This window comes from Streptococcus mitis (assembly GCF_009496285.1).
GTDB lineage: Bacteria > Bacillota > Bacilli > Lactobacillales > Streptococcaceae > Streptococcus > Streptococcus mitis_BP.
In genome coordinates, this window is record NZ_WIJK01000001.1 from 57672 (window position 1) to 151097 (window position 93426).

General features: G+C 40.2%; 89 protein-coding genes, 1 pseudogene and 1 riboswitch (1 of these 91 cut by a window edge). Of the genes and pseudogenes, 19 read left to right on the top strand and 71 right to left on the bottom strand.

The window, feature by feature from the left end; translation table 11 throughout:
- Positions 1-183: the 5' portion of an ABC transporter ATP-binding protein gene (locus GEZ89_RS00265; protein ID WP_153224550.1), read on the bottom strand. Its footprint begins 1587 nt before the window's first position; only the first 183 of its 1770 coding nucleotides appear in the window; its start codon is at positions 181-183; its stop codon lies off the left edge, out of view.
- Positions 167-628: a MarR family winged helix-turn-helix transcriptional regulator gene (locus GEZ89_RS00270; protein WP_153224551.1), complete on the bottom strand. Its 462-nt coding sequence runs from the start codon at positions 626-628 to the stop codon at positions 167-169. Before GEZ89_RS00270 ends, GEZ89_RS00265 begins: the two co-directional genes overlap by 17 nt.
- A gap of 198 nt (positions 629-826) precedes the next feature.
- Here GEZ89_RS00270 and GEZ89_RS00275 point away from each other — a divergent pair, with 198 nt between their 5' ends.
- Entirely contained in the window at positions 827-1486 is a 660-nt protein-coding gene (locus GEZ89_RS00275) for a hypothetical protein (protein WP_153224552.1), read from the top strand.
- 221 nt (positions 1487-1707) lie between these two features.
- Here GEZ89_RS00275 and GEZ89_RS00280 read toward each other — a convergent pair whose 3' ends face one another.
- Together GEZ89_RS00280 and GEZ89_RS00285 are read right to left on the bottom strand one after the other, a co-directional pair.
- Entirely contained in the window at positions 1708-2424 is a 717-nt protein-coding gene (locus GEZ89_RS00280; RefSeq protein WP_045762594.1) for a YebC/PmpR family DNA-binding transcriptional regulator, read from the bottom strand.
- 96 nt (positions 2425-2520) lie between these two features.
- Positions 2521-3891 (bottom strand): MATE family efflux transporter, encoded by a 1371-nt coding sequence (locus GEZ89_RS00285; RefSeq protein ID WP_153224553.1) that lies wholly within the window; start codon positions 3889-3891, stop codon positions 2521-2523.
- A 108-nt stretch (positions 3892-3999) separates the two neighbouring features.
- Between GEZ89_RS00285 and GEZ89_RS00290 the strand changes: the two genes are divergently transcribed.
- Positions 4000-4554 carry a GNAT family N-acetyltransferase gene (locus GEZ89_RS00290; protein ID WP_153224554.1) on the top strand — a complete coding sequence of 185 codons (555 nt, stop codon included), beginning with the start codon at positions 4000-4002 and terminating at the stop codon, positions 4552-4554.
- Positions 4555-5143: 589 nt separating this feature from the next.
- Here the strand turns inward: GEZ89_RS00290 and GEZ89_RS00295 are convergent.
- From GEZ89_RS00295 to GEZ89_RS00325, 7 genes are all read right to left on the bottom strand, one after another.
- Positions 5144-5338, bottom strand: coding sequence for a PspC domain-containing protein (locus GEZ89_RS00295; RefSeq protein WP_153224555.1), 195 nt, complete (start codon positions 5336-5338; stop codon positions 5144-5146).
- Positions 5339-5514: 176 nt separating this feature from the next.
- The gene (gene recA, locus GEZ89_RS00300; RefSeq protein WP_153224556.1) at positions 5515-6669 is read right to left on the bottom strand and encodes a recombinase RecA; all 1155 of its coding nucleotides are present in this window, start codon (positions 6667-6669) and stop codon (positions 5515-5517) included.
- A gap of 41 nt (positions 6670-6710) precedes the next feature.
- Positions 6711-7979 (bottom strand): competence/damage-inducible protein A, encoded by a 1269-nt coding sequence (locus GEZ89_RS00305; protein ID WP_153224557.1) that lies wholly within the window; start codon positions 7977-7979, stop codon positions 6711-6713.
- A 79-nt stretch (positions 7980-8058) separates the two neighbouring features.
- Positions 8059-9078, bottom strand: coding sequence for a biofilm formation/cell division transcriptional regulator BrpA (gene brpA / locus GEZ89_RS00310; protein WP_153224558.1), 1020 nt, complete (start codon positions 9076-9078; stop codon positions 8059-8061).
- 4 nt (positions 9079-9082) lie between these two features.
- Complete coding sequence (locus GEZ89_RS00315) at positions 9083-9604, bottom strand: GNAT family N-acetyltransferase (RefSeq protein WP_153224559.1); 522 nt, start codon at positions 9602-9604, stop codon at positions 9083-9085.
- Positions 9594-10037, bottom strand: coding sequence for a tRNA (adenosine(37)-N6)-threonylcarbamoyltransferase complex ATPase subunit type 1 TsaE (tsaE, locus tag GEZ89_RS00320; RefSeq protein ID WP_153224560.1), 444 nt, complete (start codon positions 10035-10037; stop codon positions 9594-9596). The genes GEZ89_RS00315 and tsaE overlap by 11 nt, the downstream gene beginning before the upstream one ends.
- An 85-nt stretch (positions 10038-10122) precedes the next feature.
- Positions 10123-11544, bottom strand: coding sequence for an NCS2 family permease (locus GEZ89_RS00325; protein WP_153224561.1), 1422 nt, complete (start codon positions 11542-11544; stop codon positions 10123-10125).
- 197 nt (positions 11545-11741) lie between these two features.
- Here GEZ89_RS00325 and GEZ89_RS00330 point away from each other — a divergent pair, with 197 nt between their 5' ends.
- Positions 11742-12554: a Cof-type HAD-IIB family hydrolase gene (locus GEZ89_RS00330; RefSeq protein WP_153224562.1), complete on the top strand. Its 813-nt coding sequence runs from the start codon at positions 11742-11744 to the stop codon at positions 12552-12554.
- 133 nt (positions 12555-12687) lie between these two features.
- Here GEZ89_RS00330 and GEZ89_RS00335 read toward each other — a convergent pair whose 3' ends face one another.
- The 10 genes from GEZ89_RS00335 to uvrA form a co-directional block, all read right to left on the bottom strand.
- Entirely contained in the window at positions 12688-13113 is a 426-nt protein-coding gene (locus GEZ89_RS00335; RefSeq protein WP_153224563.1) for an SP_0198 family lipoprotein, read from the bottom strand.
- 89 nt (positions 13114-13202) lie between these two features.
- Positions 13203-14441, bottom strand: a complete 1239-nt coding sequence (locus GEZ89_RS00340) for a bifunctional folylpolyglutamate synthase/dihydrofolate synthase (protein WP_153224564.1) — start codon at positions 14439-14441, stop codon at positions 13203-13205.
- 511 nt (positions 14442-14952) lie between these two features.
- Complete coding sequence (locus GEZ89_RS00345; protein WP_153224565.1) at positions 14953-15264, bottom strand: DUF1292 domain-containing protein; 312 nt, start codon at positions 15262-15264, stop codon at positions 14953-14955.
- A 15-nt stretch (positions 15265-15279) separates the two neighbouring features.
- Positions 15280-15699, bottom strand: coding sequence for a Holliday junction resolvase RuvX (ruvX, locus tag GEZ89_RS00350; protein WP_153224566.1), 420 nt, complete (start codon positions 15697-15699; stop codon positions 15280-15282).
- A 3-nt stretch (positions 15700-15702) separates the two neighbouring features.
- Positions 15703-15969, bottom strand: coding sequence for an IreB family regulatory phosphoprotein (locus GEZ89_RS00355; RefSeq protein ID WP_000507060.1), 267 nt, complete (start codon positions 15967-15969; stop codon positions 15703-15705).
- Between the two features lie 96 nt (positions 15970-16065).
- Complete coding sequence (locus GEZ89_RS00360) at positions 16066-16638, bottom strand: SP0191 family lipoprotein (RefSeq protein WP_153224567.1); 573 nt, start codon at positions 16636-16638, stop codon at positions 16066-16068.
- Positions 16639-16704: 66 nt separating this feature from the next.
- Positions 16705-17103 (bottom strand): transcriptional regulator Spx, encoded by a 399-nt coding sequence (spx, locus tag GEZ89_RS00365; RefSeq protein ID WP_153224568.1) that lies wholly within the window; start codon positions 17101-17103, stop codon positions 16705-16707.
- A gap of 135 nt (positions 17104-17238) precedes the next feature.
- Positions 17239-19899 carry a magnesium-translocating P-type ATPase gene (gene mgtA, locus GEZ89_RS00370; RefSeq protein ID WP_153224569.1) on the bottom strand — a complete coding sequence of 887 codons (2661 nt, stop codon included), beginning with the start codon at positions 19897-19899 and terminating at the stop codon, positions 17239-17241.
- Between the two features lie 298 nt (positions 19900-20197).
- Positions 20198-20351, bottom strand: a riboswitch (M-box (ykoK) riboswitch).
- A gap of 53 nt (positions 20352-20404) precedes the next feature.
- Positions 20405-21466 carry a M24 family metallopeptidase gene (locus GEZ89_RS00375; protein ID WP_153224570.1) on the bottom strand — a complete coding sequence of 354 codons (1062 nt, stop codon included), beginning with the start codon at positions 21464-21466 and terminating at the stop codon, positions 20405-20407.
- Positions 21459-24290: an excinuclease ABC subunit UvrA gene (gene uvrA, locus GEZ89_RS00380; protein WP_153224571.1), complete on the bottom strand. Its 2832-nt coding sequence runs from the start codon at positions 24288-24290 to the stop codon at positions 21459-21461. The genes GEZ89_RS00375 and uvrA overlap by 8 nt, the downstream gene beginning before the upstream one ends.
- 142 nt (positions 24291-24432) lie before the next feature.
- On the opposite strand from uvrA, the gene GEZ89_RS00385 reads away from it, so the two are divergent.
- The 4 genes from GEZ89_RS00385 (at position 24433) to GEZ89_RS00400 (ending at position 27715) form a co-directional block, all read left to right on the top strand.
- Positions 24433-25377 (top strand): magnesium transporter CorA family protein, encoded by a 945-nt coding sequence (locus tag GEZ89_RS00385; protein ID WP_000815631.1) that lies wholly within the window; start codon positions 24433-24435, stop codon positions 25375-25377.
- Positions 25378-25389: 12 nt separating this feature from the next.
- Positions 25390-26064 (top strand): DUF1129 domain-containing protein, encoded by a 675-nt coding sequence (locus GEZ89_RS00390; protein ID WP_006146142.1) that lies wholly within the window; start codon positions 25390-25392, stop codon positions 26062-26064.
- 200 nt (positions 26065-26264) lie between these two features.
- Positions 26265-26528: a SemiSWEET family transporter gene (locus tag GEZ89_RS00395; protein ID WP_004250486.1), complete on the top strand. Its 264-nt coding sequence runs from the start codon at positions 26265-26267 to the stop codon at positions 26526-26528.
- A gap of 149 nt (positions 26529-26677) precedes the next feature.
- Positions 26678-27715 carry a S66 family peptidase gene (locus tag GEZ89_RS00400; RefSeq protein WP_153224572.1) on the top strand — a complete coding sequence of 346 codons (1038 nt, stop codon included), beginning with the start codon at positions 26678-26680 and terminating at the stop codon, positions 27713-27715.
- Between the two features lie 50 nt (positions 27716-27765).
- Here the strand turns inward: GEZ89_RS00400 and GEZ89_RS00405 are convergent, their stop codons facing one another.
- The 3 genes from GEZ89_RS00405 to mutL all read right to left on the bottom strand — a co-directional run bounded on the left by GEZ89_RS00405 (position 27766) and on the right by mutL (position 31004).
- Positions 27766-28332: a DNA-3-methyladenine glycosylase I gene (locus GEZ89_RS00405; RefSeq protein WP_153224573.1), complete on the bottom strand. Its 567-nt coding sequence runs from the start codon at positions 28330-28332 to the stop codon at positions 27766-27768.
- Between the two features lie 9 nt (positions 28333-28341).
- Positions 28342-28935, bottom strand: a complete 594-nt coding sequence (ruvA, locus tag GEZ89_RS00410; protein WP_153224574.1) for a Holliday junction branch migration protein RuvA — start codon at positions 28933-28935, stop codon at positions 28342-28344.
- Positions 28936-29054: 119 nt separating this feature from the next.
- Entirely contained in the window at positions 29055-31004 is a 1950-nt protein-coding gene (mutL, locus tag GEZ89_RS00415) for a DNA mismatch repair endonuclease MutL (RefSeq protein WP_153224575.1), read from the bottom strand.
- A gap of 334 nt (positions 31005-31338) precedes the next feature.
- Here mutL and tyrS point away from each other — a divergent pair, with 334 nt between their 5' ends.
- The gene (tyrS, locus tag GEZ89_RS00420; RefSeq protein ID WP_153224576.1) at positions 31339-32595 is read left to right on the top strand and encodes a tyrosine--tRNA ligase; all 1257 of its coding nucleotides are present in this window, start codon (positions 31339-31341) and stop codon (positions 32593-32595) included.
- 76 nt (positions 32596-32671) lie between these two features.
- Here tyrS and GEZ89_RS00425 read toward each other — a convergent pair whose 3' ends face one another.
- Positions 32672-34735, bottom strand: a complete 2064-nt coding sequence (locus tag GEZ89_RS00425) for a heavy metal translocating P-type ATPase (protein ID WP_153224577.1) — start codon at positions 34733-34735, stop codon at positions 32672-32674.
- A gap of 1 nt (position 34736) precedes the next feature.
- On the bottom strand, positions 34737-35015 hold the full coding sequence (locus GEZ89_RS00430; RefSeq protein WP_000910904.1) for a DUF6110 family protein: 279 nt from the start codon (positions 35013-35015) through the stop codon (positions 34737-34739).
- A 257-nt stretch (positions 35016-35272) separates the two neighbouring features.
- Here GEZ89_RS00430 and GEZ89_RS00435 point away from each other — a divergent pair, with 257 nt between their 5' ends.
- On the top strand, positions 35273-36121 hold the full coding sequence (locus tag GEZ89_RS00435; protein WP_153224578.1) for a putative RNA methyltransferase: 849 nt from the start codon (positions 35273-35275) through the stop codon (positions 36119-36121).
- Positions 36122-36582: 461 nt separating this feature from the next.
- Here the strand turns inward: GEZ89_RS00435 and GEZ89_RS09655 are convergent, their stop codons facing one another.
- From GEZ89_RS09655 to malQ, 3 genes are all read right to left on the bottom strand, one after another.
- Positions 36583-36789, bottom strand: a complete 207-nt coding sequence (locus GEZ89_RS09655; protein ID WP_153224579.1) for a hypothetical protein — start codon at positions 36787-36789, stop codon at positions 36583-36585.
- 345 nt (positions 36790-37134) lie between these two features.
- Positions 37135-39393 carry a glycogen/starch/alpha-glucan family phosphorylase gene (gene glgP, locus GEZ89_RS00445; RefSeq protein WP_153224580.1) on the bottom strand — a complete coding sequence of 753 codons (2259 nt, stop codon included), beginning with the start codon at positions 39391-39393 and terminating at the stop codon, positions 37135-37137.
- Between the two features lie 23 nt (positions 39394-39416).
- Positions 39417-40934: a 4-alpha-glucanotransferase gene (malQ, locus tag GEZ89_RS00450; protein ID WP_153224581.1), complete on the bottom strand. Its 1518-nt coding sequence runs from the start codon at positions 40932-40934 to the stop codon at positions 39417-39419.
- 417 nt (positions 40935-41351) lie between these two features.
- Between malQ and GEZ89_RS00455 the strand changes: the two genes are divergently transcribed.
- The 5 genes from GEZ89_RS00455 to GEZ89_RS00475 all read left to right on the top strand — a co-directional run bounded on the left by GEZ89_RS00455 (position 41352) and on the right by GEZ89_RS00475 (position 46957).
- Positions 41352-42620 carry an extracellular solute-binding protein gene (locus GEZ89_RS00455; RefSeq protein WP_153224582.1) on the top strand — a complete coding sequence of 423 codons (1269 nt, stop codon included), beginning with the start codon at positions 41352-41354 and terminating at the stop codon, positions 42618-42620.
- Positions 42621-42716: 96 nt separating this feature from the next.
- The gene (locus tag GEZ89_RS00460; RefSeq protein ID WP_322741460.1) at positions 42717-44006 is read left to right on the top strand and encodes a carbohydrate ABC transporter permease; all 1290 of its coding nucleotides are present in this window, start codon (positions 42717-42719) and stop codon (positions 44004-44006) included.
- Position 44007: 1 nt separating this feature from the next.
- The gene (locus GEZ89_RS00465) at positions 44008-44850 is read left to right on the top strand and encodes a sugar ABC transporter permease (RefSeq protein WP_006149616.1); all 843 of its coding nucleotides are present in this window, start codon (positions 44008-44010) and stop codon (positions 44848-44850) included.
- A 310-nt stretch (positions 44851-45160) separates the two neighbouring features.
- The gene (locus GEZ89_RS00470) at positions 45161-45961 is read left to right on the top strand and encodes a DUF1189 domain-containing protein (protein ID WP_075232325.1); all 801 of its coding nucleotides are present in this window, start codon (positions 45161-45163) and stop codon (positions 45959-45961) included.
- Between the two features lie 9 nt (positions 45962-45970).
- Positions 45971-46957 (top strand): LacI family DNA-binding transcriptional regulator, encoded by a 987-nt coding sequence (locus GEZ89_RS00475; RefSeq protein ID WP_075232324.1) that lies wholly within the window; start codon positions 45971-45973, stop codon positions 46955-46957.
- A gap of 122 nt (positions 46958-47079) precedes the next feature.
- On the opposite strand, the gene GEZ89_RS00480 is transcribed toward GEZ89_RS00475, so the two are convergent.
- The 13 genes from GEZ89_RS00480 to GEZ89_RS00540 all read right to left on the bottom strand — a co-directional run bounded on the left by GEZ89_RS00480 (position 47080) and on the right by GEZ89_RS00540 (position 57182).
- Positions 47080-48021, bottom strand: a complete 942-nt coding sequence (locus GEZ89_RS00480) for a YitT family protein (RefSeq protein ID WP_075232323.1) — start codon at positions 48019-48021, stop codon at positions 47080-47082.
- Positions 47999-49762 (bottom strand): aspartate--tRNA ligase, encoded by a 1764-nt coding sequence (gene aspS, locus GEZ89_RS00485; RefSeq protein WP_153224584.1) that lies wholly within the window; start codon positions 49760-49762, stop codon positions 47999-48001. The genes GEZ89_RS00480 and aspS overlap by 23 nt, the downstream gene beginning before the upstream one ends.
- 148 nt (positions 49763-49910) lie before the next feature.
- Entirely contained in the window at positions 49911-50126 is a 216-nt protein-coding gene (locus tag GEZ89_RS00490) for a hypothetical protein (RefSeq protein WP_060955102.1), read from the bottom strand.
- Between the two features lie 18 nt (positions 50127-50144).
- Entirely contained in the window at positions 50145-50786 is a 642-nt protein-coding gene (locus GEZ89_RS00495) for a CPBP family intramembrane glutamic endopeptidase (protein WP_153224585.1), read from the bottom strand.
- Positions 50787-50795: 9 nt separating this feature from the next.
- Positions 50796-51509 (bottom strand): DUF3169 family protein, encoded by a 714-nt coding sequence (locus tag GEZ89_RS00500; protein ID WP_228113849.1) that lies wholly within the window; start codon positions 51507-51509, stop codon positions 50796-50798.
- 55 nt (positions 51510-51564) lie between these two features.
- Positions 51565-52287, bottom strand: a complete 723-nt coding sequence (locus GEZ89_RS00505) for a DUF3169 family protein (RefSeq protein ID WP_153224586.1) — start codon at positions 52285-52287, stop codon at positions 51565-51567.
- Positions 52288-52300: 13 nt separating this feature from the next.
- Complete coding sequence (locus tag GEZ89_RS00510) at positions 52301-52651, bottom strand: PspC domain-containing protein (protein ID WP_153224587.1); 351 nt, start codon at positions 52649-52651, stop codon at positions 52301-52303.
- Positions 52648-52851 (bottom strand): hypothetical protein, encoded by a 204-nt coding sequence (locus GEZ89_RS00515; protein ID WP_153224588.1) that lies wholly within the window; start codon positions 52849-52851, stop codon positions 52648-52650. The genes GEZ89_RS00510 and GEZ89_RS00515 overlap by 4 nt, the downstream gene beginning before the upstream one ends.
- Positions 52851-53057, bottom strand: coding sequence for a helix-turn-helix transcriptional regulator (locus GEZ89_RS00520; RefSeq protein WP_001176235.1), 207 nt, complete (start codon positions 53055-53057; stop codon positions 52851-52853). Before GEZ89_RS00520 ends, GEZ89_RS00515 begins: the two co-directional genes overlap by 1 nt.
- Positions 53058-53066: 9 nt before the next feature.
- On the bottom strand, positions 53067-53534 hold the full coding sequence (locus GEZ89_RS00525; RefSeq protein ID WP_194251809.1) for a hypothetical protein: 468 nt from the start codon (positions 53532-53534) through the stop codon (positions 53067-53069).
- The gene (gene hisS / locus GEZ89_RS00530; RefSeq protein WP_153224590.1) at positions 53534-54814 is read right to left on the bottom strand and encodes a histidine--tRNA ligase; all 1281 of its coding nucleotides are present in this window, start codon (positions 54812-54814) and stop codon (positions 53534-53536) included. The genes GEZ89_RS00525 and hisS overlap by 1 nt, the downstream gene beginning before the upstream one ends.
- Positions 54815-54894: 80 nt before the next feature.
- Positions 54895-56142: a transporter gene (locus tag GEZ89_RS00535; RefSeq protein ID WP_153224591.1), complete on the bottom strand. Its 1248-nt coding sequence runs from the start codon at positions 56140-56142 to the stop codon at positions 54895-54897.
- A 188-nt stretch (positions 56143-56330) separates the two neighbouring features.
- Positions 56331-57182 carry an Rgg/GadR/MutR family transcriptional regulator gene (locus GEZ89_RS00540; RefSeq protein ID WP_075232313.1) on the bottom strand — a complete coding sequence of 284 codons (852 nt, stop codon included), beginning with the start codon at positions 57180-57182 and terminating at the stop codon, positions 56331-56333.
- 131 nt (positions 57183-57313) lie between these two features.
- Here GEZ89_RS00540 and GEZ89_RS00545 point away from each other — a divergent pair, with 131 nt between their 5' ends.
- Positions 57314-57883 (top strand): MptD family putative ECF transporter S component, encoded by a 570-nt coding sequence (locus GEZ89_RS00545; protein WP_075232312.1) that lies wholly within the window; start codon positions 57314-57316, stop codon positions 57881-57883.
- A gap of 195 nt (positions 57884-58078) precedes the next feature.
- Here the strand turns inward: GEZ89_RS00545 and GEZ89_RS00550 are convergent, their stop codons facing one another.
- The 16 genes and pseudogenes from GEZ89_RS00550 to GEZ89_RS00625 form a co-directional block, all read right to left on the bottom strand.
- Positions 58079-58771 carry a methionine ABC transporter permease gene (locus tag GEZ89_RS00550; RefSeq protein ID WP_004250431.1) on the bottom strand — a complete coding sequence of 231 codons (693 nt, stop codon included), beginning with the start codon at positions 58769-58771 and terminating at the stop codon, positions 58079-58081.
- Between the two features lies 1 nt (position 58772).
- Positions 58773-59834, bottom strand: a complete 1062-nt coding sequence (locus GEZ89_RS00555) for a methionine ABC transporter ATP-binding protein (protein WP_153224592.1) — start codon at positions 59832-59834, stop codon at positions 58773-58775.
- Positions 59827-61200, bottom strand: coding sequence for a M20 family metallopeptidase (locus GEZ89_RS00560; protein WP_153224593.1), 1374 nt, complete (start codon positions 61198-61200; stop codon positions 59827-59829). The genes GEZ89_RS00555 and GEZ89_RS00560 overlap by 8 nt, the downstream gene beginning before the upstream one ends.
- 122 nt (positions 61201-61322) lie before the next feature.
- Positions 61323-62177, bottom strand: coding sequence for a MetQ/NlpA family ABC transporter substrate-binding protein (locus tag GEZ89_RS00565; protein WP_000694516.1), 855 nt, complete (start codon positions 62175-62177; stop codon positions 61323-61325).
- Positions 62178-62330: 153 nt separating this feature from the next.
- On the bottom strand, positions 62331-63173 hold the full coding sequence (locus GEZ89_RS00570) for an amino acid ABC transporter substrate-binding protein (RefSeq protein ID WP_153224594.1): 843 nt from the start codon (positions 63171-63173) through the stop codon (positions 62331-62333).
- Between the two features lie 102 nt (positions 63174-63275).
- Positions 63276-63599 (bottom strand): AzlD domain-containing protein, encoded by a 324-nt coding sequence (locus GEZ89_RS00575; protein ID WP_153224595.1) that lies wholly within the window; start codon positions 63597-63599, stop codon positions 63276-63278.
- Complete coding sequence (locus tag GEZ89_RS00580; RefSeq protein WP_153224596.1) at positions 63589-64284, bottom strand: AzlC family ABC transporter permease; 696 nt, start codon at positions 64282-64284, stop codon at positions 63589-63591. The genes GEZ89_RS00575 and GEZ89_RS00580 overlap by 11 nt, the downstream gene beginning before the upstream one ends.
- Before the next feature lie 161 nt (positions 64285-64445).
- Positions 64446-65120, bottom strand: a complete 675-nt coding sequence (locus tag GEZ89_RS00585) for a CPBP family intramembrane glutamic endopeptidase (protein WP_153224597.1) — start codon at positions 65118-65120, stop codon at positions 64446-64448.
- Positions 65121-65240: 120 nt separating this feature from the next.
- The gene (locus GEZ89_RS00590; RefSeq protein WP_153224598.1) at positions 65241-65909 is read right to left on the bottom strand and encodes a CPBP family intramembrane glutamic endopeptidase; all 669 of its coding nucleotides are present in this window, start codon (positions 65907-65909) and stop codon (positions 65241-65243) included.
- 11 nt (positions 65910-65920) lie between these two features.
- On the bottom strand, positions 65921-66598 hold the full coding sequence (locus tag GEZ89_RS00595) for a CPBP family intramembrane glutamic endopeptidase (protein ID WP_153224599.1): 678 nt from the start codon (positions 66596-66598) through the stop codon (positions 65921-65923).
- Positions 66599-66721: 123 nt separating this feature from the next.
- Positions 66722-67390, bottom strand: a complete 669-nt coding sequence (locus tag GEZ89_RS00600; RefSeq protein WP_153224600.1) for a CPBP family intramembrane glutamic endopeptidase — start codon at positions 67388-67390, stop codon at positions 66722-66724.
- Positions 67391-67505: 115 nt separating this feature from the next.
- A pseudogene (locus tag GEZ89_RS00605) lies at positions 67506-68368 on the bottom strand (XRE/MutR family transcriptional regulator).
- Positions 68369-68478: 110 nt separating this feature from the next.
- The gene (gene tsaD / locus GEZ89_RS00610; RefSeq protein ID WP_153224601.1) at positions 68479-69489 is read right to left on the bottom strand and encodes a tRNA (adenosine(37)-N6)-threonylcarbamoyltransferase complex transferase subunit TsaD; all 1011 of its coding nucleotides are present in this window, start codon (positions 69487-69489) and stop codon (positions 68479-68481) included.
- The gene (rimI, locus tag GEZ89_RS00615; protein ID WP_153224602.1) at positions 69479-69916 is read right to left on the bottom strand and encodes a ribosomal protein S18-alanine N-acetyltransferase; all 438 of its coding nucleotides are present in this window, start codon (positions 69914-69916) and stop codon (positions 69479-69481) included. The genes tsaD and rimI overlap by 11 nt, the downstream gene beginning before the upstream one ends.
- A complete protein-coding gene (tsaB, locus tag GEZ89_RS00620) occupies positions 69913-70596 on the bottom strand; it encodes a tRNA (adenosine(37)-N6)-threonylcarbamoyltransferase complex dimerization subunit type 1 TsaB (protein WP_153224603.1) in 684 nt (227 codons plus the stop codon). Before tsaB ends, rimI begins: the two co-directional genes overlap by 4 nt.
- A 110-nt stretch (positions 70597-70706) precedes the next feature.
- Positions 70707-70913 carry a hypothetical protein gene (locus GEZ89_RS00625; protein WP_153224604.1) on the bottom strand — a complete coding sequence of 69 codons (207 nt, stop codon included), beginning with the start codon at positions 70911-70913 and terminating at the stop codon, positions 70707-70709.
- A 399-nt stretch (positions 70914-71312) separates the two neighbouring features.
- Between GEZ89_RS00625 and GEZ89_RS00630 the strand changes: the two genes are divergently transcribed.
- Positions 71313-71546 (top strand): DNA-dependent RNA polymerase subunit epsilon, encoded by a 234-nt coding sequence (locus GEZ89_RS00630; RefSeq protein WP_000639568.1) that lies wholly within the window; start codon positions 71313-71315, stop codon positions 71544-71546.
- Position 71547: 1 nt separating this feature from the next.
- A complete protein-coding gene (gene rnjA, locus GEZ89_RS00635) occupies positions 71548-73227 on the top strand; it encodes a ribonuclease J1 (RefSeq protein ID WP_153224605.1) in 1680 nt (559 codons plus the stop codon).
- A gap of 106 nt (positions 73228-73333) precedes the next feature.
- On the opposite strand, the gene GEZ89_RS00640 is transcribed toward rnjA, so the two are convergent.
- The 13 genes from GEZ89_RS00640 to GEZ89_RS00700 all read right to left on the bottom strand — a co-directional run bounded on the left by GEZ89_RS00640 (position 73334) and on the right by GEZ89_RS00700 (position 87248).
- Entirely contained in the window at positions 73334-74212 is an 879-nt protein-coding gene (locus GEZ89_RS00640; protein WP_322741461.1) for a glycosyltransferase family 2 protein, read from the bottom strand.
- Positions 74213-74449: 237 nt separating this feature from the next.
- A complete protein-coding gene (locus GEZ89_RS00645; protein WP_153224607.1) occupies positions 74450-75670 on the bottom strand; it encodes a hypothetical protein in 1221 nt (406 codons plus the stop codon).
- 7 nt (positions 75671-75677) lie between these two features.
- Positions 75678-77165, bottom strand: coding sequence for a glycosyltransferase (locus GEZ89_RS00650; RefSeq protein ID WP_153224608.1), 1488 nt, complete (start codon positions 77163-77165; stop codon positions 75678-75680).
- A 98-nt stretch (positions 77166-77263) separates the two neighbouring features.
- Positions 77264-78472 (bottom strand): glycosyltransferase family 8 protein, encoded by a 1209-nt coding sequence (locus GEZ89_RS00655; protein WP_153224609.1) that lies wholly within the window; start codon positions 78470-78472, stop codon positions 77264-77266.
- 105 nt (positions 78473-78577) lie between these two features.
- Positions 78578-78757 carry a glycosyltransferase gene (locus tag GEZ89_RS09815; protein WP_371607937.1) on the bottom strand — a complete coding sequence of 60 codons (180 nt, stop codon included), beginning with the start codon at positions 78755-78757 and terminating at the stop codon, positions 78578-78580.
- A 604-nt stretch (positions 78758-79361) separates the two neighbouring features.
- Positions 79362-80399, bottom strand: a complete 1038-nt coding sequence (locus GEZ89_RS00665; RefSeq protein ID WP_153224610.1) for an aldose epimerase family protein — start codon at positions 80397-80399, stop codon at positions 79362-79364.
- 146 nt (positions 80400-80545) lie between these two features.
- Entirely contained in the window at positions 80546-81541 is a 996-nt protein-coding gene (lacD, locus tag GEZ89_RS00670) for a tagatose-bisphosphate aldolase (RefSeq protein WP_153224611.1), read from the bottom strand.
- 10 nt (positions 81542-81551) lie between these two features.
- A complete protein-coding gene (locus GEZ89_RS00675) occupies positions 81552-82718 on the bottom strand; it encodes an SIS domain-containing protein (RefSeq protein ID WP_153224612.1) in 1167 nt (388 codons plus the stop codon).
- Positions 82719-82836: 118 nt separating this feature from the next.
- Positions 82837-83244 (bottom strand): PTS sugar transporter subunit IIA, encoded by a 408-nt coding sequence (locus GEZ89_RS00680; RefSeq protein WP_153224613.1) that lies wholly within the window; start codon positions 83242-83244, stop codon positions 82837-82839.
- A gap of 3 nt (positions 83245-83247) precedes the next feature.
- Complete coding sequence (locus GEZ89_RS00685) at positions 83248-84069, bottom strand: PTS system mannose/fructose/sorbose family transporter subunit IID (protein ID WP_000185293.1); 822 nt, start codon at positions 84067-84069, stop codon at positions 83248-83250.
- The gene (locus tag GEZ89_RS00690; RefSeq protein ID WP_153224614.1) at positions 84056-84961 is read right to left on the bottom strand and encodes a PTS mannose/fructose/sorbose/N-acetylgalactosamine transporter subunit IIC; all 906 of its coding nucleotides are present in this window, start codon (positions 84959-84961) and stop codon (positions 84056-84058) included. The genes GEZ89_RS00685 and GEZ89_RS00690 overlap by 14 nt, the downstream gene beginning before the upstream one ends.
- A 26-nt stretch (positions 84962-84987) precedes the next feature.
- Complete coding sequence (locus GEZ89_RS00695; RefSeq protein ID WP_153224615.1) at positions 84988-85464, bottom strand: PTS system mannose/fructose/N-acetylgalactosamine-transporter subunit IIB; 477 nt, start codon at positions 85462-85464, stop codon at positions 84988-84990.
- A complete protein-coding gene (locus GEZ89_RS00700) occupies positions 85461-87248 on the bottom strand; it encodes a glycoside hydrolase family 35 protein (RefSeq protein ID WP_153224616.1) in 1788 nt (595 codons plus the stop codon). Before GEZ89_RS00700 ends, GEZ89_RS00695 begins: the two co-directional genes overlap by 4 nt.
- Positions 87249-87574: 326 nt before the next feature.
- Here GEZ89_RS00700 and GEZ89_RS00705 point away from each other — a divergent pair, with 326 nt between their 5' ends.
- A complete protein-coding gene (locus GEZ89_RS00705) occupies positions 87575-88291 on the top strand; it encodes a GntR family transcriptional regulator (RefSeq protein WP_049526826.1) in 717 nt (238 codons plus the stop codon).
- A gap of 270 nt (positions 88292-88561) precedes the next feature.
- Positions 88562-93426: G5 domain-containing protein (locus GEZ89_RS00710; protein ID WP_153224617.1), on the top strand; the 4865-nt coding region annotated here is incomplete at its 3' end.

Consider the following 93426-nt stretch of genomic DNA (forward strand, 5'->3'; position numbering starts at 1 on the left):
CATGTTCATAGCTGGTGACCAAAGTGCATCCAACTGCGTCCCTGGTGTCCCAAGTAATGCTGTAATTTCTGAAATGTAAGTCGGTACTTCTAACTCTAGATAGACCGAGAAACAGGTAAAGAGTACAGTCAAGAGAATCATTCCCCACTCTTTTCCTGTGATACGCTTAGCGAGTTTCTTCATCTTCCCCTCCTATTTTTTCTACATTGGCTTGTAGTCGTTCCAGAACTTCTTCAAAAATAGCGAGTTTTTCTTCGGAAACACCTTCAAGTAAACTGCGGTCAATTCGATCAAAGAAAGACTTGACCTGCTTCATTTGAGAGCGAGATTTTTCAGTCAAATGAACAAATTTTGCTCGTTTATCACTTGGGCTTGCCTCCAACTCTACCAAACCATTTTGCACCATGCGCTTAACCAAGTTACTCGCAACTGACTTGGTGATATTGAGTTCTTGTTCAATATCCTTAATAAGAGTTAATTCTTGATCCTGCTCACGACGATCTAAAAAACGGAGGACCTGTCCTTGCGGTCCACCCATAAATTCAATACCACAACGCTTGGCTTCCTTTTGCACCATGAGGTGAACCTGATGCCCAAAACGTTTAAAGACCAACATCGGTTTATCCATGCTTTCTCCCTTCTAATTAAAAATAGTTCTCTAGAGAACAATTAAGTTTTCATGAGAACTATTTTATCATTTTCAGAAAAGATGTCAAGAAAAAAAGTTTCTATGAGAACTATTTCGATATAAATTGACAATAGTTGATAATTTATCTATAATAGGCACTAACTTGTCTTATTACACTAGAAATGGGAGAACTTTCAAATGAAACAAGAAGAGTATAAAACCTTAGGAACCCTTGCTGTCATTTTTGGAGCTGGCGCTCTTTTATGTTCTCGGATACCAATTATCCATAGTCTATCCTTTCTCTTTGGATTTGTTGCCTTGATCTTAGGAGTCATCGGTATTGGTCTCAATCTCCAAAATCAAAAAACATTAGCTATGATTGGTTCAAGCTTTGGCCTCATTTCCATTATCATTGTACTGATAAGCCAACTGCTGTTCACTCCTATCTTCGCTGATTTTATAAGAGGCTATCGTAGCTCTTCTAATTATCTCATGGAAGAACCAACCAATGAAGATTGGCCAAATAGTACCATTGATGAATATGAAGAGGAAGAAGAGATCTTTACCTGGACTCAAGAACAGTTTGATGCCTTAATAGAGGGCGACCCTTCCAACCAAGGGCAAGGGGGTACCAACTACAATGACATTATCAGGGAACATGGGATTCCAGATTCTGAAGTAGATTCAAGTGACAGTGATTATGAAACCAAAAGAATCACCTATCTCTCCCTAGGTTCACCTAGTAAGGCAGTTGTTTTAAACTTTGTAAAGCAGAAAAATGGTCAGTTTCTTCTGATTCATAAATTTGCTGTCGGACTGGACCGAAAAGAACAAACTGATTCTGGAGTGAAAGTTTAACATAACTAAAAAGGTACTGGGAATAGCAATCGGTAGGCCAAGCCTCCATTTCTAAATCCCAACACCAGGATATTTCCACAATCCATTGGATTATGGACAATTATAGATTACTAATAACGTTTTGAGCAAAAGAAATCTTTGTCTCTTTCCTGCCCTTTTGTTATCACAAGATAAACAAACCCCTTGAAAACACTGAATTTTCAAAGGGGTTATTTTTATTCTTAGAATCCGTCTACGTTTGTGTAGATTTTTTGTACGTCTTCGTCGTCTTCAAGGACTCCGTAGAGTTTTTCAAATGTTTCCAAATCTTCACCTGACAACTCAACTTCTGATTGAGGAATCATTTCCAATTCAGTTACTTGGAATTCTTCGATACCAGATTCACGCAAAGCCACAATAGCCTTGTGAAGGTCAGTTGGAGCTGTGTAAACAGTGATTGTTCCTTCTTCTGCTTCTACATCGTCTACATCAACATCTGCTTCAAGCAAAAGCTCAAAGATAGCGTCAGCATCTTCACCTGCAAAGACGATAACACCCTTGTTGTCAAAGAGGTAAGATACAGAACCTGAAGCTCCCATGTTTCCACCGTTTTTACCAAAAGCAGCACGAACATTCGCAGCTGTACGGTTGACGTTTGAAGTCAAAGTATCAACGATCAACATAGAACCATTTGGTCCGAATCCTTCGTAACGTCCTTCTGTAAAGGTTTCGTCTGTGTTTCCTTTTGCTTTATCGATTGCTTTATCAATAACGTGTTTTGGTACTTGCGCTTGTTTGGCACGATCGATAACGAATTTCAAAGCAGTGTTTAGTTCTGGATCTGGCTCACCTTTTTTAGCTGCTACATAGATTTCTACACCAAATTTTGCATATACTTTAGAGTTAGCTCCATCTTTAGCCGTTTTCTTAGCTACGATATTGGCCCATTTACGTCCCATTAGGAATCTCCTTTATTCACATTTTAATCTTTCTTATTATAACACAAGTCTATCCGATTTTCACTAGAGGAAACGGATTTTCTTTTGTAAATCAAGCTAGGATTTCCCGCCAGTAGCCAAGAGTTTTTTGCCTTCTTTGATCCATGGATGTTTGGAAAGCGAGAAGTAAAGTTGGGCAGTCATAACTAGCCAGAGAAGAGGCTCACATAGAATCACACCTGTATAACCTGTCCAAGGAATAATCCAAGCCACAAAAATAATTTTCCCAAACAACTCGATAAAGCTTGATACGAGAGGTAGGAACTTTTGACCTAGCCCTTGTAAGCTATTTCTATAGATCAATAAAAGACTCAAAAATGGATAGAATACAGAACTGATGCGTAAGTACAAAGTCCCGTTTTCAATCAGATAACCATCTGTCGAACTTGCTAGGAAAGAAACTAGGCTAGGACTTGCAAAAAATAGAAATACACATGCAAAGCTTGCCCAAGCCATACTGATATAACTCCCTAGTCGAAGACCGTGGACAATGCGATCTGGACGTTTTGCACCAAAGTTTTGAGAGATAAAAGTCGTCATCGATGCTGAGATAGCCGTCATTGGCAATAAGGCAAAGGCCATGATTCGGCGTGCTGCTGTCTGAGCACTGATTATGACTGCTCCAAAACTATTGACAGAGGATTGCAAAATAACACTTCCGACAGAGACGATTGAACCCATCAAGCCCATGGCTAGCCCCTGTTCCAAAAGATCGACATAGAGGGCCTTATTCCATTTAAAATCCTTCAACCTAGGAAGGAGCTCTGGAACACTCTTTCGGATATAGAGATAACAAAGGATAGCTGACAAACCTTGCGAGATAATAGTTGCAAGACCAGCAGATTGAACACCTAACTGCAATTGTGTAATAAAATACAAATCCAGAATCACATTAACGATGGCTGAGAAAATAAGAAAACCAAGCGCAGCAAGACTATCGCCAACAGAGCGTAGCAAACCTGCAAAAAGATTATAAGCAAAGCTCACTCCCACACAGCTAACAATCATGGAGATATATTCATAGGACTGAGGGAGAATTTCTGCAGGTGTTTCTAGGTACTGTAAGAGTGGATAAAGACCAAAAAAGCCCATCAACATGACAAGCACACTCAAGATAATCCCTAAAATCCAAGTTGCTGCGACAGCTTCCTTAATCTTTTCAAAATTACGAGCGCCGTAGAGACGTGCAATAACAACACCCATCCCATTTCCAACACCGAGGGCAAAGCCGATAATCAAATCAAAAATGGCTGTCGTTGCTCCGACTGCCGCCAAGGAATCTTGCCCTAAAAAACGCCCAACAATCAAGATATCAGCCGTATTGTAAAGTTGCTGAAAGATATTGGACAGTAGAATCGGTAATGCAAAACTAATTAGCGCGGGAAGGATGGGACCATGAATCAGGTCCACCGTTGATTTTTTATTCATAAGGCTATTATATCAGCTTTCCAGTAGGGGAACAAGGGAGTTTGGATAAGAAAGCGTTGCCTAGATACAAACAATCTGGTATAATCGTGACAGAAAAGGAGGCCATGTATGAGCTTAACCAGCCAGTTAATTACAGATGTATTCCCAGACCTTAAGAAAGTTGACCAATTAAACAAGGAAGCCTTTCCTGAAGAAGAACGGGTCCCTTTGGAAGAATTTTTAAGTTACCAGGATAGAGATGATGCTCACTTTTTCGCTTTCTATAACGAGGAAGAATTTGTCGGCTTCGCTTTTGCCATTTCCAACCAAAAAGCTTTCTACATTAGCTTTTTTGCCATTATGCCCCATCTCCGTAGTCATGGATACGGGAGAGAAATCATTGAAAAACTCATTGATTTTTACCAACGTACCATGATTCTTGAAGTGGAGCGGTTGGACGAAGATTGTGATAACCTCGAACAACGAAAAGCCCGCATGGACTTCTACCTACAAAACGGCTTCAAAACAGCCAATGCTTTTTTGGAGTACGAAGGTCTTAGTTTTGAGATTCTATATCGTGGCGACCACTTTGATGAAGAAGCCTATCGGAATATCTTCCAAAAATTACAAGAAGAAAATTATTTTGACTTCCACATCGAGTACCGTCGCTTTAGTGAACACTAATCTATACTGCAGTCTTTAACTTCCCAGTAAGAAACTGCAAACTTCTCGACAATGAAAACTCAATCACCTGTGCTACAGGTGATTTTTTTGTGATTCCGAAATCAAATAGCAGAAAGTTTTGCTAAATCCATCAAAATATAGTAGATTGAATCTAGAATAGTGCATTACGACTGCTAAAAATATTTCTAGAAATAAGTTTGACTTTCCTAATCGAATTGTTCATCCCTTATTTCAATCTACTATAGTATTTTCTATTCAATCTGCTACACAACAAAATTATAGTAGATTGAATCTATAATAGTACATCACGACTGCTAAAAATATTTCTAGAAATAAGTTTGATTTTTCTAATCGAATTGTTCATCCCTTATTTGAATCTACTATAGTGTTTTCTATTCAATCTGCTACACAACAAAATTATAGTAGATTGAATCTAGAATAGTACGCTACGAATTCTAAAATATTTCTAGAAATAAGTTTGACTTTCCTAATCGAATTGTTCATCCCTTATTTCAATCCACTATAAATAAGGCTGAAACAATTTTGTTTCAGCCTTATCTTGATTTCTCTTATAAAAATGTCACTAAGTTTACGCTTTTGTTCCAGCTTCTGGCATGATGAGCCAGAGAATGAGATAGGCAAGAATTCCTGATCCACCTAGTAGAGTGAAGAGGACCCAAAGTCCACGAACAAGTGTTGCATCAATATCTAAATAGTCAGCAAGGCCTGCACAAACACCTGCAATTTTTTTATCTTGAACATTGCGAACTAAACGCTTTTCCATACCAACAGTCTCCTTAGCATTACTTTTATTCTCAATTTATTTTTTCATCAAAGTAACCTTTTGGCAAGAGTCTTCCTCATTTATATTGAGAAAACCTATCAATCCTGCTCTCATAACCTTGTTTCTTTATTCTCATATAGCAGAAAAAGTGGGGATTCCTCCGCCACTTTTACTTTTTAATCTTCAATTTCGATTTCAAGATCATCGCCAAGGTCAAGAGTCACTTCTTGATTAGCTACTTCTACTTCGGGAGCCTTTACTTTTTCATCGGCTACTGCATCGTCTTCAATCAAGCCAAACTTGACACGAACTTGGTGGTCAATCTCATCAAAGACTTCTGGATGATCTGCCAAGTATTTCTTTGCATTTTCAGAACCTTGACCAATCTTTTCGTCTTTATAAGAGTACCATGCTCCTGCCTTCTTGATGATGTCAAGATCACTTGCAATCTTCAAAAGCTCACCAGTTCTTGAAATTCCTTCTCCATACATGATTTCAACAAAGGCTTCTTTGAATGGTGGAGCTACCTTGTTTTTAACAACCTTAATCTTGGTTTCCTTACCTACGCTCGTATCTTTTTGATCACCAGTTCCCTTGATTTGTGTGCTTCCACGAACATCCAAACGGACAGAAGCGTAGAATTTAAGGGCACGTCCACCAGGAGTTGTCTCTGGATTACCAAACATAACTCCTACTTTTTCACGCAATTGGTTAATGAAGATAGCAATTGTCTTAGTCTTATTAATAGAAGCTCCAAGTTTACGCATAGCCTGGCTCATCATACGAGCTTGAAGACCAACGTGGCTATCTCCGATATCTCCATCGATTTCCGCACGAGGTACAAGAGCAGCAACTGAGTCGATAACAACAAGGTCAACTGCACCTGAATCAATCAATTTCCCAGCAATTTCAAGACCTTGCTCCCCTGAGTCTGGTTGTGACAAGAGCAATTCGTCAATGTTAACCCCAAGAGCTGCTGCATAGGCTGGGTCAAGCGCGTGCTCCGCATCGATAAAGGCAGCAATTCCGCCTTCTTTTTGGGCTTGCGCTACCGCATGAAGGGCAACCGTTGTCTTACCAGATGATTCTGGACCGTAGATTTCGATGATACGTCCCTTTGGATAACCACCTGATCCGAGTGCAATATCAAGAGCCAAAGAACCTGAGCTCATCACTTGGACCTTTTGCTCTGCACGTTCACCCAAGCGCATGATTGATCCCTTACCGAAATCTTTTTCAATCAATTTAAGGGCATCGTTTAGGGCTTTTTCACGATCAGCACCAAATTTTTTGCCAATTTCGTCTAATTTTTTTGTTGGTTTTTTCGCCATTTTATTCTCCTGTATTCTAATAGTCCTTAGACCTTCTTCTATTATAACAAATCTCCATCACTTAATAAAGCTTTGCGAACTAGGTTAAAGGCATGTAATACTGCAATTTCTCGCACATCTGCACGACTTCTACCTGCGATATTGGCCTGGATAACTTCTGCCCCCGAAGCTTGCGCCAAAGCAATAAAAACTGTACCTGCTGGATGTCCTTCTAGGCTATCTGGTCCAGCCACTCCTGTCAAACTAATGCCAAAATCTGACTGGGTCTTGATTCGCGCCTGTTCAGCCATTTTTTCAGCAGTAAAGGCTGAGACGACTCCGTGTTTTTCCAATTCAGCCTGTGGAATATCAAGCATCTTAGCTTTTTCTTCAAGGCTATAAGTCACAAAACCACCTTTAAAGATAGCAGACACACCTGAGAAATCAGCCAAAGTAGCTTGAAAAAGACCTGCAGTCAAGCTTTCTGCTGCAGTGATAGTTTTCTTTTGCTTTTTCAACTCTTCTACTACCAGACTAGCCAAGCTGGTTTCTTCCCCATAGCCATAGCAAATTTCTCGAAGTGAAACGCCCTCAAAAGTTTCTCTTTCAAGGATTTTTTGTTCTAAAGTATCTAGAACACGATCTGCTTCTTCTTGACTCTTAGCCTTGGTCGATAAGCGAAGGGTCACTTCCCCAGTTTTAGCATAAGGTGCCAAGGTTGGATCCGTCTGCTGGTCAATCAAATCTGATAGAATGGTCACTAGCTGGCTCTCACCAATCCCAAAAAAACGTAGCACACGTGAATAGAGCTTAGATCCCGTTGTCAATCTTGGAAGCAACTCATTTAAGACCATAGGTTTCAATTCACTTGGAGGTCCTGGTAGAACAACGTAGGTTACCCCAGCCACCTCGATCATACCACCGACTGCCAGTCCTGTTTCGTTTGGTAATGGAGTTGAACCTTGAACGATTTGAGCCTGGCGTTCATTATTTGGAGTTCTAGCATAGTCTGGTCGATGAGCAAAAAAGTCATCTAGCTTAGCCTGAGCCTGAGGATCAAAAGTCAAGTCGCGTCCCAAAAATTGGGCCAAAGTTTGCTTGGTCAAATCATCTTCCGTCGGTCCCAAGCCACCTGTTAAAATGACTAGACTACTGCGATTCTGAGCAATTTCTAACAAGGATAAGAGACGAGCCTCGTTATCTCCTACAGCTGTCTGAAAATAGACATCTACACCGATTTCAGCCAATTTTTCAGACAAGAATTGCGCATTGGTATTGACAATCTGACCTGTCAAAATCTCTGTTCCAACAGCTATAATTTCTGCTTTCATTTTTTCCTCCTACTTACCTATTCGGATTTCTTTGAAAAAATCGCAGGATAATTCCTACGATTTGATGGATAGTTTCTTGTTATTCTGACTCCTCAGAAGATGGTGGCAAGTGGCCAAAAAGATTCTCGTACAAGACTATATTGGTCTCCAAATTCGTAACCTCTGGTTGTCCGAGCGAACGGCGTAAAAGATTTTGCATCTCTAGTATATGCTCACCAGAAACGATTTGGTAAGAAATCCCGTCAATCATTTCACCTTCACCACGTAATTGTTGGGTTTCGATATTTTTAAAGGAATCTTGATAACCCATCAACTGAGGAATGGTTGTCGTTGTAATCTCGATATTTGTCTGCATGTTGTCACTAAGAGCCTTCAGAATCTCTTGGTAGTGACTCACACTGTTCAAACTAAGAATTTTCTCGACAACCTTTTGAATCACTTCACGCTGGCGTTTTTGACGACCATAGTCCCCTTCAGGATCCTGATAACGCATGCGTGAATAAACAAGGGCTTCTTCACCATTGAGGGTTTGCTCACCGACTCCAATCGAAATCGTATTAAAAGGTTCCTGATCTTGAATAGAAATTGGGAAGCCGAGAGTGTTGTTGACTGTAATACCACCTACAGCATCAACCATTCTTTGAAGGCCATGCATATTGACCATCACATAACGGTCGATATGAATGTTCATCATCTTTTGAATCGTTGAAATAGACAACTCTGCTCCGCCATCAGCATAGGCAGCATTGAGTTTCGCTTCTCTAACACTACCATCTGGTTGCTGGATTTGTGTGAGAATATCACGCTCCAAACTCATCATGACCGTCTTCTTAGTTTTAGGATTCACTGTCACTAAGATCATTGAATCACTATTCCCAGCCCATGGGTCTGTACGTTCAACATTTCCTGTATCCACGCCCATAAGCAAAATCGTCAGAGGTTCGGTCGCTTCAATTACCTTGGTTTCTTCACCGATTTTTTTATAGGTTTTAGCTAAAGTTTGCGTACTTTGCTGATAAATTGTATAGGCATAGGCACCTACACCTAGCACAGTCACAAGGACCAAACCCAAAAACATTCCAATTATTTTTTTTACCATACTCTTATTCGTCTATCAGTTGACCCATTAGGTAAACATCTAGAAACTCTCCTCCTTCTATACAAGCACCACGTTCCTGTAATCCTTCTATGATAAAGCCCATTTTTTCATACAGATGCACCGCGGCAAGATTTCTTTTTTGAACTGTCAATTGTAACCGTCGAATACTACCACTTGATTTGGCCCATTCAATAGTTTCTTCCATCAAGATACTACCGAGACCATTTCCCCAGTAAGCTTTTTTTATTCCTAAAAAAACATCTCCAATATGACTGACTCGCGGACGTTGATCAGCTGTTGTATTGATGATTCCTACTAACTCATCATTCAAAAAAGCGAGTAGGGTAATTTGATTATCCGACTGGGCCTGCTTATCCAAAAAATGTTGCATCTCAGACTCACTCATTGCAATCCCATTTTCATCCAGACTGGTAAAATTAGACTCTTGACCAATTTGATCTAAGAGAGCAATGACCGCTGAAGCATCCTGGATTTCCGCTTCACGGATTAAAAGATCATACTCCATCCGTCAATCCTTTCAAAAGTTCTGTCGCTCTTTGGCCATGAGCATGAAAGACGATTTCTCGGCCCTCATCTTTTTTAAGGATTTCTAACTCCAGATAATCTGATGGAAGATTTTCCCCCAATAGATGTCCCCACTCAATAACCGTTACACCTGAACCAAAAAGAAATTCATCCAAGTCGATAGAATCTGCATCCCCTTCGATGCGATAAACATCTAAGTGATATAAGGGTAGACGTCCCTCATATTCTCGAACAATGGTATAAGTAGGACTTTTAATCATTTGATGAATGTCTAATCCCTTAGCCAGACCCTTTGTTAGCGTTGTTTTCCCAGCACCTAATTCACCAGTCAAAATCAACACATCATTTCTTTCTAACAAATGCCCTAGGTCTTCCCCAAGTGCAATCAACTCATCTTCATTTTTTGTGTACATGTACTTATTATACCAAAAAGTTTTATTTTGTGATATTTCCATCAACAAAAAAAGAGGAGACTCCCCTCTTTTTTTGTTTTTGTCATTAGTTAAGAGCCATACTGATGTAATTCAAGATAAACAAGGCATCCAAAATCCAAATCATGACATGCACATCTTTCACTTGACCTTTGACAACCTTCGTCAAAGTATAAGTTAAGAAACCAACGGCAATCCCTTGTGTGATTGAGTAACTGAATCCCATAAAGATAGATGTGAAGAAAGCTGGAACAGCTTCAGCCATATCATCCCAAGGAATATTTTTCAAGTTAGAGAGCATCATAATTCCGACAATAATCAAAATTGGTGCAGTTGCAGCTGTTGGAACGATTGCTAGAAGTGGGCTAAAGAAGCTTGATAGGGCAAAACAGATGGCAACAACCAAAGCTGTCAAACCAGTACGTCCACCAGCACCGATACCAGCTGCAGACTCAACATAAGTTGTAACGTTTGAAGTACCTGCAATAGCACCTACTGAAGTTGCCACCAAGTCAGAGTAAAGAGCCTTATCCAATTTAGCTGACTCATGGTTTTCACCACTTGTTGCAATGATACCAACTTTTTCACCAGTACCGATAAGAGTACCGATAGTATCAAAAATATCTGTCAATGAGAAGGCAAGAATGGCCATCAAGGTTTCTGGCAAACGAGAGGTGTTTGAAATCAGAGATCCCAATCCTTCTGAACCAAGAGCAGCACCAAACAAGGTTCCTAGATCGTTAACTGCTGATGAAAGATTATTGCTTGCAAAGTCAATGCTAGACAAATCAACAAGACCAACAGCAATCGCAAGAACTGTCGTTGTCAAAATAGAAAGGATGATACCACCTTTGATCCCCTTAACAACGAAGAAGATAGTAATGGCAATACCTGCAAGAGCTACCAAGACAGCTGGCGTGTTGAAGTCTACCAATCCTGGAACAGCTGCTGAGTTTGCAGTAAGTGCTGCTTGAGCCTTATCTGCTCCTTCACCTGCTACTGTATAAGTACCTGGGTCAATCGAGAATTTCAAGAGACCAGCATTCTTAATCCCAACATAAGCAAGGAAAACCCCAATACCTGCTGAAATCGCTGAACGAAGTGTTGTAGGAATAGACTCAATGATCATTTTACGAACATTGGTCAATGTAATAATCAGTGAAATAACTCCACAGATGAAGACCATCCCAAGAGCTTCTTTCCAAGTGTAGCCCATCCCAAATACAACTGTAAATGTAAAGAAGGCGTTAAGTCCCATACCTGGAGCTTGTGCATATGGCAAGTTAGCATAGAAGGCCATCATCAAAGTTCCCACAACAGAACCGATGATTGTTGCCAAGAATACACCCTGAACAGGCATTCCTGTTTGTGAAAGCATTTGAGGGTTTACAAAGAGAATATAACTCATTGCAAAGAAAGTTGTTAAACCAGCAAGAACCTCTGTACGGACGTCTGTCCCGTGCTCTTTTAGTTTAAATAGTTTGTCCATTTTTAATCTCCTTTGTCATTTTACGAACAATAGAACCATTATATCATCAATCATTCACCTTTTCAAGGTGTTTTTTTAAAAAATTAAAAAACACTAATAGATATTGTTCTCCCGCATTTCACTTAGAGTCAGCTTTTCTCTCCGCTTTTTGATATAATAGAAAACATCTTATCTGAAACTAGATTCGGGAGGATCTTATGACCCAAAAAATGATTGCCGTCGACTTGGACGGAACCTTACTTAATGGCGAAAGCAAATTATCGGATTTTACCAAGGATACTATCAAACAAATATCTAAAAAGGGCCACCATGTCGTGATTGCAACAGGTCGCCCTTATCGTATGGCTAAAGATTTTTATGACCAGCTTGAACTTGAAACGCCTATGATCAATTTCAATGGTTCACTCACTCACTTGCCTGGTAAGGTTTGGGAGCATGAAAAATGCCTGACTGTTGATAAAAAGTATCTCTTAGATATGGTTCAACGAAAAGAGGAAATCGAGGCCGACTTTATCGCAGGTGAATACCGTAAAAAGTTTTACATTACAGCTCCAGACAAGGACATTGCCGACCCTAGGCTATTTGGTGTTGAAAACTTCAGACCTGAAAATCAGTTTAATTCTGAACTTGTCACCAAGGATCCTAACTGCATTTTATTGCAGACTCGCGCAAGTGACAAATATGCCCTAGCAGAAGAGATGAATCAGTTTTACAAGCACCAACTCAATATTAACACTTGGGGTGGTCCTTTAAACATCCTCGAATGTACACCCAAAGGAGTTCACAAGGCCTTTGCCCTTGAATATCTTCTCAATGTCATGAATATAGACAAACAGAATTTAATTGCCTTTGGCGACGAACACAATGACCAAGAAATGCTTTCCTTTGCAGGCAAAGGATATGCTATGAAAAATGCTAATCCTGCTCTACTTCCTTTCGCTGACCAACAGTTGCCACTAACCAACGAGGAAGATGGAGTCGCTCACTTTTTACAGGAACACTTCCTTTAACACCATCCGTTCTGTACTTTTTGGGTAGAACTTAACTACCTTAAAAGTATGGAATTTTTTAATCACCAGAAATTGATGGAAGAAAAAGGACTTGAATCTGGTTAATTTAGATTCAAATCCCTACAAATAATGTTTATTTCTTTAACACGATACGGTCTGAAATCTCACGATCCATATCATCAATGATAATCTGGTTTTCTTCTGCTACATAAACCTTGATATCGTCTCCAACAAAGACTCTCTGGTTTTCTGGTTCGAAGGTTACCTTTTTAATTTCCTGATCACTATCAGGCTCTACTTCCGTCCATGTTCCAGTATTTCCAGTAACGACCAAGATAACGGTGTCCCCATCATCTTGTCCCGTATAGGTTCCATCAATATTAGTTACTGAACTAGCTGTTGAACTAGAAGCTGACGTTTCCGATTTCTGACTAGTGCTCGCTTCTGCACTAGTGCTTACTTGAGAGGAAGGAGTTGACTGCGCTTTTGGGGAGCAAGCAGCTAAGAGACTAAGACTTGCCAAAGCAGCAAGAGAAAGTGTGAATTTTTTTAGTGACATAGGATCTCCTTTCTTTTAACAACTATGAAGCAGCATAATACTGCTGAGCCATTTCACCTCTACTATATTAAATAAAGAGAGGGGCGAGGTCAAACATTCACAAGATAGGCACGAACCTCTGATATAAAATAGAGAGAACCCGTCACAAACAGTAAATCTTTCTCCCCTGCAGAAGCTTCAAAGCCATCTATAAAATCTCGATATGAGGAAACTCTATGATAGTCACTCAAGTCTTGGTCCTCCAAGGAACCCTGATAGTCAAAGCTCGTCACATAGAGAGCTGTATCAGGTAAATGTTCTGTCAAATAAGTAAGCATTCCACTATAATTTTTTCTCTTCAAAGCACCAAAAAGGATTTGTGGATGATAGCCTTGCTGGATTTTCTCCTGAATAAATTCAACCAATCGTTCTAAAGCCGGTAGATTATGGGCACCATCTAGATAAATGTGCTCTGTAACAGCTTCTAAACGCCCCGCCCATCTGGTAGTTTTCAAAGCAGCTTGGATGGACTCTTCATTGACCTTTTCACTTCTTTGCGTCATAAACAATAGAAAAGTTTGCAAGGCCAGAGCTGCATTTTCCTCTTGATAGGCTCCTTCCAAACCTAGTTTTAATTGGCTCAAGTCCACTAGAGAAGAAGAAAAATGTCCTTCTTTGAAAGAAAAATCTTTGTCAGCTTGATAGAGAGTCACACCCAAATCTTCTGCAACCTTTTGACAAACAATCTGTGCTTCCGGTGCTAGGTTGGCAATAACGGCTGACTTGCCTGACTTAAAAATCCCTGCCTTCTGTTCAGCAATTTCTGCTAAACTATTACCTAAAGTCTCTTGGTGATCGAGGCCGATCGATGTAATAACTGAAATTTCTCCAGTTACCACATTAGTCGTGTCCAGTAAACCTCCAATACCAACTTCCAGCAAGACCAGATCCACCTTTTGTTCTTTAAAATAAAGCAAAGCAATCAAGGTCAGCAACTCAAAAAAAGATAGCTGATCGTGAGTTTCTAGAAGCCTTTGCTCCATTGCTTTGACTTGATCTGCTAAACGAATAAAATCTACGTCCAATATGGGGTCACCATTAATACAGATGCGATCATGGATGCTAACAATGTGGGGCGAAGTAAAGGTTCCAACCTTTTTGCCATGAGAAACAAAGAGTTCCCTCATAAAAGCAATAGTAGACCCCTTGCCATTAGTTCCTGTCACATGGATAATAGGATAAGTTTTCTCAGTATTCCCCAACAAATCCACCGCTTGTTGCATCCGCCCCAAACCCGATCGGAAATTCAAGCCAATCCGACTATGAAGCCATTCTTCAACTTCAAACATATGTATCTCCTTAATAAAAAAGACGGTGGGACAGAAATCGATTGACGAAGTCTCGATTTCGTAGTCCCAGCCCCGCGAGGCTTCAACAATTCATTTGATTGTTGAAGGTTGCGGATAGAAAAATGAAATTTTTCACCAAAAAAGCTTTTGGGAGTCTAAAAGACGAACAAAAAGTCCAATCAGCTACCGCGTCAAAATTTGGTGGCTAATAAAAAGCGAGGCCGGGATTTTTATCCCAACCTCTTACCTAATTTGCTAGTTCCTAGCTAAATTTTATTTTTAGTGGGGACTAAAAACACCCACCGGACTTACTTGCAGTCTTCATTTTTATCACAAGGGTAAAAATGTTCCTCGGACGTTCCTGCTTTTTCTTATTTCTAGAAGCAGGGCTGATACAGTCTACCAGACTTACTTACGGTCTTTATTTTTAGCGTAAGGCTAAAAACGTCTACTGGACGTTCCAACTCTTCCACTTTCTAGGAGTTGGGGTAAAAATATTCACTGAACATTTTTACTCCTCCATAAAGCTGTTGAAGACTTCTTCAATCATGTTCCATTCATCTTCTGAATCTTCAGGGATTGGTTGCAATTCGCCTTCTGTTCCATCTTCATTTTCGATGAATGAGTAAGCTTGGATTTCAACTTGTCCATCTTCGTCTTCTTCTGCGTTAACTGGTACAAGAAGAACATAGTTTTTACCAAATTCTTCTTTTCCGTCAATGGTCAAAAGGATTTCAAACAAGGTTTCGTTTCCTTGCTCATCTACAAGTGTAATAAGTTCACGTTCTTCGTGATCGTGGTTGTGATTGTGATCGTGTGACATAGTTTCTCCTCTGTCTTAAAATTTTCTATCTAAATAATTTTGCAAAATCAATTGAGCGGCTAATTTATCAATAACTTTTTTACGCTTATTGCGACTAATATCCGCTTGCTCAATCAACATACGCTCTGCAGCGACCGTAGTTAGGCGTTCATCTTGATAATCTACCGGTAAGCCAAAGAGCTCTACCAACTTCTCGCCATATGCCTGGCTAGCTTCCACCCGTGGGCCACTTGTATTGTTCATGTTTTTAGGCAAACCAACAACAAACTGCTCCACTTTATAGGCTTCAACCAATTCTTTGAGACGTTCAAAACCAAACCGACCTTGCTCTTCATTGATTTGGATGATTTCAAGCCCTTGAGCCGTAAACCCAAGTGGATCACTAATCGCTACCCCTACCGTTTTTGAACCAACGTCCAATCCCATAATTCTCATAGATTATAGATCGACTCCTTGTCCTTTAAGGTAGTAGCGAACCAGTTCTTCAACGATTTCATCTCGCTCATACTTACGGATTTGATTTCGTGCATTGTTATAACGAGGAACGTAAGCTGGGTCTCCACTGAGAACATAGCCCACGATCTGGTTAATAGGGTTATAGCCCTTTTCATTCAAAGAAGCATAGACATCTGTCAATGTTTCACTGATTTCTTTTTTATTGGAATCGTCCAATTTAAAACGTACGGTTTCTTCAGTAAATCCCATTCTAACACCCTCTTTCCTTAGAATAGTACTATTATAGCACATTCGCGGTCGTTCTACAAATCACACAGTCTGATTCTGCTGATTTTCTGTGACTTTTTACTGGACTGTTGCCCCATTTGCAACACGATTAGCAATATAGTCCTCTGGTTCGTTTTTCAATAGGTTTTCCAGTCCAACATTCTTCAAGTATTCGTTTTCACTGGCTTTTTTAATATCCATCGTTTGGAAATCATAGCTAGTTTTGGTTTCCATTTCTTTCTCATTTAAAAGAGTCGTTTCAATGGTAAAGCCTGAAATTTTTCGAGCTGCTTGCACAGACTCATCCTTGTCCTCAGCTTCTTTAAGAGCTTTTTTAGCTTCGTCTAATCCACGTTCAGAAATATAATTTTTTAAATCTTCTGATACAGGACGTTTCTGCTGAATGGTCAAGCTTAAAAATTGATTGCCTTTATAAGTAATGATTTGAGTTTGCTGTGCTCCACTCTCATCAGCTGGCAAAACCAAGGTCTTGGTAACAACTGTATTCTTGGTTGCATTTTCTAATACGGGCAAGGTAGACTGTAGAGCTTCCTGAGAACTCTCAGTAGTTGAAGCGGCTGTTTCTTTTTTCTGACCACATCCAACGAGCAAAAATAGTGCTGCGAATGTTCCAATGACTAACTTTTTCATAAATCCTCACATGTTATCAAATTTAAATATTAGAGAAGGCTAGGAGTCACTCCCAGCCTTGATGTTTTATAGAGCCGCACGTAAACGCGCTTCTGCATTTTCCACATTACGGACAGAGCGTGGCAAGAAGGCACGGATATCGTCTTCTTTATAACCGACTTGTAGGCGTTTTTCATCTACAAGAATCGGACTTTTCAAGATGCGAGGTGTTTCCATTATTAACTTGAGCACTTCATTGACACTCAAGTCTTCAATATCAACACCAAGAGCTTTTGCATAACGATTCTTCGATGATACGATACTTGCAATTCCATTATCTGTTTTTGTCAAAATATCAAGTAATTCTTCTCTCGTGATTCCTTCCTTACCGAGGTTTTGTTCTTTATAACTTAACTGGTGGGCATTGAGCCAGGTCTTAGCTTTTTTACAGCTAGTACAACTTGAGACTGTATAAATTTTGATCATGTACCTACCCCTTTCGCTACATGTTACTATCAGTTTAGACTATTATACCATAAAAAACATCGGACTTGCGACCTATTTTTAAAAAATTTTAACTTTTTTGGCAATTTTTGAACTTTTTTCTTGACAAAACACGAACTATAACCATTCTTTATATTTCTTAATGTAAAATTTCTTAATAACTGTGACGCTAAACATATACAAGAAAATAATACAGATTAAGAATAAGAAGTAAGGAAGTCCTAAGGGTGCTAGACGAAGGATATTTACTAGTGGTCCATAAGGTAGGCTGGTTACGAAAAAGGCTGCAACCAGAGTCATCAAAATCACAAGCCAAGCTGGTCTGCTTTGTAGAAAAGGAACTTTTGCTGTACGAAGCATATGGATAACCATGGTTTGAGACCACATAGATTCGATGAACCATCCTGTTTGGAACAAGATAATAAACTGAAGGGCAGATTCAGATCCATGAACATAGTGATGGCCTGTCACCAAAGGAACAATGATAAAGTAGAGGAAGATAAAGGTCAAAATATCAAAGACAGATGAGATCGGTCCCATCCAAACCATAAATCGCGTAATGGATTTTGCTTCCCATGTATGGGGTTGTTTAAGGAAGTCTTGATCCACATTATCAAACGGCAATGCCACACAAGACAAATCATAGACTAGGTTTAGGACAATGAGATGAACAGGAGCCATTGGTAGAAATGGCAAGAAAATACTCGCAACAAGGAGTGAGAAGATATTCCCAAAGTTTGAACTGACGGTCATCTTGATGTACTTGGTCATATTGGCGTAGACCTTACGGCCCTCAACGATACCAGTTTCAAGAACCATGAGATCCTTGTCTAGCAAAATAACATCCGCTGTTTCTTTGGCGATGTCTACTGCTGTATCTACAGAAATACCGACATCTGCCACCTTCATGGATGGAGCGTCATTAATACCGTCACCCATATAACCAACACCGTGACCATTTTTCTTTAACTGTAGAATGATACGGGCTTTTTGATCAGGAGACAATTTAGCAAATACTGTTACACTTTCAACCGCTTCTGCCAATTCTTGGTCAGTCATTTTATCGATATCAGCTCCCAAAAGGATGTGTTCAACATCCAATCCAACCTTTTCACAAATGGCTTGGGTTACTTTTTCGTTATCCCCAGTTAAAATTTTTGTTCTGACACCATGCTCAAGCAGAGCTTGAATAGCTGGTGCTGCAGATGGTTTTGGTGGATCCAAGAAGGCAAGGTAACCCGTAAGGATCATGTCACTTTCATCAGTCACAGCATAAGCATAATCTTCACGTAGACCTGACTTGTAACCAACACCTAAGACACGCAAACCTTGACGGTTTAATTGACCAACTTCTGCTAATACTTCTTGGCGAATGTCTTCGGTTAGGGGAATGATTTCTCCGCGATATTCCACATGAGTCGAAATGGTCAACATTTCTTCTAAAGCGCCTTTGGTAACCATACTAACGACATTGCTGTCGTCTTTGACGATGACACTCATGCGTCTGCGTTCAAAGTCAAAAGGCAGTTCATCAATCTTTTGGAAGATTTTATCCAAATCTTGTAGAATAACGTGTTCTTTAGCTTCTTTTTCAGTTCTACTGATAATGGCACGGTCCATTAAGTTTTTCAAACCGGTTTGGAAATGTGAATTTAGATAAGCTCTTCTTAAGACAGCCATATCCAAATCGCCATGGATATCCAAAGGGTATTCTAAGACAATCTCATCTTGCGTTAGAGTTCCAGTTTTATCTGTACATAGGATATCAATTGCTCCTAAGTCCTGAATGGCATTGAGTTTTTTAATCACGACTTTTTCTTTGGCCATGATGATAGAACCCTTTGCCAAACTAGCTGTAATGATCATCGGTAACATTTCAGGTGTAAGACCTACACCAACACTAAGGGCAAAGACCCCTGCTTCCAGCCAGTCCCCATCTGTCAAACCATTAGCAAAGAATACAATAGGAACCATGACAAGCATCAAACGGATCAAGAGCCAAGAAATGCTGTTCATTTCACGTTCAAAAGAAGTTGGTTCATCGTAGGTGTTGAGAGTCTGTTCAATAGCTCCCATCATGGTATCATCACCAACAGCTAGAACCATAGCTGTAGCACTTCCTGAGATAACGTTTGTCCCCATGAATGCCAAAGATTCTGCTTCTAAAAGACTCTCTACATTTTGATTAGTAGCTTTATTTAAGGCAAGTTTTTCAACTGCATCACTTTCTCCAGTCAAGCCTGACTGTTGAACGAAAAAGTCACGTGATTCAAATAAGATAACATCTGCTGGAATCATGTCTCCCGCACTCAATTTCACGAGATCTCCCACAACCAACTCATCGATTGGTAACTCTTGTTCAAGACCATCACGAATAACAGTTGCAGTGTTGACAATCATTTTTGAAAGATTGGTTGTCGCCTTGTCGCTCCTCAACTCTTGGACAAAACGGATGCCTCCTGAAATCAAAACCAAGACAACGATAATAATAGAGGTCGTAGGGTCCTCTTGGCCAGGTTTTGCAAGCCAGACGTTTGTAACGAGAGAAATAAAGGCAATCACAAGCAAAATGATTGTGAAAGGATTGATAATGGATTCATAAATCTTTTTAAAGATAGAATCCTCTTGGCCCTTGGTGATGGTGTTTTCACCATATAGGTCACGGTTTTCTTCGACTTGTTCTTGGTCTAAGCCTTTTAGACTTGTATGGTAAAAAGCTAGACTATCTTTTAATGGAGTTTGAATAGCTGCTGCTAGTCTTTCTTTTGTAGTTTTCATTGGTTTCTCCTATCTGTATGAATGGTGATTTCATACTCAATGAAAATCAAAGAGCAAACTAGGAAACTAGCCACAGGCTGTACTTGAGTACGGCAAGGCGACGTTGACGTGGTTTGAATTTGATTTTCGAAGAGTATCATACACAGAGACCAATCACTTTATAGGGACAGAACGACACAAATCAGCGATTGGCTGTGTATGTGCGGTTCTGGATGATCGTCAATTTGCATCGTTTGTCTCCCTTCTTTGTTCTAAAACAGCAGAAAGTCCTGCCATAAAATGGCAGGACTAAAAAACTTATTATCCGTTTTCGTTCAAGCTTTAACTCCATAGGGCGATGTAATGAGCTTAGTCTTGACCTTCGCGACCAGGACTGTTGACCAACGAGTAGTGTCTCCACTGCTTTGCGGTAGTCATCCGTATCCCTATGGTAGCCTCACCTACCGTTTTCGCCTTTCAGTATAAACCTTTAACTAGTAAAAGTCAACGATTTATCTCATTTTTCTTAGATTACGATTAATTCTTTTGGAGCAAGGGTTAATAACTCACAACCTGTATCTGTAATCAAGATATCATCTTCGATACGAACCCCGTATTTACCTTCAATATAAATACCAGGTTCATCAGTCAAGACCATACCAGTTTTGATAACTTCTTTGGAAGTTTGGCTAAAGTAAGGTTCTTCGTGGATATCAAGTCCAATACCGTGCCCGATACCGTGAGTAAAGTATTCTCCATAGCCTGCTTCCACAATGATATCACGAGGGATTTTATCAAAGTCACGGAAACCTAAGCCATTCTTAGCTTGGTCTATCAGAGCTTGATTGGCCTTCAAAACGGTGTTGTAGATTTCTGCTTGTTCGTCGCTCACATGACCTAGGTAGATGGTACGTGTCATATCACTGACATAGTGGTCATAAAGACAACCGAAGTCCATAGTGATAGCTTCGCCTAGTTCTACTGGCTTGTGCATTGGATGGGCATGGGGTTTAGAAGAGTTGATCCCGCTAGCTAGAATCGTGTCAAAAGACAAACCAGCAGCGCCTAATTCACGCATACGGAAGTCCAGGAAGTTGGCAATTTCAATTTCTGTCTTCCCTGGCTTGATAAAGTCAAGAGCATCGTGGAAAGCTTGGTCAGAGATAGAGCATGCCTTGCGAATGGTCGCAATCTCTGTCTCGTCCTTAATCATACGAAGGGCTTCAACAAACTGAGTCTGTGGAAGTAATTCCATCCCTTCAAAAGCAGTTTGCATGCGATGGTAATAAGAAACTGAAATTTCATCTTCAAAACCGATGCGAGAAAGACCCATGTCTTTAGCAATTTTTGCGATAGTAGCCAACTCGTCACGTTCTGCAAAAATCTCAAAACCAGTAACTTCCTGCTTAGCAGCGATGATATAGCGGGCATCCGTCACCAAAATTTGACGGTCACGACTGATAAAGACCGTACCATTTGAACCCCAAAATCCTGTCAAATAGTAGACATTTTTAAGGTTATTGATAATGATTCCATCTAGTTCTTTTTCTTGCATTTTATCTAAAAATGCTTGCACACGTTTATTCATGATGTAACTTTCCTTTCAAATACTGTCCTGTATAGCTTGCTTGGTTAGCAGCTACTTCTTCTGGAGTTCCTGTTGCGATAATAGTTCCGCCACCGACACCACCTTCTGGTCCTAAGTCGATAATATGGTCTGCTGTTTTGATAACATCCAGATTGTGCTCAATGACGAGAACTGTATTGCCATCATCAACAAAGCGAGACAAAACGGTGAGTAGTCGAGCGATGTCCTCAGTATGCAAACCAGTTGTCGGTTCATCTAGAATGTAGAAGGATTTACCGGTCGAGCGCTTATGGAGTTCGCTAGCCAGCTTCATACGTTGAGCTTCTCCACCAGAAAGAGTTGTGGCTGGTTGTCCTAAGGTCACATAACCTAGACCAACATCCTTAATCGTCTGAAGTTTGCGCTGAATTTTCGGAATGTGTTGGAAGAACTCCACCGCATCGTTAACGGTCATGTCCAAGACCTGCGAGATATTCTTTTCCTTATAGTGAACTTCTAGAGTTTCACTGTTGTAACGAGTCCCGTGGCAAACTTCACAAGCCACGTAAACATCTGGCAAGAAATGCATCTCAATCTTGATAATCCCATCACCCGAGCAAGCTTCACAGCGACCGCCCTTGACGTTGAAACTGAAACGCCCCTTCTTATAGCCACGAATCTTGGCTTCATTTGTCTGAGCAAAGAGGTCCCGAATGTCATCAAAGACACCTGTATAGGTAGCAGGGTTGGACCTCGGTGTTCGTCCGATTGGACTTTGGTCAATATCTATCAGACGGTCGATATGTTCAATCCCTGTAATGGTTTTAAACTTACCAGGCTTGTCTGAATTGCGGTTGAGCTTCTGGGCAATAGCTTTTTTGAGAATGCTATTGATTAGGGTCGATTTCCCTGAACCTGATACCCCTGTCACTGCGATGAATTTTCCTAGTGGAAAGCGAGCTGTGACATTTTGCAGGTTGTTCTCACGCGCTCCTGTCACCTCGATAAAGCGACCATTTCCCACACGGCGCTCTTCTGGTACTGGAATGGCACGTTTTCCTGATAGATACTGTCCGGTAATGGACTTGCTGTTGCGCGCTACTTGCTTAGGCGTTCCTGCCGCAACAATTTCTCCACCAAAGACTCCCGCTCCAGGACCGACGTCAATCAAATAATCCGCCTCTCGCATGGTATCTTCATCATGTTCTACTACGATCAAGGTGTTCCCCAAATCACGCATCTTTTTCAGACTGGCAATCAGACGGTCATTGTCCCTCTGGTGAAGACCGATAGACGGCTCATCTAAGATATAGAGGACTCCTGAGAGATTGGAACCAATCTGAGTCGCCAAACGAATACGTTGGCTCTCCCCACCTGATAATGTTCCTGCAGAACGAGAAAGGGTCAGATAGTTGAGACCGACATTATTGAGGAAGGTCAAGCGGTCTTTGATTTCCTTAAGAATCGGACGAGCAATGATGGCTTCGTTTTCAGATAGAGTCAACTGGCTTACCAAGTCCAAGTGGTCTGCGATAGACAGGTCTGAAATTTCTCCGATGTGTGGCCCTTGCTCACCACCCACACGGACAGACAAGGCTTGGTCATTGAGACGATAGCCATGACAGGTTCCGCAGGTCAACTCATTCATGTAGAGGCGCATCTGGGTGCGGGTGTAATCACTGTTAGTCTCGTGGTAGCGACGCTTGATATTATTGACAACTCCCTCAAACGGAATGTCGATATCGCGCACACCACCAAATTCATTCTCATAGTGGAAATGGAATTCCTTGCCATCCGATCCGTAAAGAATCAAGTTCTTGTCTTCTTCTGACAAGTCCTCAAAAGGCTTGTCCATATCCACTCCAAAAGCTGTCATGGCTTGTTCTAGCATGTTTGGATAGTAGTTGGATGAGATAGGATTCCAAGGAGCCAAGGCTCCCTCACGTAGCGTTTTGCTGGCATCTGGCACTACCAAATCAGTATCCACCTCCAGCTTGATACCCAAACCATCACACTCACTACAAGAACCAAAAGGAGCATTGAAAGAGAAGAGACGAGGCTCTAGTTCCGGAACTGTAAAGCCGCAAACTGGACAAGCATAGTGTTCTGAGAAGAGCAACTCTGAATCATCCATAGTATCAATAACGACATAACCTTCAGCGATACGGAGAGCTGCTTCAATCGAATCAAAGAGACGACTACGGATACCTTCCTTGATGATGATACGGTCTACTACCACGTCAATGTTGTGTTGTTTATTCTTTTCAAGTTCAGGAACTTCGGTCACATCGTAAACAACTCCATCGACACGGACACGGACGTAACCATCCTTTTGAATCTTTTCAATCAGAGTCTTATGTTGCCCTTTTTTCTTACGAATAACAGGAGCTAAAATCTGCAAACGTTGGCGCTCTGGCAATTCCAAAACCTTGTCCACAATCTGCTCTACAGACGAAGCCTTGATAGCCCCATGTCCATTGATACAGTAGGGTATTCCTACACGAGCATAGAGGAGACGTAGATAGTCGTTGATTTCCGTCGTTGTTCCAACCGTCGAACGTGGATTTTTACTAGTCGTTTTCTGGTCAATGGAAATGGCAGGGCTGAGACCATCGATAGAATCCACATCTGGCTTTTCCATATTGCCCAAGAACTGACGAGCATAGGCTGACAGACTTTCAACGTAGCGACGCTGCCCTTCAGCATAAAGGGTATCAAAGGCCAAACTAGATTTTCCTGATCCAGATAGTCCCGTCACCACAACTAGCTTGTCACGCGGAATTTCCACATCTATATTTTTTAAATTATGGGCGCGTGCCCCATGGATGACAATCTTATCTTGCATATTACTTCTTTCTAGTTCATTGTTGCTTTCCATTATACCAAAAAAAGTGAAATTCTATTACCAAAAAAGCCGATTTTGTAGTATAATAGTACGGTGTCAAAAATCACTGAAACACGGATTAGATTAGGAAAGGATAGGAGATATGAAACAAGTCTTTCTCTCAACAACAACTGAATTTAAAGAGATCGATACGCTCCAGCCGGGCACTTGGATCAATCTCGTCAATCCTACTCAAAGCGAATCGATGGAAATCGCCTCAGCCTTTGATATTGATATCGCCGATCTCCGTGCACCGCTCGATGCCGAAGAAATGTCTCGTATCACCATCGAAGATGAATACACCTTGATTATCGTAGACGTCCCAATAACAGAGGAAAGAAATAACCAGACCTACTATGTGACTATTCCCTTGGGGATTATCATCACAGAAGAGGCTATCATCACTACCTGCTTGGAGCCTCTACCACTTCTTGATGTCTTTATCAATCGTAGGCTTCGAAATTTCTATACCTTCATGCGTTCGCGCTTCATCTTCCAAATCCTATACCGCAATGCGGAGATTTACCTAACTGCCCTCCGTTCGATTGAACGTAAGAGTGAGCAGATCGAGAGTCAACTTCACAAATCTACTCGAAACGAAGAATTGATCGAACTCATGGAGTTGGAGAAGACCATCGTCTACTTCAAAGCCTCTCTGAAGACAAACGAGCGCGTGATTAAAAAATTGACCAGCGCAACTAGCAATATCAAGAAATACCTTGAAGATGAAGACTTACTGGAAGATACCTTGATTGAAACGCAACAGGCCATCGAGATGGCGGACATCTATGGAAACGTCCTTCACTCTATGACAGAGACCTTTGCTTCTATCATTTCAAATAACCAGAACAATATCATGAAAACCTTGGCACTTGTGACTATCGTTATGTCCATCCCGACCATGATTTTCTCAGCTTACGGAATGAACTTTAAGGACAATGAAATCCCTTTAAACGGAGAACCGCACGCTTTCTGGCTCATCGTCTTTATCGCCTTTGCTATGAGTGTTTCTCTCACTCTTTACCTCATCCATAAAAAATGGTTCTAAACAGGAGTTATTATGTCACAGATTGATTTAAAAGAATTAACAAAGAAAAACCAGGAATTTATCCATATTGCAACCCAGCAATTTCTCAAGGACGGAAAAACAGATGCTGAAATCAAGGCTATCCTTGAAGAAGTCATTCCTCATATCCTTGAAGAACAACCAAAAGGAGTGACAGCTCGTTCTATCTACGGAGCACCAACTCACTGGGCTCATAGTTTCAGCGAAAAAGAGCAGTACGAAAAAGAACATCCAAAAGAAAACGACGATCCAAAATTGATGATGTTGGATTCAGCCCTTTTCATCACAGGACTATTTGCAGTAGTTAGCGCCTTGATGAGCTTCTTCTCAAACCAACCTGTGGCCTACGGATTGGTAACACTTATCAGTGTAGGAGCCTTTGGTGGAGTTGCCTTTTACCTGCTCTACCACTTCATCTACCGCTACTACGGACCAGATACTGACCGTAGCCAACGTCCTCCATTCTGGAAATCACTTTTGGTTATGTTAGCAACCATGTTTGCCTGGGTCTTCATCCTCTTCTTGAGTAACTTCCTTCCACAAGCCATCAACATCAGCTTACCACCTCTTGTTTTGTTGGTCATTGGAGGAGCTCTCCTTGCCCTACGTTTCTACCTCAAAAAACGTTTCAACATCAAGAGCGCAAGTGCTGGACCTGCTAGATATTAAGATAAACAATAAAAGTAGTGTGTTTTACAGACAGACTACTTTTATTATGGCTCCAAAGCATTTTTTTATTCTCCAAAGAAAAGTAGCTACATTTTCTAAAAACGTTCTAATGTAAAGTCTTTCCTTAGAATCCCGAGGTTTTGTCCTTGAATCCAAGTTGTTTTTCTGTTATACTAATAAAGTAATAAGGAGAAATATATATGACTAAACAGAGAATTAATCAAATTGTTGGTTCAATTGGTGCCTTTATCGGGATTATTGTATTTATAGCCTACATCCCCCAAATTTTTGCCAATTTACAAGGAAATAAAGCTCAACCATTTCAACCTTTATCAGCAGCTGTCTCTTGCTTAATCTGGGTCATTTATGGATGGACAAAAGAGCCTAAGAAAGACTGGATTCTAATCATTCCAAACTCAGCCGGGGTTATCCTTGGCGGACTGACTTTCCTTACTGCTCTATAAGAATACAACTACTATAAAAAGCAACCACATCATTGGTTGCTTTTTTACTACTTTCTTGATCTAAAAGCCTTTTTCTGATTCTAATTCTTGTTGTTTCCCCTCATCTTTTGTGATAAAATAGGCTCAATCTATTTCTAGGAGGATAAGATATGATTTCTACTATTGGTATTGTGAGCTTGTCTAGTGGCATTATTGGAGAGGACTTTGTCAAACACGAAGTGGACTTAGGCGTTCAACGTCTCAAGGACCTAGGACTCAATCCCATCTTTTTGCCCCATTCGCAAAAAGGATTAGACTTTATCAAGGACCATCCTGAAGCTCGTGCAGAGGATTTGATTCAAGCCTTTTCTGATGATAGTATCGACATGATCCTATGTGCCATCGGCGGAGACGACACCTATCGTTTGTTGCCCTACCTTTTTGAAAATGACCAACTAGAAAAAGTTATCAAACAAAAGATTTTTCTTGGCTTCTCAGATACAACCATGAACCATCTCATGTTGCATAAACTAGGAATCAAGACCTTTTATGGTCAATCCTTTTTAGCAGACATTTGTGAATTGGACAAGGAGATGTTGCCCTATAGCTTTCACTACTTTAAAGAATTGATTGAGACTGGAAGAATCTCAGAAATCCGCCCTAGTCACGTTTGGTATGAGGAACGAACTGACTTCAGTCCCAAGGCTCTAGGAACACCTCGTGTCAGTCATGCAAACACTGGTTTTGACTTGTTACAAGGAAATGCCCAATTCGAAGGAGAAATCCTCGGTGGTTGCCTCGAATCCCTCTACGATATCTTTGACAACTCTCGATACGCAGATAGCACGGAGCTCTGCCAAAAATACAAACTTTTCCCTGACTTGTCAGACTGGGAAGGAAAGATCCTCTTGCTAGAGACAAGCGAAGAAAAGCCTGAGCCAGAAGACTTCAAAAAGATGTTGCGGACTTTAAAGGACACTGGCATATTCGAGGTCATCAATGGAATCTTGGTCGGAAAACCTATGGATGAAACTTTCTATGACGACTATAAAGAGGCACTATTGGATATCATTGACAGCAATATCCCAATTGTCTATAATCTGAATATCGGACACGCAACTCCAAGAGCAATTGTACCCTTCGGAGTCCACGCCCATGTAGATGCAACGGAGCAAGTCATTCGCTTTGACTATAACAAAGAAAGCTGAGATAGAACTCTCAGCTTTTTTATATTCTCCTATGTTCTAGACATCTAACGTCACTTATTTCCACTTTTCCATTCACAATCATTCTCGTGATCATCAATCAAGCCTGCAGCCTGTAGAAAAGATAAAACTGCAACTGGTCCAGTAAATTTGAAGCCACGTTTTTTGAGATCCTTGGATAATGTCTCAGACAAGGCTGTTTTGGCTGGTGCTTGAGCATAGTCAGGAACATCATTAACGATGGTTTTTCTATCAACAAAAGACCAAAGATAGATGTCAAAAGAGCCATACTCCTTCTGAACTTGCAGAAAAGCCTGAGCGTTGGTGCGCGTCGCAAAAATCTTGGCGCGATGACGAATGATAGCTGGATTTTCTAACAAAGATTCCAGTTCTTCATCCGTCATGTCTGCAACAGCTTGAATTTGGTAACCATGAAAAACTTGACGGAAGGCTTGGCGTTTATTGAGTACCGTTTCCCAAGATAAGCCTGCCTGATAAGTCTCCATACAGAGCAACTCAAAAAGCGCTTGGTCATCATGGAGGGGTTGGCCCCATTCCTCATCGTGATAGGCTACATAGAGAGGGTTGTTCATTTTAACCCAACCACAGCGTTTTAGCATAGACTTCTCCTATTTGACCAACATCTTAAGGGCAGATTTGATGTAGTTTTCAGCTGTATCAGAAGTTCCTTCAAAGAATTTCTTGATCTTCTTAAGCTCGGTCGCCTTGTAGCCCAAAGCCAGCATAGCTTCCATAGCTTCTTCCAATTCTTGGTTGTCACTGCTAGATGGAGCTGCAGTCTTAGCAGGGAGATCGTCTCCTGCCACAACCACCTTACCTTCTAAGTCCAAGACCATCTGTTGGGCTGTTTTCTTCCCGATTTTAGGGAATTTAGTCAAGTAGGTGATGTTCTTGGTTTCGATGGCTTGAACCAGGCCAGCATTGTCATCTGCTGCAATGATAGCCAGAGCTGATACAGGACCAATGCCCGACACCGAAATCAAGCTGAGAAAGAGTTTTTTCTCGTCTTCTGAACGGAAACCGTAAAGGAGATGAGCATCTTCGCGAACGACTTGATGCACATAGATTTGCGCTTCTTGATTGACTTGTCCTGAGTAAGCATAGGGATTGGCTACATGCAAGATATAACCGATACCGTTGGTTTCAAGAACGATATATTTGGCAGTGATTTTGGTAATGATTCCTTTTAAATATTCGTACATAATTTTCCCTTCAATTTATACTCAATGAAAATCAAATCTAAACTAGGAAGCTAACCGTAGGTATAACTTGAGTTAGGCAAGATAAGACTGACGCAGTTTAGAGAGATTTTCGAAGAGTATTAGTATTTTCCTAGCTCTCGGAGGCTAGTGTGATTTTCCTGAATGCGACGGAACATCTTTTCCATATCTGACTTGGTAAAGTGGACCAAAACAGGGCGTCCGTGTGGACAGTTGTAGGGGTTGTCACATTGGGAAAGTTGGTATAGAAGCTGTCTAGCTGAGTGGTCATCGATACGATGGTTAGCCTTGATAGATCGCTTGCAGGACATCATGATCGCTAACTCTGCTCGGTATTTCTTGATTGAAACTTCCTTGGTCAAAAGGAGCATATCACACATCTCATAGATACCAGACTCGATTTCCTCCTCTGCCATCCAAATTGGATGTTCCCGTAGGATAAATTGATTTTCCCCATACTCTGATAGAAAGACACCAACTTCCTCCAAGAGAGGCATTCTTTCCTTGAGACGAAGGGCATCATCTGCAGGGAATTCAAAGATGTAGGGCACTAGGAGCTGCTGCTGGCTCTGGTCAACATTGCCAATACTTTCGCGATACTCCTCATACTTAACCCGCTCCTGGGCTGCGTGTTGGTCTATGATGTAAAGCCCATCTCGCCCTTGAGCAAAGAGATAGGTTCCGTGCATTTGCCCGAAAAATTCCAACTCTGGGAAACTCGAAGACTCTTCTCGCCCCAGCTTATCATAAGCCTTATCCAAACTAGCCATATCTAACTCTGGATGATCCAGTTGGTCGTAGCTGACCGATTTTCTCTCTGCAAAATGCAGTTTAGCTGGCTTGGTCAACTGATCCAATGTTTCCTTAGCGAAGAGGCTCAAATCCTGTTTCTCTTCAGTCAAGTCTACTTGACTGTCTGAAACCTCAGCTGGAATAGAGATTGTTGCTTCCGTTTGCTCGTAGTAGAGATTGTTTTCTTTAAGTGGGAGAATGGTTTGCTCTACTTTTTCACGGTTGCGAACGGTAGATTTGGCAAGATTTTCCAAGGCATCCGGAATCAAGGTCTGCTCCTTGAGACTCTTTGCAATAGCTTCTGAAACCAGCGCCATTAGTTCTCTTTCCTTGGAAATTCGCACCTCTTGCTTGGTCGGGTGCACATTGACATCGGCTAAGTAAGGGTCAATCTGGATATGAATCACAGCCAGCGGAAAACGCCCCACCATGAGTTTGCTTCCATAACCATCTAAAATGGCACGATTGAGCAGGAAATTTTTGATATAACGGCCATTGATAAAAAGACTGATATAGTTGCGATTAGCCCGCGTCAATTCAGGCAATGAAACAAAGCCTGAAATTTCAAAATCTAGGTCAGAATTCTCAATTTCAACCATCTTTTTGGCACTAGCTAAACCATAAATCCCAGCAATGGCCTGACGCAGTTGACCCGTACCAGCTGTCCGTGTCATTTCCTTGCCATCACTAATCAAACTAAAGGAAATCTCAGGATGGGCTAGCCCCAGACGATTGACGATATCGATGATATGAGACAACTCTGCCTGCTGGCTCTTCATATACTTGAGACGAGCTGGTGTATTGAAAAAAATATCCTCCACACAAACCTTGGTCCCAACAGGACTGGTCGCAGGCACAACTTCTTCTACTTCTCCTCCGCGAGCCACTAGCTTGGTCCCATGACTTGCACCCTCAACTGCAGTCAAAAGAGTCAGAACACTGACAGAAGCGATAGAGGGCAAGGCTTCACCACGGAAACCGAGCGTACGAATCCGAAAAAGATCCGCTTGATTCTTTATCTTACTAGTGGCATGACGACGGAGAGCCAACTCGACTTCATCGTGGGCAATCCCGTGACCATTATCTGTAATTTGGATCTTCTTAAGTCCAGCTTCTTCAATCTCAACGATAATCTGGTTTGAGCCAGCATCGATAGCATTTTCAACTAATTCTTTGACAACGCTAGCAGGACGCTCGATGACTTCTCCTGCTGCAATCTGGTTGGCCAATACTTCTGGCAATTCAATAATATGAGACATTTTCCAGCCCCTTTCTTAACTATTTTTATCTATTTCTCTGAAAACAATACTCTTCAAAAATCTCTTCAAACCACGTCAGTCTCGCCTTGCCGTATATGTGTTACTGACTTCGTCAGTTCTATCCATAACCTCAAAACAGTGTTTTGAGCAACCTGCGGCTAGCTTCCTCGCTTGCTCTTTGATTTTCATTGAGTATAAGCTAGTGCTATTATACCATATTTCACTCGTTTCCAAAAAAGTCCAAGCAGCAACTTTCTTCCCGATTTTACTAGGTTATTTGCCAAGTTTGTGGTAAAATAGGTAGAAACAATATTTTAAAAAGGAGAAAAGACACATGCACATTTTTGATGAGCTAAAAGAGCGTGGTTTGATTTTTCAAACGACTGATGAAGAAGCTTTGCGTAAAGCCCTAGAAGAAGGTCAAGTTTCTTATTATACTGGCTACGATCCAACTGCTGATAGCCTTCACCTAGGCCACCTTGTCGCAATCTTGACAAGTCGTCGCTTGCAACTAGCAGGTCACAAACCTTATGCGCTCGTTGGCGGTGCTACAGGTCTCATCGGAGATCCGTCCTTCAAAGATGCTGAACGTAGTCTCCAAACAAAAGACACAGTAGATGGCTGGGTCAAGTCTATCCAAGGACAACTTTCTCGTTTTCTTGACTTTGAAAATGGTGAAAATAAGGCTGTCATGGTCAACAACTACGACTGGTTTGGCAGCATCAGCTTCATTGACTTCCTCCGTGATATCGGAAAATACTTCACTGTCAACTACATGATGAGTAAAGAGTCTGTGAAAAAACGGATTGAAACAGGGATTTCTTATACTGAGTTTGCCTACCAAATCATGCAAGGTTACGATTTCTTCGTCCTTAACCAAGACCACAACGTAACACTACAAATCGGTGGTTCTGACCAGTGGGGAAATATGACAGCTGGTACTGAATTACTTCGTCGTAAGGCTGACAAGACTGGCCACGTAATCACTGTCCCACTGATTACCGATGCAACTGGTAAGAAATTTGGTAAATCAGAAGGAAACGCAGTCTGGCTCAATCCTGAAAAGACTTCTCCATACGAAATGTACCAATTTTGGATGAACGTGATGGACGCTGACGCTGTTCGCTTCTTGAAAATCTTTACTTTCTTGTCACTTGATGAGATTGAAGACATCCGTAAACAATTTGAAGCAACTCCACACGAACGCTTGGCACAAAAAGTCTTGGCTCGTGAAGTCGTTACACTTGTTCACGGCGAAGAAGCCTATAAAGAAGCCCTCAACATTACTGAGCAACTCTTTGCAGGAAATATCAAAAATCTTTCTGTTAAAGAGCTCAAACAAGGACTTCGTGGAGTGCCAAACTACCAAGTTCAAACAGATGAAAACCACAATATCGTAGAACTGCTCGTATCAGCTGGTGTAGTTAACTCAAAACGCCAAGCCCGTGAAGACGTCCAAAACGGAGCTATCTACGTCAACGGCGACCGTATCCAAGACCTTGACTATGTCTTGAGTGACGCAGATAAGTTAGAGAATGAACTGACTGTTATCCGTCGTGGGAAGAAAAAATACTTTGTATTGACTTACTAAACTGTTCAACATTTATCTATAAATAAAGGAGTTAACCTCAAGAAAGGTAACTCCTTTTTGTTATTGATAAGCACATCTATCTAGCCTTAATAGACAGGCTACGCAGTACAATGCGTAAGGTTGTTAGATTATGTAAGATAGAAAGATTTGAAGGACTGAGCCAATTAAACAAGCCAAAGCCAATCAAACTACTATTTACGACAACGGTATCTTGAATATTCTTCTTGATGAGTGTTTGCAAAGATGATGATAGCAAATCCAACTCTTGGAAGAAATCCAAACGATTATCTAACAATAAGATATCACTCATCTGCTTAGAAATATCTGCACTCTCATTCATCACCACACCGATATCTGATAGGGTTAGAGCAGCTGAGTCATTCAACCCATCCCCAACCATCAAAATAGTGTGACCTGCTTTCTGCAGTTCCTCTACTAACTCAAATTTCCCATCAGGTTTCAAGTCTGTATAGACCTGATCAAAGGGCAAATCTTTGACTAATTCCTCTGTCCTAACCAAGGTGTCCCCTGTTGCCAGAATCAATTTTTTTCCTTGTGCCTTAAGTTTCTCCAAGGCTGCTTTTGCTTCTTTTCTCAAAGGAGTATGGATGCAGAACATTCCAATCAATTCATTCTGATAAGCCAAGAATAAGAGATTGTAGTGACTCTTGTACTCTTCAATTAAAGCATTTTGTTCTGAACTGATATGAATTTGCTCATCCTGCATCAAAACATAATTCCCAATAAGAACTGGTTCCCCATCTATATGAGATTTGATTCCCTTACTTGCGATATATTGGAGTTTCCCATGCATTTCCTCATGTTCAATCCCCTCTATCTCAGCTTGCTTGACAATGGCATTAGCAATAGGATGATAAATGTGTTCCTCAAGACAGGCACTGATTCTGAGAATATCTTCCTCACTATAGTCCCCAAAAGGTAACACCTTTTCAACTATCGGATAACTAGTTGTGATTGTTCCCGTCTTATCAAACAAGAAAGTATCAACTTCCAGATATTTCTCCAGAACATCTCCATCCTTAATTACCATTTCACGATTCAACCCCTCCTTGATAGCTGTCAAATAAGCTACAGGAGTAGAAATTTTCAAAGCACAGGAGAAATCGACCAATAGGAAAGAGATAGCCTTAGAAAAAGAACCTGTTAATAGGTAAGTCAGCCCAGCCCCCAAGAAATTATATTTGACGACCTTGTCCGCCATTTTGATGAAATAGCGTTGTTTCGTTTTCTTGTTTTCTTCAGATTTCTTCATCAACTCAATCAGTTGTAAAATCCGGCTGTTCATCTGATTATCGGTTACACGAATGCGTAACTCTCCAGTTTCTAATACTGTATTTGCACAAACTAAATCAGACTCTCTTTTTTCAACTGGAAAACTCTCTCCCGTCAAGGAACTTTCGTTAACCATACCTAAACCTGAAACTACTTGTCCATCAAACAGAATTTCATTTCCTTGAGATAAGATCAAGACATCTCCTATTTGGACATCGGAACTCTTGATACTAACAACCGTATCGCCCTGTACTAGAAATACATCGCTCTCTTTTGCAAGAAGGCTTTGTTCTAAATCTGTTGCAGTTTTTTTCAAGGACCACTGATCTAAATGATTCCCCAAATCAAGCATAAACATGATATTGCTAGCTGTCTTGGATTGGTTCATAAACAAGGACAATAAAATCGCCGAACAGTCCAAGACCTCCATCGTTAGTTCCTTACGCGCTAGTGTTTGATAGGCTTCTCTAATATAGCCAAAAGCCTGATAACAAGTCCATATATAGCGAATAGGATACGGCACAAAACTACGAAAAAGCACACGCTTAATCGCTGCACCTGAAACAATAGAATAAGCACTCTCTTCTCTACGAATGGGAAGAGTCATCAACTCAGAAACTTTCCCTTTATCAATTCTTTTTAAAAAGGCTTCTGCATTATCTAATACGGAGAAGCCTTCTTTTATACGTAGAGTAAAGTGCTGTTGATCCATGTAGAACTGGATAGACTCAACTCCCTTTTCATCTCTCGCCAAGGAACGAAGATAGTCTTGAATATCCAAGGTGAGTGAAAAAGAAGATGATAGTCGGATATGTTGGTATCCTCTATGTAGCACTTTAAAAGACATATTATTCTCCTATAAGGCTATCTAATTGCTCTTCTTTTTTCTCTTGCTCGTACAAATATTTGGCATCTTGTAAGACATCGTCTCCATGTTGCTTCACAACAGAAACAGAGGCGTCTAGCCCGTCTTTCAACTTGTAAGCCTTAGCCAAAGCTTTAGAATAACCTTTTTTAGCTTCCTTACTTGCTAAGATTTTCAAACCAAGGGTACCAAATGCAACACCACCCAAAAAGAGTGATGATTTTTTCGCAACTTTTGCGACGCTCAATACTTCTTTTAACATACTTATTTCCTCCTTATCATTATTATATAGCAATTTAGATATAAAAGCAATTTTATTTTATAAATTGGAGAATTATACTCAATGAAAATCAAAGAGCAAACTAGGAAACTAGCCGCAGGCTGTACTTGAGTACGGCAAGGCGACGTTGACGTGGTTTGAATTTGATTTTCGAAGAGTATTAGTTTTATTTCTACTGAATCTCCCATCTACTTATTTCTAAAGTTGCTTTCATTTGCCTCTTTTGATACACTTAAACTATGAATACAAACCTCAAACCCAAACTTCAGCGTTTTGCTTCTGCGACTGCCTTTTCCTGCCCTATCTGCCAAGAAAATCTGGCCTTGGTAGAGTCTAGCCTCAAGTGTAGCAACCGCCATTCTTTTGATCTGGCAAAATTCGGCTATGTCAACTTGGCTCCGCAAATCAAGCAATCTGCCAACTACGACAAGGAAAACTTCCAAAACCGCCAGCAAATTCTTGAAGCTGGTTTTTATCAGGCTATTTTAGAAGGTATCTCGGACTTACTAACAACTAATCCATCCGCAAAAACAGTCTTGGATATCGGTTGTGGCGAAGGTTTCTACTCTCGTAAACTCCAAGAAAGTCACTCTGATAAAATCTTCTATTCCTTTGATATTTCCAAAGATTCCGTCCAAATCGCTGCTAAGAGTGAACCCAACTGGGCAGTCAATTGGTTTGTCGGTGACCTGGCTCGACTTCCTATAAAAGATGCTAGCATGGATATCCTGCTTGATATCTTCTCGCCTGCCAACTACGGAGAATTTCAAAGAGTATTATCAAAAGACGGCATCTTGATCAAGGTCATCCCAACCGAAAATCACCTCAAGGAAATCCGTCAGAAGGTACAAAACCAGCTGACAAACAAGAACTATTCTAATCAAGATATCAAGGAGCATTTCCAGGAACACTTTACCATCCTATCTAACCAAACTGCCTCACTAACCAAGCCTATCACAGCAGAGCAGCTCCAAGCCCTACTCAGTATGACTCCTCTCCTCTTTCACATCGACCAAACTAAGATTGACTGGAGCCAACTGACAGAGATTACCATTGAGGCTGAGATTCTAGTTGGGAAAGTATTCTAATACTCTTCGAAAATCAAATTCAAACCACGTCAGCTTCGCCTTGCCGTACTCAAGTACTGCCTACGGCTAGCTTCCTAGTTTGCTCTTTGATTTTCATTGAGTATAAACTAGACTTCCCAAAGGCAGACAACTTACCGAAAATCGTCAAAAATACAAAAACGCATAAGAACAGGTACTCAAAAACCATAATCTTATGCGTTTTGTTATGTAAAAATCGCTGGAGTTTCTATACACATTAAGTGGAAATCTTTGGAACCAATTCTTTTAATAACCATTGAATACCATATATTACATTTACCCCAAATATGATATAGGCCGTATAAATCAAGTATTTCGATTTTTCCCGCCTCAAAGAATAAACCTTGTACAAGATAAACAAATTTAAAATAATAAATAATAGAGACAAAATCTTCCCTCCAAAATCAATCCTAAAAGTACACAGCCAAGCATAGCTCTAAACTTTATTTTCGATTCGAAATAATAAATTTATCAATGAACAGTAAGTGATATAAGGCCAGTACCAAACCCCAAACGCTACCACGAAAAGAGAATTCTTGATGATTGAGAGGAAACAAATCATGGTTACCAATATAGAGGCAGGTCAAAATAACAAATAAAATCCAAAATAAATCCGTCCATTTATATTTTGAAAAATATTTTTTCCACATAAAAACACCTTCTTTCCTACAATTATATTATAATACTTTATGTAAGCGAATACAAGGGATGTGAGGTAATCAACTACGAAGAAACATGAGGCTGAAAGAAAGTGTTATGCGTTCACTGTATCTATGATTTATCCCTTTTAAATAAGATTGATCCAAATCCACATCATTCAAAAAAGCGAATTTCATCGAAATCCGCTTTTTTACAAAATGTATTAGTATGAATTTGTATCTTATACTCAATGAAAATCAAAGAGCAAACTAGGAAGCTAGCCGCAGGTTGCTCAAAGCACCGCTTTGAGGTTGCAGATAAAGCTGACGTGGTTTGAATTTGATTTTCGAAGAGTATTAGTTCAAGTGCCAGATATCTTCGTTATACTGAGCGATTGTGCGGTCAGATGAGAAGAATCCTGCTTTGGCAATGTTAACGATGACTTTATCCAACCATGCGTCACGGTCTTCGTAGTCAGCAAGCATTTGCTCTTTCACTTTGATGTAGTCTTCCAAATCAAGAAGAGTCATGAACCAGTCTTTGTTAATTAATTCGTTATAAAGACGTTCCAAGCGTTCAATCTTACCAACTGCAAGAACAGCGTCGCTCACGATAAAGTCAACCAATGGTTTGATAGTTTCACGAGCATAGAATTCGCTTGATTTGTAAGCTGATTTTGCGTAAAGATCGATAACAGTTTCTGAATCTTCACCAAAGATGTAGATGTTTTCGTCTCCAACCAACTCAGCGATTTCCACGTTAGCACCGTCCATAGTACCAAGAGTCAAAGCTCCGTTCAACATGAATTTCATGTTACCAGTACCTGAAGCTTCTTTAGAAGCAAGTGAAATTTGTTCTGAGATATCACATGCTGGGATAAGGAAGCTTGCTGCAGTAACGTTGTAGTTTTCAACCATAACTACTTGCAAGTGTGGAGCTACTGCTGGATCATTAGCAATAACTTCTGACATGCAAAGGATTAAGTGAATGATGTCTTGAGCGATTGTGTAGGCTGGAGCTGCTTTACCACCAAAGAAGATTGTGATTGGGCGAGCAGGGATGTTACCAGCTTTGATGTCAAGGTATTTGTGGATAACGTACAAAGCGTTCATTTGTTGGCGTTTGTACTCGTGAAGACGTTTGATTTGGATATCAAAGATAGAGTTTGGATTGATTTCCACACCTTGGTGTTCTTTCAAGTGACGAGCCAATTTACGTTTGTTGTGAGCCTTGATGCTTTCCAATTTTTCTTTGACAGCTGCTTTATCTTCATAAGACAAGAGTTTTTCAAGCTCATCTGCTTCATGGTGCCAACCATCTCCAAGAATCTCATCCAAGTAGTGAGACAATCTTGGGTTAGCATGCATGAGCCAACGACGGAAAGTAATACCGTTTGTTTTGTTGTTGAATTTTTCTGGGTAAAGGTCGTAGAAGGCTTTCAACTCAGAATTTTTCAAAATTTCAGTATGAAGTGCCGCTACCCCGTTAACACTGTATCCGTAGTGGATATCCATGTGAGCCATGTGAACACGTCCGCTCTCATCGATAATTTGAACAGCTGGATCTTTGTATTCTGCTTTCACGCGACGGTCCAATTCTTTGATGATTGGTACCAAGTGAGGAACCACTTCTTCCAAGAATTCAAGAGGCCATTTTTCAAGAGCTTCAGCAAGGATTGTGTGGTTTGTGTAAGCAGTCATGCTACGAACGATTGAGATTGCTTCGTCAAGCTCGATACCACGTGCTGTCAAAAGACGGATCAATTCAGGGATAACCATTGATGGGTGAGTATCGTTGATTTGGACAACTGCATAGTCAGCAAGGTCATGCAAGTTGCTTCCTTTTTCAATTGCTTCATCGATGATCAATTGAGCACCGTTTGAAACCATGAAGTATTGTTGGAAGATACGGAGCAATTCACCTTGACGGTCACTATCATCTGGGTAAAGGAAGAGAGTCAAGTTGCGAGCGATATCTGTCTTGTCAAAGTTAATGCCATCTTCAATGATAGATGAATCAACTGAATCCAAGTCAAACAAACGCAAACGGTTTTTCGTAGCTGTTTTGTAACCAGGTACATCGATATCGTAAAGAGTAGATGTCAATGTAAAGTGTGCAAATGGCACTTGGTAGCTACGGCTTGAGCGAACCAACCAGTTTTGGTCAGTCAACCAAGCGTTAGGAATTGTTTCTTGTTGGTTGTTTTTAAGCACTTGTTGGAAAAGACCGTAGTGGTAGTTCAAACCAACCCCATCACCGTTCAAACCAAGTGTAGCGATTGAGTCGATAAAGCAGGCTGCCAAACGTCCCAAACCACCATTACCAAGTGATGGTTCCAATTCTACTTCTTCGATTTCGATCAACTCTTTACCTGCATCAGCAAGTTCTTTCTTAACATCGTCATAAAGACCAAGGTTAATCAAGTTGTTAGACAAGAGTTTACCAATCAAGAACTCAGCTGAGATATAGTAAACTTTTTTCTTACCAGTGTTGACTGGTTTTTGGCTGCTTGCAAGTTTGCTGTAGTTAAGAAGAGCAAGGTAAAGCTCTTCGTTACTACATTCTGCGATAGATTTATTGTAACGATTTTGTACAAATTCTTTTAATGGTAACATTTTTTGTGTCTCCTGATAATGTCTTATTTCTTTAATTCTACCAAATTTTCATTGATTCGGCGATAAATTGTAGTCAAGTCAAGCAAAGTTTCTTCGACAGCAGGAGTCAATTGATCCTCTGTCATACGCCATGACCAGTTTCCACCAAGAGTAGATGGGAAGTTCATACGAGCTGAACCATCCAACTCTAGCAAATCTTGCATAGTAGCAATCGTCATGAAACTTACTGATGAGAAGGCTGTACGAAGCATAGCATGTACTACTGTTTCATATTCCTTGCGGTTTGTATAACGTGCCATGTACTCACGAGTTGGATCGTCGATTTCATTGCGATACCAACCAAGAACAGTGTTGTTATCGTGTGTTCCTGTGTACATAACTGAGTTGGCTGGTGCCAAGTGTGGGCTGTCGATACTTTCGTGCTCTGGGTTGAAGGCAAATTGAAGGACTTTCATTCCTGGGAATCCAGTACGCTCACGAAGTTCGATAACTTCATCAGTCATGAATCCAAGGTCCTCTGCGATGATGTTCAAGTCACCAAGTTCTTCTTTAACAGCTGCAAAGAGTTTGTAATCAGGTCCTTTCACCCATTTACCAGGTGCCGCTGTTTCAGAACCCGCAGGGATTTCCCAGTAAGACTCAAATCCACGGAAGTGGTCGATACGAACGATATCGTAAATCTTAAAGCTTTCACGCAAGCGTTCAATCCACCATTTATAACCATCGCGATCCATTGCTTCCCAGTCATAGATTGGGTTCCCCCAAAGCTGACCAGTCTCAGAAAACTCATCTGGTGGGCATCCTGCGATGCAAGTCGCCTTACCGTTGACATCAGTTTTAAAGAGATGTGGATTTGCCCACATATCGCTTGAATCTTCAGCAACATAGATAGGCATATCCCCCACAATCTCGATGTGGTTTTCGTTAGCGTATGCTTTCAATTGCAACCATTGTTGGAAGAAGAGGTATTGAGTCACACGATGGTAGACCAATTTGTCAGCCAACTCATTACGATAGTGTGCAAGAGCTTCAGCTTTACGCGCACGAATATCTGCATCTGGCCACTCTGTCCAAGCGAGATTATCAAAATGCTCTTTGATAGCCATATACTCTGCAAAAAGTTCAAGCCATGATTGGTTCTCTTGAGCAAATTTTTCAAAATCTTTGACATCTCCAACTTCAAGGAAACGTTTAACTGCTTTTTCTAGAAGCGGACGACGTGCGTAATAAATCTTAGCGTAATCAACTTCAGTTGGGTTGCTACCGAAGTCTACTCCCTCAAGATCACTTGCTTCCAACAAACCTTGCTCTACCAAAATATCAAGATCGATAAAATGAGTGTTTCCAGCAAAGGCTGAGAAAGATTGATAAGGAGAATCTCCGTAGCTGGTTGTTCCTAAAGGAAGGATTTGCCAGTAACGTTGTTTGGTACGAACCAAGAAGTCAACGAAATCATAGGCGCTTTGACCAAATGATCCGATTCCGTAAGCTCCTGGAAGTGATGAGATGTGCATCAACACACCACTTTGACGTTTTTTCATAATAGCACCTCAAGTGTTTGTAGTTAAATATTTCATTTTTACAAGCGCAAACGTTTGCGCTAACTAAAGTATAACCCATTTCAAAAAGAAATGCAAGCGTTTCAACAAAAAACTTTTCAATTTATTTACTTTATAGCTTTTTTAAAAAACTATATTCTTATTTTTTTACCTCTACAAAAACATCTTCAAACCATGCAATCGTTTCCCTTAAATTATTCTTGAATTGAAATTTATATGATTTCATCTTTTTCTTCCTATTATATAACCAATTTTAGGGATTAAGCAGTTATAAGCTTTTTTAATTTTTTTCAAAAAACGCTTGCAACCGTTTTCTGTTTGTGCTATACTAAGTTCATAAGAGAAAACGTTTGCGTTTCCTCGGAATCAAAATTTGTTATTCTTTAGGAGGAATACATTATGTCAACTAAATTCATGAAGAGCGCAGCTGTACTTGGTACTGCTACTCTTGCTAGCTTACTTTTGGTAGCTTGCGGAAGTAAAACTTCTGACAAAGCTGCTGACTCTTCTGCATCAGGAAGTCAAGAAATCACTTTCTATGTTGAAGACCAATATAAAGCTTTTGCAGAATCAGCTGCCAAAGCTTACGAAAAAGAAGCTGGTGTAAAAGTTACTATTAAAACAGGTGACCAATTAGGTGGACTTGACAATCTTTCACTTGATAACCAATCAGGTAAAGCTGCTGACGTCATGATGGCACCATACGACCGTGTAGGTAGCCTTGGTACTGACGGACAACTTTCAGAAGTTACTTTGAGCGACGGTGCTAAAACAGACGATACTACTAAATCTCTTGTAACTGTTGGTGGTAAAGTTTATGGGGCTCCAGCCGTTATCGAGTCACTTGTTATGTACTATAACAAAGACTTAGTGAAAGAAGCTCCTAAAACATTTGCTGACTTGGAAGAACTTGCTAAAGATAGCAAATATGCCTTCGCTGGTGAAGACGGAAAAACTACTGCTTTCCTAGCTGACTGGACTAACTTCTACTACGCATATGGACTTCTTGCTGGTAATGGTGCCTACGTGTTTGGACAAAACGGTAAAGACCCTAAAGATATTGGTCTTGCTAACGATGGTGCTATTGCAGGTATCAACTATGCTAAAACTTGGTATGACAAATGGCCTAAAGGTATGCAAGATACTGAAGGTGCTGGAAACTTGATCCAAACTCAATTCCAAGAAGGTAAAACAGCTGCTATCATTGATGGACCTTGGAAAGCTCAAGCATTCAAAGATGCTAAAGTAAACTACGGTGTTGCAACTATCCCAACTCTTCCAAACGGTAAAAACTACGCAGCCTTTGGTGGTGGTAAAGCTTGGATCATCCCATCAAGTACTAAGAACCTTGAAGGAGCTCAAAAATTCGTAGACTTCCTTGTTTCAACTGACCAACAAAAAGCATTCTACGATGCAACAAACGAAATCCCAGCTAACACTGAAGCTCGTACTTACGCTGAAGGTAAAAATGATGAGTTGACTACTGCTGTTATCAAACAGTTCCAAAATGCTCAACCAATGCCAAACATCTCTCAAATGTCAACAGTTTGGGATCCAGCGAAAACAATGCTCTTTGACGCTGTAAGCGGTAAGAAAGATGCTAAAACAGCTGCTAATGATGCTGTAACATTGATCAAAGAAACAATCCAACAAAAATTTGGTAACTAATTGATTGATTCAAGGGGGATTTAAAACTTATCCCCCTTGATTTTTAGATATTAACAGAACTCAGCTTGACGTTCACATCTTATGAAAGGAGCACTCATGGAACAACAACCAAGAAAAGCAGCCTTGCTTTCATTGATTCCTGGGTTGGGGCAAATCTATAACAAACAAAAAGCCAAAGGTTTTATCTTCCTTGCTGTAACATTAGCTTTTGTCCTCTATTTTATAGTACTTGCAGCACCTGAATTGAGCAATTTGATCACACTTGGGGAAAAACCTGGCCGTGACAACTCTCTCTTTATGTTGATTCGTGGTGCATTTCACTCTATTTTTGTAATTGTTTATCTAGCCTTTTATATTCTCAATATTAAAGACGCTCACACTATTGCAAAACGTATCAATAATGGCATCCCTGTCCCATTGACACTTAAGGATATGATTAAAGGTATCTATGAAAATGGATTCCCATACTTGCTCATTATCCCATCTTACGTTGCCATGACATTTGCGATTATCTTCCCGGTTATTGTAACCTTGATGATTGCCTTTACTAACTACGATTTCCAACACTTACCACCAAACAAATTATTGGATTGGGTTGGTTTGACTAACTTCACAAATATCTGGAGCTTGAGTACCTTCCGTTCAGCCTTCGGTTCTGTTCTTTCTTGGACTATTATCTGGGCTTTGTCTGCATCAACTTTACAGATTGTAATCGGTATCTTCACAGCTATTATTGCTAACCAACCATTCATCAAAGGGAAACGTATCTTTGGTGTTATCTTCCTTCTGCCTTGGGCGGTTCCAGCCTTCATCACTATCTTGACATTCTCAAACATGTTTAACGATAGTGTTGGTGCTATCAATACCCAAGTTTTGCCACTTTTTGCTAAGGTTCTTCCATTCCTTGACGGGGCACTCATCCCTTGGAAAACAGACCCTACTTGGACTAAGGTTGCCTTGATTATGATGCAAGGTTGGCTTGGATTCCCTTATATCTATGTCCTTACTCTCGGTATCCTACAGTCTATTCCAAACGACTTGTATGAAGCAGCTTATATCGACGGTGCAAACGCTTGGCAAAAATTCCGCAGCATCACTTTCCCAATGATTTTGGCTGTTGCGGCGCCTACTTTGATCAGCCAATACACCTTCAACTTTAACAACTTCTCTATCATGTACCTCTTCAATGGCGGTGGTCCTGGTAGTGTCGGTGGTGGAGCTGGTTCAACCGATATCTTGATCTCATGGATTTACCGTTTAACAACAGGTACAGCTCCTCAATACTCTATGGCAGCTGCCGTTACCTTGATTATTTCAATCATTGTCATCTCTATTTCTATGATTGCCTTCAAGAAACTACACGCATTTGATATGGAGGACGTCTAAGATGAATAACTCAATCAAACTCAAACGTAGACTGACTCAAACCCTCACTTACCTCTACTTGATCGGACTTTCAATCGTCATTATCTACCCACTTTTAATCACGATTATGTCTGCCTTCAAGGCTGGTAACGTTGTGGCCTTTAAACTCGACAGCAATGTCAACTTTAGTCTTGATAACTTCAAAGGGCTCTTTACAGAAACCTTGTACGGTACATGGTACCTCAACACTTTGATCATCGCTTTGATCACTATGGTTGTACAAACAAGTATTATCGTACTTGCTGGTTATGCCTACAGCCGTTACAACTTCTTGGCTCGTAAGCAAAGTTTGGTCTTCTTCTTGATTATCCAAATGGTGCCTACAATGGCTGCTTTGACTGCCTTCTTCGTTATGGCCCTCATGTTGAACGCCCTTAACCATAGCTGGTTCCTCATCTTCCTCTACGTCGGTGGTGGTATCCCTATGAATGCATGGTTGATGAAAGGTTACTTTGACACCGTGCCAATGTCTCTTGATGAGTCTGCAAAACTTGATGGTGCAGGACACTTCCGCCGCTTCTGGCAAATCGTTCTCCCTCTTGTTCGCCCAATGGTGGCGGTACAAGCACTCTGGGCCTTCATGGGACCTTTCGGGGACTACATCCTCTCTAGTTTCTTGCTTCGTGAGAAAGAATACTTTACAGTTGCCGTTGGTCTACAAACCTTCGTTAGCAATGCGAAGAACTTGAAAATTGCCTACTTCTCAGCAGGTGCTATCCTCATCGCTCTTCCAATCTGTACACTTTTCTTCTTCTTGCAAAAGAACTTCGTTTCAGGACTTACAAGCGGTGGCGACAAGGGGTAATATACCCCCGCCACCCTTTTTCATTTTTAATACTCTTCTAAAATCAAATTCAAACCGCGTCAACGTCGCCTTGCCGTACTCAAGTACAGCCTTTGGCTAGTTTCCTAGTTTGCTCTTTGATTTTCATTGAGTATAAACTAATGCTTATATAGTCTGGTGAGAAACAAGAGATTATTGAGAATACCCTCATTGTTAGTTGACAAATTTTATTAATAGTCTACTTTCAACAAGGATTCGTATCCCCTGCTTGAAATAAAACACATTTCTCTATATAATACTCGTATAGAAAAATGCCTATAGAAAGAGATTTATGTTACCATATCCATTTTCTTATTTTAATAGTATATGGGGATTTCGTAAGCCCCTCTCTCAACGTTTTGGTCTCAACTGGTTTCAACTGATTTTTACCAGTATCTTCTTGATTAGCTTGTCGATGATCCCTATTGCTATCCAAAACAGTTCTCAGGAAACTTATCCTTTAGAAACTTTCATCAATGATGTCTACACTCCTTTGACGGATAGTGTGGTTCAGGATTTGGCTGCCAATGCAAAGATTGTAGATGGTAAGTTGAGCTATGCAGGTTCATCTCCTCATCAAGCTTCTATCCAAATCGGAGACCCTTCTAGTTCAAACTTCCCTGAGGAATTACTTCTGAACTTTGAACCTGAGAAACTCATCATCAGTAAGCAAGGAAAAGAATTGACCAGCATTCGCTATCACGCGATAACGACTGAGAGCTTCCAAAGCAAGGAAAGCTTAACACAAGCCATTTCTAAAGACTGGTATCAACAGAATCGCGTCTATATTAGTCTCTTTCTTGTGCTAGGTTCTAGCTTCCTCTTTGGACTTAATTTTTTTATTGTTGCTTTAGGTGCTAGCCTCTTGCTCTACTTCACGAAAAAATCGCGTCTCTTTTCATTTAAAAGCTACAAAGAGTGCTATCATTTCATTTTGAACTGTTTAGGATTACCAACCTTACTTGCTATGATTCTAGGTCTCCTAGGCCAAAATATGGCCACTTTAATTACTGTTCAAAATATTTTATTTGTTCTATACCTGGTCACTATCTTTTACAAAACGCATTTCCGTGATCCAGACTACCATAAGTAGGAGATTATTATGCCTGTTACGATTAAAGACGTGGCCAAGGCTGCTGGTGTTTCACCTTCAACCGTAACCCGTGTTATTCAAAATAAATCAACCATTAGCGATGAAACAAAAAAACGCGTTCGCAAGGCTATGAAGGAGCTCAATTACCACCCCAACCTCAACGCTCGTAGCTTGGTAAGCAGTTATACCCAAGTTATTGGCTTGGTGCTTCCTGACGACTCAGATGCCTTCTATCAAAATCCTTTCTTCCCATCTGTCCTCCGTGGTATCGCCCAAGTCGCCTCTGAAAACCACTACGCCATTCAGATTGCGACAGGTAAAGATGCCAAAGAGCGTCTTAAAGCTATTTCTCAGATGGTCTATGGTAAGCGTGTAGACGGTTTGATTTTCCTCTATGCCCAAGAAGAGGACCCTTTGGTTAAGTTAGTAGTAGACGAGCAATTTCCTTTCCTTATCTTAGGTAAATCTCTATCTCCCTTCATTCCACTTGTCGATAATGACAATGTCCAAGCTGGTTTTGATGCGACAGAGTATTTCATCAAAAAAGGATGCAAGCGAATTGCCTTTATCGGAGGTACTAAGCGACTCTTCGTAACACTAGACCGTCTGACAGGTTACGAGCTAGCTCTCAAACAATACCAACTTCCTCTCGATACTAATCTGACTTACTTTGCTACTGAATTTCTTGAAGATAATGGTTATCGCTTTAGTAGACTTCTCTTCAAACACAATCCAAATATTGACGCTATTATTACCATTGATAGTCTCCTTGCTGCAGGGGTCTGTGATTACATCGCAAAACACCAACTGGATGTCCCTGTCCTCAGCTTCGACTCAGTCAATCCCAAGCTCAACTTGGCGGCCTATGTCGATATCAATAGTTTGGAGCTTGGTCGTGTTTCCTTTGAAACTATTCTCCAGATCATCAATGATGCTAAAAACAACAAACAAATTTGTTACCGCCAGTTGATTGCCCACAAAATCGTTGAAAAATAAAAAAGCCCAACTCTGACAATATGTTCAAGAGTTGGTTTTTTCGTTCTATTCATTGTTATAAATAACTATTAGTAAACTAGAGCAAGGTATCACTAATGGAATTTGAAGATGTCCTGAAATCTTTAGTTTTCGACTTCGACAAATCGTCCTAGGATATGAACATTTTCTGAAACAGAAACAAAGGCCGTCGGATCAACTTGCTTCATGATTAATTTAAAATCATTGAACTCTGCACGAGTGATAACCGTAATCAAAACAGCCTTACGCTGGTGATTATAAGTTCCTTCAGCATCATGGATCATGGTTGCGCCACGGTGCAATTTATTATGGATCTTCTCAATGACGGCATCTGGATTGCTAGTAACAATCATGGCCTGCATGCGTTTTTGCTTGGTGAAAACTGCATCTGTCACACGACTTGAGACAAAGATGGTAATCATGGAATAAAGGGCATATTTCCAACCAAAGGTCACTCCAGCAATCAACATGATGGTACCGTTCACCAAGAAAGAGATACTTCCGACGTTGCGACCTGTCTTCTTACGAATGGTTAGGCTGACAATATCTGTTCCGCCACTGGAGATGTTATGTCGTAAAGCAAAGCCGATCCCCAATCCCATGACGACTCCCCCAAAAAGGGCATTGATGATTGGATCCTCTGTCAAGACCACCACAGGCACAAACTGGATAAAGAGCGAGCTCATGGATACCGTGATAAAGGTAAAAATCGTAAACTTATGTCCAATTTGGTACCAGGCTAAAATCATCAGCGGGATATTGATAGCGTAAAATGCTACTGAAATTGGGAAATGAAACCCAAACCAGTGGTTACTTAGAGCAGATATAATTTGGGCCAAACCTGTCGCACCACTTGAATAAACGTGCCCTGGTTGGAAAAAGAAATTAACGGCTACTGCTGATAGAAAACCATATACCAGAGAAGCTGAGATTTTTTCATCGTATTTTTCTCGAGAAATACTTTGTAAAACACGCAAAATCTTTACTCGATAAGCAAAGCGGCGAAGATAATGGTACCACTTTTTAGTTAGTTTCGTTTGTTTCATCTTGTTCTACTTGTAGATTAAGTTCCTCTAGTTGTTTAAGAGCTACTGTTGATGGTGCTTGCGTCATTGGGTCAGTTGCCTTATTGTTCTTAGGAAAGGCAATAACTTCGCGGATATTTTCTTCTCCAGCGAGCAACATGACAAAACGGTCAAGACCGATAGCCAAACCACCGTGTGGTGGGAAGCCATAGTCCATAGCTTCCAAAAGGAAACCAAACTGGTCATTTGCTTCTTCAGCTGAGAAACCAAGAGCTTTGAACATGCGTTCTTGGAGTTCTTTTTGGTTGATACGAAGACTACCACCACCAAGCTCATAACCGTTCAAGACGATATCATAGGCAATGGCACGAACCTTAGCCAAATCACCTTCAAGCTCATGAGCAGTTTCTGCTTGAGGAAGGGTAAATGGATGGTGGGCACTCATATAACGCCCTTCTTCTTCAGACCATTCAAACATTGGCCAGTCAACAACCCAAAGGAAGTTAAATTTATCCTGATCAATCAAGCCTAGTTCTTTAGCAATACGTCCACGAAGGGCACCAAGTGTTGCATTGGCTACTTCAAGCGTATCAGCCACAAAGAGAACCAAATCCTTATCTTCAAGACCAAGTGCTGCAGTCAATTCTGCTTGGATACCAGTCAAGAATTTCGCAACTGGTCCGTTTAATTCTCCATCAACAACCTTGACCCAAGCAAGACCTTTGGCACCGTACTGTTTGGCTACTTCGGTCATCTTGTCGATATCTTTACGTGAATAGTTGTCCGCAGCTCCTTTGACCACAATGGCTTTTACAGCAGGTGCTTCTGAAAAGACTTTAAAGTCAACACCTTTGACCACTTCTGTCAAGTCCTGAAGCAACATCTCAAAACGAGTATCAGGCTTGTCAGAACCATAAAGAGCCATGGCATCATCATACTTCATACGAGGGAATGGCAGTGTTACTTCGATGCCTTTTGTTTCCTTCATCACGCGCGCAATCAAACCTTCTGTGATATCTTGAATTTCTTGCTCAGTAAGGAATGAAGTTTCCAAGTCGACCTGTGTAAACTCAGGTTGACGGTCTCCACGTAAATCTTCATCGCGGAAACATTTGACGATTTGGTAGTAACGGTCAAATCCCGCATTCATTAACAACTGTTTTGTAATCTGCGGACTTTGAGGAAGGGCATAGAAATGACCCTTATTGACACGAGAAGGCACCAAATAGTCACGCGCCCCCTCTGGTGTTGACTTAGAAAGGAATGGCGTTTCCACATCAATAAATTCCAACTCATCCAAGTAGTTGCGGATAGAATGTGTTACTTTGGCACGAAGTTTAAGATTTTCCAACATTTCTGGACGACGAAGGTCAAGATAACGGTAACGTAGACGCGTATCATCGTTCGCTTCAATGCCATCCTTGATTTCAAATGGTGTTGTTTTGGCTGTGTTAAGTACAGAAAGAGCTGTTACATTCAATTCAACTGCACCAGTCGCCAACTTATCATTGGCTTGCTCACGTGCAGCAACTTGACCAGTCACCTCGATGACAAATTCACTACGAAGGCTTTCAGCTGTTGCCATCACCTCTGCAGATACTTTTTCTGGGTTGATAACCAACTGCATGATTCCTTCACGGTCACGAAGATCGATAAAGATCAAACCACCAAGGTCACGACGACGGGCTACCCATCCTTTCAAGGTAATTTCTTGTCCGATGTGTTCCTCACGAACACGACCAGCATACATACTACGTTTCATGTTTTCTCTCCTCTTTTATTCTGTTACTATTTTACCATAAAAGCGCAGGCTCTTCATGAAAATCATCAGAAAAGTTGAGAAGAATCCTGCTATAAATGAAAAAATCCAGCAAAATCATTCGCTGGACCTTATTTTACTTGGTATTTCTTTATTTTTTTCGCTTTTCAGCAATCTCTGCAGCCTTTTTAGGGAGAACAATCTCCGTTGCATAGGCTGTCGCAAATCGCATAATACCTGCGATTGGTGCAAAGATAACTGCTAGATGGTTATAAAAGAAATCCCCTTTAAAAGCATAGGCAAGCGCTCCAATAATGAAGAAGAGTACAACTGCCTGAATCACTGCTAATAATATCACTCGTTTCATGACTTCCTCCTGAGTCTATTATAGCATGAGAATCATTAAAAATCCGATTAAATTATTTAAAGCATGTAAAGCAATGCTGTATGCCAAACCACCTTTGCTGATATATGCCAAGCCCAAGCTCAAACCGAGGGAACCATACACTAGGAATTGTTGAGGAGTGCCAGGGAAATGAACAAGGGCAAAAATGATAGTACTTACAAGAAGAAAGAGTACTGTCTGCTTGACGTTATCCTGCTGAGGGAAGACATAACGAGCTAACAGACCTCTAAAGGTCAACTCTTCTGTCAGGGGTGCAAAGACAACAATCATGAAGAAAGAGAAGAGAGGTTGATTATGAGTCAATTGTTCTGCCGTCTGTTGACTGACAGATGGATCATTTGGTAAGAAATTTTGTACAACAATGATAAGGACCCATACCAAGGCAGGCAACCAGATGTATTTGTTAAGGCCCGTTTTTTCTATCGTAACAGTTCCTGTCTTATACCACTTGTATGTTAAGAAGGTAAAAGCTCCTGCTAATAGAATATAAAGCGGAAGAACACCGACTATAGGTGCACCTGAACCAAGAGCAATCAGAGGTAAAGTCTGAATAAAACCGTAGATAAACAAAAATGATAAGAAAGCAAGAACAAACCAGCCAATGTTTTTAAGTGTTTTCATAAAAGACTCCTATTTAAAATAACGTTTTGTTTTTCTTAATTGTGCGATAGTTATATAAAAATGAATGACGACTAAAAGAACTAAGGCAACCACTTGTATTTCTCGTAAAACAACTGATAATACTATCAATAAAAAATAGAGTGATGGCAGTAAAATCTGATTCAACCTAAACAGAGTTAAATAGGCACTTTCCATCTCTGCCTGCTTTTCTCCCTCATCATAACTGTTAAGATATGCTAAAATATCTTTTGGAGTGTAATAAACAGACAGTTTATAGTGTCGAACGATAAAAATAGTTCGCAACAAGTAATTGGCAACAATAATGTATAAGCATAATAGAATAAGAGCAGGAAGAATTAGCAAGGTATTCTTAAATATCGGAGAAATCAGTATGATCCCACTGATCATCATTGCTATCATCAAAACATTTGAAGAAACCGAACCATAATCTAAGTAACGATAGGCTCTTACATAGGTCTGATCACTATCTTCTTCCTCTGCCACCCTTTGATAAAGAGTATAAACTGCACGACTTTTGCCAAGATAATACATGGCTAAGATGAAGGAAATTCCTCCAATAACGAGAGCGAATCCATAAACAGTGTGTAAGACTTGTGACATTTGAATCTGTTCAGCTATACCTCTAAGAGTGTAAGCAAAGGCTCCTACAAAAGCACTTAACATACACACTACTACTCTCAACCATTTACGATTATTTTTCATTTTCTGACCTCTATCTAAACTAGCCAATAACCTTAAGTAGTTTCAGTGATCTTTCCTATTTGAAATAGCGTTTCACCATAGGTATTTGCATCACATTGATATAAATATGGATAACAGCTACGGCTAAAAGTGCTAATAACTGAATTTCTCCTGTAAGTACAGAAACGATATCAATCAAAATATACAAACCCGGTAAAACATATTGGTTTAATTGAAATAAAATCCGAAAGCTCTGCTCCAAATTTGCTTGTCGTTCTCCTTCATCGTAAGAATTGACATAATCTAACACATCCTTTGGAATAGAGAAGAATGACAAATCAAACTGACGAACAATCGAAATCGTCTTGAAAAGATATTTTTGAAGTACTGCAGCTAAAATAAGAGCTGGGACAGAAAGTCCTAGAACGATAGAACTTGTATGGAGTATCATCACTTCATTCATAGAGATGAATAAGGCGAGTATAGTCATAACCGAGACAACGTTAAAGGCAATCGTACCGAACTCAAGATTTCGATACATTTGCACATAATAAGTTTCATTCACATCGTCATCTATTTCCATTTGATATAAAGAGTGGAATTTCCTACTCTTTTTTAAAAAATAGATAGTTACAAAAATGCTAATGAAAGCTATCAATAAACAAGATGCTGAAATCCATGGAACTAGAGTATTCAAATTAAAACTTGTGCCCAATGCCCAAGCACGACCTGCAAGCATACCTGTAAAATAGCCTAAAACACCAATCGCTAAGAAGTATAAGATTCGTTTCTTTTTCATTTTCATCCTCCCTCTAAACTAATCCAGCCAACCATTGACCAAAGGCTTTACCTGATTCAAAAATAGCTGTCAAACCTTCTGCTCCAAGCGACACCAAAAGCAAACAAACAACAAATAAGAGAATAGCTTGATTTCTTGCTTTTTTCGCTCTATCTCCCAAGGGCTCATTGCCAAGCCAACCTGCTAGATAAGCATAGGCTGTAACTGTTAAAATACCAATCTCCGTCGAAGAGAGAAACAAGAAGAGCGTCACCAAACGAACGATGTTGGTTTGGATGTTAAAATAATTTCCTAAACCTGCACAAACACCTGCAAGTGCTTTGTCTTCAGTATCGACTTGAAAACCTGCTAAAAATTCTTTCATAACTTTTCTCCTTTTACGAGCTCTTTGAATTTTATCTTTCTCTCTACCCATCTAAAGACTAATAGTAGCACTAAATTTATCCAGAAGAGATACTTACTTTCAACGATTGTAAACCAACCAAATAGGCTTCCAATCATAGCCAAAAGATTCACGATAAACACAACGATACAGAGATAATAAATCACTTTATACTTGTTCATCACTCATCCTCCTCTAAGCGAAAAACTGACTCGACTGGCTCATTGAAGATCTGAGCAATCTTCAGAGCAATGACGATGGAGGGCGTGTACTCATCCCGCTCTAGCAAACTGATGGTTTGCCTGGACACGCCAGCTAGTTTGGCCAGCTCGGTTTGATTCAGGCCATCGCGAGCCCGAAGCTCTTTTAGACGGTTTTTTAGTTGCATGTTACACACCTACTCTCCATCAAATTCAACGGCTTGGATATCCTCAATACGTTGCAACTTGAATTTTTCTTTCCCATTTTTATCAACATGACGTAGTTTGACCCATTCCTCATCAACATCCACAACTTCCCATAAATTTGTTCCAAACACTTGTCCAACGATTGTTGGTTTTTTCCCAATTAATTCTTGCAATAATCTTGACATATCTATATTTCCTTTCTCTTTTCTTTCGATTACCTTTAACCTTTTCTCTAACCGCTTGATTTTTTTAGATTGACTACTATAAATCAAGACGAGAAAAGGAAAAAAAATCCATACCCACATGTGGCCCCCTCCTAGTTCTTTATTTCTTAACTTGATTTCATTGTAACATATCTTTTTATTTTTGACAATTATCTTTGTCAAAAAGTTTAAGATTTTTGTCATTTTGCAAAAGAAAAAGGTCAGGAATAAAATCCTGACCAGTTTATCTATCATTAAAACCCTAGTTTTTCAAAGATTTCTGAGAAGTTTTGGCTGATTGTCTCAAGCGACACTTGCACTTCTTCTCGGGTTTGATTGTTCTTGACCGTTACTTGTCCGCTTTCGACTTCGCTCTCACCTAGAGTGATGAGGGTCTTAGCCGCAAAGACATCGGCTGACTTGAACTGAGCTTTGAGTTTACGATTGAGGTAATCACGCTCTGCTTTGAAACCTTGTTGGCGAAGGGCTTGTACCAATTCCAAAGCCTTGACATTTGCCCCTTGACCCAAGACTGCGATATAGACATCTAGGGCGTTTTCGATAGGGAGGGCCACACCTTGCTTTTCAAGGATGAGAAGCAGGCGCTCTACACCAAGTCCAAAACCAAATCCAGCAGTTTCAGGGCCACCAAAGTAAGCAACCAAACCATCGTAACGACCACCCGCACAGACTGTCAGGTCATTGCCCTCAATCTCAGTGATAAACTCGAAAATAGTGTGGTTGTAGTAGTCTAGACCACGCACCATATTGGTATCGATGATGTAGTCTACACCCAGATTCTCCAACATCTGACGCACAGCATCAAAATGAGCTTGGCTTTCTTCATCAAGGAAATCCAAAATAGAAGGCGCATTCTCTACTGCTACCTTATCTTCTTTTTCCTTAGAGTCCAAGACACGGAGAGGATTTTCCTCCAAGCGACGTTGGCTATCCTTAGACAAGGTTTCCTTGAGCGGTGTTAAGTAGTCAATCAAGGCCTGACGGTAAGCCGCACGGCTCTCAGGATTTCCAAGAGTGTTGAGGTGCAATTTAACACCTTGTATGCCAATTTCTTTCAAGAAGTGGGCTGCCATAGCGATAGTTTCCACATCGGTAGCTGGATTGCTAGAGCCAAAGCACTCCACACCAATCTGGTGGAATTGGCGCAAACGACCTGCTTGTGGACGCTCATAGCGGAACATTGGCCCCATGTAGTAGAACTTACTTGGTTTTTGAACTTCTGGTGCGAAGAGTTTGTTTTCCACATAAGAACGAACGACTGGAGCAGTTCCTTCTGGACGGAGGGTAATATGACGGTCTCCCTTGTCGTAAAAGTCATACATTTCCTTGGTTACGATATCAGTTGTGTCTCCAACAGAACGACTGATGACTTCGTAGTGCTCAAAAATAGGAGTACGCACTTCTGCGTAGTTGTAGCGTTTGAAGATTTCACGCGCAAAGCCTTCAACGTACTGCCATTTGGCAGACTCAGCAGGTAAAATATCCTGCGTTCCTTTTGGTTTTTGTAATTTCATAGGGAATCCTCTTTATAACTTAATAGTCCTATTTTACCATAAATGAGGGGATTGGGACAGTGTGAAAAGAAGACTAACACCTAAATTTCATGTTTGAGATTAAGACTAGCTAGGAGAATCGCAAGCAAGGAAAGCCCAACAAACAGAGCCCATGTTAACTGTATATCCCATACTGCCACCAGTGAAAAACAGGCTGTCCCCACTGGTATAGATAGAGTAAACAACAAACCTAAAAAATTACTGGTACGAGAGAGAACCTCTGGAGCAAGATTTTTCATGAGCAGAGCACTAATCTTTGGAGAAATTTTCCCAGAAACATACATGGTAAAAAAGACGAAAAGCATCCCGAGCAAGACTTGGTTTAACAAATTAGATAGACCAACTAGACTGGCTCCTAATGTAACCCACATCATCAATCTAGGTAGAGATTGCTTCCCAAAATAATCATTGCCAGTAAGGCTACTGATGATAACTGCTAATAAGGTAATCAATTGTAAGATAAACAAGGCATCCTTGTAGGAAAAATTCAGTAAGGAATGATTTAAAAGGAAGATGTTATAGATACCACCTAAGGCACCACCCAAAGCATTGATAATCAAGATAGCAAAGAGCATAAAACCAAAGTTTTTCTGTCCACTTTTAAGAAAAACGAGGCGTAAGTTTCGGTAAATCGTTAAAAATTGATCTTTGATAGAAAGTTTCTCATTTTTCAGTGATTTACTATCAACAAGTGGAGTTGATAAGCCTAATTCAGCCCTTCCTAAAAAGAGAACGAGAGCTGACACTAGGAAAAATATGGCATTGATTCCCGCTACGAGCGAAAAGTTCTGTGTTGACACCCCTAATAGCCAAACTCCAAAAGCTTGGCCGCCAATCGCAGAGATGTAGGTAATAAACTGCGAAAAGGAATAGGCCTCCATCAGATCTGACTCTGCTACCTTTTCTTTAACGAGAGGCATTCGCAAGCCACCAGCAAAATCACTGGCTACATCACTAAGGACATTGATGAGGCAAAGGGTCGAAAAGGCAAAGAAACTAGCTTGCTGAACAACTAGGGCTGCTAGAAAAAATAAAACCGCCTGAAATAAACCGACATAGGTCATCCATTTGACCTTGTCCTTGGTATAATCTGCACGAATTCCTACAAAAACTGTAAAAAGAGTTGGAAGCATCATCACAACATTCGCCATAGCAACGGCAACAGAAGCCTCTGGCAAAGTCGAGGCATAGACCACGAATACTAAATTAAAAATGGAAGCACCAAAAGCATTGAAAAAGCGTGATAAGCTCAAAACTCTGTATGCTTGATTTCTTAGTAATAGTTTCATATAGATTCCTTTCTTTCTCACATTCTACTTTTATGGTAGTTCTAGTATAGCATCAAGAATCCCTCGAGAATACTTTTTTGAATATATGCAACAAACTAAACGAATAACGAAAACGCTAGAATTTTCTACTACTAATAAGTATCTTCACAGTCCTATCGTTTCAAGTTATTTTATCTAGTTGCAGATATTCAACACTCCATGGCACTTCTATAATAGTCAGCAGATCTGCTACAACCAATCATCTCAAAAATACGAATAGCATCCTCCATCTTTCTCTGCCCTTCCTCTACTCTTCCTTGCTTACTATCAAGCAAACCTTCTGCCCATAGGTAGACTATTCGAAAATAGGTTTCATTTTCTTCAAAGAAGTTCTTTTCAATTTGTTTTTTAAAATAGAGGGCATTGGTAAAATCATCAACTTCAATACAGGCCATAAAAGCATTGAGGAGCAAGGTATGCATCATATTTCGATTTTTCCCAACTCCTTGCAAGAAATCTGACTTCCGCAACATTTCTCGAGAGTACTTTGTAAAAAGCTGGACTGATAAAAGCGGAGAGCAGGAAGAAAAGAACAACAGTTCATAGTGTCCCCAAATTTCGACAGAAAATAGATAATCATGTAGGACTCTTTCTTCCTCAGCGGTCAATGTAACCATCTCATCAATGGCTTTCATATAGGATTTTATTAAAATAGCATTGAGAATGTGTTGCTGTCTATCTTTTGAAAAAGGAAGTTGTTGATACTCTCTCTGGTAGAGAGTGCGCAAGGATGTCAAATCTTGAGGGTCAATAGCCTCAACTATTCTGTTTCTAAATTCAGAATAGGCATCCTGATGAAAACCTCTCGCCAAAAATAACAATTCTTCCATACTCGCATGAATATTCTCCAAAGCTGCGATTAACTTTGGAGCAGATATTTCACTCTGACCATTTTCAAAACGCGACAATAAGGATGCTGAAAAGCGTCCACCTGTTGCTTTTCTCAAGGAAATTTTTCTTGATTCTCGTAACTCTTTAAAAACTTTTCCTAAATTCTTCATCCTCTTACCACTCGTCTTTTATTTTTTCCTATTTTACCACATTTCCTAATAAATACTAGTTCCAAACCAGCATTTACAATCTGCCACAGGCATGATACAATGAATAACATCAGATATACGAAGGAGAATTTATGAAAAAGAATATCTTGACGACCCTTGTAGCTGCCCTTGTCTACTTTCTCTGCATCGGAGTGGGGGTTCTACTAGGGAACCTTGTCGACCACACTGGAAATATGTTTTACGCCCCTGCCTTTTCTGCCCTTGTGGGTGGTAGCGTCTATATGATCCTTTTAGCAAAAGTGCCTCGTTTTGGAGCGATTACTACGATTGGACTTGTAATTGCTCTCTTTTTCCTCGGAAGCAAGCATGGTGCTGGTGCCTTTCTTCCAGGAATCATATGCGGTCTTGCAGCAGATGGCATTGCTCATCTTGGCCACTACAAAGATAAGGTCAAGAACCTTCTTTCCTTCCTAGTTTTTGCTTTTGGTACTACTGGTCCCATCCTACTTATGTGGCTAACTCCTCAAGCCTATATCGCAACCCTCGTAGCTCGCGGAAAATCTCAGGACTATATTGACCGCATCATGGTCGCGCCTAACCCTGGTACTATCCTTCTCTTTGTAGCAAGCATCCTCATTGGTGCTTTACTCGGTTCCCTTATTGGACAAGCGCTGAGTAAGAAATTCGCAGATAAAATGTGATAGAAAAAGAACCACACGGCTCTCAGTAGGTAGACAAACCCTTTCGGTAATTTTACTACATCTTGAAAACTCTTAGAAATGCTGATACATGCTATTTTTAAGAGTTTTTTTATTTTCTCTAATAAAAGAAAAAGATTGAAGAAAATTGTCCAAAATTGACTTTTTCTTCAATCTGAGAGCCACTTAACTCTTTTTTTATTTATGACTTAATTTCTTGGTCAAGAAGTCTCCCAAGAATTGAATTGTAAAGATAATCAGGATAATGATGAGAGTCGCAAGGACTGTCACATCATGATTGAAACGGTTAAATCCATAAGCGATAGCCACGTTACCGATACCACCAGCTCCAACTGCTCCCGCCATAGCTGTTTCCCCAACAAGGGAAATCAAGGTCACAGTCGTCACACGAATCAAATCTGGAAGACCTTCTGATAGGTAAACACCCACGATGTCCCAGAAAGTCGCTCCGCTCGCTTGAGCCGCCTCGATGACACCGCCATCTAGCTCTGCCAATACCACCTGTACCTGACGAGCAAAGAAGGCAAAGACTGCAAAAGATAGGGGTACAATAGCCGCATTTGGTCCGATACTTGTCCCTACGATTAGATGAGAGAAGGGTGACAAGACAGCCAAGAGAATGATAAATGGCACCGCACGGAAGATAGAGGTAATCTTGTCTAAAATCCAGAAAACAACTTTATTTTCCAAGACACCACCTGGAGCTGTCAAGACAAGGAAAAGCCCTGCAACCAGCCCTAGGAAACCTCCGATGATGAAGGAAAGAACCGTCATATAAAGAGTCAAGTAAATTGCTGTTCCCCAGCCAGCCTGACCAGACCAACCCATCTTATAGACGTTTGGTAAGTATGCTTTAATCAATTCTGCCATCTTACTGTCCTCCCTTCAATACTTTTAGTTGCACACCTGCCTGACGAATGGCATCTTGTGCGCCTGCAAGAGCTTCTTTTTCCCCTGACAAGACAACCACAAGTTCACCCACAGGAGTACCATCCAAAATTTCAATGTTCCCATAGAGAATATTGGCTGTTACTTGGTAATGCTTGTACAATTCATTCAGAAGCGGTTCATCTGTAGAAGCGCCTGCATACTTGAGTTGTACCAAAATGCTATTTTCAGATAAGTGCTCTACGATTTCTTGTTTCTCAATCTTGACCATAGCTTCATCGATACCTGTCGCAGTTGAGATAAAGTCCTGAGTCAATGGTTGCTTAGGATCTGAGAAGATTTCAAGAACGCTACCTTCTTCAATCAAGCGACCGTCTTGCATAACTGCTACACGATTGGCAATGTCTTTGACAATCTGCATCTCGTGTGTAATCAGGACAATGGTCAAACCTAGTTTACGGTTCAATTCTTGCAAGAGTGACAAGATTTGTTTCGTTGTCTTTGGATCAAGAGCTGAAGTTGACTCGTCTGAAATCAAGATTTTTGGATCATTGGCCAAGGCACGCGCAATAGCCACACGTTGTTTTTGACCTCCAGATAGTTGTGAAGGATGGTTTTCGGCACGGTCAGCCAAGCCCACCAAGTCGAGCAATTTAGCTACTTTGGCCTTCTTTTCTTCCTTGCTGAGTCCAGAGTGTTTGAGGGCAAAGGCCACATTCTCCTCTGCCGTCTTTTGACTCATCAGGTTAAAGTGCTGGAAAATCATTCCGATATCTTGACGTTTACGACGCAACTGCTCGGCCGTCAAGGTCACCTTGCCATCAAAAATCACATCGTCATCGATGGTAATTTTGCCTGCAGATGGCTTTTGCAAGAGGTTAATCACCCGTACAAGGGTTGATTTCCCTGCTCCAGAATATCCAACGATTCCGTAGATATCCCCTTCTTGGATGTGAATAGTCACATCCTTGACCGCTGTTATAGTTCTTTTCTTTTGGTGAAAAGTCACATCGATCTGATCTAACTTGATAATATCTCTACTCATAGCTTCTAATCAGCTCCTCTACTAATTCAATATGGGTGTAATAATCGGCGATTCGTACATTCTCGTCTCCACCATGGTCTCGACTATTAGCATTTCCTAGACCAAAGGCAACCATAGGTACTTCTAAGGCATCAAAGACCGTATGCATAGGCCCTGTCCCCGCTGTTGTCGGCAAGACTGAAACGCCCTGTGGATAGAATTTCTTGGCCAACTCGATCACATTGAGAATGGCTGGCGCGCTCATGTCGCTTCGATAGCTCATCTCTCCCAAGGTATAGTATAATTCTACCTTATCAAAGCCATTTTTGTCTAGCTGTTTCCGAATTTTTTCCAGAACATCATACGGTTCTAGGCCAGGAACCAAACGAACTTCTAACTTAGCACTGGCTTCTGCTGGCAAAATCGTTTTAACCCCTTGCCCTTGATAGCCTGACTGAATCCCTTCGATATTAAGAGCTGGCTCGAAAAAGAAACGTTTTAGGAAGGCTGCACGATCCTCTTGTAAGAGAGGCAATTCCAAACCATAAATCTGGCTGATTTCCCCTGGATTTCGTTGGGCGTAGGTATCAACCAAGGCCAATTCACGTTCATTTGGCACTTGTACTTCTTCGTACAAGCCTTCAACCAAGATACGTCCATCTGCAGCGCGAAGAGACTGTAAAGCTTGAAGGAGATACCAAGGAGCTGATTCCACAACCCCACCATAACTCGAATGGATATCCACATCCGCACTTTTTACCTTGGCATCAAAGGTTACAATTCCTTTGTTCCCACCAGAGATTTCTAGCTGTTCGAAGGCATTTTTGGTCCCTTGTTCCCAGACCAATAAATCTGCACCACGAAGCTTGTCCGCATGTTTTTCTAAATATTTGTCCAAGTCCATAGAGGCAGACTCTTCAGCTCCTTCCATGATGAAACTGATATTGACTGGTAGATCATCATGATGCTGCATGTATTTTCTAAGAGCACTCAAGCGGGCAGTGATATGCCCCTTGTCATCATCAACCCCGCGTCCATACATAATGCCATCACGCACAGAAAGCGTAAATGGATCCTCTGTCCAGACTTGGTCGCCATCCGCAGGTACTGTGTCATAGTGGTTGTAGAAAATGATAGTCTTGGCATTTGGGCGTGAACTTTTAAAATGCGCCATGACAAAGGGTGCCGTATAACTCTCATCAATCTCGACCTCTGCACCTACACGCTTGAAGATTTCGCCTAGATAACGAGCCACCTCTTTAAGGCCGACTTGTTGGGCAAAGACTGATTTTTTAGAAATCAAGGTACGCAAAACTTCAAAGTAATGTTGCGCTACATGATCCTTTTCAAACTTTTCAATTTGTTCTTCTTGGCTAGGGAAAACCATTTTCTCTCTACCTTTCTACTAGGACTTGTACCTTTAGAATCAATACAAGTGGATATTCCTTTTCTTTAGTCTCTATATAAAATCAAGAGGTGGAAAAAATCTCTCCCACCTCCCTGTGTTTATTACCAAACTGGTTGATCCAAGCCGTCTGAAGTTTCTTCGATGACTTTTTTCACTTCATCAGTATGATAAGCTGCGATAATTTTCTTGATTGCATCAGCTTTAGGTGATGATTCCCAATCTTTTTTCGCAACGATGATGTTGTACCATTGTTTTGAGTTTTCGTCAGCTTGCTCTTTAAAGAGTGCTTTCTTGTAGTCCAATTTTGCTTCTGTAACAAAAGTGTTGTTTACAACTGCTGCATCAACTGAAGTCAATGAACGAGCTGTTTGGCTAGCGTCCAACTCAGTGATTTTCAAGTTCTTTGGATTTTCTTTGATGTTTGCGATTGTAGCAAGTTCAGTTCCTGAAACATCCAATTTAATCAAACCAGCTGATTGAAGAAGGTAAAGGGCACGGCTTTCGTTAGTAGCATCGTTCGGAATTGCGATTTCACCGTTATTTGGGATTTCTTCCACTTTAGTGTACTTGTTTTCTTCACCGTTTTTACCTGAGTAAAGGCGAATTGGTGAGATATACGTATCTGCAATCGCTACAAGGTCTTTACCGTTTTCTTTGTTCCAGTTGTTCAAGAAGTTGTAGTGTTGGAAAGCGTTCAAATCTACTTCACCATCAGCAGTTGCTTTATTTGGTTGTGAGTAGTCTGTAAACTCTGTGAATTCCAATTTAATTCCGTCTTTTTCAACCAATTCTTGGACTTTGTCCCAGCGTGCTTCTTCTGAACCGCTACGGTTAACAGTTGCGATTTTAACTGTAGTTGTATTGTCTGCTTTCTTGTCTGAATTTCCGCAAGCTGCAAGTGCAAGGCCTGCTACTGTAGCGATAGCTGCTACGCCTAACCATTTTTTAATTTTCATGATTCATTCTCCTTTAAAAATAATACTGTAATAGTATCTCACACTTTATTTGATTTCGCAAATTGTTATTAGATAGGCAGACATATAGTTTTAAACTATACGTCTAAAAGTTACAAAATCATCCACCTACGAGAGAATGGATGATTTACAAACTTATTTGATGTCAGCTTCTGCGGGGAGGTAAGAACCACCAAAGAACTGTTGAGATAATTTTTCAAGCGTTCCGTCTTTGTAGAGTTCTTGGATGCGTTTGTCAACAAATGATTTCAATTCATCTTGACCTTTTGCAAGAAGTGGGTAAACGTAAGGTTGTTGGTCACTTGGAAGTTCGATGACTTTCAAGTTATCCAAACCTTGGTTTTTGATAACTGTTTCTACACCGATTTTATCAAAAATCTTGTAGTCAAATTGTCCATCGCTCAAACGTCCCATGATTTGTTGGAAGTCAGCTTTTGTATAGTTAAGGACAGTTGGGTTATCTGCGTGTTGTTTGTTATATTCTTCCAATTGTTTAGCTGATGTTGTTCCTTGAACGACTTCAGTAGATTTTCCACCGATATCATCAAGCGATTTGATGCTGTTATCATCTTTCTTAACTACGAGAACGTTAGGGTTTTTAGCAGTTGGTGCTGCGTAAAGATATTTTTCTGCACGTTCTTTAGTGTAGCTGATGTTGTTAACCGCCATTTGGTAACGATCTGCGTCAAGGCCTGCAAAGATTCCTGACCATTCTGTCTTTTCAAACTTGACATCATACTTGTCAGAGTCTTTAAAGATAGCGCGAACAACCTCAATCTCAAAACCAGTCAACTCACCGTTTTCTTCATAGTTAAATGGTTTTGGTGACGCGTTAGTTGCTACAACGATTTCCTTTTTATCAGATGTTGCTTCACCAGATGCAGCATCTTTCTTTTCACCACCTGAGCAAGCTGCCAATACACCTGCGGCTACAAGCCCTAGGGCAGCAAGTGATGAATACTTAACGATTTTTTTCATGATATTTCCTCCAAAATAGAATACAATCTTATCTTAACAGAAAAAAAGGAATTACGCTATTATATGATTTCTATATTTGTGATAGGTTTTCTTTATGGCTGATTAAAAGACCAAACGTAGGACTGCTATCAAGACCACCCCAAAGAGAACAGTCCCTACCAGATTGCGGTAACGAAAGGCTACAAAAGCTGTTGGAAAGACTGCTAAAAAGTCTAACCACTTTATCTGCGGGAGACTTCCAACTTTTCCTTTCACCACACTTGAAAGAATCAAGGCAAAGATAATAGAAACTGGTAGGAATTTCAAAAAACGCTCTACGATAGGCGGCAAACCCTTGTACTTGGCTAGGATGAACGGAATCATTCTTGGAATCCAAGTCACCAAGCCAGAAAAGACAATTGCTAATAAAATATACTTACTGACCATCCAAGACCACCCCCATGGTACAACCTAGCAAGGTCGCAAACAGAACAGCTAATGACTGAGACACCACCGTCAAGAGCAAAAAGAAAGATACAGCTACAACTGCTAAAATTATGAAGAGATTGCGCAAAGGAATCCGTTTTTGCATAATCTGAAACTGGGAAGTAAAAATCCCAATAAACATCCCCACTAGGGCAAAATCTAAGCCAAAAATTTCTGGATTTGGTAGAAGTCCACCTAGAGCAGTTCCGACAACAGTTCCGACAAACCAAGCCACATAGCTGTTAAGGTTGTTCCCGTGCATCCACATAGGATTGACCTTATCCGTATGCACCAACTCGCCCATCAAAACGCCATAGGTCTCATCGGTCAAGAGGCTGGACATGCCGATATTGTGCCAGAGACTTGTATGACGGAAATAAGTCGACGCATGTAAGCTCAACAAAAAGAGACGCAAATTGATTAGAAAAACCGTCATAGCAATAGCTGCCACAGGAGCTTGAACTGCAATCAAGGCTATCATGGCAAACTGGGCACTCCCAGCATAGACAAAGAGACTCATCAAACCCATTTCTACTGGTGTCACATAGGGAGAACCGATAATGCCACAAGCAAGACCGATGCTAACATAGCCCAGAGCTGTCGGCACCGCAGCCTGCACACCCTCCCAAAATCCTTTTTCTTTCATAGACTTCCTCACTAATCATTCCTTCAGCAACTGCTTTCCAAACAGTCACAACAAAAATTATTATAACATATTCGTAAAATAGAAAAAAGTCTGCTGACTGACAAGAACAGAAAAAGACTGGGAGGCCAGTCTCATGATGCAACTTATAAACTATTTTAGATTTAATACCCAAACACCAATAAACTAAGAACGATTAAAAATGTATTCCACAAGATATGAAGAGCCATTGGCCAATAAACTGAACGAGTATAACGAAATAGCATACAGAACAAGAGACCTGCTCCCGCATAAACGATGAAATCTGTTAACACCCAGCCATACTGTAAAACATGGATAAGACTAAAGAGTGTGGAGGAAACGACGACATCAACATAATACTTTTTAAATTTGGACCATGCCGTCATCAGAAGTCCACGAAAAACCAACTCTTCAACGATAGGAGCAATGAGACTGCCATAGAGAATGCGCATTATAAAGTAACTAATTCCTGTCAAATTAGCTGCTTCTTTCATCATTTCGTTCCCATTTTGCGTGCTAGGAAAAATCAGAGTCGTTATATTTACCCACACAAACATCAGTATAAAGAAAAGAAAGAAGGCACCTAGATAAGACCAACGGAACTGGAAGAGACCGCATTCTTTCCAACCTTGACTCTTTACTAGAACCACTGTAGCAGCAATCCCCTCAAGAACTATCAATAAAATTTGAAATCCATAAAATCCAAAATCTGATAATTGGTTAACAAATTCTAACCTTGCTACAAAATTAAAAATTAAGTAATAGGTGACTATTATCAAAACAGTTGACAAGTATAATTTCTTATCTTTCCTTTTCATCGTTGATCCTTTTAAGTTTTATTTACGTCGTCTTTCAGCCAAACCTGTCCAGATTCCTTTCATCCAATCAGAAGCACCACGATGAGGACTCATCCCTTTATTTACAATTCTCAAAATCCACTAAAATAACAAAGGTAGAATTTGAGCAATGGCATTATCAACTATATGCAGTCCAATAGGCCAATAAATAGACTTTGTCACTCTAAAAAAGACTGCCATTATTAGACCACCACCCATATATACGAAAAAGTCTGTCAAGACCCAACCATGACTACTGATATGCAGAATTCCAAATAAAGTAGCCGAACCGAGTACATCCAGTCCCCATTTTTTCCCTTTTTCCAAAGCGGTCATCACCAATCCACGATAGATCATCTCTTCAAAAATGGGACCTGCAATCACAGGATAGAAAAAATACATCAAAAATGCAGTAACTCCTGTAAAAGTAGGAAGATCTAGTTGATAAGAAATTGTATTTTGGGTAGGTGGGAAAATAAAAAATGTGACCAAATTCCAAACAAAAAAAGCTAGAAGAGCTAAAAAGGAATAGAAAAGATAGGACACTTTAAATTTTCTGCTATTGATTTGTTGCCATTTCCCTGACCAAATCATGGCAACAAGAGCAAGCAAAACCACAAGAAAATTCAACATCATATCCGAAAAATAATAGCCAAAATCAGATAGACCAGCAGTCAAGTCGCTGTGTAAAACCAGACGGATGAAGAACTGGTCCGTAATGATAAGTAGAATAGCTACAAACAAGTAGTAGCGTGAGATTATCTTTTTCATATATCACCCTTCTAAAATCCAAACACCAATAAACTAACAATGAGTAAGAAGGTATTCCATGAAGCATGTAAAGCTATGCCCCAATAAATAGAGCGTGTATAGCGAAACATCATGCAAAATATCAAGCCCATTACAAAATAGAGTATGAAATCTGTCGTTATCCAACCATGCTGTAAAACATGCATAGCACCAAATATCGCAGCAGAAACAAGAACATCGATATAGTAGTTTTTGAATTTAGACAAGCTTGTCATCACAAAACCACGACAAACAACCTCTTCTGCTACAGGTGCGATAATGCAAGTATAAACTATCCGCGTAATAAAATAGCTAATTCCTGTTAAACTAGTGGCTACTTCCACTACCGTACTTCCATTTTGCGAACGAGGAAAGATACGAGTTGCTAGATTTACCCACACGAATAATAAGAAAAAAGAAAGAAAGAAAACACCTAGGTAAGGCCAACGAAACTGGAATCGACCACATTCTTTCCAATGTTCACTTTTGACAAAAATAATTGTAGCTACAGTTCCCAGAATAAATACCAGTAAAACCTGAAATACATAGTAAATCTCATCAGACAAAGCACCAGTAAAATCTAAGTCTGGTATGACATTAAAAATGAGGTAATTAGTCAAAATCAACAAGCCGGTTACTAGATGAAATTTCATTTCTTTCATTTTCTTCATTAAATCAACTCCTATAGTATCCTATCTTCTACGACGACTAAACAATCCTTCTACTATTTCTCCAGCCCAAGAAAAAGCACCACGATGAGGACTCATCCCTTGATTTATGATTCTCAAAATCCTCTAAAATAACAAAGGAAGTATATGCCCGATACCGTTATAGACTATATGCAGTCCAATAGGCCAATAAATAGACTTTGTCACTCTAAACAAGACCGCAAATATGATACCGCCACCCATATATACGAAAAAGTCTGTCAAGACCCAACCATAATCACTAATATGCAGAATTCCAAATAAAGCAGCAGAACCAAGCACGTCCAGTCCCCATTTTTTCCATTTTTCCAAAGCGGTCATCACCAATCCACGATAAATCATCTCTTCAAAAATGGGACCTGCAATCACAGGATAGAAAAAATACATCAAAAATGCCGTAGCGCCTGTAAAAGTCGGAGCAGCGAGTTGGTAAGCAAGTCCATTTTGGGTAGGTGGGAATAGGAAAAATTTGATAAAATTCCAAATAAATAAAGCAAGAAAAGCTAAAAAGGAATAAAAAAGATAGGACCCTTTAAATTTTCTACTGTTGATTTGTTGCCATTTTCCTGACCCTACCATAAAAATAAAAACAAGTAGAACCACAAGAAAATTCAACATCATATCCGAAAAATAATAGCCAAATTTAGATAGACCAGCAGTAAAATCGTTGTTTAAAACCAGACCACTGAAGTACTGGTAAACAATAACAAGTAGAATGGCTACAAAAAAGTAGTAGCGTGAGATGATCTTTTTCATTCTATTTTCTCCTATACTATGGAATGAAGACAGTATAACACGAAAAATTCCATATTTTAAAAAATCGCATATTTGACATTTTTTCTGGTAGGAATTTCACATTTGCGATTTCTAACTAATCGATAAGTGCTTTATACTGCTGTAAGCGTAGTTCAAAAAGGGCTGTTAATTGTGGATTTTCTAATATTTGCAGAGATTGGATAAAGTGTTCAATCTCTTTTTGATTGCTTCCCTTGGTCTGAAGGAAAACACTCATTTTCTTTAAAAACTGCCACAGTAATTTCTCAAAAACATCGTACGGGCGAAGTATGCTCTCCAACTCGGCTTCAAAGATTGGGATGTAAGAGAAAAGTTTGCGCTCCATGAGCTCTGAGATGATATTTAGAAAGCAACTTTTCATATACAGTCTATTGTGTGCCAATTCTTTAAATTCCTTGGATTTTTCGAGTAAAGAGGTTGATAAAAAGATCAGATCTTGATTGCTTAAAAAAGCATAGTATTGCAAAAGATATAGAGTTCAAACCAGGTCCAAGACTCGATAGCATAGAGATAGGTGGTTAAAAACTCACTATCCTCCTCTGCTAGTGGGTAGCTTTTATCTAGTGAATGGATAGCATCTTTAATCACGATGGCATTCAAGCGACGATAGGTCTGCGCCATCTGTTCTTGCTCGACTTCCTCCAAGAGTTGCTCTAAACCAGCTATATCTTGATGGGCAAAGCGATCCACAAGCCTTCTACCAAATTTCATATGTGGAGATTCTTGGTAGTTGTTGAGCTTGTGACCAAACTCATCAAAGGTCACATTTATCCCTTGGATCGCTAGGATCAACTTATCCGCAGACAGCATGGACTGCCCTAGTTCAAACTTGGATCGCTGAGAGGCTGTTAGTCCTGCACAAGCCACATCTGACTGCTTGAGCTTTCTCGCCAGGCGTAATTCCTTGTAAAATTCTCCTAATTCCTGTTTTTCAATCATAGACAAACTCCCTTTTAAAAATTCCCTTTACTATTCTATTCGTAAAAACTTTTACTTTTTTAACATATTATAAAATATTTTAGCAAAAAAGCCAGCTTCAAGCTGACTTTTCATTCTATAGTATCAAAAGCGAGGCTAGGTTTGGCATTTAGCTCCAAGCCTGCAAAGTTTTCTTTGTTCCACTCGCTGACGCTAGCATAGGCAATCATTCCCGCATTGTCTCCGCAAAGTCGCAGAGTTGGAATGATAACTTTGACATCGGTAATTTCGGCTGCTAGACGTTCTCTAAGACCTTTATTTGCAGCTACACCACCAGCCACAACCAGGGTTTTAACAGGGTATTTTTCTAAGGCTTTCTTGGTTTTAGCCATGAGAATATCCATGACTGCTGCTTGGAAAGAAGCAGATAGGTCTTCCTTGGACAAGCTTTCTCCCTTTTGCTCAGCATTGTGGTGAAGATTGATAAAAGCAGACTTCAAACCTGAGAATGAAAACTCCAGATTGTCTTCCTTAATCATGGCACGAGGGAAATCATAAATATCCTGACCTTGGTGAGCTAACTCGTCAATCTCCCGACCTGCTGGATAGGTCAAGCCCATGACACGACCGACCTTGTCATAGGCTTCACCAACCGCATCATCACGAGTTTCACCAACAATCTTATAATCACCAGCCTCAGAAACATAGACCAACTCTGTGTGTCCACCACTGACTAATAGAGCTAGTAAGGGGAATTCCAAAGGCTCCACACTTTGAGCTGCCATGAGGTGGCCAGCCATGTGGTTAACGGGAATCAGCGGAAGTCCATGTGCCCAAGCAAAGGCCTTGGCAGCTGACAAACCAACAAGCAAGGCTCCGACCAAGCCTGGTCCATAAGTAACCGCAACAGCTGTTACATCTTCTTCTGTAATCCCTGCTTCTGCCAGCGCCTCCTCAATACAGGCTGTAATAACCTCAACATGGTGACGACTAGCCACTTCTGGCACTACACCACCAAAACGTTTGTGACTCTCAATTTGACTAGCAATGACATTGGACAAGAGCTCGTCGTCGTTTTTCAATACGGCAACACTAGTCTCATCACAAGATGTCTCAAATGCTAAAATATATCTATCCTTCATCTATTTCTCTCTTCATGATAATGGCGTCCTCGACTGGATCATGGTAATAGGCCTTTCGCTCAGCGATGACTGCCATATTTTCTTTCTTGTAAAATGCCTGTGCTCGTTGATTTGACTTTCTGACTTCGAGGAAAATCTCCTTATCTGTCGGTAATTGAGCAAATAAGGCTGACGCAATTCCCTGACCCTGATAGGCTCCTTTAACAGCAATTTGCAGGACTTCTGCTTCAAAGTTATTTTCCTGAACAGCTAAAAATCCAATCACTTCTATCCCAACGTAGGCTAAAGCATACCAAGTCTGGTCTTGGGACAGGTCTGCTTGGATTTGTTCCAGAGTCCAAGGACTGACTGGGTATATATCTACCATGACAGCATAGATGGCTTGAGCCAAGTCAGGTTGCTGTTGGATTCGTTTGATTTCTATCATAGGCGTTTAATGTAAGACTCGCCAGACTCGGTGTGATTCTTAAGCCAATTTTCTTCAGCTTCGACACGCTTGAGGTAATTCGGCACAAAGTTATGCAGGGAGTCTGCTTCCTTGTCCCAAGCCCAGAGGGCTAGATTCGCTGCGTTTGGTAAGGTTTCTAGATAGTTGGCTTGTGGCAATTGTTCTTGGATTTGATCTACAAAGGCTCCAACTTCTCCAACAAAGGTTACCTGATCAGCATCTTTGACTTGCTCCAAAACTTCTGCAAAAGACAAATGCGCTTCAGGAAAGACCAAATGGGCATTTTCATAAAATCCTGCATAAACATTGTTACGACGCGCATCCATCAAAGGAACAACCAAACCTTCCTGTTGACTCGGTACCAGAGCTAAAAGACTTGACATGCCAACTAACTCGATTTTTAGAGTATGAGCCAAGGTCTTGGCAGTTGCTACCGCAATTCGCAAACCTGTGTAGCTACCTGGCCCCTCTGCTACAACGATTCGATCCAAATCTTTGGGCGTCAAATCTAGACTAGCTATCAAAAAATCGATGGCTGGCATAAGGGTAATACTGTGATTTTTTTTGATATTGATTGTCGTCTCGGCAAGAAGCTGCTTGTCCTCTAAAATAGCAAGAGAAAGAGCCTTGCTAGACGTATCAAATGCTAATACTTTCATAACACATTCCTATCTTTTTGTCTGTTTACTATTATACTACAAAAGCCGACACATGGGAATTTTCTTTATTTTGAAACAAAAATATCCTGCCAAACAGACAGGACAAGTACTTAAGCATTCAAACCAAAGTAAAATACAAGCCAGACCACATAGGTTACAAGAAGGAGGAAAATGGAATACAGTGTTACAAAGAGAATTTTCCAGTGTATAGCTGTTTTTCTATGTTCCAGCCGAACAAATACTAAATTGCCACCGTAAACACAGGCAACAAAAACAGCAAATACCAAGAGACGAATCGTGATAGCTAGTTGAAACATAGAGAGCCTCCTTTCTCTAATTCTAAAGGCAAATATTTCAAAATCATCATCTAACGAAAAGGAGCCCAAGTAGTTGTAGCAATATGCATAATTTCCATCCAAATAGGTGAAACACAAAATTAAGCATAGCTAGTCCTCCTTAATCAAGAAAAATCTCTTTTCTAGCTTTATTATAGCACTTGCATCTGATGTCTTCAAATACTTATACAAGGTAAAATGAAACGCATTTCAAGCTCCTTACTTTCATGTTTCCTGCTTTTACTAATTCCCCTTTTTATGTTATAATTGAGATAATTGTAACGAATCAAGGTCAATAAAGACAAAAAATGAACTGGAATCAAACCAGCTTCAAACTGAGCATTTTTGAATATAGCTGACCTGAAAGCAGAAAGGAAACATATGATTTACAAAGTTTTTTATCAAGAAACAAAAGACCGTAGCCCACGTCGTGAAACAACACGCTCACTATACTTAGACATCGATGCTAGTTCAGAACTTGAAGGACGTATCGCTGCTCGCCAGCTTGTCGAAGAGAATCGTCCAGAGTACAACATCGAGTATATCGAACTCTTGTCTGACAAATTGCTAGACTACGAAAAAGAAACTGGCGCATTCGAAATTACGGAGTTCTAATATGGCCTACACTCTTAAACCAGAAGAAGTCGGCGTTTTTGCCATTGGTGGTCTAGGAGAAATCGGAAAAAACACATATGGTATCGAATATCAAGACGAAATCATCATCGTTGATGCAGGGATTAAATTCCCTGAGGATGACCTACTTGGTATCGACTACGTTATCCCTGATTACTCTTATATTGTAGAAAATATCGACCGCGTCAAGGCTCTCTTGATTACCCACGGACACGAGGACCATATCGGAGGGATTCCTTTCTTGCTCAAGCAAGCAAACATCCCTATCTATGCTGGTCCACTGGCCCTTGCCTTAATCCGTGGAAAACTCGAAGAGCATGGACTTTTGCGCAATGCTACACTTCACGAAATCAACCACAACACGGAGTTGAACTTTAAAAATCTTAAAGCAACTTTCTTTAGAACAACCCACTCGATTCCAGAGCCTTTGGGAATCGTCATCCATACACCTCAAGGGAAAATCGTCTGTACAGGTGACTTCAAGTTTGACTTTACACCAGTTGGTGAACCTGCAGACTTGCACCGTATGGCAGCCTTAGGTGAAGATGGAGTACTTTGTTTACTCTCTGACTCGACCAATGCTGAAGTGCCAACCTTTACAAACTCTGAAAAGGTTGTCGGCCAGTCGATTATGAAGATCATCCAAGGTATCGAAGGACGTATCATCTTTGCATCCTTTGCCTCAAATATCTTCCGTCTCCAGCAAGCAACGGAAGCTGCTGTTAAAACAGGGCGTAAGATCGCAGTATTTGGGCGCTCTATGGAAAAGGCCATTGTCAACGGGATTGAACTTGGTTACATCAAGGCACCTAAGGGAACCTTCATCGAGCCAAATGAAATTAAAGACTATCCTGCGGGTGAGATTCTTATCCTCTGTACAGGTAGTCAGGGCGAACCCATGGCAGCTCTCTCTCGTATCGCTAACGGAACTCACCGTCAAGTGCAACTCCAACCTGGTGATACGGTTATCTTCTCATCTAGCCCAATTCCAGGAAACACCACTAGCGTCAACAAATTGATTAACATCATTTCTGAAGCTGGTGTTGAAGTTATCCATGGTAAGATTAACAATATCCATACATCTGGACACGGTGGCCAGCAAGAGCAAAAACTCATGCTCCGCCTCATCAAACCAAAGTACTTCATGCCTGTTCATGGTGAATATCGCATGCAGAAAGTCCACGCTGGACTTGCCGTAGATACTGGAGTTGAGAAGGACAATATCTTTATCATGAGTAATGGTGATGTGCTTGCCCTTACTGCAAATTCTGCCCGTATCGCTGGTCATTTCAACGCTCAGGATATCTACGTCGATGGTAATCGTATCGGTGAAATCGGTGCAGCTGTGCTTAAAGATCGTCGCGATCTATCTGAAGATGGTGTTGTACTGGCTGTCGCAACCGTTGACTTCAAGTCTCAGATGATCCTATCTGGACCAGATATTCTCAGCCGTGGATTTGTCTACATGAGAGAGTCTGGTGACTTGATTCGCCAAAGCCAACGTATCCTTTTCAATGCTATTCGTATCGCATTGAAAAACAAGGATGCCAGCGTCCAATCTGTCAATGGCGCTATCGTAAATGCCATTCGACCATTCCTTTACGAAAACACTGAACGTGAACCAATCATCATTCCGATGATTCTCACACCAGATGAAGAATAAGAAAAAATTCTCTGAAATCAAATGACTTCAGAGAATTTTTGTTATTTCACAACAAGTTGTGCCAAGTATTTTTCTTTAATCAACTAGTCTATAAATCCTATCGCTCTCACCGACGCTTGGTCTCAATAGCTTTTTTCACCAAAATCTGTTGATAAGCTTCCATATCTCCACGTTTCAATGATTCTTCTTCATGAATGGATAATCGCCATTTATAAGCCTGAATTTCCTTATCCAACAACTGCTGAGGTGCCCCAATCAGATTCAAAATAGTCAGACGCTCTTCAATACTCTTTAAAGGATAAACATCTGCAAGATTAACTGTTCTAGTGACACTTGTGGAGCGTTTTCTATGAATATAAATGGCTTTATTCATATAGGCAATCTTATCTGCTTGAAGGTAAACCTTATAGGTCGTATAATCGTCTTCTACCTTCTGATCCGTTGGATAGACAATATCCTTGAAAAGCTCCGCTTTATAGAGTTTTGCCCACGGAACAGTAAAACATTGACTAAGATTATACTTTCCGTCATATTGATGATAGAACCAATCAAAAGGGTTGTACACTTGTTCAAAATAGTTGTCTGCACCTACATGAATTAAAAAACTTCCCTGATCTTCAATAAACTGAGTAAAATTACCAATTGCAATATCTGCATCCGTTTTTCTCAATAAATCATAAAGACTTTGGATATGGTCTAACTCTAGCCAATCATCATTATCCACAAAGACAATGTAATCACCTGTCACAGCTTCCAAGGCACGATTGCGACTGGAAGCAACTCCTCCATTTGGCTTATGATATACTTTAACACGCGCATCTTGATTTTTATATCGTTGACAAATAGCTGCTGAACCGTCAGTTGAACCATCATTGATTAAAATAACTTCAAGATTTTGATAAGTTTGTTGAAGAATGCTATCTAAAAATTTTTCAAGATAGGCCTCTGACATATAAACAGGGACGATAACACTTATTTTTTCTATTTTTATTTCTTTCTTTACTCAATTTTTAGTCTAGTTTCTTCAAATATTTCTGAATCGATACAATCATATCCTCTTAGCCACAAACTCTTGATTACATTTCTCCATACTAAGTTGATGATTGAAATACAAATTGTCAGCAAGTGAAATACTAAGCTAAACGCTATATAGTTATTGATATCTTTATCTAGGAAGATCTACTCTAAAGCTTTCACGATACTTCTCTTATTTATCCATCATTTAAAAAAGTAACTTCAACTCTTCCCTGATCGCTAAGTACGGATTCATCTTTTGTTTATCATAAGCAGATTGATATTTTTCTGGATTTGCAAGTTGGGATAATTTGTCAATCATCTCTGCTACACCATCCCTTGGAAACACATGGTCAGTAGCATAAAACTCTGGTTGGTGGCACGTTTCCTTAAAAGCATAAAGGATCATACCATTTTCAAGAGCTGTACGGCTACCATCAAGTATTTCCTGCGCATGAGAAATATCCAGATAAATCCTACACGTTAGTAAAAGTTTTTCATATATCTCTCTAGACAGGCCTGGGTAGAGATGAACATTTGCATGACAATCCAGCTCTAATAAACGTCCTCCCATTACTGTTAAAGCAGCAATATGAAATTCAAAATTCGGTAGGGCAGATACAAGCACTTCAATTTGTTCTAGTTCTTGCGTATCTGTCAAAATCAAAATATGCGGACGAAACTCCCTAAAGGCGCCAAGAAACGTTGGCAGATAAATCAGGGGAGGATTCATATTATCTGTCTTAAATTTCAAATCTCGGGTCAGTAGTTTCCCACAACGCTCTTTTAGATACGAAATATCTTCCGTGGAAAACTCTTCTCTCATATAAAATACTAACTGATTAGATGAGAGGTTAGGCATTTCCCTAAGCAAGTTTATATCTGATAACACTATGCAATCACCTGTAGATAATTGTTTATCTAAAACCAGTTTTCTTGCTTCATCAATTGAAGGAAGCCCCTGTTCCTGACCGTTTGCTTCTCGATAAAGTGCACGATCATGAGATGAAAAAAGATAGAGTTGTTCTTGACTTTCCTGACCATAAATGTCTATCTCTTTTTTCCCACCACTCCAAATTTCTCTATGAAAACAAGTTCCCGATAAATCGTAATGATCTCTTGCACAACAAACACCTTTGTTATCATACCATTCGACTATTTCCACCATTTGTGGCCACTGAGGATAACAGAAAATCTTTCCTTTTTTATTTCCTTCCGCTATGATATCTCCTGAAGAAAGAATCTCCCAAAATCGAGGTAAGGGAAGTTGGGTCATGTGTAAGGGACTTGAATTTTCATGATTAGAAAAAAAACTAGTAAAAATATTGTTAATCGTTAATAGTTTCAGATCCATCCCCATGAGTTCTAAATCTTTTTTTAGGCGATCGTCATCTGAAGACCATTCCCTCGTCAGATAATAATACATCATTTCTTTTTTATTCCCATTCTCTAGTCAAAAATTCATACCATTGTTTTGTTATGCAGTCTGATAAATATTCTTCAGCCAAGCAATAAGATCCTTCCCTGAACTGTTTGATCTGTTTGAAGGCTTTCTCTAAAGCTTTTGTTAAATCAACCACAATTTCCTCATCCGAACGAGCATCAAAAGGAACTAAATAACCATTTTTACCCTCCTGAATAAAGGTCTGATTTCCATAAGGTACATCTAGACCAACAAGAGCTTGTCCAGAACCAATTGCTTCTAACAAAGTTATACCAAAAGTTTCCCATTCCGAGGTAGCCAGGTAAAGTTCATACTCTTTGAAACGGTTTGAAATTGTCTGATGCCCCTTAAGATGGATATAATTTTGTGCTCCTAGATTGGCAATCTCTGCTTCAATATCCTGCCATAGCATCCCTTGCCCATAGATATCTAAGTTGACGTCTGGAAAAATTTCATGAAAAGCAACGATGGCTTTGATTGCTAAGTCTAACCGTTTTCGGCGTTCAAACCGCGCGGCAATCATCACAGAATAAGGTTTTCGTTCATCAGCTAATTGCAACTGTTCTAGGGCAGCTACTGGAAGAACGCGAACTTGACCAGTTTTCCCTAGTAATGCTAAATGTTTTTCCAATTCATCCTTCTGTGATTGCGTTGATACTAAAATATCATCAAATTCCTCGGCATATTGAAAAAGGTGATAGTATTCAGAATTGATCTGATCTCCCCAATAATGAATAGAGTGCACAACACAGGATAATCTTGCTTCTCCTTTTAAACGTAAAATAGGTGATGTGAAGGGAACATTCTCTAGACGATCAATAAATACATGATCCTCTTTACTAAACTGCAACTCTGATAAGGCTCGCTCTAAAAATTCAGACTCACTATAGAACCACTCCGATCCACACCGATAAACTGCTTCAGTATCCTCACCTGGTTCTTTCTTAATCTCTTCAAAGGCTATGGAACCATCTCTATTATGAAACAGTCGGCGAACAACTCTAGCTTCTAGACCAAATCCAGCATCCACTGCTGTAAAAAATTCTGTGAACAACTTTTTCTTACCATAATGTTCTCTACGAAGTAAACGACCAAATACATAATAATCTACATAATCCACATAATCCGGTTTTAGACTGTTTTTATGTAGAATGGTAGTCACACCATCTTGTTCTTGAAAAATCAATTCACAATTATTTTCCTTATATTCAGTAGTCAGGTGTAAGAGCTGCTTCATATCATCTATACGGATCCCCAAGCTCATATCACGCTGATCTGTCAACAACATATGTGCTAATAGGATTTCTTCCTCAAGATGACCCAAAGAAAGGTAATAGTCCCATTTAAAGCGAGGAGGGACCTGTGTAAAAACAAAACTGGCAGGAAGGTCCAAGTCGCGAAAAACCTTCCCACGATATGCTTGAGCAACATCTACACCATTTGGTTCTAAACCCACCATAAGATTAAAAGTGTAAAGCATTCTTTAACTCCAAACTAAACTCTAATCACAAGCATCAAAGCATAGACTCCATAAAAGAAGTGAACTAGCGAATGATTAGATTATCTACTAAAACTTTCTCATTTATCTAACGAATTGAGGTAAGCTTTAATCGCCACTACCATCGCTTCAGGAGTTTGTGAAGAAAAAATCTGACTTCCTCCTATTTGGTCCTTACTAGTATTATCAAAAGCAAAGATCGGTTTCCCTAATTTATGAATCTCCTGAGTGATATTCATAATTTCGTTAAAATGATTGATATCCAAATAAAAATCGATTTTGCTAAGAACATTTTCAAAATTATAAGGATTGAACTGTGGATAAATGGACACATTTAAATATCGTTGTAAATCGACCACTTGGGAGGCAAAAGTTGTATGAGCCAAAATATGAAAATGAACCTCAGGTAGTGCTTTTATCAAAAACTCCAAGTGCTCCATCTCGCAAGCATTTGTAAAGATTGCAGTATGATATTTTTCTTTTTCTGTAAGCTCATCTAAACCATGTTTGATAATCTCTTTCCGTAAGATAATATCTGACCAATCTAAAGCATAGAAGAACCACCACTTATCTCCCAAGCGATTATTATATACAGCTGACCATGGTTTTTCGTCTGTATAATGAATAACAGAAACCTCTGATTCATATTGATTCGCTTTTACATACCATTCATCTTTTTGAAAACGTGTCGCAATAGTATCCATTCCAACCATAAAATTGTAATTGACGTCTAGCTCTTTCCATTGCCCTACAAAAAATCGGTTTAAAATTCCTTGATCACCAAACTCAACTTCATGGTACTGATCTGCTAATTCAAACAATTTTGTTGAAATCGCATGCTCTCTCCAATGGGCATTATTTATCAATAAAACGCCTGAATTGAAATTTGTTTGCTGCAATTCATCTCTAACTGCTGCGACTGGGCTATCACCTAGATCTATTGCAAAAAGGGGTGTTAAATCTCCATTGACAATAATATCCGAATCAAGATATAAAACCTTATCTTCCTTCAGTATGTCTGGAATAAAAAAGCGAAAATAAGCTGCGTATGATAAATGCGCCGTTGGTAAATGATATTTTCGGAGATGATTATTAGAAATCTTTACATTTACAATTTCTGAATGAATAGCTTTCAATCGCTGATTCATAATACGAAACCATTCCGAAGGTAGATCGTCATTAAAAACATAAAATTTTATATTATCGTTATAAGCACAAACAGACTTGATAGTAGTTTCCACCTTATCCATATATCCATTATCTGCTCCAAGTACGATTGCTTTCTTCATTTTTCAATCCCTTTTATCTAACGTTTATTTTCTTTTTCTATTAACTAATAAAATCTGTCGAATTTCATCTACCATTTTTGAGGTTCTTCATGGGCGATTACTTTATCAAAGAGTTCTGCTTGATGGGCTACAATATCTAAGGGCAGCACAGTTTTTCCCTAGATCTTGATAGGTTTGATTGAGAATACTATCTAGACATTGTCGTAAGTAGTTTTCAACGTTGTAAACTGATACAATTATACTAATTTTTCTGTCATTTTTATATTTCTCTTTATACTTTTCCAAAGTTATGAAAAACGGTTCTTCAGTAGGGTTCCCAATTCACTACTAGCTTTCTATAGTTTGCGGAAAAATTCTCTGATGAAAGCTGAGATATCTTTACTCATGATTTTATCCAGCCTCTCAGTAGTCAACTCCTCTGACCGGTTCCACCAATATCCTTGATTTGACCATCGGGTAACAGTTGAAAAAAGCGCTGATGTTGCTTATTTTTATGTAAAAATATACAGAATTTTCCAGATACTGATACCATTGCTAATCTTCCCCTTATAACTTTGACCAAGAACACGAATCTTCTATAGAGAGTTTTTTTCCAAAAAATCTTTATAAAAATCTAGTATTTTTTAGTCAAAAGCCTAGATTTATTCCATTTTAATTATACCTTATTTTTAGCAAAAGAGCTATCATATAAATATATCTATTAGATATTATTGTAGCATTCAACTATCAATATAAGTCAATCATCTTTATTCAGTAAGAATATTTGATATATAGAATTATCTTCTAAACTTTAGATTATTTCCTTATTTTTCAAAAATCAAAAAACCTAGATTCTAACAGCTAGTAAATAACTAACGGTTAAAGTCTAGGTTTACTCAGAAAACAATCATTATTTCACAACAAGCTCATAACGAGTTTTGCTGGTGAAAGTTTCACCTGATTTAAGAATGACTTGATCTTTAAGATCACTATGAATAGCATCTGGTAAAGCTTGCGCCTCAAGAGCAATTCCATTGTGCTGAATCATTGGCTGACCTGCGATGATGACACTCTCATCCACAAAGTTTGCTGTGTAGACCACAAAGCAAGGAGCCTCAGTCTTGAAGAGCAAGAAGCGACCTGAACCTTGGTCATAGAGGAATCCAGCATTGTCATGTCCTGCAGGAAGAGCAAATGGATGGTCCAAACCAGATACGAGTTGGATTTGCTCATCTTCTTCTGCAAAGATATCTTTCAACAAAGCACCATTGTAGATATGCTTGACCACATCACGGTTAGCATCTGGAGTTTTAGCTGGGACACCGTCAGGAGCGATTGGATAGATACCCTCTGTATTCAATTGGAAGACATGGCGGTCAACTGTCTGAGTGAAATCGCCTGACAGGTTAAAATAGCTATGGTTGGTTGGATTGACCAAGGTATCCTGGTCTGTCGTCACCTTGTAGCTAACTTCGTAGGCACCATTTTCTTCCAAGTTGTAGCTAATCCAGATCTTAAGATTTCCAGGGAAACCTCCAGTCCCGTCTGCTCTTTCTGTGTAAAGAGTCAAACCATGATCATTCACTTCGACTAGCTCAAACAAGCTAGAATCCCAACCAGTTGAGCCACTGTGGTTACAGTTGCTAGCATTGTTGACTTCGAGTTCATAGGTTTTCCCATTGAGTTCAAATGTCGCACCTGTGATACGACCCGCAACTGGACCTACACTTGCTCCATGTTTAGGGCTATTGCCCACATAGCTTTCGAAATCGTCAAAACCTAGGATAACATTGGCAAAATTGCCAGCCTTATCTGGAGTTACATAGCGTAAAATTGTTGCTCCATAAGTCATGATTTCCAGTTGGTATCCTGCCTCCGTTTCAAAACGGTAAGCGAGGACATCCTTGCCATCAACTTTCCCAAATACACGTTCTGTGTATGCTTTCATCCTTCTCTCCTTTTTCTAATTCAATTAAGCAAACAAACCATAGAAAGCGCATTCACTCTCTATGGTTTTATTGTATGATTTACAAACACCTTTGTCAAGAAACCATAGATATTTTATTAACAAAAGTCGTTTCTTCTATTTCTGATCTATGCTTCTACACGTTCAGTCCATGAAGTAGCTGTTGTTTGAAGAACCTTGTTAAGTTCATCAATGTTTTCAAATCCAGTTGTACGAAGCCATTCGCGAGCTGCTGCTTCACCGTCTTTGATGTAAGCTTCAACTGATCCAGCCCATGTTGCGCGTCCGCAAAGAACACCGTTGAAGTTTGCACCTGATTCGTGGGCAAAGACAAGAGTTTCTTGGAAAAGCTTAGCTGATACACCTGCACTCAAGTAGATGTATGGCAAGTTCGTAGCTTCGTCTTGAGCTTTGAAGAAGGCTGCTGCTTCTTCGCGAGTATGAACGATTTCTCCATCGCCAAATCCTTCAACGTATTTCACGTTAACTGGAACTTCCACTTTTAAGACATCGATGTTGAAACGTGGGTCTGAGAAGACCTTCATAGCCCCGATAACCTTGTGTGGTTTTACTTTAGCGTATTCTGCAGAACCTGCGTCAGCAATCTTTTCGTCGTAAGCCAAGATTTCAAGGAAGAATGGAATATCCTCTGCCACACACTCAGAACCAATACGTTCAATGTAGGCTTGTTTTTCTTGGTTCAATTCATTTGAGCTATCTACGTCATAGTAAAGCAAGAACTTAACAGCATCTGCACCTTGTTCCTTGATACGTTTTGCAGACCAAACATCCAAGCAGTCAGGCAAACGTTTAGTGCTTGTAGTATCGTATCCAGTTTTTTCATAAGCAAGGAGAAGACCTGCATTTGGAGCAAGTGCTTTTGTAGCAGGAAGTCCATACTCAGGGTCAAGAAGCATTGATGAAGCGTATTTAGTCAATTCATCCGCTACCAAGACTTTAAGTTCTTCCATTTGAGCTACTGTTGGCTCCTCTGTTTGGTATTGAGCCATGAGACGTTTCAAAGCACCGCGTTGGTCAAAAGCAAGAGCTGAGATGATACCATTTTCGTCTGAGAGTTTTTGCAAGCAAGCAAGTTTATTTAGGCTTAATGTTAATTTACTCATAGATTCTTCCTTATTTCTCAAATTCGTGAATAATGACACCTTGAACGACACGGTTAACTGTACCTGTAGGCGATGGTGTATCTGGTCTATTTCCAACTTTAAGCGAAGTCAAAAGAGCAAATAATTGACCGTAAACAATATAAGGGAAGACACGGTAAACGTCATTTAAAACCCCACCGCATCCAAGTGCTACTTCCTTAACATTTTCAAGTCCAAATGCTTGATCGCTCAAGAGAACAACACGACGAGCAATTTTGTCACCTGCAACTTCACGAACCAAGTCCAAGTCGTACTTACGAGTATAGTCTGTTGTCGTACCAAATACCAAAACGACAGTATCTTCGTTGATAAGAGATTTTGGACCGTGACGGAAGCCAACTGGGCTTTCATACATAGTCGCAACCTGACCAGCAGTCAATTCCAAAATTTTAAGCTGGGCTTCGTGAGCAAGTCCGAAGAATGGGCCTGCACCTAGGTAAATCACTCGGTTAAAGTCTAGGTCTACCAACTCTTTGACATCTGCCACATTATCAAGGACTTTACGAGCTAAACTAGATAGCACTGCAAAACGTTCAGCTTTAACAGCAAATTCTGTAGGATCAAATACCAAAAGTGCTGTCAACATCATTGAAGTGAAGCTTGAAGTCATAGCAAAGCCAGCATCGTTAGACGCAGCTGGTTGTAGCAACAAGAGGTTGCGGTCATCACCATGCGCTTGGAGAGCCAATTTCCCTTCAGCCGCACATGTGATTGTTACTTGATAAAGTTCATCAACCAAAGCCTTAGCCAAGTCAACTGTTGCCACACTCTCAGGTGAGTTCCCGCTACGAGCGAATGATACCAAAACAGTCGCTACATCTTTTTTCAAATAGGTTTGTGGATTGGCAACAATATCTGTTGTCGCAATAGCATTAAAATTCCATTTACGTTCATCATAAACTTCCTTGAAGTATGGAACTAAGGTGTCACCTACATAAGCAGAAGTTCCAGCACCAGTTAGGATTACTTTGATATAGTCATGCTTATCTGCAATTCCTTGCAAAAAGGCTGCAATTTCGTCACGGCGGGCTTGATAGGATTCAAAAGCCTCTTTCCAAACATCTGGTTGTTGGTAAATTTCACGTGTGGTGATCTCTGCTCCCAACTCAAGCAAATCTTCTTTTGTATAATCTAGCATTGAGTTCCTCTAATCTATTATTATATTGTTTTTTATCTAAAATATGGGAATGGGAGTAAGCCCCATTCCCATTTATATTCTATGAAATGTGTTCAAACAGTATTTCTGTTATTACACCTTATTCATCTTCATCGTCATCGTCGAAACCAGCCAATAAATCATTAACTTTGACAATGCTTTCTGAAGCACGACTCTTATAATCTGCATCAGTGCCGGTTAGGCTCGCATTGATAAACTCAATAACCATTGGAAGATTCATTCCTGCGTAAAGTTCGATGTCACGACCTTCCATAATCAGACGGCTCACCACATTACATGGTGTTCCACCAAGGAGGTCAGCAAAGACTAGGAAATCATCCAAACCTTCGACAGCAGCTTCAAATTTCGCAGTGAAATCTTCTGGTCCATCTTCTGGAAGAAGAGCTACCGCATGAATGTTGTCTTGTGGACCCATAATCATTTCTGTGCTACCTTTAAGTTCTTCACAGAAACGTCCATGGCTCACTAAAATCAATGATTTAGTCATAAATTATGCGCCCATTCCAAGTGCAAATTTACCAAAGGCAGAAAGAGCCAAGGCAAGCACGATAATGATACCGATAGCTTTTGTAGAGTTCATACCTTTCTTACCAAGCAACCAGAAGATAAAGGCAGTGAAGATTGCTGGAAGCAAGCGTGGGAAGATTGAGTTCAAGATGTCTTGGAAGTCAATCATCTTTTCACCGATTGGCAATTTGTATGAAATTTCAAAGTTGATCATTGTTGCTACAAGAGCACCCATCATGAATACACCAAGTACAGATGCAGCTTCAATCAAAGCTGTCAAAGTGCTTTGCATGTTGTTGATAAGGTTAACCCCTTCTTTGTATGCAAATTCCAACTGTTTCCAACGGAAGATGTCATACGCTACTGCAACTGCGATCCAAAGGAAGATACCCCAAGGTTGACCAGCGATAGCCATTGTTGCAGCGATAGATCCCATGATAGCAGGTACAAGTGAACCAAAGATAGTATCTCCAAGAGGAGCGAATGGTCCCATCAAACCAGTCTTGATACCGTTAACCGCATCTTTTGAACCAACGCCATCTTTTTCTTCCATAGCAAGGTCAAAACCAGCGATGATTGTGTGGAAGAATGGTGAAGTGTTGAAGAATTGAGTATGAACTTTCATCATTTCTTTCAACTCAGGAGTTCCATCTCCATACATTTTACGCAATTGTGGCAAGATCATGTAAAGGTAACCTGATGCTTGCATACGTTCGTAGTTCCATCCCAATTGGAAAGTGAACAAGCTACGTTTGTTAATTTGATTAAAATCTTCTTTTGTTAATTTGTAATTAGAATTCGTCATCTTCAATTTCCCCACTTTCTGATGGTGTAGAAGGTGCTGCTACAGCAACTTTTTGGCTGTTCTTGAAGTGAACAACTGCAAGGAAGATACCTACGATAGAGATACCGATCATAGACAAACCTTTGAAGTTGTTGGCAAAGCCAATTTTTTCAGCAACGTCAGCAGGAAGAGTACCAATGATACCAGCAACTGCTCCACCAAGACCTGTTACGTATGAGTAAAGTACAGTCAACATAGCTGTCAAACCGAATCCCATAGCAAGGTAGTGAAGGTTACGTTTAACTGGAAGGTAACGAAGCAAGATAGCGAATCCAAGACCTGGAAGCATACGACCTGCAAGAGTCAAACCGTCTGCAATCCATTTGTAGGATTCAACTAAGTCTACTACTGATTGTACAAAGGCACCACCAAAGGCAAGAGCGAAGAAGACTGGAAGGGCACGAGAAAGAGCCCAAGGAAGCGCACCAAGAAGGTAGTTACGTTCGATTCCTTTGTAGTCAAAGCGTTCGATCGCAGCATCAATACGGTGTGCGAAGAATGTAGTAGTCATACGACCAAGTACGTCGAAGTAAGTTAAAAGTGCCGCTACCGGAACCGCAATTGTTGTGATTGCAAGAGGTGCGTCAATTCCTTGTGAAACTGAGAAAGCAGTCGCAAGAACCGCACCAGAAGTTGCGTCAATACGAGAAGCACCACCAAAGGTACCTACCCCAAGTACGAACAACTGCAAGTTACCACCGATAAGCAAACCAGTTGTCAAATCTCCCATGATCAAACCAGTAATGAAACCAGCGAATACAGGGGAACCTGCAGAAGAAACGATCGTCAACTCATCACAGATTTGATAAGCTGAGTACAAAGTGAGAAGTAAAATTTGCCACCATTGTATCATAACAATGACCTCCTAAAAATTTTTTCCTATTTTAATAAGCTCAAAAAGTCTGAAACTGGATCATTTGGAACCATTTGAGCAGTAAGTTTAACACCTTTTTCCGCCAATTTGTGGAAATCTTCTACGTCTTTATCTACAACGTTGATTGAACGTGTGATAGAACGTGTTTCTGGTGTTTGAGACATGTTGCCGACATTGACAGTTTCAAGTGGCACGCCTGCTTCAACCAAACCGAGGAAACGGTCAGGTTTGCGTGCTACAATCAAAAGACGTTGGCTATCGTATTTACCAGCAAGGATATTGGCTGCAGCTTTCTCAATTGGCAAAATACTCAATTTCACACCTGGTGGTGTTGCAAGTTTCAATCCGCTCTTTTCAACATCGTTGTTAACAACTTCATTGTCAACGACCATGATACGTGAAACATTAAGTTTAGCAGACCAAAGGTTTGCTACTTGTCCGTGGATCAAACGTCCATCGATACGGCATCCTACAATTGTCATAAATTTTCCCCCTTTATATATTTTAGTGTAGGTTTACGAGTTAAATGTATGTGATCTTTATAATCCCCTTCAGTTTCAAAGATAATGATGCGGTTAGCACCTTCCTTGAGATAGCTGTGCGGAATATAAAGCGATAAGGTTGGACCAACATTCCAGAAACGTCCTAGATTACGGCCATTGACATAGGCAATCCCTTTACCAAACTCAGATAAGTCTAAGTAGGTATCCTTTGGCACCTCAACTTCAAAATCATAGGCGTAAAAGGCAGGTTGCCCTTCTGTCCATCCTTTTGAGAAATCAATCTTTTCAGGATTATCTAGTGGAAGCGGATAGTGTTCCCAATTCAGCATAAAGTGTAGGTCTTTGCAGACACCTGTACGAATCCCTTTTCGTTGTGTATCTGCTAGGAACTTATGCCCGTAATTGACACGCCCCATATTTTCAATAAGGATGTCAAAACGAGAGAGCGCTTTCTTTTCTCCTTGATAGAAGATATCTTCTCCAATTTCAGTTTGGTACTGAGTTGCGACCCATTTCCCATCTACGAACAGCTGAGCTCTATCGCGTCCATCAATGATGCGGATGCGTTCTTCCTCTGCGTCCCAACTAGCTTCTGTACGATAGAGAAGGTAGCCGTAGCTTTGTCCCAACTCTTCCATTTTCTTAGGATAGAGACTTTCAGTTGGACTTGTTAAACTATCTAAGGTTTCAAATAGAGAAACTTTCTCAACCAGTGGAATGTTTTCAACTTCCATGCTTTCTTTGTAAAGCGGTTCTAATTGTGGATACTCAGGATAATAAGTCGCCATCATTTCCTTAACTGCCATGTATTTAGCAGTTGGATTGCCAGCTTCATTAAGGAGAGCGTCATAATCATAAGATGTTACTTGTGGTAAATCAATAGTTCCTCGAGCTGAACAACCATTCATAAAACCAAAGTTGGTTCCACCGTGGAACATGTAAAGGTTGATAGAGCCTTGCTCTAGTACCTCATGTACGGCTTCTGCTAACTCCTCTGGCTCACGCGTGATGACTGGTTCTTTCCATCGGTTAAACCATCCATCCCAGAATTCCATACACATGAGTGGCCATTTCTTGCCATACTCATCAAAGAACTCTTGCATTTGCGAGAAGTTAAAGTTAGCTTTTGAACCAAAGTTCCCTGTTACAAAGATATCATCTTCAATCAAGGTACCAGCTTTCAGAGTTGCTCGCCATGGACCATCAGATGTAAAGAGCGGACAAGTCACTGAACGTTCTTCCATCAATCGGCGAATCTCACGCAAGTATGTCTTGTCTTCACCATAGGAACCGTACTCATTTTCAACCTGCATCATGAGGATGTTACCACCATTTTCCAACAATCTTGAAACAAGACGTGGAAGTAAATGATCGTAGTAACGTCCTACCATTTCAACAAAGGCTGGATCAGAGGAACGGATTCGCATGTCTTTATTTAAAAGCCATGCTGGTAAACCACCGAACTCCCACTCTGCACAGATGAAAGGAGATGGTCGTACAATAGCATACAAGCCTAAGTCCTGAGCTGTCTGAAGAAATTTGTCAATATTAAGATTGCCTTCAAAATTGAAGTTTCCCTCAGTTGGTTCATGTAAATTCCAAGCGACATAGGTTTCAACAGTGTTAAAACCTAAAGCCTTGAGATTGTACAATGAATGATACCAGTCTTCTTCAGGAATTCTAAAATAATGAATGGCACCCGATAAAATTTTGAATGGTTTCCCATCTAGGTAAAAATCATCCTCAATTTTAAACCTTGTCATTTTACCACCTCATACTTTTCGTTTGCGCTTTCATTTGTTGTTATATTAAATGATAAACTAATGAATCCATCTTGTCAATAGATTTTTCGAAAATTATTTAAAATTTTTCTTTTTTTTTACTGAATTGTTTTCTAAAATTCTTGTAAAAAAATTTTTTTCTTAAATATTCTCGATCCAGATAGCATAAATATATAAGTTTATAACCTCAAATAATATGTAAGTCAATCACTTAGCCTATTATTTTATTTTTTTTACATTATTTACTATCATTTCCAAACCATTTATGATAAAATCGAAGATGGAGAAGGAAAAAATGAGGTGAAAATATGGCAATTCCAAAGTATCAATATATCAAAGATGAATTAAAAAACAAAATCATTTCAGGTCAATTTGCAAGTGGCGACAAGTTCTACACTGAAGCAGAATTGATTGCAATGTATGACGTAAGTTCAATCACTGTTGTTCGCGCCTTAAACGACCTTGCTAAAGACGGTTATATTGTCCGCCAACAAGGAAAAGGAACCTTTGTGGCTCGCGCTCGCAAGCACAAACTCGTAGAATTTTCTGATGTAGAAATTTTCGAAACAAAAGATGATAAAGTCACTGTTCTTTCTATTGAACGTGGTAACGATCTTAACTACTTAGAAAAATTGGGTTTGCGTGGCGATCAATTTTATTACAAAATCGAACGTATCCGTGAATCTAACGGTGTTACTTATATCTACCACACATCTTATATCCCTGAACAATACATCAATGCAAACTATCCAAATCTTGAATACTATAGTTCTATCTATAATCGTTTCAAATTGGACTACCACATTCACATGAATGACGAGCATTTTGAAGAAATCAATGAAATTGTATTTCCAACTCCAGAACATGCTGCTTCTATCCTAGGAATCGACGCTCAATTCCCAACTGTTCTCCAAACCAAGACAACGAAACTTGAGTCAACCGGCCAAGTGTTGGAATACATTGAAACTTACAAACGTTCTGATTTCTATAAGATTAAATTTATCTCATGTGATCGCGATCACTAAACATTAAAAAGTCTGAGACAATTGTTTCAGGCTTTTCTATTTTTTATTATAGCACGCCAGCTTTTAGTAGGAAATATCAAATGACTTTAAACTATAATTTGGAGAAATTTTACTAAAAACAGAGTAAAAATTAAAATCAGTTCAAATTAAATAACTTCTTATATTTTTTATAGGTATTTTATTAAAATACTTGACTTTACTAGATTCAGATAATACAATGGAATCAGTTTGTGAAAACGCTACCAAAATAATAAATTAGGAGGTTATTTAATGAAACCAGAAAATAAACAGCGTTTCTCTATTCGTAAATACGCAATCGGAGCAGCTTCTGTCTTGATCGGCTTTGCCTTTCATGCACAAGCTGTTGCCGCTGATGGAGTCGTACCTACTACAACAGAGAATCAACCTACTATCCAAGCCGCAGGAGAATCGTCTCCACAGGCCAGCGAAGAAAAACTTGAAACTAGTCCTACACCAGAAGCCGTAGCTCCTGCAGCTCCAGTGACACCTGTAACAAACACTGAAGCACCAAAAGTTGAAGCTACTCCTGCTCCTATCGTAGAAAAGACTGTTACAACCGAAGAAACTCCAGCAAAACCAGAAGTAACTGAAGAAGCTAAGCAGCCAGAACCAGAAAAGGCAGAAAACAAAGAAGTTGCTAAAGTTGAAGCTCCTGTAGTCACTACAGAGAAAGCAGCTCAAGTCAATGAAAAACTAGCTAAAAAGAAAATCGTTTCAATCGATGCAGGGCGTAAATACTTCTCTCCTGAACAATTGAAAGAAATCATCGACAAAGCTAAACACTATGGTTACACTGATCTTCATCTCCTAGTCGGAAATGACGGCTTGCGCTTTATGCTTGATGATATGTCTCTAACTGTAGGGGACAAGACCTATGCGAGCGACGATGTCAAACGCGCTGTTGAAAACGGAACAAACGCCTACTACAACGATCCAAACGGTAATCATCTAACTGAAAGCCAAATGACCGATTTGATTAACTATGCTAAAGATAAAGGTATCGGCCTTATCCCAACAGTTAACAGTCCTGGTCACATGGATGCTATACTCAATGCCATGAAAGAATTGGGTATTGAAAAGCCTAACTTTAACTATTTTGGTAAAGAATCAGCACGTACTGTCGACCTTGACAATGAAAAAGCTGTTGCCTTCACAAAAGCTTTAATTGATAAGTATGCAGGCTACTTTGCTGGTAAGTCTGAAATCTTCAACATCGGTTTGGATGAGTACGCTAATGATGCTACGGATGCTAAAGGATGGAGCGTTCTTCAAGCCTATAAATGGTATCCAGAAGATGGATTCCCAGACAAGGGCTATGACAAATTCATCGCCTATGCTAATGACCTAGCTCGTATCGTCAAATCTCACGGTCTAAAACCTATGGCCTTCAACGACGGTATCTACTATAATAGCGATACAAGTTTTGGTACCTTTGACAAGGACATCATCGTCTCTATGTGGACTGGTGGCTGGGGCGGTTACGATGTCGCTTCTTCTAAATTACTAGCTGAAAAAGGACACGAAATCCTCAATACTAACGATGCATGGTACTACGTTCTCGGCCGTAATGCTGACGGGCAAGGTTGGTACAACCTCGATCAAGGATTGAACGGTATTAAGAGTACACCGATTACTTCTGTTCCAAAAACTGAAGGAGCTGACGTTCCTATTATCGGTGGTATGGTAGCGGCTTGGGCTGATACTCCATCTGCACGCTACTCTCCATCTCGTCTCTTCAAGCTTATGCGTCAATTCGCAAACTCTAACGCTGAATACTTCGCTGCTGATTACGAGTCTGCTGAACAAGCTCTGAAAGAAGTTCCAACAGACCTTACTCGCTACACAGAAGAAAGTATTGCTGCCGTTAAAGAAGCTGAAAAAGCCATCCGTTCTCTCGATAGCAACCTTAGTCGCGCTCAACAAGATAGCATTGACCAAGCGATTGCAAAACTCCAAGAAGCCGTTAGCAACTTAACCTTCACACCAGAAGCTCAAAAAGAAGAAGAAGCAAAACGCGAAGTTGAAAAACTAGCTAAAAACAAGGTTATCTCAATCGATGCCGGACGTAAATACTTCACTCTAGACCAACTCAAACGTATCGTAGATAAAGCCAGCGAACTGGGATACTCTGACCTTCATCTCCTCCTTGGAAATGACGGACTTCGCTTCCTGCTAGATGATATGACCATCACTGCAAACGGCAAGACCTATGCTAGTGACGATGTGAAAAATGCCATCATTGAAGGAACAAAATCTTACTACGATGATCCTAATGGAACTACTTTGAACCAAGCTGAAATTACTGAACTTATCCAGTATGCTAAGGATAGAGGCATTGGAATTATCCCTGCTATCAACAGCCCTGGCCACATGGATGCTATGCTTGTCGCTATGGAAAAATTGGGCATTGCAAACCCTCAAGCTAATTTTGACAAGGTTTCAAAAACAACCATGGACCTTGAAAACGAAGAAGCAATGAACTTTACAAAAGCCCTTATCGGCAAATACATGGACTTCTTTGCAGGCAAGACTAAGATCTTTAACTATGGTACAGATGAGTATGCTAACGATGCTACCAATGCTCAAGGGTGGTACTACCTCAAGTGGTATGGTCTCTACGGCAAATTTGCCGAATACTCTAATAGCCTAGCTGCCATGGCTAAAGAAAAAGGCTTGCAACCAATGGCCTTTAACGATGGCTTCTACTACGAAGACAAGGATGATGTTGAGTTTGATAAAGACGTTATCATCTCTTACTGGTCTAAAGGCTGGTGGGGTTACAACCTTGCGTCTCCTCAATACCTAGCAAGTAAGGGGTACAAATTCCTTAACACTAATGGAGATTGGTACTACATTCTCGGTCAAAAACCAGAAGATGGTGGCGGCTTCCTCAAGAAAGCTATTGAAAATACTGAAAAAACTCCATTTAACCAGCTAGCTTCAACTAAATACCCTGAAGTTGACCTACCTACTATTGGTAGTATGCTAGCTATCTGGGCTGATAGACCAAGCGCTGAATACAAGGAAGAAGAAATCTTTGAACTTATGACTGCTTTTGCAGATCACAACAAAGACTACTTCCGTGCTGACTACAAAGCACTACGCGAAGAACTTGCTCAAATCCCTGAAAACGTAGAAGGATATAGCACAGAAAGCCTAGACGCTCTCAAAGTTGCTAAAGACGCTCTTAACTACAACCTCAATCGTAACAAACAAGCTGAATTGGATACACTTGTAGCTAATCTCAAAGCTGCTAGACTTGGTCTCAAACCAGCTGCCACTCACTCAGGAAGCCTCGATGAGAGTGAAACTGCTGCTGCAGTTGAAAACCGACCAGAGCTTCTAGTTAAGACAGAAGAAATTCCGTTTGAGATTGTTAAGAAAGAAAATCCTAACCTTCCAGCAGGACAAGAGAAAGTCATCACTGAAGGTGTCAAAGGTGAACGGACTATCTATCTTTCAGTTGTGACTGAGAATGGCAAGCAAACAGAAACAGTTCTTGAAAGACAAGTAACGAAAGAAGCTGTTAATCAAGTTGTCGAAGTTGGAACATTAACAACTCATGTAGGAGACGAAAAAGGTCAAGCTCCTGTTGTAAATAAACCTCGTGTAGTCATCGAAGATGAAGAAATTCCATTTACAACCATCACTCGCGAGACTCCTTCACTACCTAAGGGACAAACTCGTCTAGTAACTGCAGGTATCAACGGTCGTCGTAGCCATTTCTACTCTGTGACTACTGCTGTTGATGGATCTGAAGTTAAGACTCTAGTAAGCAGTGAAGTAAGCCTAGAACCTATCACCCAAGTGGTAGAGGTGGGGAACCCTGTTACTCACCTTGGTGATGAAAAAGGACAAGCTACTATCGCTGAAAACAAACTAAGAATTGACATCCAAAATGAAAAAATTCCATTTACAACCATCACTCGTGAAACTAATCAGTTACCTAAAGGACAATCTCGTATCGTGACTGAAGGTGTAAACGGTCGTCGTAGCCATTTCTACTCTGTGACTACTGCTGCTGACGGAACTGAAGTTAAAACATTGGTTACAAGTGTCGTAGCGCAAGAACCTGTCGCTCAAGTGATTGAAGTGGGGAACCCTGTTATTCACCTTGGGGATGAAAAGGGACAAGCTACTATTGCTGAAAACAAACCGAGAGTTGACATCCAAAATGAAGAAATTCCATTCACAACCATCACTCGCGAAACTAATCAATTACCTAAGGGACAATCTCATATCGTGACTGAAGGTGTAAACGGTCGTCGCAACTACTTCTACTCTGTAACTACGGCTACGGATGGATCTGAAGTTAAGACTCTAGTTAGCAGTGAAGTAAGCCTAGAACCTGTCACTCAAGTGGTGGAAGTAGGGAACCCTGTCACTCACCTTGGTGATGAAAAGGGGCAAGCAGCTACAACTGAGGAACTTCCTAAACTAGATGTCCAAACTGAAGACATTCCATTTACAACTATTACTCGTGAAACTGATGCATTGCCTAAGGGACAATCTCATATCGTGACTGAAGGTGTGAACGGTCGTCGCAGCTACTTCTATTCTGTAACTACGGCTACGGATGGATCTGAAGTTAAGACTCTAGTTAGCAGTGAAGTGAGCCTAGAACCTATCACCCAAGTGGTGGAAGTGGGGAACCCTGTTACTCACCTTGGAGATGAAAAAGGACAAGCTACTATCGCTGAAAACAAACCAAGAGTTGACATCCAAAATGAAGAAATTCCATTTACAACCATCACTCGTGAAACTAATCAATTACCTAAAGGACAATCTCGTATCGTGACTGAAGGTGTGAACGGTCGTCGTAGCCATTTCTACTCTGTGACTACTGCTGCGGATGGATCTGAAGTTAAGACTCTAGTAAGCAGTGAAGTAAGCCTAGAACCTACCACCCAAGTGGTAGAGGTGGGGAACCCTGTCACTCACCTTGGTGATGAAAAAGGACAAGCAGCTACAACTGAGGAACTTCCTAAACTAGATGTCCAAACTGAAGACATTCCATTTACAACTATTACTCGTGAAACTGATGCATTGCCTAAGGGACAATCTCATATCGTGACTGAAGGTGTGAACGGTCGTCGCAGCTACTTCTATTCTGT

Coding starts and splice junctions, on each gene's coding strand:
- GEZ89_RS00270 (WP_153224551.1), bottom strand. CDS start 628: ATGGATAAACCGATGTTGGTCTTTAAACGTTTTGGGCATCAGGTTCAC.
- GEZ89_RS00275 (WP_153224552.1), top strand. CDS start 827: ATGAAACAAGAAGAGTATAAAACCTTAGGAACCCTTGCTGTCATTTTT.
- GEZ89_RS00280 (WP_045762594.1), bottom strand. CDS start 2,424: ATGGGACGTAAATGGGCCAATATCGTAGCTAAGAAAACGGCTAAAGAT.
- GEZ89_RS00285 (WP_153224553.1), bottom strand. CDS start 3,891: ATGAATAAAAAATCAACGGTGGACCTGATTCATGGTCCCATCCTTCCC.
- GEZ89_RS00290 (WP_153224554.1), top strand. CDS start 4,000: ATGAGCTTAACCAGCCAGTTAATTACAGATGTATTCCCAGACCTTAAG.
- GEZ89_RS00295 (WP_153224555.1), bottom strand. CDS start 5,338: ATGGAAAAGCGTTTAGTTCGCAATGTTCAAGATAAAAAAATTGCAGGT.
- recA (WP_153224556.1), bottom strand. CDS start 6,669: ATGGCGAAAAAACCAACAAAAAAATTAGACGAAATTGGCAAAAAATTT.
- GEZ89_RS00305 (WP_153224557.1), bottom strand. CDS start 7,979: ATGAAAGCAGAAATTATAGCTGTTGGAACAGAGATTTTGACAGGTCAG.
- brpA (WP_153224558.1), bottom strand. CDS start 9,078: ATGGTAAAAAAAATAATTGGAATGTTTTTGGGTTTGGTCCTTGTGACT.
- GEZ89_RS00315 (WP_153224559.1), bottom strand. CDS start 9,604: ATGGAGTATGATCTTTTAATCCGTGAAGCGGAAATCCAGGATGCTTCA.
- tsaE (WP_153224560.1), bottom strand. CDS start 10,037: ATGTACACAAAAAATGAAGATGAGTTGATTGCACTTGGGGAAGACCTA.
- GEZ89_RS00325 (WP_153224561.1), bottom strand. CDS start 11,544: ATGGACAAACTATTTAAACTAAAAGAGCACGGGACAGACGTCCGTACA.
- GEZ89_RS00330 (WP_153224562.1), top strand. CDS start 11,742: ATGACCCAAAAAATGATTGCCGTCGACTTGGACGGAACCTTACTTAAT.
- GEZ89_RS00335 (WP_153224563.1), bottom strand. CDS start 13,113: ATGTCACTAAAAAAATTCACACTTTCTCTTGCTGCTTTGGCAAGTCTT.
- GEZ89_RS00340 (WP_153224564.1), bottom strand. CDS start 14,441: ATGTTTGAAGTTGAAGAATGGCTTCATAGTCGGATTGGCTTGAATTTC.
- GEZ89_RS00345 (WP_153224565.1), bottom strand. CDS start 15,264: ATGTCACACGATCACAATCACAACCACGATCACGAAGAACGTGAACTT.
- ruvX (WP_153224566.1), bottom strand. CDS start 15,699: ATGAGAATTATGGGATTGGACGTTGGTTCAAAAACGGTAGGGGTAGCG.
- GEZ89_RS00355 (WP_000507060.1), bottom strand. CDS start 15,969: ATGGGATTTACTGAAGAAACCGTACGTTTTAAATTGGACGATTCCAAT.
- GEZ89_RS00360 (WP_153224567.1), bottom strand. CDS start 16,638: ATGAAAAAGTTAGTCATTGGAACATTCGCAGCACTATTTTTGCTCGTT.
- spx (WP_153224568.1), bottom strand. CDS start 17,103: ATGATCAAAATTTATACAGTCTCAAGTTGTACTAGCTGTAAAAAAGCT.
- mgtA (WP_153224569.1), bottom strand. CDS start 19,899: ATGAAAACTACAAAAGAAAGACTAGCAGCAGCTATTCAAACTCCATTA.
- GEZ89_RS00375 (WP_153224570.1), bottom strand. CDS start 21,466: ATGAATAAACGTGTGCAAGCATTTTTAGATAAAATGCAAGAAAAAGAA.
- uvrA (WP_153224571.1), bottom strand. CDS start 24,290: ATGCAAGATAAGATTGTCATCCATGGGGCACGCGCCCATAATTTAAAA.
- GEZ89_RS00385 (WP_000815631.1), top strand. CDS start 24,433: ATGAAACAAGTCTTTCTCTCAACAACAACTGAATTTAAAGAGATCGAT.
- GEZ89_RS00390 (WP_006146142.1), top strand. CDS start 25,390: ATGTCACAGATTGATTTAAAAGAATTAACAAAGAAAAACCAGGAATTT.
- GEZ89_RS00395 (WP_004250486.1), top strand. CDS start 26,265: ATGACTAAACAGAGAATTAATCAAATTGTTGGTTCAATTGGTGCCTTT.
- GEZ89_RS00400 (WP_153224572.1), top strand. CDS start 26,678: ATGATTTCTACTATTGGTATTGTGAGCTTGTCTAGTGGCATTATTGGA.
- GEZ89_RS00405 (WP_153224573.1), bottom strand. CDS start 28,332: ATGCTAAAACGCTGTGGTTGGGTTAAAATGAACAACCCTCTCTATGTA.
- ruvA (WP_153224574.1), bottom strand. CDS start 28,935: ATGTACGAATATTTAAAAGGAATCATTACCAAAATCACTGCCAAATAT.
- mutL (WP_153224575.1), bottom strand. CDS start 31,004: ATGTCTCATATTATTGAATTGCCAGAAGTATTGGCCAACCAGATTGCA.
- tyrS (WP_153224576.1), top strand. CDS start 31,339: ATGCACATTTTTGATGAGCTAAAAGAGCGTGGTTTGATTTTTCAAACG.
- GEZ89_RS00425 (WP_153224577.1), bottom strand. CDS start 34,735: ATGTCTTTTAAAGTGCTACATAGAGGATACCAACATATCCGACTATCA.
- GEZ89_RS00430 (WP_000910904.1), bottom strand. CDS start 35,015: ATGTTAAAAGAAGTATTGAGCGTCGCAAAAGTTGCGAAAAAATCATCA.
- GEZ89_RS00435 (WP_153224578.1), top strand. CDS start 35,273: ATGAATACAAACCTCAAACCCAAACTTCAGCGTTTTGCTTCTGCGACT.
- GEZ89_RS09655 (WP_153224579.1), bottom strand. CDS start 36,789: ATGTGGAAAAAATATTTTTCAAAATATAAATGGACGGATTTATTTTGG.
- glgP (WP_153224580.1), bottom strand. CDS start 39,393: ATGTTACCATTAAAAGAATTTGTACAAAATCGTTACAATAAATCTATC.
- malQ (WP_153224581.1), bottom strand. CDS start 40,934: ATGAAAAAACGTCAAAGTGGTGTGTTGATGCACATCTCATCACTTCCA.
- GEZ89_RS00455 (WP_153224582.1), top strand. CDS start 41,352: ATGTCAACTAAATTCATGAAGAGCGCAGCTGTACTTGGTACTGCTACT.
- GEZ89_RS00460 (WP_322741460.1), top strand. CDS start 42,717: ATGGAACAACAACCAAGAAAAGCAGCCTTGCTTTCATTGATTCCTGGG.
- GEZ89_RS00465 (WP_006149616.1), top strand. CDS start 44,008: ATGAATAACTCAATCAAACTCAAACGTAGACTGACTCAAACCCTCACT.
- GEZ89_RS00470 (WP_075232325.1), top strand. CDS start 45,161: ATGTTACCATATCCATTTTCTTATTTTAATAGTATATGGGGATTTCGT.
- GEZ89_RS00475 (WP_075232324.1), top strand. CDS start 45,971: ATGCCTGTTACGATTAAAGACGTGGCCAAGGCTGCTGGTGTTTCACCT.
- GEZ89_RS00480 (WP_075232323.1), bottom strand. CDS start 48,021: ATGAAACAAACGAAACTAACTAAAAAGTGGTACCATTATCTTCGCCGC.
- aspS (WP_153224584.1), bottom strand. CDS start 49,762: ATGAAACGTAGTATGTATGCTGGTCGTGTTCGTGAGGAACACATCGGA.
- GEZ89_RS00490 (WP_060955102.1), bottom strand. CDS start 50,126: ATGAAACGAGTGATATTATTAGCAGTGATTCAGGCAGTTGTACTCTTC.
- GEZ89_RS00495 (WP_153224585.1), bottom strand. CDS start 50,786: ATGAAAACACTTAAAAACATTGGCTGGTTTGTTCTTGCTTTCTTATCA.
- GEZ89_RS00500 (WP_228113849.1), bottom strand. CDS start 51,509: ATGAAAAATAATCGTAAATGGTTGAGAGTAGTAGTGTGTATGTTAAGT.
- GEZ89_RS00505 (WP_153224586.1), bottom strand. CDS start 52,287: ATGAAAAAGAAACGAATCTTATACTTCTTAGCGATTGGTGTTTTAGGC.
- GEZ89_RS00510 (WP_153224587.1), bottom strand. CDS start 52,651: ATGAAAGAATTTTTAGCAGGTTTTCAAGTCGATACTGAAGACAAAGCA.
- GEZ89_RS00515 (WP_153224588.1), bottom strand. CDS start 52,851: ATGAACAAGTATAAAGTGATTTATTATCTCTGTATCGTTGTGTTTATC.
- GEZ89_RS00520 (WP_001176235.1), bottom strand. CDS start 53,057: ATGCAACTAAAAAACCGTCTAAAAGAGCTTCGGGCTCGCGATGGCCTG.
- GEZ89_RS00525 (WP_194251809.1), bottom strand. CDS start 53,534: ATGATAGATAAACTGGTCAGGATTTTATTCCTGACCTTTTTCTTTTGC.
- hisS (WP_153224590.1), bottom strand. CDS start 54,814: ATGAAATTACAAAAACCAAAAGGAACGCAGGATATTTTACCTGCTGAG.
- GEZ89_RS00535 (WP_153224591.1), bottom strand. CDS start 56,142: ATGAAACTATTACTAAGAAATCAAGCATACAGAGTTTTGAGCTTATCA.
- GEZ89_RS00540 (WP_075232313.1), bottom strand. CDS start 57,182: ATGAAGAATTTAGGAAAAGTTTTTAAAGAGTTACGAGAATCAAGAAAA.
- GEZ89_RS00545 (WP_075232312.1), top strand. CDS start 57,314: ATGAAAAAGAATATCTTGACGACCCTTGTAGCTGCCCTTGTCTACTTT.
- GEZ89_RS00550 (WP_004250431.1), bottom strand. CDS start 58,771: ATGGCAGAATTGATTAAAGCATACTTACCAAACGTCTATAAGATGGGT.
- GEZ89_RS00555 (WP_153224592.1), bottom strand. CDS start 59,834: ATGAGTAGAGATATTATCAAGTTAGATCAGATCGATGTGACTTTTCAC.
- GEZ89_RS00560 (WP_153224593.1), bottom strand. CDS start 61,200: ATGGTTTTCCCTAGCCAAGAAGAACAAATTGAAAAGTTTGAAAAGGAT.
- GEZ89_RS00565 (WP_000694516.1), bottom strand. CDS start 62,177: ATGAAAATTAAAAAATGGTTAGGCGTAGCAGCTATCGCTACAGTAGCA.
- GEZ89_RS00570 (WP_153224594.1), bottom strand. CDS start 63,173: ATGAAAAAAATCGTTAAGTATTCATCACTTGCTGCCCTAGGGCTTGTA.
- GEZ89_RS00575 (WP_153224595.1), bottom strand. CDS start 63,599: ATGGTCAGTAAGTATATTTTATTAGCAATTGTCTTTTCTGGCTTGGTG.
- GEZ89_RS00580 (WP_153224596.1), bottom strand. CDS start 64,284: ATGAAAGAAAAAGGATTTTGGGAGGGTGTGCAGGCTGCGGTGCCGACA.
- GEZ89_RS00585 (WP_153224597.1), bottom strand. CDS start 65,120: ATGAAAAGGAAAGATAAGAAATTATACTTGTCAACTGTTTTGATAATA.
- GEZ89_RS00590 (WP_153224598.1), bottom strand. CDS start 65,909: ATGAAAAAGATAATCTCACGCTACTACTTGTTTGTAGCTATTCTACTT.
- GEZ89_RS00595 (WP_153224599.1), bottom strand. CDS start 66,598: ATGAAGAAAATGAAAGAAATGAAATTTCATCTAGTAACCGGCTTGTTG.
- GEZ89_RS00600 (WP_153224600.1), bottom strand. CDS start 67,390: ATGAAAAAGATCATCTCACGCTACTACTTTTTTGTAGCCATTCTACTT.
- tsaD (WP_153224601.1), bottom strand. CDS start 69,489: ATGAAGGATAGATATATTTTAGCATTTGAGACATCTTGTGATGAGACT.
- rimI (WP_153224602.1), bottom strand. CDS start 69,916: ATGATAGAAATCAAACGAATCCAACAGCAACCTGACTTGGCTCAAGCC.
- tsaB (WP_153224603.1), bottom strand. CDS start 70,596: ATGAAAGTATTAGCATTTGATACGTCTAGCAAGGCTCTTTCTCTTGCT.
- GEZ89_RS00625 (WP_153224604.1), bottom strand. CDS start 70,913: ATGTTTCAACTAGCTATCACGATTCGTCTCTTGGTATTTGCTGTTTTT.
- GEZ89_RS00630 (WP_000639568.1), top strand. CDS start 71,313: ATGATTTACAAAGTTTTTTATCAAGAAACAAAAGACCGTAGCCCACGT.
- rnjA (WP_153224605.1), top strand. CDS start 71,548: ATGGCCTACACTCTTAAACCAGAAGAAGTCGGCGTTTTTGCCATTGGT.
- GEZ89_RS00645 (WP_153224607.1), bottom strand. CDS start 75,670: ATGATGTATTATTATCTGACGAGGGAATGGTCTTCAGATGACGATCGC.
- GEZ89_RS00650 (WP_153224608.1), bottom strand. CDS start 77,165: ATGCTTTACACTTTTAATCTTATGGTGGGTTTAGAACCAAATGGTGTA.
- GEZ89_RS00655 (WP_153224609.1), bottom strand. CDS start 78,472: ATGAAGAAAGCAATCGTACTTGGAGCAGATAATGGATATATGGATAAG.
- GEZ89_RS00665 (WP_153224610.1), bottom strand. CDS start 80,399: ATGAAAGCATACACAGAACGTGTATTTGGGAAAGTTGATGGCAAGGAT.
- lacD (WP_153224611.1), bottom strand. CDS start 81,541: ATGAGTAAATTAACATTAAGCCTAAATAAACTTGCTTGCTTGCAAAAA.
- GEZ89_RS00675 (WP_153224612.1), bottom strand. CDS start 82,718: ATGCTAGATTATACAAAAGAAGATTTGCTTGAGTTGGGAGCAGAGATC.
- GEZ89_RS00680 (WP_153224613.1), bottom strand. CDS start 83,244: ATGACTAAATCATTGATTTTAGTGAGCCATGGACGTTTCTGTGAAGAA.
- GEZ89_RS00685 (WP_000185293.1), bottom strand. CDS start 84,069: ATGACGAATTCTAATTACAAATTAACAAAAGAAGATTTTAATCAAATT.
- GEZ89_RS00690 (WP_153224614.1), bottom strand. CDS start 84,961: ATGATACAATGGTGGCAAATTTTACTTCTCACTTTGTACTCAGCTTAT.
- GEZ89_RS00695 (WP_153224615.1), bottom strand. CDS start 85,464: ATGACAATTGTAGGATGCCGTATCGATGGACGTTTGATCCACGGACAA.
- GEZ89_RS00700 (WP_153224616.1), bottom strand. CDS start 87,248: ATGACAAGGTTTAAAATTGAGGATGATTTTTACCTAGATGGGAAACCA.
- GEZ89_RS00705 (WP_049526826.1), top strand. CDS start 87,575: ATGGCAATTCCAAAGTATCAATATATCAAAGATGAATTAAAAAACAAA.